108 protein-coding genes and 2 pseudogenes (1 of these 110 only partly in view) are annotated in these 112,203 nt (G+C 67.5%); 50 read left to right on the forward strand and 60 right to left on the reverse strand.

Annotated features, from left to right (window positions below; genetic code table 11):
* The 3 genes and pseudogenes from N5K27_RS13710 to N5K27_RS13720 form a co-directional block, all read right to left on the reverse strand.
* A pseudogene (locus N5K27_RS13710) lies at positions 1–228 on the reverse strand (hypothetical protein); the annotation flags it as partial.
* A 286-nt stretch (positions 229–514) separates the two neighbouring features.
* A complete protein-coding gene (locus N5K27_RS13715; protein ID WP_279817152.1) occupies positions 515–1,201 on the reverse strand; it encodes an RES family NAD+ phosphorylase in 687 nt (228 codons plus the stop codon).
* Positions 1,198–1,602, reverse strand: coding sequence for an antitoxin Xre-like helix-turn-helix domain-containing protein (locus N5K27_RS13720; RefSeq protein ID WP_087838898.1), 405 nt, complete (start codon positions 1,600–1,602; stop codon positions 1,198–1,200). Before N5K27_RS13720 ends, N5K27_RS13715 begins: the two co-directional genes overlap by 4 nt.
* A gap of 183 nt (positions 1,603–1,785) precedes the next feature.
* Here N5K27_RS13720 and N5K27_RS13725 point away from each other — a divergent pair, with 183 nt between their 5' ends.
* A complete protein-coding gene (locus N5K27_RS13725; protein WP_087838897.1) occupies positions 1,786–3,411 on the forward strand; it encodes a peptide chain release factor 3 in 1,626 nt (541 codons plus the stop codon).
* A 59-nt stretch (positions 3,412–3,470) separates the two neighbouring features.
* Complete coding sequence (locus N5K27_RS13730; protein WP_140416862.1) at positions 3,471–4,094, forward strand: hypothetical protein; 624 nt, start codon at positions 3,471–3,473, stop codon at positions 4,092–4,094.
* Between the two features lie 8 nt (positions 4,095–4,102).
* Here N5K27_RS13730 and N5K27_RS13735 read toward each other — a convergent pair whose 3' ends face one another.
* From N5K27_RS13735 to N5K27_RS13760, 6 genes are all read right to left on the reverse strand, one after another.
* A complete protein-coding gene (locus N5K27_RS13735; RefSeq protein WP_087838895.1) occupies positions 4,103–4,306 on the reverse strand; it encodes a hypothetical protein in 204 nt (67 codons plus the stop codon).
* A gap of 117 nt (positions 4,307–4,423) precedes the next feature.
* Positions 4,424–4,900 carry a bacterioferritin gene (bfr, locus tag N5K27_RS13740; RefSeq protein WP_087838894.1) on the reverse strand — a complete coding sequence of 159 codons (477 nt, stop codon included), beginning with the start codon at positions 4,898–4,900 and terminating at the stop codon, positions 4,424–4,426.
* A gap of 427 nt (positions 4,901–5,327) precedes the next feature.
* Positions 5,328–5,618, reverse strand: a complete 291-nt coding sequence (locus N5K27_RS13745; protein ID WP_279817157.1) for a (2Fe-2S)-binding protein — start codon at positions 5,616–5,618, stop codon at positions 5,328–5,330.
* Positions 5,619–5,745: 127 nt separating this feature from the next.
* Entirely contained in the window at positions 5,746–6,720 is a 975-nt protein-coding gene (locus tag N5K27_RS13750; protein ID WP_279817160.1) for a tripartite tricarboxylate transporter substrate binding protein, read from the reverse strand.
* 51 nt (positions 6,721–6,771) lie between these two features.
* On the reverse strand, positions 6,772–7,557 hold the full coding sequence (locus tag N5K27_RS13755) for a cyclase family protein (RefSeq protein WP_087838891.1): 786 nt from the start codon (positions 7,555–7,557) through the stop codon (positions 6,772–6,774).
* 20 nt (positions 7,558–7,577) lie between these two features.
* Positions 7,578–8,243 (reverse strand): TetR/AcrR family transcriptional regulator, encoded by a 666-nt coding sequence (locus N5K27_RS13760; protein WP_165963138.1) that lies wholly within the window; start codon positions 8,241–8,243, stop codon positions 7,578–7,580.
* Positions 8,244–8,440: 197 nt separating this feature from the next.
* On the opposite strand from N5K27_RS13760, the gene N5K27_RS13765 reads away from it, so the two are divergent.
* Both N5K27_RS13765 and N5K27_RS13770 read left to right on the forward strand, forming a co-directional pair.
* Positions 8,441–9,400, forward strand: coding sequence for an amidohydrolase family protein (locus N5K27_RS13765; protein WP_087838889.1), 960 nt, complete (start codon positions 8,441–8,443; stop codon positions 9,398–9,400).
* 87 nt (positions 9,401–9,487) lie between these two features.
* The gene (locus tag N5K27_RS13770; RefSeq protein WP_087838888.1) at positions 9,488–10,255 is read left to right on the forward strand and encodes a DNA-binding transcriptional regulator; all 768 of its coding nucleotides are present in this window, start codon (positions 9,488–9,490) and stop codon (positions 10,253–10,255) included.
* On the opposite strand, the gene N5K27_RS13775 is transcribed toward N5K27_RS13770, so the two are convergent.
* The 7 genes from N5K27_RS13775 to N5K27_RS13805 all read right to left on the reverse strand — a co-directional run bounded on the left by N5K27_RS13775 (position 10,252) and on the right by N5K27_RS13805 (position 16,569).
* The gene (locus N5K27_RS13775) at positions 10,252–11,115 is read right to left on the reverse strand and encodes a hypothetical protein (RefSeq protein WP_087838887.1); all 864 of its coding nucleotides are present in this window, start codon (positions 11,113–11,115) and stop codon (positions 10,252–10,254) included. The genes N5K27_RS13770 and N5K27_RS13775 overlap by 4 nt on opposite strands.
* Before the next feature lie 31 nt (positions 11,116–11,146).
* Complete coding sequence (locus N5K27_RS13780) at positions 11,147–11,902, reverse strand: aldolase/citrate lyase family protein (RefSeq protein ID WP_279817169.1); 756 nt, start codon at positions 11,900–11,902, stop codon at positions 11,147–11,149.
* A gap of 242 nt (positions 11,903–12,144) precedes the next feature.
* Positions 12,145–12,765 (reverse strand): flavin reductase family protein, encoded by a 621-nt coding sequence (locus N5K27_RS13785; RefSeq protein ID WP_132979702.1) that lies wholly within the window; start codon positions 12,763–12,765, stop codon positions 12,145–12,147.
* A gap of 145 nt (positions 12,766–12,910) precedes the next feature.
* Positions 12,911–13,891: a tripartite tricarboxylate transporter substrate binding protein gene (locus N5K27_RS13790; protein ID WP_087838884.1), complete on the reverse strand. Its 981-nt coding sequence runs from the start codon at positions 13,889–13,891 to the stop codon at positions 12,911–12,913.
* Positions 13,892–13,930: 39 nt separating this feature from the next.
* On the reverse strand, positions 13,931–14,560 hold the full coding sequence (locus tag N5K27_RS13795; RefSeq protein ID WP_242621344.1) for a fumarate hydratase C-terminal domain-containing protein: 630 nt from the start codon (positions 14,558–14,560) through the stop codon (positions 13,931–13,933).
* A gap of 20 nt (positions 14,561–14,580) precedes the next feature.
* Complete coding sequence (locus N5K27_RS13800; protein WP_087838883.1) at positions 14,581–15,450, reverse strand: fumarate hydratase; 870 nt, start codon at positions 15,448–15,450, stop codon at positions 14,581–14,583.
* A gap of 126 nt (positions 15,451–15,576) precedes the next feature.
* Positions 15,577–16,569, reverse strand: coding sequence for a 2-dehydropantoate 2-reductase (locus N5K27_RS13805; RefSeq protein ID WP_132979703.1), 993 nt, complete (start codon positions 16,567–16,569; stop codon positions 15,577–15,579).
* Between the two features lie 148 nt (positions 16,570–16,717).
* Here N5K27_RS13805 and N5K27_RS13810 point away from each other — a divergent pair, with 148 nt between their 5' ends.
* Positions 16,718–17,566: a DUF4743 domain-containing protein gene (locus N5K27_RS13810; protein ID WP_087838881.1), complete on the forward strand. Its 849-nt coding sequence runs from the start codon at positions 16,718–16,720 to the stop codon at positions 17,564–17,566.
* Here N5K27_RS13810 and N5K27_RS13815 read toward each other — a convergent pair.
* On the reverse strand, positions 17,556–17,792 hold the full coding sequence (locus tag N5K27_RS13815) for a DUF3717 domain-containing protein (RefSeq protein WP_087839102.1): 237 nt from the start codon (positions 17,790–17,792) through the stop codon (positions 17,556–17,558). The genes N5K27_RS13810 and N5K27_RS13815 overlap by 11 nt on opposite strands.
* A 148-nt stretch (positions 17,793–17,940) precedes the next feature.
* Here N5K27_RS13815 and N5K27_RS13820 point away from each other — a divergent pair, with 148 nt between their 5' ends.
* Positions 17,941–18,684: a glycine zipper 2TM domain-containing protein gene (locus N5K27_RS13820; RefSeq protein WP_279817175.1), complete on the forward strand. Its 744-nt coding sequence runs from the start codon at positions 17,941–17,943 to the stop codon at positions 18,682–18,684.
* 39 nt (positions 18,685–18,723) lie between these two features.
* On the opposite strand, the gene N5K27_RS13825 is transcribed toward N5K27_RS13820, so the two are convergent.
* The 4 genes from N5K27_RS13825 to dprA form a co-directional block, all read right to left on the reverse strand.
* Positions 18,724–19,284, reverse strand: coding sequence for an SET domain-containing protein-lysine N-methyltransferase (locus tag N5K27_RS13825; protein WP_132979704.1), 561 nt, complete (start codon positions 19,282–19,284; stop codon positions 18,724–18,726).
* Positions 19,285–19,297: 13 nt separating this feature from the next.
* Positions 19,298–21,949 carry a DNA topoisomerase III gene (locus tag N5K27_RS13830; protein WP_132979705.1) on the reverse strand — a complete coding sequence of 884 codons (2,652 nt, stop codon included), beginning with the start codon at positions 21,947–21,949 and terminating at the stop codon, positions 19,298–19,300.
* Between the two features lie 222 nt (positions 21,950–22,171).
* The gene (locus tag N5K27_RS13835) at positions 22,172–22,630 is read right to left on the reverse strand and encodes a DUF494 domain-containing protein (protein WP_087838878.1); all 459 of its coding nucleotides are present in this window, start codon (positions 22,628–22,630) and stop codon (positions 22,172–22,174) included.
* Positions 22,631–22,734: 104 nt separating this feature from the next.
* Entirely contained in the window at positions 22,735–23,844 is a 1,110-nt protein-coding gene (dprA, locus tag N5K27_RS13840; RefSeq protein WP_279817176.1) for a DNA-processing protein DprA, read from the reverse strand.
* 273 nt (positions 23,845–24,117) lie between these two features.
* Between dprA and def the strand changes: the two genes are divergently transcribed.
* The 11 genes from def (at position 24,118) to N5K27_RS13895 (ending at position 38,256) form a co-directional block, all read left to right on the forward strand.
* Complete coding sequence (def, locus tag N5K27_RS13845; protein ID WP_087838876.1) at positions 24,118–24,618, forward strand: peptide deformylase; 501 nt, start codon at positions 24,118–24,120, stop codon at positions 24,616–24,618.
* 546 nt (positions 24,619–25,164) lie between these two features.
* Positions 25,165–26,112, forward strand: coding sequence for a methionyl-tRNA formyltransferase (fmt, locus tag N5K27_RS13850; protein ID WP_087838875.1), 948 nt, complete (start codon positions 25,165–25,167; stop codon positions 26,110–26,112).
* Entirely contained in the window at positions 26,112–27,431 is a 1,320-nt protein-coding gene (gene rsmB / locus N5K27_RS13855) for a 16S rRNA (cytosine(967)-C(5))-methyltransferase RsmB (RefSeq protein ID WP_087838874.1), read from the forward strand. The genes fmt and rsmB overlap by 1 nt, the downstream gene beginning before the upstream one ends.
* Positions 27,428–28,294 (forward strand): DUF4390 domain-containing protein, encoded by an 867-nt coding sequence (locus N5K27_RS13860; protein WP_279817177.1) that lies wholly within the window; start codon positions 27,428–27,430, stop codon positions 28,292–28,294. The genes rsmB and N5K27_RS13860 overlap by 4 nt, the downstream gene beginning before the upstream one ends.
* A 23-nt stretch (positions 28,295–28,317) precedes the next feature.
* Positions 28,318–30,774 carry an ATP-binding protein gene (locus N5K27_RS13865; protein WP_087839100.1) on the forward strand — a complete coding sequence of 819 codons (2,457 nt, stop codon included), beginning with the start codon at positions 28,318–28,320 and terminating at the stop codon, positions 30,772–30,774.
* Between the two features lie 17 nt (positions 30,775–30,791).
* Positions 30,792–31,526, forward strand: a complete 735-nt coding sequence (locus N5K27_RS13870) for a response regulator (RefSeq protein WP_087838873.1) — start codon at positions 30,792–30,794, stop codon at positions 31,524–31,526.
* On the forward strand, positions 31,523–32,899 hold the full coding sequence (trkA, locus tag N5K27_RS13875; protein ID WP_087838872.1) for a Trk system potassium transporter TrkA: 1,377 nt from the start codon (positions 31,523–31,525) through the stop codon (positions 32,897–32,899). Before N5K27_RS13870 ends, trkA begins: the two co-directional genes overlap by 4 nt.
* A gap of 18 nt (positions 32,900–32,917) precedes the next feature.
* Entirely contained in the window at positions 32,918–34,387 is a 1,470-nt protein-coding gene (locus N5K27_RS13880) for a potassium transporter TrkG (protein WP_087838871.1), read from the forward strand.
* A gap of 480 nt (positions 34,388–34,867) precedes the next feature.
* A complete protein-coding gene (locus tag N5K27_RS13885) occupies positions 34,868–35,116 on the forward strand; it encodes a DUF3567 domain-containing protein (protein WP_087838870.1) in 249 nt (82 codons plus the stop codon).
* 417 nt (positions 35,117–35,533) lie between these two features.
* Entirely contained in the window at positions 35,534–36,778 is a 1,245-nt protein-coding gene (locus N5K27_RS13890; protein ID WP_087838869.1) for a YbdK family carboxylate-amine ligase, read from the forward strand.
* An 80-nt stretch (positions 36,779–36,858) separates the two neighbouring features.
* On the forward strand, positions 36,859–38,256 hold the full coding sequence (locus tag N5K27_RS13895) for an MmgE/PrpD family protein (protein WP_087838868.1): 1,398 nt from the start codon (positions 36,859–36,861) through the stop codon (positions 38,254–38,256).
* A 33-nt stretch (positions 38,257–38,289) separates the two neighbouring features.
* Here the strand turns inward: N5K27_RS13895 and N5K27_RS13900 are convergent, their stop codons facing one another.
* Positions 38,290–39,015 (reverse strand): IclR family transcriptional regulator, encoded by a 726-nt coding sequence (locus N5K27_RS13900; protein WP_132979706.1) that lies wholly within the window; start codon positions 39,013–39,015, stop codon positions 38,290–38,292.
* A 139-nt stretch (positions 39,016–39,154) separates the two neighbouring features.
* On the opposite strand from N5K27_RS13900, the gene N5K27_RS13905 reads away from it, so the two are divergent.
* The 6 genes from N5K27_RS13905 to metH all read left to right on the forward strand — a co-directional run bounded on the left by N5K27_RS13905 (position 39,155) and on the right by metH (position 50,197).
* Positions 39,155–40,597: an FAD-binding oxidoreductase gene (locus N5K27_RS13905; protein WP_279817178.1), complete on the forward strand. Its 1,443-nt coding sequence runs from the start codon at positions 39,155–39,157 to the stop codon at positions 40,595–40,597.
* A 16-nt stretch (positions 40,598–40,613) separates the two neighbouring features.
* On the forward strand, positions 40,614–41,978 hold the full coding sequence (purB, locus tag N5K27_RS13910) for an adenylosuccinate lyase (protein WP_132979707.1): 1,365 nt from the start codon (positions 40,614–40,616) through the stop codon (positions 41,976–41,978).
* A 102-nt stretch (positions 41,979–42,080) separates the two neighbouring features.
* The gene (locus N5K27_RS13915) at positions 42,081–43,079 is read left to right on the forward strand and encodes a tripartite tricarboxylate transporter substrate binding protein (RefSeq protein ID WP_087778255.1); all 999 of its coding nucleotides are present in this window, start codon (positions 42,081–42,083) and stop codon (positions 43,077–43,079) included.
* Positions 43,080–43,104: 25 nt separating this feature from the next.
* On the forward strand, positions 43,105–43,968 hold the full coding sequence (locus N5K27_RS13920; protein WP_279817179.1) for a sulfurtransferase: 864 nt from the start codon (positions 43,105–43,107) through the stop codon (positions 43,966–43,968).
* Positions 43,969–43,976: 8 nt separating this feature from the next.
* Positions 43,977–46,301, forward strand: coding sequence for a molybdopterin-dependent oxidoreductase (locus N5K27_RS13925; protein WP_279817180.1), 2,325 nt, complete (start codon positions 43,977–43,979; stop codon positions 46,299–46,301).
* 125 nt (positions 46,302–46,426) lie between these two features.
* Positions 46,427–50,197, forward strand: coding sequence for a methionine synthase (gene metH / locus N5K27_RS13930; RefSeq protein ID WP_279817181.1), 3,771 nt, complete (start codon positions 46,427–46,429; stop codon positions 50,195–50,197).
* Between the two features lie 4 nt (positions 50,198–50,201).
* On the opposite strand, the gene N5K27_RS13935 is transcribed toward metH, so the two are convergent.
* On the reverse strand, positions 50,202–50,519 hold the full coding sequence (locus N5K27_RS13935; RefSeq protein ID WP_087838861.1) for a YnfA family protein: 318 nt from the start codon (positions 50,517–50,519) through the stop codon (positions 50,202–50,204).
* Between the two features lie 17 nt (positions 50,520–50,536).
* Positions 50,537–51,457, reverse strand: a complete 921-nt coding sequence (locus N5K27_RS13940) for a LysR substrate-binding domain-containing protein (RefSeq protein ID WP_279817182.1) — start codon at positions 51,455–51,457, stop codon at positions 50,537–50,539.
* A 134-nt stretch (positions 51,458–51,591) separates the two neighbouring features.
* Between N5K27_RS13940 and N5K27_RS13945 the strand changes: the two genes are divergently transcribed.
* Positions 51,592–52,227, forward strand: a complete 636-nt coding sequence (locus N5K27_RS13945; RefSeq protein ID WP_087839099.1) for a flavodoxin family protein — start codon at positions 51,592–51,594, stop codon at positions 52,225–52,227.
* A 36-nt stretch (positions 52,228–52,263) separates the two neighbouring features.
* Here N5K27_RS13945 and N5K27_RS13950 read toward each other — a convergent pair whose 3' ends face one another.
* Entirely contained in the window at positions 52,264–52,734 is a 471-nt protein-coding gene (locus N5K27_RS13950) for an Hsp20 family protein (protein ID WP_087838859.1), read from the reverse strand.
* A gap of 103 nt (positions 52,735–52,837) precedes the next feature.
* Positions 52,838–54,028 (reverse strand): MFS transporter, encoded by a 1,191-nt coding sequence (locus tag N5K27_RS13955; protein ID WP_279817183.1) that lies wholly within the window; start codon positions 54,026–54,028, stop codon positions 52,838–52,840.
* A gap of 94 nt (positions 54,029–54,122) precedes the next feature.
* Here N5K27_RS13955 and N5K27_RS13960 point away from each other — a divergent pair, with 94 nt between their 5' ends.
* Positions 54,123–55,025 carry a LysR family transcriptional regulator gene (locus N5K27_RS13960; RefSeq protein WP_279817184.1) on the forward strand — a complete coding sequence of 301 codons (903 nt, stop codon included), beginning with the start codon at positions 54,123–54,125 and terminating at the stop codon, positions 55,023–55,025.
* Here the strand turns inward: N5K27_RS13960 and prpE are convergent.
* Entirely contained in the window at positions 55,022–56,968 is a 1,947-nt protein-coding gene (gene prpE, locus N5K27_RS13965; protein WP_279817244.1) for a propionate--CoA ligase, read from the reverse strand. The genes N5K27_RS13960 and prpE overlap by 4 nt on opposite strands.
* A 95-nt stretch (positions 56,969–57,063) precedes the next feature.
* On the opposite strand from prpE, the gene N5K27_RS13970 reads away from it, so the two are divergent.
* The 3 genes from N5K27_RS13970 (at position 57,064) to leuA (ending at position 59,705) form a co-directional block, all read left to right on the forward strand.
* Entirely contained in the window at positions 57,064–57,282 is a 219-nt protein-coding gene (locus N5K27_RS13970; RefSeq protein WP_087838855.1) for an AbrB/MazE/SpoVT family DNA-binding domain-containing protein, read from the forward strand.
* Complete coding sequence (locus N5K27_RS13975; RefSeq protein WP_279817185.1) at positions 57,279–57,698, forward strand: putative toxin-antitoxin system toxin component, PIN family; 420 nt, start codon at positions 57,279–57,281, stop codon at positions 57,696–57,698. The genes N5K27_RS13970 and N5K27_RS13975 overlap by 4 nt, the downstream gene beginning before the upstream one ends.
* A gap of 306 nt (positions 57,699–58,004) precedes the next feature.
* Positions 58,005–59,705, forward strand: coding sequence for a 2-isopropylmalate synthase (gene leuA / locus N5K27_RS13980; RefSeq protein WP_279817247.1), 1,701 nt, complete (start codon positions 58,005–58,007; stop codon positions 59,703–59,705).
* Between the two features lie 40 nt (positions 59,706–59,745).
* Here leuA and N5K27_RS13985 read toward each other — a convergent pair whose 3' ends face one another.
* The 4 genes from N5K27_RS13985 to N5K27_RS14000 form a co-directional block, all read right to left on the reverse strand.
* Positions 59,746–60,153 (reverse strand): hypothetical protein, encoded by a 408-nt coding sequence (locus N5K27_RS13985; protein ID WP_087838852.1) that lies wholly within the window; start codon positions 60,151–60,153, stop codon positions 59,746–59,748.
* The gene (locus tag N5K27_RS13990) at positions 60,150–60,848 is read right to left on the reverse strand and encodes a DUF433 domain-containing protein (RefSeq protein ID WP_243724505.1); all 699 of its coding nucleotides are present in this window, start codon (positions 60,846–60,848) and stop codon (positions 60,150–60,152) included. Before N5K27_RS13990 ends, N5K27_RS13985 begins: the two co-directional genes overlap by 4 nt.
* Positions 60,849–60,951: 103 nt before the next feature.
* Entirely contained in the window at positions 60,952–61,536 is a 585-nt protein-coding gene (locus N5K27_RS13995) for a DUF924 family protein (protein ID WP_087838850.1), read from the reverse strand.
* Between the two features lie 11 nt (positions 61,537–61,547).
* Complete coding sequence (locus N5K27_RS14000; protein ID WP_087838849.1) at positions 61,548–61,871, reverse strand: DUF1840 domain-containing protein; 324 nt, start codon at positions 61,869–61,871, stop codon at positions 61,548–61,550.
* A 243-nt stretch (positions 61,872–62,114) separates the two neighbouring features.
* Between N5K27_RS14000 and argS the strand changes: the two genes are divergently transcribed.
* From argS to N5K27_RS14015, 3 genes are all read left to right on the forward strand, one after another.
* Entirely contained in the window at positions 62,115–63,800 is a 1,686-nt protein-coding gene (gene argS / locus N5K27_RS14005) for an arginine--tRNA ligase (RefSeq protein ID WP_279817186.1), read from the forward strand.
* A 102-nt stretch (positions 63,801–63,902) separates the two neighbouring features.
* The gene (locus N5K27_RS14010) at positions 63,903–64,508 is read left to right on the forward strand and encodes an SPOR domain-containing protein (protein ID WP_243724519.1); all 606 of its coding nucleotides are present in this window, start codon (positions 63,903–63,905) and stop codon (positions 64,506–64,508) included.
* A gap of 91 nt (positions 64,509–64,599) precedes the next feature.
* A complete protein-coding gene (locus N5K27_RS14015) occupies positions 64,600–65,259 on the forward strand; it encodes a thiol:disulfide interchange protein DsbA/DsbL (RefSeq protein WP_254914597.1) in 660 nt (219 codons plus the stop codon).
* Positions 65,260–65,390: 131 nt separating this feature from the next.
* Here N5K27_RS14015 and N5K27_RS14020 read toward each other — a convergent pair whose 3' ends face one another.
* A complete protein-coding gene (locus tag N5K27_RS14020) occupies positions 65,391–66,830 on the reverse strand; it encodes an FAD-binding oxidoreductase (protein ID WP_279817187.1) in 1,440 nt (479 codons plus the stop codon).
* 172 nt (positions 66,831–67,002) lie between these two features.
* Here N5K27_RS14020 and N5K27_RS14025 point away from each other — a divergent pair, with 172 nt between their 5' ends.
* Positions 67,003–67,755 carry an SDR family oxidoreductase gene (locus N5K27_RS14025; protein WP_279817188.1) on the forward strand — a complete coding sequence of 251 codons (753 nt, stop codon included), beginning with the start codon at positions 67,003–67,005 and terminating at the stop codon, positions 67,753–67,755.
* A gap of 29 nt (positions 67,756–67,784) precedes the next feature.
* Complete coding sequence (locus tag N5K27_RS14030; RefSeq protein WP_132979711.1) at positions 67,785–69,473, forward strand: SulP family inorganic anion transporter; 1,689 nt, start codon at positions 67,785–67,787, stop codon at positions 69,471–69,473.
* Here the strand turns inward: N5K27_RS14030 and N5K27_RS14035 are convergent.
* On the reverse strand, positions 69,463–70,323 hold the full coding sequence (locus tag N5K27_RS14035; RefSeq protein WP_087838843.1) for a LysR family transcriptional regulator: 861 nt from the start codon (positions 70,321–70,323) through the stop codon (positions 69,463–69,465). The two genes, N5K27_RS14030 and N5K27_RS14035, sit on opposite strands and share 11 nt — an antisense overlap.
* A 99-nt stretch (positions 70,324–70,422) precedes the next feature.
* Between N5K27_RS14035 and N5K27_RS14040 the strand changes: the two genes are divergently transcribed.
* Positions 70,423–70,863: a multidrug/biocide efflux PACE transporter gene (locus N5K27_RS14040; RefSeq protein ID WP_279817189.1), complete on the forward strand. Its 441-nt coding sequence runs from the start codon at positions 70,423–70,425 to the stop codon at positions 70,861–70,863.
* Between the two features lie 75 nt (positions 70,864–70,938).
* Positions 70,939–71,658: a DUF2076 domain-containing protein gene (locus N5K27_RS14045; RefSeq protein WP_279817190.1), complete on the forward strand. Its 720-nt coding sequence runs from the start codon at positions 70,939–70,941 to the stop codon at positions 71,656–71,658.
* A gap of 19 nt (positions 71,659–71,677) precedes the next feature.
* On the opposite strand, the gene N5K27_RS14050 is transcribed toward N5K27_RS14045, so the two are convergent.
* From N5K27_RS14050 to N5K27_RS14065, 4 genes are read right to left on the reverse strand one after another with little or no spacing between them, the layout of a single operon-like run.
* A complete protein-coding gene (locus N5K27_RS14050) occupies positions 71,678–72,937 on the reverse strand; it encodes a muropeptide transporter (RefSeq protein WP_279817191.1) in 1,260 nt (419 codons plus the stop codon).
* Positions 72,934–73,263, reverse strand: coding sequence for a hypothetical protein (locus N5K27_RS14055; protein WP_087838841.1), 330 nt, complete (start codon positions 73,261–73,263; stop codon positions 72,934–72,936). Before N5K27_RS14055 ends, N5K27_RS14050 begins: the two co-directional genes overlap by 4 nt.
* A gap of 22 nt (positions 73,264–73,285) precedes the next feature.
* Positions 73,286–73,960, reverse strand: a complete 675-nt coding sequence (locus tag N5K27_RS14060; protein WP_087838840.1) for an orotate phosphoribosyltransferase — start codon at positions 73,958–73,960, stop codon at positions 73,286–73,288.
* Between the two features lie 36 nt (positions 73,961–73,996).
* Positions 73,997–74,878 (reverse strand): helix-turn-helix transcriptional regulator, encoded by an 882-nt coding sequence (locus N5K27_RS14065; protein ID WP_279817192.1) that lies wholly within the window; start codon positions 74,876–74,878, stop codon positions 73,997–73,999.
* Positions 74,879–75,235: 357 nt separating this feature from the next.
* Between N5K27_RS14065 and N5K27_RS14070 the strand changes: the two genes are divergently transcribed.
* From N5K27_RS14070 to N5K27_RS14085, 4 genes are all read left to right on the forward strand, one after another.
* Positions 75,236–76,486 (forward strand): MFS transporter, encoded by a 1,251-nt coding sequence (locus N5K27_RS14070; RefSeq protein ID WP_087838838.1) that lies wholly within the window; start codon positions 75,236–75,238, stop codon positions 76,484–76,486.
* 128 nt (positions 76,487–76,614) lie between these two features.
* On the forward strand, positions 76,615–77,451 hold the full coding sequence (locus tag N5K27_RS14075) for a dihydroorotate dehydrogenase electron transfer subunit (RefSeq protein ID WP_279817193.1): 837 nt from the start codon (positions 76,615–76,617) through the stop codon (positions 77,449–77,451).
* Entirely contained in the window at positions 77,451–78,386 is a 936-nt protein-coding gene (locus N5K27_RS14080) for a dihydroorotate dehydrogenase (RefSeq protein ID WP_132979713.1), read from the forward strand. Before N5K27_RS14075 ends, N5K27_RS14080 begins: the two co-directional genes overlap by 1 nt.
* Positions 78,387–78,411: 25 nt before the next feature.
* On the forward strand, positions 78,412–79,674 hold the full coding sequence (locus N5K27_RS14085; RefSeq protein WP_279817248.1) for a hydantoinase/carbamoylase family amidase: 1,263 nt from the start codon (positions 78,412–78,414) through the stop codon (positions 79,672–79,674).
* Here N5K27_RS14085 and N5K27_RS14090 read toward each other — a convergent pair.
* The gene (locus N5K27_RS14090; RefSeq protein ID WP_279817194.1) at positions 79,671–80,576 is read right to left on the reverse strand and encodes a LysR family transcriptional regulator; all 906 of its coding nucleotides are present in this window, start codon (positions 80,574–80,576) and stop codon (positions 79,671–79,673) included. The genes N5K27_RS14085 and N5K27_RS14090 overlap by 4 nt on opposite strands.
* A gap of 93 nt (positions 80,577–80,669) precedes the next feature.
* On the opposite strand from N5K27_RS14090, the gene N5K27_RS14095 reads away from it, so the two are divergent.
* Together N5K27_RS14095 and N5K27_RS14100 are read left to right on the forward strand one after the other, a co-directional pair.
* On the forward strand, positions 80,670–82,691 hold the full coding sequence (locus N5K27_RS14095) for a metallophosphoesterase (RefSeq protein ID WP_279817195.1): 2,022 nt from the start codon (positions 80,670–80,672) through the stop codon (positions 82,689–82,691).
* Between the two features lie 44 nt (positions 82,692–82,735).
* Complete coding sequence (locus N5K27_RS14100; protein WP_165963141.1) at positions 82,736–83,704, forward strand: tripartite tricarboxylate transporter substrate-binding protein; 969 nt, start codon at positions 82,736–82,738, stop codon at positions 83,702–83,704.
* Positions 83,705–83,707: 3 nt separating this feature from the next.
* Here N5K27_RS14100 and N5K27_RS14105 read toward each other — a convergent pair whose 3' ends face one another.
* Together N5K27_RS14105 and N5K27_RS14110 are read right to left on the reverse strand one after the other, a co-directional pair.
* The gene (locus N5K27_RS14105; protein ID WP_087838831.1) at positions 83,708–84,505 is read right to left on the reverse strand and encodes an exodeoxyribonuclease III; all 798 of its coding nucleotides are present in this window, start codon (positions 84,503–84,505) and stop codon (positions 83,708–83,710) included.
* A gap of 66 nt (positions 84,506–84,571) precedes the next feature.
* Positions 84,572–85,108, reverse strand: a complete 537-nt coding sequence (locus tag N5K27_RS14110) for a MarR family winged helix-turn-helix transcriptional regulator (protein WP_087838830.1) — start codon at positions 85,106–85,108, stop codon at positions 84,572–84,574.
* A gap of 250 nt (positions 85,109–85,358) precedes the next feature.
* Between N5K27_RS14110 and N5K27_RS14115 the strand changes: the two genes are divergently transcribed.
* From N5K27_RS14115 to pyrE, 6 genes are all read left to right on the forward strand, one after another.
* Positions 85,359–86,345, forward strand: coding sequence for a tripartite tricarboxylate transporter substrate binding protein (locus N5K27_RS14115; RefSeq protein ID WP_087838829.1), 987 nt, complete (start codon positions 85,359–85,361; stop codon positions 86,343–86,345).
* A gap of 36 nt (positions 86,346–86,381) precedes the next feature.
* A complete protein-coding gene (locus N5K27_RS14120; protein ID WP_279817196.1) occupies positions 86,382–88,694 on the forward strand; it encodes a xanthine dehydrogenase family protein molybdopterin-binding subunit in 2,313 nt (770 codons plus the stop codon).
* Entirely contained in the window at positions 88,687–89,553 is an 867-nt protein-coding gene (locus tag N5K27_RS14125) for a xanthine dehydrogenase family protein subunit M (protein WP_279817197.1), read from the forward strand. Before N5K27_RS14120 ends, N5K27_RS14125 begins: the two co-directional genes overlap by 8 nt.
* Before the next feature lie 9 nt (positions 89,554–89,562).
* Entirely contained in the window at positions 89,563–90,039 is a 477-nt protein-coding gene (locus tag N5K27_RS14130) for a (2Fe-2S)-binding protein (protein ID WP_087838826.1), read from the forward strand.
* The gene (locus N5K27_RS14135) at positions 90,029–90,847 is read left to right on the forward strand and encodes an SRPBCC family protein (RefSeq protein WP_130356500.1); all 819 of its coding nucleotides are present in this window, start codon (positions 90,029–90,031) and stop codon (positions 90,845–90,847) included. The genes N5K27_RS14130 and N5K27_RS14135 overlap by 11 nt, the downstream gene beginning before the upstream one ends.
* 150 nt (positions 90,848–90,997) lie before the next feature.
* A complete protein-coding gene (gene pyrE / locus N5K27_RS14140) occupies positions 90,998–91,669 on the forward strand; it encodes an orotate phosphoribosyltransferase (protein WP_087839095.1) in 672 nt (223 codons plus the stop codon).
* Here the strand turns inward: pyrE and N5K27_RS14145 are convergent.
* Genes N5K27_RS14145 through N5K27_RS14160 form a run of 4 tightly spaced genes read right to left on the reverse strand, consistent with a single transcriptional unit; the run spans position 91,654 to position 95,248 of the window.
* On the reverse strand, positions 91,654–92,286 hold the full coding sequence (locus tag N5K27_RS14145) for an isochorismatase family protein (protein WP_087838824.1): 633 nt from the start codon (positions 92,284–92,286) through the stop codon (positions 91,654–91,656). The genes pyrE and N5K27_RS14145 overlap by 16 nt on opposite strands.
* 6 nt (positions 92,287–92,292) lie before the next feature.
* Complete coding sequence (locus N5K27_RS14150; RefSeq protein WP_087838823.1) at positions 92,293–93,273, reverse strand: tripartite tricarboxylate transporter substrate binding protein; 981 nt, start codon at positions 93,271–93,273, stop codon at positions 92,293–92,295.
* A 23-nt stretch (positions 93,274–93,296) separates the two neighbouring features.
* On the reverse strand, positions 93,297–94,037 hold the full coding sequence (locus tag N5K27_RS14155) for an arylmalonate decarboxylase (protein ID WP_087838822.1): 741 nt from the start codon (positions 94,035–94,037) through the stop codon (positions 93,297–93,299).
* Positions 94,038–94,054: 17 nt separating this feature from the next.
* Positions 94,055–95,248, reverse strand: a complete 1,194-nt coding sequence (locus N5K27_RS14160; RefSeq protein WP_087838821.1) for an NAD(P)/FAD-dependent oxidoreductase — start codon at positions 95,246–95,248, stop codon at positions 94,055–94,057.
* A 106-nt stretch (positions 95,249–95,354) separates the two neighbouring features.
* Between N5K27_RS14160 and N5K27_RS14165 the strand changes: the two genes are divergently transcribed.
* The gene (locus N5K27_RS14165) at positions 95,355–96,281 is read left to right on the forward strand and encodes a LysR family transcriptional regulator (RefSeq protein ID WP_165404462.1); all 927 of its coding nucleotides are present in this window, start codon (positions 95,355–95,357) and stop codon (positions 96,279–96,281) included.
* Positions 96,282–96,293: 12 nt separating this feature from the next.
* On the opposite strand, the gene N5K27_RS14170 is transcribed toward N5K27_RS14165, so the two are convergent.
* From N5K27_RS14170 to N5K27_RS14215, 10 genes and pseudogenes are all read right to left on the reverse strand, one after another.
* Entirely contained in the window at positions 96,294–96,968 is a 675-nt protein-coding gene (locus N5K27_RS14170) for an amino acid ABC transporter permease (RefSeq protein WP_087838819.1), read from the reverse strand.
* Positions 96,969–97,688 carry an amino acid ABC transporter ATP-binding protein gene (locus tag N5K27_RS14175; RefSeq protein WP_087838818.1) on the reverse strand — a complete coding sequence of 240 codons (720 nt, stop codon included), beginning with the start codon at positions 97,686–97,688 and terminating at the stop codon, positions 96,969–96,971.
* 9 nt (positions 97,689–97,697) lie between these two features.
* Positions 97,698–98,351 (reverse strand): amino acid ABC transporter permease, encoded by a 654-nt coding sequence (locus N5K27_RS14180; RefSeq protein WP_132979720.1) that lies wholly within the window; start codon positions 98,349–98,351, stop codon positions 97,698–97,700.
* 144 nt (positions 98,352–98,495) lie between these two features.
* Entirely contained in the window at positions 98,496–99,236 is a 741-nt protein-coding gene (locus N5K27_RS14185; RefSeq protein ID WP_087838816.1) for a transporter substrate-binding domain-containing protein, read from the reverse strand.
* 96 nt (positions 99,237–99,332) lie between these two features.
* Complete coding sequence (locus tag N5K27_RS14190; RefSeq protein WP_087838815.1) at positions 99,333–99,734, reverse strand: type II toxin-antitoxin system MqsA family antitoxin; 402 nt, start codon at positions 99,732–99,734, stop codon at positions 99,333–99,335.
* A gap of 2 nt (positions 99,735–99,736) precedes the next feature.
* Positions 99,737–100,032, reverse strand: a pseudogene (locus tag N5K27_RS14195) (type II toxin-antitoxin system MqsR family toxin).
* A gap of 248 nt (positions 100,033–100,280) precedes the next feature.
* Positions 100,281–101,585 (reverse strand): HmuY family protein, encoded by a 1,305-nt coding sequence (locus N5K27_RS14200; RefSeq protein WP_279817200.1) that lies wholly within the window; start codon positions 101,583–101,585, stop codon positions 100,281–100,283.
* A gap of 24 nt (positions 101,586–101,609) precedes the next feature.
* Positions 101,610–103,661 carry a TonB-dependent receptor gene (locus N5K27_RS14205; RefSeq protein ID WP_279817201.1) on the reverse strand — a complete coding sequence of 684 codons (2,052 nt, stop codon included), beginning with the start codon at positions 103,659–103,661 and terminating at the stop codon, positions 101,610–101,612.
* 174 nt (positions 103,662–103,835) lie between these two features.
* Positions 103,836–104,804 carry a tripartite tricarboxylate transporter substrate binding protein gene (locus tag N5K27_RS14210; protein ID WP_130356510.1) on the reverse strand — a complete coding sequence of 323 codons (969 nt, stop codon included), beginning with the start codon at positions 104,802–104,804 and terminating at the stop codon, positions 103,836–103,838.
* 44 nt (positions 104,805–104,848) lie between these two features.
* Positions 104,849–105,481, reverse strand: coding sequence for an RraA family protein (locus tag N5K27_RS14215; RefSeq protein ID WP_279817202.1), 633 nt, complete (start codon positions 105,479–105,481; stop codon positions 104,849–104,851).
* 126 nt (positions 105,482–105,607) lie between these two features.
* Between N5K27_RS14215 and N5K27_RS14220 the strand changes: the two genes are divergently transcribed.
* Together N5K27_RS14220 and N5K27_RS14225 are read left to right on the forward strand one after the other, a co-directional pair.
* Positions 105,608–106,318 carry a helix-turn-helix domain-containing protein gene (locus tag N5K27_RS14220; protein ID WP_279817204.1) on the forward strand — a complete coding sequence of 237 codons (711 nt, stop codon included), beginning with the start codon at positions 105,608–105,610 and terminating at the stop codon, positions 106,316–106,318.
* A gap of 41 nt (positions 106,319–106,359) precedes the next feature.
* Positions 106,360–107,391 carry a LysR family transcriptional regulator gene (locus tag N5K27_RS14225; RefSeq protein ID WP_279817205.1) on the forward strand — a complete coding sequence of 344 codons (1,032 nt, stop codon included), beginning with the start codon at positions 106,360–106,362 and terminating at the stop codon, positions 107,389–107,391.
* On the opposite strand, the gene N5K27_RS14230 is transcribed toward N5K27_RS14225, so the two are convergent.
* The 6 genes from N5K27_RS14230 to N5K27_RS14255 form a co-directional block, all read right to left on the reverse strand.
* Complete coding sequence (locus tag N5K27_RS14230) at positions 107,330–108,241, reverse strand: fumarylacetoacetate hydrolase family protein (protein ID WP_087838808.1); 912 nt, start codon at positions 108,239–108,241, stop codon at positions 107,330–107,332. The two genes, N5K27_RS14225 and N5K27_RS14230, sit on opposite strands and share 62 nt — an antisense overlap.
* 263 nt (positions 108,242–108,504) lie before the next feature.
* Positions 108,505–109,158 carry a tripartite tricarboxylate transporter substrate-binding protein gene (locus tag N5K27_RS14235; RefSeq protein ID WP_279817251.1) on the reverse strand — a complete coding sequence of 218 codons (654 nt, stop codon included), beginning with the start codon at positions 109,156–109,158 and terminating at the stop codon, positions 108,505–108,507.
* A gap of 102 nt (positions 109,159–109,260) precedes the next feature.
* The gene (locus tag N5K27_RS14240) at positions 109,261–109,614 is read right to left on the reverse strand and encodes a RidA family protein (RefSeq protein ID WP_087838806.1); all 354 of its coding nucleotides are present in this window, start codon (positions 109,612–109,614) and stop codon (positions 109,261–109,263) included.
* A gap of 104 nt (positions 109,615–109,718) precedes the next feature.
* On the reverse strand, positions 109,719–110,627 hold the full coding sequence (locus N5K27_RS14245; RefSeq protein ID WP_087838805.1) for a LysR family transcriptional regulator: 909 nt from the start codon (positions 110,625–110,627) through the stop codon (positions 109,719–109,721).
* Between the two features lie 25 nt (positions 110,628–110,652).
* The gene (locus tag N5K27_RS14250; protein ID WP_087838804.1) at positions 110,653–111,426 is read right to left on the reverse strand and encodes an SDR family oxidoreductase; all 774 of its coding nucleotides are present in this window, start codon (positions 111,424–111,426) and stop codon (positions 110,653–110,655) included.
* A 225-nt stretch (positions 111,427–111,651) separates the two neighbouring features.
* Positions 111,652–112,203, reverse strand: partial view of a histidine phosphatase family protein gene (locus tag N5K27_RS14255; RefSeq protein WP_279817206.1) — the 3' portion only. 54 nt of this gene lie beyond the right edge of the window; only the last 552 of its 606 coding nucleotides appear in the window; the start codon falls outside the window, past its right edge; it ends in the stop codon at positions 111,652–111,654.

A 112,203-nucleotide genomic window follows, 5' to 3' on the forward strand; every position in this document is an offset into this window, starting at 1 on the left:
CTCGGGGTTCGGGCCCCCGACGTCCTTGATGATGAGCTGGATCTTGCGCCCGGCCACCACGTCGCCGTGCTCCTGCAGGAACAGCTTGGCGCCGTTGCTCATCTGCAGTCCGTATTCGGCCTGCTGACCCGACATCTCGCCCACGAAACCGATCTTCAACGGGGTCTGCGCCGCGGCCGTGCCGCTCAGCGCCATGCCCAGTACACAACCCCACAAACGTATTTTCATTGTCGTGTTCCTCCGGATAAGGAATGAGGTCTTGCGCGCCAGGGCACGGTGCCCTAGCGCGGATATCCGTACTGCGTTGCGGCCGCACGCCGCGATCTGCTGCGCTTGATACCAATTGTGACGATATCAGCGCCCCGCGTTCGACGTAACCATATTCGAAAATCGAAATTGCGCCAATAATCGATTCCCATCAGTGGACCGGCGGCAGCAGCCAGGAAACCCGCGAGCCACAAGGCCGGGCACGGGGCAGGCAGCCCGGGCGGCCGGTGGAACGAGGCTTGAAAAATCAGACCGACCGCAATGCCGACTTGGAATACCACCCGCTCATGCGGTGGCCGTCCCAGACGAACGCAATGTGCTGGGACTGGCGGCAGCGGGACAGGCCGCGCGGCCGGAACACCGCCGCGCATTGGCCGCCGGGGCGGCGGACGCTGTCGTAGGCCACGCCCCAGCTGCCCGCCAGCCGGAGCTGGCGGGCCAGCGCCTGGCTGGCCGTGTAGTCGTCCGGATCGTAAATGGCGGGCAAGGCCGGCCGCAGGCCGCGCAGGTCGTGCAGCGGCGCGGCCAGGTCGGCCAGGTAGTGGCGCATGTCGATCTCGATGGCGGCCTCGTGCGTCGCGGCCAGGAAACGGGCGCGGTGGTGCATGGTCTCGGCCACGGCGGTTTCCAGGCTTTCCCCGGCGTAGTACACCCCCCAGGTGCCGTCCGTGAAGCGGCTGCCGGCCGGATTCAGATGGGTGAAGGCCGCCATGATGGGGGTGGTGCCCGGACCGGAAATGCGGTCTTCCGGCGGGACCAGGCGCAGGTTCCCGGCTTCGTCGCGCACGCGCGGATTGGTCAGGTTCTCGATGGCGAACACCACGCCCAGGTCGGCCGGATCGGCCACCCGGTCGTACAGGCCGGCGGGCGGAAAGCGGCTGGGGACGAGCCGGTGGCAGGGCGTCCATTGCACCTCGGCAACGGCAGGCGTCATGTCCAGCCCCCCCGCTGGGCATCGAGATAGGTGCGCACCACGTACAGGTCGCTGGTCATGCCGGTGAGCATGCGTTCCAGGGCCGGCCGGCCGCCGAACAGGGGCGCGTCGTTGGGGCGGCGCAGCCAGGCGTCGGCGCGTTCGGGGACGGGCAACAGGACCTGCAGCGCCTTGTAGATGCCGAAGACCAGCGACAGGCGTTCGAGCGTGTCGCGCGGCAGCGGCGCGGGCGCGCGGCCGGTCTTCCAGCGGAACATGGTCGAGCGCGGGACGCCCAGCAGGGTGGCCGACTCTTCGGCATTGAGCTGCCAAGCCTGGGCGATCCGGAAAAAGGTGCGCAGGGCCGCGTCGGTGGCGGCCTGGCTGGTCAGTTCAGGGGTCTTGGAAGCAGGAATGGCCATGATGCTTTCCTGTGTCGTGCATGCAGCCCAGATTAATACCATTTGAGACTAAAATCAAGTTGGAGTATTGAATAGGACTAAATGCGCGGTGGGCGGAGCCGAGCCGCCGCGGCACGGCGCTTGCTGCCGTGGCGGCCGGACGGATCAAGCGCCCGATCCCGTCTCCGGTTAAAATTCCGCGCGATGACCATATCTTCCGAAGTCGCCCGGCGACGCACCTTCGCCATCATTTCCCACCCCGACGCGGGCAAGACCACGCTGACCGAAAAGCTGTTGCTGTTCGCCGGCGCGATCCAGATCGCCGGTAGCGTCAAGGCACGCAAGGCCTCGCGGCACGCCTCGTCCGACTGGATGGAGATCGAGAAGCAGCGCGGCATTTCGGTGGCGTCCTCGGTCATGCAGGTCGAATACCGCGATACCGTCATCAACCTGCTCGACACCCCGGGCCACCAGGACTTCTCGGAAGATACCTACCGCGTGCTGACGGCCGTGGATGCGGCGCTGATGGTGATCGACGCGGCCAACGGCGTCGAGCCGCAGACCATCCGGCTGTTGCAGGTGTGCCGGGCACGCAATACGCCCATCATCACCTTCGTCAACAAGATGGACCGCGAGGTGCGCGAGCCGCTGGAGCTGCTGTCCGAGATCGAGTCCCACCTGGGCATGGATGCCGTGCCCTTCGCGTGGCCGGTCGGCATGGGCAAGTCCTTCGGCGGCGTGTTCGACATCCGGCGCGACCGGATGCGGGTCTTCAAGGCCGGCAGCGACAGGCTGAGCGAGCAGCACGACGAAATCATCGACGGGCTGGACAACCCCGAGATCGCGCGCCGCTTCGGCGCGGCGTTCGAGCAGGCGCGCGGCGAGATCGACCTGATCGAAGGCGCCGCGCCGCCGTTCGACCAGGCCGAGTTCCTGGCCGGCAAGCAGACGCCCGTGTTCTTCGGCTCGGCCATCAACAACTTCGGCGTGCAGGAAGTGCTGGACGCGCTGGTCGAGCAGGCGCCCGCGCCCGGTCCGCGCCATGCGCTGCAGCGCGAGGTCCAGCCCGATGAACCGAAATTCACCGGCGTGGTCTTCAAGGTGCAGGCCAACATGGATCCGGCCCATCGCGACCGCGTGGCTTTCGTGCGCGTCTGCTCGGGCCGTTTCGAGCGCGGCATGCGGCTGAAGGTCTGCCGCACCGGCAAGGAAACGCGGCCCAACAACGTGGTCTCGTTCCTGTCGCAGCGGCGCGAGCTGCTGGACGAGGCCTATGCCGGCGACGTCATCGGCATTCCGAACCACGGCGTGCTGCAACTGGGCGACGTGCTGACCGAAGGCGAGGCGCTGCAGTTCACCGGACTGCCCTTCTTCGCGCCCGAATTGTTCCAGGCGGTGGAGGTGGCCGATCCGCTGCGCACCAAGCAGTTGCGCACGGGCCTGACCCAGCTGGGCGAGGAAGGCGCCATCCAGGTGTTCAGGCCGGTGGCCGGAGGCCCGTTGCTGCTGGGGGCCGTCGGCCAGCTGCAGTTCGAGGTCGTGGCGCATCGGCTCAAGACCGAATACGGCGTGGCCGCGCGCATGCTGCCGGCGCGCTATTCGATGGCGCGCTGGATCACGGCCGAGAACCCCAAGGACCTGAAGAAGTTCATGGACGCCAACATGCAGCACATCGCCTACGATGTAGTCGAGGCGCCCGCTTTCCTGATCGGATCGTCGGCGCAGCTGCGGGTGGCGCAGGAGCTCTATCCCAACGTGCAGTTCCATGCCCTGCGCGAGCACGGGGGACAGGTGTTCCAGACCAGGGTGGGCGATTCCGCTTTCGCCTGACGGCCCACCCGGGCATGGGGACCGGCGGGGCCGCCGGTCCACAGTGAAGAGGTGTACACATGCGTAACCGCATTTTGATGGGCCTGGCCTTCGTGGCGATGGTCGTGGTGGTGGGAGTGCTGTTCGGGCTCTGGTTGTCCTGGAATGCTCCCGTCGACCGCGCGGCCGAGGCGCCCGTGCCCGTGGCCCAGGGGCGCCCGGGCGAAGCGCCGGTGGCGGCGGTGGACCAGGAAACCTACCTGCCCGAACCCCCGCAACCCAGGGTGGATGGCTCGCGCGGCGTCCCATCGCGCCCGGTGCAGCCGAGCGCGCCCATTCCCCTGGTATCCGCGGCCGATCAACCGCAGCCCGATACCCTGCTTTCGACCATCGCGCCCGACATGCAGACGGTGAACCCGGGCAGCCCCCTGCCCGCCCACCTGGCCGAGCCCCCGGCGGCCGCCCAGTCTCCGCGCATCATCGTCGAGCCGCCTTCGCAGCAGGTCGCCACCGTGGTGGCCGGAGCCGACGCGGCCGGCGGCCAGGAGCCCTGGATCCAGTCGCTGCGAGCCGAACTGGCGCGCTGCGCTTCCCAGGGCGTCGTCGGCCGGGTCATCTGCAACGAGAAAGCCCGGTGGAAATACTGCAACACCGATAATCGCTGGGGCCGCATCGCCGAATGCCCCGCGACGGGCAATAACTGACGCCGCGCTCAGTCCGGCCCGCCGCCTGAACGGGGCGGGCCGCCGCGTTCCGCTTCCTCCAGCTCATCCACGTTCAACTCGTCGCCGCCGCCGGCGGCCGGCTTGTCCTTGTCCTCGCGCGGCAGTTCCGCCGCCGGCATCCTGCGGTTCTCGTCCTTGAGGACGTCGTCGGTATGTTTGGAAAGCGGGTTGCTGCCCTGAACGGTGGCCATGGCGGTCTCCTGTCGAAGTAAGCCAACCGGGCAGCAAGACGCGTTCCGTGAAGCCGGGAACGCGCATAAAGCAAAAAGCCCCGCGTGGCGGGGCTTTGCTGCGGGCGGGGTGGGGAATCAGCCCTGCTCGTCCATCTGCGATTGCAGGTAGTTCTGGATGCCGACCTGGTCCACCAGGCCGATCTGGGTCTCCAGGTGGTCGATGTGTTCTTCGGTGTCGTCCAGGATGTCTTGCAGCAGATCGCGCGACACGTAGTCGCGCACGCTTTCACAGTGGGCGATGGCTTCCTTGAGCACGACCTGCGAGGACAGCTCCAGCTTCAGGTCGCATTCCAGGATTTCCGGGACGTTCTCGCCGATCAGCAGCTTGTGCAGGTCCTGCAGGTTGGGCAGTCCGTCCAGCATGAAGATGCGCTGGATCAGGCGATCGGCATGCTTCATTTCCTCGATGGACTCGTCGTACTCGTGCTTGCCCATCTTGCCCAGGCCCCAGTGCTTGAGCATGCGCGCATGCAGGAAGTACTGGTTGATGGCGGTCAGCTCGTTGGTGAGCTGCTTGTTGAGGTATTGGATGACGGTCTTGTCGCCTTTCATGTTCTTTCCCCTGCAGAATTCATGGATCCGGCAAGGTTAGCATTGTTGACGCCAGGCAAGCAGGCCGTACGTCCGCCCGTAATGGCCTAGGAAAGTGACAATGAGAATGAATAGGATCCCCCCTACGCCCTTCGGGCGCCCCCCAGGGGGCGAAACCGGCGGACTGGCGGAGCCAGATCCGCGGTTTCCTGGGGCTAGCATGCGTTTCTTGGATTGAATTAGCGTAGCTACCGCCGGCTGCCAGCGATAGCAACAGTGCTACGTCCCAAGGCAGCCCCACTAGACCCAGGATGCGGTGGATCCGGCTTTGCCGGTCCACCCGCATCGCCCCCTTGAGGGGGCGCCCGAAGGGCGTGGGGGTGGGTTTCCCTTCCGGTCCACCCGCATCGCCCCCTGGGGGGCGCCCGAAGGGCGTAGGGGGGGCCCCCTACGCCGCCTTGGCGGCGACGACGTGGATGGGGAAGCGGCGCGTCGTGGCGCGGGGCGGGGGGAGTTCGGTGGCTTCGGTGCGGCCGTTGGCGGCCGAGATGGACGCTTCGTAGGCGTGCTCGCAGGCGCTGGCGCCGGCCGGCAGGTACTGGCAGGCGGTGTCGGCGCAGGAGCCGCAGCAGGTCGCCACGCCCAGGTCGAACTGGAGGTCGGCCAGGGTAGTCGCGCCAGCTTCCACGCTGCTGCGGATCTGGCGTTCGGTGATGGCGTTGCAGACACAAACGTACATGGCGGAACTCGTTGCGGCGCGGTTGGGCGCCGCAGTGGACGTCGTAATGAGATTAATTATTGATAATATTCTCAAAACTTGCAAGCCGCCCGCGTGGGTCTTGCGCCACGCGGGTTTCCCGGCAGTCTCATTCCACCCGGATGTCCTGTTTTTTGATGATTTCGCCCCACTTTTTGGTCTCGTTCCGCAGGAATGCGCCGAATTGCTCGGGCGACCCGCTGCCGGGCTGGATGGCCTGGGCGTCGAAGAACGTCCGCATCTCGGGCGTCTGCAAGGCGCGGTAGACCTCGGCGTTCAGGCGCGAGACGGTGGCGGGGGGCGTGCCGGCCGGAGCCAGCAGGCCTATCCACGAGCGGGCCTCGAAATCGGGGTAGAACTGGCTGATGGACGGCACGTCGGGCAGGGCCGGGATGCGTTCTCGGGTGGTGACGGCCAGGGCCCGCATCTTGCCGGCCTTGATATGGGCCAGTACCGAGCTGGCGCTGACGAACATGACCTGCACCCGGCCGCCCAGCACGTCGGTGATGGCGGGTGCGCCGCCCTTGTAGGGCACGTGGTTCATCTCGACACCGGCGGTGGCCTTGAACAGTTCCGCGGTCAGCTGGTTGGAGCTGCCGGCGCCGGTGGAGGCGTAGTTCAGCGCGTCGGGCTTGGCCTTGGCCAGCGCGACCAGTTCGGGCACGGTCCGGGCGGGCACCGAGGGATGGACGACCAGGATGAGCGGCGAGGTGCCGATCAAGGCGACCGGCGCAAGGTCCTTGTCGGAGTCGAAGCTGAGCTTGTATAGCAGCGGGTTGACGGCGTGGGTGTCGAAGGCGGCCAGCAGGGTGTAGCCGTCGGGCGCGGCCTTGGCGACGTGGGCGGCGCCGATCGAGCCGCCGGCTCCGGCCTTGTTCTCCACGATGAAGGTCTGGCCCAGCGCGGCCGACAGGCGCGCGCCCAGGTTGCGGGTGACGTTGTCGACGATGCCGCCCGGCGGGAACGGCACGACGACGTGGACGGGCCGGTCGGGGTACGAGGCAGGAGCCTGCGCGGCGGCGGGCAGTGCGCAGGCGGCCAGCGCGAGGGCGGCGCCCAGGCGGGCGCAGGAAAGGAAGGTCATGGGGAGTCTCCGGGATCGTTGTCTTGGACGAGGCGTCGCGCGCCTCGCGGGTCAATCGAGAATGGCGACGGTGCGGCACCAGCCGGCCGATCCGTGCTTGATCTTGATGGGGAAGCAACTGATGGTGAAGCCGTGGGACGGCAACTGGTCCAGGTTGGTCAGCTTCTCCATCTGGAAGTAGCCGATGTCGCGCCCCGCCTTGTGGCCTTCCCAGATGATGGAAGGGTCGCGGTCGCGCTCGTAGCGCTCGACCACGAACTTGAAGGCGGGGTCCCAGCTGTAGGAGTCGGTGCCGACCACCCGTACCCCCTGCTCCAGCAGCCACAGCGTGGCGGCGCGGCCGAAGCCGCAGGCGCTTTCCCAATAGTCCTCCTGGCCGTAGCGCGCACCGGCGCGGGTGTTGGCCACGACGATGTCCAGCGGCTGGAGGGTATGGCCGATGCGCTTCAGCTCGGCCTGGATGTCGGCGGGCGTGACCACGTAGCCCGCTTCCATGTGGCGGAAGTCGAGCTTGACGCCGGGCTTCAGGCACCAGTCCAGCGGGACTTCGTCGATGCCGGGCGCGGGCCGGCCGCCTTCCTGCAGCGCATGGTCGGTCGTGGGGTGGTAGTGCCACGGCGCGTCCATGTGGGTGCCGGCGTGGGTCGACAGCGAAACCCGCTCCACCGCCCAGGCCTTGCCCTCGGGCAGGTCGTCGGGGCCGATGCCGGGAAAGAGCTTGGAGAAGAGTTCCCAGGACTGGTCGTGGTCGACGTAGCTGATCTGGGGGCGGTGGTGCGCCGGCGAAGTGGGCTTGTCTTCGAGGGCGACCGACAGGTCGATGATGCGGCGGGTCATGTCGTGTATCCGGAGGGAAGTCACAGCGGTGTGCCGGCCGGGGCGGCTGCCCGCATGCCGGCGGCGATGAAGGCGACGAGCTGGGCGACGATGCGTTCGGGGTCGTCGGTGTCGCACAGCCCGCCGGAGATGCGATGCAGGCGGTGATAGGTCTCGTCGGCGTCGCTGACGATGTACATCATGGCGCCGATGGCGAAGGCGTAGCGCCAGTAGGCTTCCTCGCGGCCCAGCGACGGCTGGGCGGCCATCAGGGCGTCGACGAAGTCGGCCGCCAGCGCGTCGTACTGCTCGAAGATCGCGGCGTTCGTGCTGGCGCGGGGCACCGCGCGGGCCTGGATCAGCAACCGGATCAGCAGCCGCCATTCGCCGGTGGCGTCGAAGCTCAGCCGCACGGGCGGTGCGATCAGCGCTTCCACGACTTCTTCCATCGTCGGTTCGCGGTGCGCCGGCACCCGGGCCAGGGCCTCGCGCCGCATGCGGTTGATGGGCTCGGACACCACGCGCAGCACTTCCTGCACCAGCGCGTCCTTGGAGCCGAAGTGGTAGTGGATGGCGGCGATGTTCACCTGGGCGGCGGACGTGATCTCGCGCAGCGAGGCGGCCTCGAACCCCCGGGTGGCGAAGACGCGCAGGGCGGCCAGCACGATGCGGGAGCGGGTGGAGGTGTCGTCGTCGAGCAGGTTCACGATGGAGGATCCAGTAGTCCGGCGTAGTATCGGCGATTCAAACAGAAATTTGAATCGCTTTTTTTAAATTTTTGTTTGAATGGGCCCGATTCCTGTTCGGCCACAAGTTTTCGGACACCGAAAAGTTCGAGAATATCGGGTGCGGAGGGGGCAGGCTGGCGATAAAGTCCCCGCTGTAAACACGTAGAGTTTTCGATATGACCCAAGACAAGCAAGCCCCGTCGGCCGCCGGCACTCGCCCGCTGCTGTTCGATTCGCACGCCCACTTGGTGGCGGATGACCAGGTGCGCTATCCGCGCAATCCCATGAAGCGCGCCGCCGACGCGCCGCCGCGCGCCCCGGGCGTGATCGGCAAGCCGGGCGGCAAGCACGGCCCCAATCCGATCAACGAAGTGCCCGACGTGGCGCGCATGCTGGTCTGGATGAAGGAAGAAAACGTCGACGGCGCGGTGGCCGTGCAGAAGCGCATGATCTACCGCTACGACAACAGCTACATCCTGGATTCGTCCGACGCCCATCCCGACATCTTCTCGGCGGTGGTCATCCTGGACGCCGAGGATGCCGGCACGCCGGGCCTGGTGCGCAGCTACATCGAGAAGAACGGCCTGGCGGGCGTGCGCCTGTTCGGCGGCCGCCAGCCCGATGGCAGCATGCCGTGGCTGAATTCGCCGCAGGCGCTCAAGACCTGGGACGTGGCCGAGGAGTTCGGCCTGGTGATCGACCTGGAAGTGCTGGCGGTGGGCGGCGGCGGTCCGTCGGTGCCGACCATCATCGAACTGGCGCGCCGCTATCCGAACGTGCGCATCGTGCTGGACCACCTGCTGGAGCCCGAGGCCACCGAGGAACACTTCGGCCTGGACGAGCGCTTCGAGAAGCTGGCGCACGAGCACAACATCTTCTTCAAGTTCACCTCGATCAATCTGGACGAGTACCGCGAGGCCGACGTGCCGGCCGAGCAGGTGCTGCGCCGCGCGGTCGACCTGTTCGGTGCCGACCGCATCATGTGGGGCTCGGACATCGGCACCTCGTCGGGCACCTACAAGGAAATGGTCCAGCGCATGATCGACGCCTCGGTCCTGCTGACCGAAGAGGAAAAGCGCGCGGTCTGGCATGACACCGGCAAGCGCGTGTTCGTGAAGGGCGGCGCCCGCCGCTGATTTTCACCAGGACGGCCGTACGGAGGTTGGAACGCATCCGGCAATGCGATAATCGCCGGCCGGCGTCCTTTCCGTACGGAGGTCCGCGTGCCTTCCTTTCCGCCCGTCCAAGCCGTTGTCCGTGCCATCGAACTGCTGCAGGCCCTGAACCGCCAGCCGGTATCGACCCTGGACGTACTGTACAAGCAGACGGGCATCCCCAAGCCATCGCTGATACGTCTTCTTGAGTCGCTCGCGTCCAAGGGACTGGTGCGCCATGCGCCGCAGTACGGGGCGTACTACCTGACGTCGCTGGTCAATACGCTGTCGTCGGGCTATCACAGCGAGCCGCGCATCGTCGAAGCGGCCCGGCCGCGCCTGGACGCGCTGACCGAGGCCATCAAGTGGCCGCTGGCCATCGCCGTGTTCGATACCGATGCCATGGTGGTGCGCTACAGCACCATTCCCCATTCGCCGCTGTCGCTGCTGCATTCGACCATCAACATGCGCCTGAGCCTGGTCAGCCGCGCCATCGGCCGGGCCTACCTGGCCTTCTGCGAAGAGGATGAGCGCGAGACCATACTCGCGCTGCTGCGCCAATCGAAGAACCCCGAGGACGAGCCGGCGCAGGACCGGGAGGCGGTCAGGCGGATGATAGAGATCACGCGCGCGCAGGGCTACGCGCTGCGCGATCCCGCCGTGCGCCCGGTATCCGGCACCCTGGCCGTGCCGGTGTTCGACGGCAAGCATGTGGTGGCCTCGTTCGGCATGACGTGGTTCGCCTCCACGCTCACCAACGAACAGGTCGTCGAGCGATACCTGGAACAGTTGCAGGAGGTCTCCCGCGGCATCTCGGAGGACCTCGCCAGGCTCTAGGCCGCGGCGGCCGTGGCGGGCGCGGGCATGGGGTACTCGTCCGCGTTGCAGACCAGTCCCGGCTTGCTGGAGAAGTCCATGCGCGGCGGGCCGAAGATGTCGATCAGCCAGCAATCGCCCTGGCTGACGTTGCGGCTGGTATGCAGCACCTTCGCGGGAATGACCGTGACGGACGGGCTGCCGATTTCGACGTGCTCGTCCTCTTTCCACATGTCCATGTCCGGCGTCCACGGCCAGCGCAGGTGGTGCGCGTAAGTGCCCTGGATCGCCAGCGAGGCCTGTTCGAAGTCGGCGTGGGTGTGCGGGCTGAGCTTGTGCACGTCGCGCGGCACCAGGCGCTTGGCCAGGAAATTGACCATCAGGTTGGTGCTGCGGAAGATGCGCATGTTGCTGTCGGGCCGCACGTGCTCGGCCAGCACGTAGTGGCGCAGCTTGAAGCCGGCGGGGGGATCGGGCCATGGCACCAGCGGCGCGACTTCGGGCGCGCCGTCGGCGTAGATCTCCTGGTTGACCGAAGCCTGCGCCAGGTCCGAGGCGCGGTTGGAGAACACGCGCACGATGGTGCCCGCGGCGGTGGCCTCGACGCGGCTCGCACCCGGCGGAACGATGGTCACGGTCTCGGGAGCGGCGTCGACCTGCTCGGAACCCGCCTGGATGCGCGCGCCGCCGGTGTGCACGAAGACGAAGTATTCGTCGGGGTTGGCCTCGCGCGCCAGCACGGCTCCCGCCTCGACCTGCGAGACGGCGACGACGAAGTTGGCGCCCCGGGTCAGCCAGGTGCGCGCGCCGGCCTGCTGTTGCTGCGGAGCGGTGTCGTAGTGCGCGGCATAGGTCGCGGGCCGCGGTTGTTGGACAGTCATGGACTTCACCTTTGCTTGAGAGGGAGCCGCGTCAGCCGTGCGACCGGTCGCCTGCCACGGCAACCGATTGCGCGCCTTGGCGCAGCAGGGATTGGTCGGATCCGATCACGAACCAGGTCACGCCTTGCGCGGCGAACTCGTCGCGCTCGGCGGCGTTGGCCACGAACATCGCGGCGATCTTGCCGGCGGCCAGCGCCGCGCGGACGATGCGGGCGGTGGCTTCCAGCACCGCCGGGCTGCGCGAGCCTTCCTGGCCCATGGACAGGGCCAGGTCCGCGCGTCCCACGAACAGTCCGCCCACGCCGGGAACGGCGGCGATGCTTTCCACGTTGGCCAGGCCCTCGACGCTTTCGATCTGGCACATCACCAGCGTCTGGTCGCCCGCTTCCTGGGCCTGCTTGTAGGTCATGGTCCCGTAGCCGGCCGCCCGGGGCGAGCTGGAAAAGCCCCGCACGCCACCCTTGTAGCGGGCGCGCGAGACGATCAGTTCCGCCTGCTCGGCGCTGTCGACGTGCGGCACCACGATGCCCGCCGCGCCCAGGTCCAGCGTCGACAGGATGGTCGCGGCCTCGTAGTCGGCCACCCGCACGAAAAGCGGCAGGCGCGCGGCCCGTCCGGCCATCATCATCAAGTCCAGCGCCGCCCGGTCGAACGGCGCGTGCTCGGCATCCAGCACCCCGAAATCCAGCGCCGTCGTCCCCAGTATCTCCACCACGTGCGGCGACACCGTCTTGATGAACGTCCCGGCCTGCACCGACCGGCTGAAATCCCCAGATGAACCCGTCATCAACATTCCTTAAAAAAAGTCCCACCCCCTACGCCCTTCGGGCGCCCCCTCAAGGGGGCGGCGCTGGCGGACCGGCAAAGCCGGATCCGCGGCGCCCAGGATCAACGCAAAAAAGTGGTGCTTCGCACCAAGACATCCTTACCCAGACCCAGGATGCGGTGGATCCGGCTTCGCCGGTCCACTCGCATCGCCCCCTTGAGGGGGCGCCCGAAGGGCGTAGGGGGTGGGCTTCCCATGGGGGGTCACACAGGCGGCGCCTGCAGCATCGGCCGATGGAAGATCTCGCCCAGCCCCGCGTAGTACGGTCCGCCCAGCCGGGCGATGGGCCGCATCGCCACGGCATCGATGTGCCGGCCGTTGAATATGGCCTCGGACAGATGGAAGGCCACCACTTCGCCGATGTAGAGCGTGTTCAGGCCTCGTCCCAGCGGCAGCACGTGCTCGAGCCGGCATTCCATCTGGATCGGCGTGGCGGGAATGCGCGGCGGCCGCACCACCGTGCTGGGCGCCAGCTCGATGCCCAGCGCCTCGGGCTCGCCGATCTCGGGCGGGTAGTCCGCGCCCGACGCATGCATCAGCTCCAGCGTCGCTTCCGTGGCCACGTTGACCACGAACTCGCGCGTCTCGACGATGTTGCGTGCCGTGTCCTTCAACTCGCCCTTGCGCGAGCCGATGTTCACCGCCAGCATCGGCGGGCTGTGCGCCACGTAGTTGTACGAACTGAACGGCGCGGCATTGACCCGTCCCGATTCATCCTGCGTGGTGATCCACGCCACCGGCCGGGGCGCCACGCAGCCCACGATCAGCCGATAGGCCTCCTCGGTGCTCATGCCCTCGGTCTTCAACGTAACGAAACCGCTCATTCAACACTCCATGGGGCGGAAACTACCCCGAAAACCCGTGCCCCAATCCAAGAAGAACTCACAAGACCCAGGGCACAGCGGATCCGGCTTTGCCGGTCCGCCAGTGCCGCCCCCCTGTGGGGGGCGCGCGAAGCGCGTAGGGGGGCTAATCCAACTTGATGTTGGCGTCCTCGATGATCCGCTTCCACTTCGCGCTTTCGACCTTCATCAGCGAATCCAGCTGCTCGGGCGAACCGCCGCCCACGACCGCGCCGAACTGCTCGAGCTTGGCCCGGCCCTCGGGCGAGTTCAGCACGAGGTTGATCTCGCGGTTGAGCTTGTCGACGATGGGACGCGGCATGCCGGCGGGGCCCGCGACGGCGAACCAGACCGAGGCCTCGACGTCGAAGCCCTGCTCGACCGCGGTGGGCACGTCGGGCGTGCCGGGGAAACGCTTCTTGGAGGTCACCGCCAGGCCGTTCATCTTGCCGCTCTGGATCTGCGGGATGAAGGCCGTGATGGGCGCGACGATGGCCTGGATGGAGCCGCCCAGCAGGTCCGTCATGGCCGGCGTGTCGCCCTTGTACGGCACGCCCAGGAAGTCGGTCCGGGTATTGTGCCGCAGCAGTTCATAGGCCAGGTGCCCGATGGTGCCGTTGCCCGGATTGCCGATGGAATACTTGCCCGGCGCGGCCTTGGCCAGCGCGATGAATTCCTTCAGGTTCTTGGCCGGGGTCTTGTCGGTGGACACGACCACCAGCGGGATCTCGCCCACCAGCACGATGGGGGTCAGGTCCTTGGCCGGGTCGTACGGCATGGACTTGTACAGGTACTTGTTGTTGGCCAGCGGCCCGGAGGTCGTCAGCGTGAGCGTGTAGCCGTCGGGAGAGGCCTTGGCGACCTGGTCGGTGCCGATGTTGCCGGCCGCGCCCGGACGGTTGTCCACGACGAACTGCTGGCCGAGCTTCTGGCCCAGCCGCTCGGCGATCAGGCGCGCGACCACGTCGGTGCTGCCGCCGGCCGGGAACGGCACGATCAGCCGCACCGGCCGGGTAGGCCATGACGCGGCGTCGTCCTTGGCGTGGGCGGCGGTGGCGCCCAGGGCCAGGATGGCGGTGGCGCAGGCGAGAAGTCGATGATTCTTCATGGGGTCTCCGATCTGTCGTAATGAAGAAGATTGCCGCACTCAGTGCGTGGAATCCGCGCGGTGCCGGTCGAGTTCTTCGAGAATGCCAGGCAGCCGCTGCTGCACGTTCTCGCGCAGCTGTCGGTAGAGGCTGTTGCCGTGGGCGTCGATGCCCACCGTGGCGGGGCCCAGGTCCTTGACGCGCAAGGTCACCAGGCGGAATTGCGAGATGTAGTCTTCCCAGTGCACGGACACCACTTCCTGGATCGCGCGGGCCAGCAGCGTGCAGCCGCCGCCCAGGAAGGACAGGTAGATGCAGCCCGTCTCGCGCATGGCCTGCACGCTTTCCTCGCCCAGTCCGCCCTTGCCGCCCACGATGCGCAGGCCGTAGGCCCGGATCAGCGGCGGCATGAGCGCGTCGTAGCGCGTGCTGGTGGTGGGGTTCATGTACAGGGCCTCGTAGCCCGAGGGCGTGTCGCTCTCGCGGTTGTACGAGCTCAGGTGCAGGAAGGCGCCGCCGTGCACGTCCACCGGCAGCGGCTTGCCCTCGCGGGCGTAGTCGATCATGCGCTGGTGCGTAGGCAGGCCGATGGTGACGACGATGTCGCCGGTCAGGTAGACCAGGTCGCCGGCCTGGATACGGGCGATGTCGTCCGCGCTTGCCGGCAAGGTCAGGCGATGGGTATTCACGATGCTCGTCTCCGTTGCCGCTATTCCAGGCGTTCGACCGTGCCGTCCTGGTAGATGCGGGCACAGGTGCGCCGGTTGATCCAGCAGTTGAAGGCCACGGCCACGGGCATGAAGCCGTGGCTGGCCGAATAGTCGATGTGCACCGCCATGGCGGTGGTGTCGCCGCCCGTGCCCATGGGCCCGAAGCCGGTGTCGTTGATGGCCTTGAGCAGGCGCTGTTCCATGGCCGCCAGGACGGGCTCGGGATTGGTCTGGCCGAAGGGGCGCAGGACGCACTCCTTGGCCATCTTGGCCGCGTAGTCGAAGGTGCCGCCTATGCCCACGCCCACGACGATGGGCGGACAGGGCTGCGAGCCGGCCTTGAGCACGGTGTCGAGCACGTATTTCTCGATGGTCTCCAGCGACGGGTAGACGAAGGTCTCGATGGCTTCCCAGCGGCCCGTGCCCATGGCCTTGGGCGCGCAGACGATCTCCATGTAGTCCGCGCCGTCGACCATGTCGAAGGTGACCAGGGGCATGTTCTTGCCCTCGTAGCTGCGTTGCAGGGTCAGCGGATTGGTCACCATCTTCAGGATGGGCGGGTCCGCGCGCGCGACCAGGTCGGCGAAGCCGTCGACGATGGCCTGGCGTACGTTGCCTTCGAAACTCACGCCCGTGCCCACGCGGATCATGTAGGTGGGCACGCCCACGTCCGAACAGACCAGGTGGCTTTCGGACTCGGCGGCCTCGGCGCTTTCGAGCATGATGCGCAGCGTCTGCCTGCCGAGCTGGACCGTCTCGCGCTGCTGCGCCTGGGCCAGCACCCGCTTGGTGTCGTCCGGGACTTTCTTCAGCGACCACTCGTACAAGGACGAGGTGACCGACCTGATGGTTTCGCTGGAAATGGACATCGCATGCCGCCGTGCGCCGGCTCTCCGTGCTTACTCTATCTAGGGTGGCAGGATGCGGCGCGGGCGGCTGGGGTTCAAGCGATGTTTTGGTATTTTTCGCCTATAGAAAAGTTGGGCAAGGGCCGGCTACGCCGGATACAGCCCCAGGGCCGCGGCGCGCATGCGCGCCAGCGCGTAGACGGTATCCAGGGTCGGCGTGGAGAATCGGGCCGCCGCGGCGGTCTCGACCAGCGCGCCCAGGATGCTGTCGATCTCCACCGGCCGGCCCGCCTCCACGTCCTGCAGCATCGACGTCTTGATGTGGCCCAGCCCCCGGGTGAAGGCGATGCGGTCGCGCGACTCGACCTGGGCCGGCAGCCCGAGCCGGGTGCCCAGCGCCAGCGCCTCGTCCATCATGGCCACGAACATGGCGTGCAGGCGGGGATCGTCGATCATGTCGTCGGTATAGGCGCCCGTCAGCAGGCTGGCGGGGTTGAAGCAGGCATTGCCCAGCAGCTTGGTCCAGATGTCGGCGCGCACGTTCTCGCTGGCGGGGGCATCGAAGCCCGCCCGCGTGAACAGCCCGGCCACGGCGCGGGCGCGTTCGCTCGACCCGCCCTTCGGCTCGCCCAGCACGATGCGGTTGCCCGAGGCGTGCAGGGTCAGGCCGGGCTCGGGGGTCGAGGCCGACGCGAAGACCACGGCGCCCAGCACCTGGTCCGCCGGCAGGCTGGCCTCGATGCCGCCGTCCGGATCGACGCTGCGCAGGCGCGTGCCGCCCAGGGGCAGGCCGGCGTCCAGGAAGAACCACCAGGGGATGCCGTTCAAGGCCGGGATCACGACTGTGTTGGCGCCGACCAGCGGACGGATGGCCCGTGCGATCTCCGGCAGGGCCGGTGCCTTGACGGTGATGACGACGACGTCCTGCGGGCCCAGCGCCCGGGCGTCGTCGCTGGCCCGGACCGGCGAGGCGACGAGCTTGCCCGCCGAGTCGAGCCGTTGGCCGTGCCGGCGCAGCGCTTCCAGCGTGCGGCCGCGGGCCAGCAGCGAAACGTCGTTGCCGGCCTGGGCCAGGCGTCCGGCGACGAGGCCGCCTATCGCTCCGGCGCCGACGATGCAGATACGGGGGTGATCGGTCATGGTCTTCCTCTTCCTTGGGTGCGGTGCGAGCGCCGGCATCTTACCCGAGGCAACCGGGTTCACCTTCGCTTACGCCGGGGTGCCGGGCGTCCCATCCGGACTTCCGGCACAATGGGGGCTTGCTGTGTTGCATATTCACGATATCTGGATGAACGTATTCGACTCCATATCGGCTCGTGCTCAGGTCGATCCCCCGCCGGACTCCCTGCGACTGCGCATCGCCGGCCATGATTGCGGCTGGGTGGCGCACGACGTGCCGCGCTGGCTGGCCGCCTTTCCGGGCGAAATACTGCTGGAACCCGGCGTGGTGCACCTGCTGCCCGAGCTGGCGGGCACGCCGGCCTCGGCCGGGCGCGCCCAGGCCGTCAGCGAGCTGCTGGCGCGTGTCGCCACGGCGCTTTCCGAAGCCGGCCGGCTCAACGGCTGGCGCAACGAACTGCTGGACGTGGTGGCCGAGGACGGCACCGTCCTGGGCGTGATCGAGCGGGCATCCGTGCGGCCCCTGGGCATCGCCACCCATGCCGTCCACCTGAACGCCTGGACCGACAGCGGGCAGTTGTGGATCGCCCAGCGGTCGTTCACCAAGACCACCGATCCCGGCATGTGGGATACCCTCGTGGGAGGGCTGGTCAGCGCCGCGGAAACCCCCGAATCGGCCCTGCTCAGGGAAAGCTGGGAAGAGGCCGGCCTGTTGCCCCATCACCTGAAGGACGGCCGGCGCAGCGGCCAGTTCACCGTGCGCCGGGTTCTGCCCGAGGGCTACCAGGTCGAGCACGTGACCGTGGTCGATACCGTCCTGGGGCCCGAGGTCGTGCCCGAGAACCAGGACGGCGAAGTGGTCGCCTTGCGTACGGTATCGCCGGAAGAGGTGCTGGAACTGGTGGCCGACGGTGCGTTCACGCTGGAGGCCGCGCTGTCCATGAAGGTCAGCCTGGGCGCGTTCGCGCCCGTATCCCTGGTCGCTTCCCCGGCCGAAGCCGCCCGCGTCAGCCTTTGACCCGGGCCACGGCCTGGCGCGCCTGCCGCCAGGCCGCGAGGGCCGCCCGCGCCGGTTCGGGCATGGCCGCCTCGTCCAGCGCGGGAAGGTGATGCATGATCATGGCGGCATAGGGGCCCGCCAGCGCCGCGGCCTCGGCGCACAGCACGCACGCTTCGCTCGTCGAAGGCTTGCGCGTGCGCCAGAAATTGATTGCGTCCTCGAGTTCGGTCAGGGTGATTTCCATGCGGACCATTCTGGCAGACTTTGCCAGCCGGGGGCGGAAACATTCGGTCAATTCCGATACAGAAAGCGCGAGATCCCGCCACGCCGCGAAACAACATGGAAGGCCGCTTGGAGGTAACTTACGTGAACCTTACGAGCGGAGTGACGCCATGTTTTCCGGTACTTCTTCCGGTTCCCGAATCCCCATCGACGCCGCCTTCGCGCGCGCGCATCGCAGCATGCGGGGAGCCGTCGCGCTGCATCCGCTGGTGGCCGCCGCAGCCATCAGCATCATCGTCCTGGCCGCCGTCGGCGTGGGCGTCCTGACCGGACTGCTGCCCTCGCCGCTGGCCAAGTCGGCCCCCACGCAAGAGCTGACCGAAGCGTCCGCCCCGGCCGGTGGCCGGGATTTCGGCAAGGCCTCGGCCCATGCGCCGGCTCCGGCGAAGCAGGCCGCGGCCGAGCGTGCCGCGCCGACGCGCGCCGCCAGCCGCCCTGCCCCGGTCTATCGCGAACCGGCGCGGCCGGTGGCGGCCACCTGCGGCAACTGCGGAACGGTCGAGAGCGTGCGCGCCGTGCAGGTCCAGGGCCAGGGAACGGGCCTGGGCGCGGTCGGCGGCGGTGTCGTGGGTGGCGTGGTCGGCAACCAGTTCGGTGGCGGCAGCGGCCGTACCGCGCTGACGGTGCTGGGGGCCCTGGGCGGCGCCTACGCGGGCAACGAGGTCGAGAAGCGTGTGCGCAACTCGACGCAGTACGAGATGACCGTCAGGATGGACGACGGCAGCGTGCGCACTTTCCATAGCGCCTCGGCCTATCCGTGGCGCAGCGGCGATCCGGTGCGCGTCGTGAACGGCTCGGTAGTGTCCCGCAACGGCGGCGACTCCCAGGCGATGCGGGTCGGCGACTACAACTGACCGGCCGGACCGGGCGGCGCCGCCGCCCGGTTCCCGCCCTCAGGCTTTCTTCTTGCGCCGCTTCAACGCCAGCATCGTGCCCCGGCACGAGTCGGCGCCGCACAAGCACTGATAGTTCTTCTTCAACGTCGGCGTGATGCGCTCGTCGATGACCAGGCCGTAGTCATAATTGAGCTCTTCGCCGCGTTCGATGGGATGCTGCGAGACGATGAAGACGCGGCCATCGTCCGTTTCCTCCGCTTCGCAGTTGGGCTCGCAGGCGTGGTTGATCCAGCGCGCATCGTTGCCCTGGCTGCCGCCGTCGATCACCTTGCCGCTTTCCAGCGCGAAGAAGAAGGTGTGGTACGGATCCTCGGGATTGACCGGGTGGCGGCGGTCGGCTTCGGCCGCGCTGATGCGTTCGCCCGCGTACTCGATGACACGGGTGCCGGCGGGGATCTTGCGGGCCGCGAACACACCGGTTCCATGCACCCGCGAGCGGCGCACGACATACCAGGGCTTGCCGCCGGGGCCGGGATCGACGTCCACGCGATCCTCGGCGGGCTGCTCGGCAACAGGAGACTTGCGCGCCCGTGAGGGCGTTTTCTTCTTGACGGTCATTGGGCTCTACGGCTCAGCTGGAGGTCTTCGCGGCCGCCTTCCTGGCGGTTTTCTTCGCGGGGGCTTTCTTGGCGGCGGTCTTGCGCGGCGCGGCCTTCTTGGCCGCCGCCTTCTTGGCGGGGGCCTTCTTCGCCGGCGCCGCGACGGCTTCGTCCTGGCCGGCGGCTTTCTTTGCCGCCGTCTTCCGGGCCGCCGGCGCATCCTCGCCCGCCTTGCCGCCCTTGGCGGGGCGCGGCTCGAACTCGAAGCCTATCTTGCCATCGGGCTGCCGGACCAGAAAGGCCTTGAACTTGCGATTGGTGCGGCTGGAGACGAAGTTCTGCAGCAGGTCGGTGCGTCCTTCGGTCAGCAGCTTGGCCATCTGCTCGGCCGTGATTTCCTGCTGGAGGATGACCTTGCCCGAGCGGAAGTCGCACGAACGTTGCGGCCCGACCGACTTCTCGCACACGAAGCTCATGCCGTGTTCGAACACGTTCGAGCCGCATTTCGGGCACGGGCCCACCGGCGTCTGGCCGGAGAAGTCCACGGCTTCGGAGGATTCCTCGTCGGCCTGGCCGAAGTCGAACTCCAGCTTGTAGTCGTCGGTGATGCGCAGGATGGCCGAGAAGGGTCGGCCCATCTTGCTGATGAAGCCGTTCAGGGGGCCGATCTCGCGCTTGGCCAGCAATTCCTCGACTTCCTGCAGTTCGAAGGTGCGCCCGCCCGGGTGCTTGCTGATCGAGAAATCGCAGGCGGTGCAGGCGTAGCGCCGGTAGTTCTCCTTGACCACGGCGCCGCATTTCGGACACGGCGTGGTCAGGGTGGCATAGTCGCCAGGCACGGTGTCGCGGTCGTATTCCTTCGCGCGCTTGACGATGACCTGGGTCATCTGCGCGATCTCGCGCATGAAGGCCTCGCGCGCCAACTGGCCGCGTTCGATCTGCGACAGCTTGTGCTCCCACTCGCCGGTCAGCTCGGGCGAGGTCAGCTCGTCCACGTCCAGGCCCGACAGCAGCGTCATCAACTGGCGCGCCTTGGCGGTGGGCACCAGCTCGCGGCCTTCGCGGCGCAGGTAGAGTTCGTTGATCAGCCCTTCGATGATGCCCGCGCGCGTGGCCGGCGTACCCAGGCCGCGCGCGGACATGGCCTCGCGCAGCTCTTCGTCGTCGACCAGCTTGCCCGCGCCTTCCATGGCCGACAGCAGCGTCGCTTCCGTGTAGCGGGCGGGCGGCTTGGTCACCAGGCCCACGGCCTCGACTTCCTCGGTACGCACCTGCTCGCCAGGGGCGACCGGCACCAGGTTGGCGTCCTCGCCCTGCGCGTCGCGGCCGTAGACGGCCATCCAGCCCGGATTGACCAGGACCTTGCCCTCGGTCTTGAAATGGTGGCCCGCGACCTCGGTGATCCGGGTCGTCACCAGGAATTCGGCCGCCGGGAAGAACACCGCCAGGAAGCGCTTGACCACCAGGTCGTACAGCTTGGCCTCGGCCTCGCTCAACTCGCGCGGTGCCTGCAGCGTCGGGATGATGGCGAAGTGGTCCGACACCTTCTTGTTGTCGAACACGCGGCGATTGGGCTTGACCCAGCCGCTGTCCAGGATCTTCGAGGCGAACGGCGCATAGCCGGGCCGGCTGGCGGCCAGCGTCTGCATGGTCTGGCGCACCGTGCCCAGGTAGTCCTCGGGCAGGTAGCGCGAGTCGGTACGCGGGTAGGTCAGCGCCTTGTGGCGTTCGTACAGGGTCTGGGCCAGCGCCAGCGTGGTCTTGGCCGAGAAGCCGAAGCGCGAGTTGGCCTCGCGTTGCAGCGTGGTCAGGTCGTACAGCAGTCCGGACAACTGGGTGGACGGCTTGGATTCTTCCGTGACCGAACCCGTGCGCTCGCGGCAGGCCGCCACGACCGACTCGGCGGCGGCCTTGCTCCACAGGCGCGATTCGCGCTTCTCGGGGTCCTGCGGATCCTTGACGTGCTTGGGGTCGAACCAGCGGCCCTCGTACAGGCCGGCGGCGGCGACGAACTGCGCGCGCACTTCCCAGTAGTCGCGCGGCACGAACTGGCGGATGCGCTCCTCGCGCTCGGACACGATGGCCAGCGTGGGCGTCTGCACCCGGCCCACCGTGGTCTTGAAGAAGCCGCCGTCCTTGCTGTTGAAGGCCGTCATCGCCCGCGTGCCGTTGATGCCCACCAGCCAGTCGGCCTCGGCGCGCGAGCGCGCCGCGGCTTCCAGTGGCTGCAGCGCGGCGTCCGAGCGCAGGTCGGCGAAGGCGTCGCGGATGGCCTGCTGCGTCATCGATTGCAGCCACAGCCGCTTGATGGGCTTGTTGGTCTTTGCGTACTGGGCGATGTAGCGGAAGATCAACTCGCCTTCGCGTCCCGCGTCGCAGGCGTTGATCAGGGCGTCCACGTCCTTGCGCTTGATCAGCCGCACCAGCAGGCGCAGGCGCTCTTCCGAGCGCTTGTCGGCCGGCCCCAGCTCGAACTCGGGAGGAATCACCGGCAGATGGGTGAAGCTCCACTTGCCCTTGACCGGATCGTTGGGCGCCACGAGGGTGAGCAGGTGCCCGACGCTGGACGAAAGCACGTAGTCGTCGCTTTCGAAATAATCGCCTTCGCGCTTGAACCCGCCCAGCGCGCGGGAAATGTCCAGCGCGACCGAAGGTTTCTCGGCGATGATCAGAGTTTTGCCCATTGACTTCCAGTTGACGGAGCCGACGCGAACAAATAGTGCGTCAAAGCGCCGGATGATACGGGGGGATTTTTAAGCAGCGCAAGTCGGGCCTATGCCCACCAAGCCAAAAAACGCCGGCTCCGCCTTTCGAAGCGCCCCGGATTAAGACTTGTTTCCATCGAAAACAACCCCCGGCCCCCTTGGGGGCTCACCATACTGGGCACGCGTCAGCGCGTAGGGGGGCTAATGCAGCTGCCGGGCGCTGCCGTCTTCCAGCAGTTCTTCCAGGATCAGGTTGTCGATCTCGGTTTCCTGGCTCCACAGCACCATCAGGACGATGATCTTGAGCTTGTCCAGGGGCACGGGGGCCTCGCCCAGCGCGAAGGCGCGGTCGATCACGATCTCGCGCAGGGGGGACGACAGCACGCCCGCCGACTCCAGGAAGGCGATGAAGCCGATCGCTTCCGATCCGAGCTGGCGATACTCGGCCTCGGCGTAGATACGACAGCCGCTACTGGGAACAAGGGCGAGATCGACACAACGATGAGTGGATTCGGCAAGCCCGGACAGCCAGGTCAGAGCGTCGTCGATTTCATCGTCTTCGAAGCCGGCGGCGGCAAGCTTGCGCGCCAGCGTTTCCGGGTCCGGGCACGCTTCCGGCGTGTAGTAGTTCTCGAAGAGGTAGACGAGAATTTCGAACATAAGTCAGCGTGTAAGGCTGGATCCACTGTACGCTGAATTGCATCCCTAGGCAAATTGCCCGGCATTTGCTGCTCATGCGTTGTGTGCGCGGCACACAAGGGGATTCAGCGCATGGGCGTGGCCTGGTAGCGGCCGCCGTCGAGCCGGGCGATCAGCCCCCGCAGCTCCAGCTCGAGCAGCCTGGCCTGCAATTGCGGGACCGCCAGGCCCGTACGCGCCGCCAGCGCGTCGACGTGGATGGGACCGTAGCCCATGCCGGCCAGCACCGGATCCCGCGGCAGCGCCGGTTCCGGCGCCGGCGCTGCGGATCCGGAGCCGGCGCCCAGCTCGTCCAGGATGTCCTGCGCCGATTCCACCAGCTTGGCGCCCTGCCGGATCAGGGCGTGGCACCCTCGCGACAGCGGCGAATGGATGGATCCCGGGATGGCGAAGACCTCGCGGCCGGCGTCGGCCGCCAGCCGGGCGGTGATCAGCGAGCCGCTGCGTGCGGCCGCCTCGGCCACCAGCGTGCCTTGCGTCAGTCCGGCCACCAGCCGGTTGCGCCGGGGGAACTGGTGCGGCAGCGCGGGCAGGCCCAGCGGGAACTCGGACACGATGGCCCCTTGCGCGGCGATGCGCTCGGCCAGGCCTCGGTTGCGGGGCGGATAGACCACGTCGACTCCCGTGCCCACCACCGCGACCGTGCCGCCGCCGGCGGCGCCGGCCTCGAGCGCGCCTTCGTGGGCGGCGGTGTCTATGCCCAGCGCCAGGCCGCTGACGATGCACCAGCCCCGCTGCGCCAGGTGGCGGGCATAGGCGCGCGCGTTCGCCATGCCGTCGGGCGTGGCGTGGCGGGCCCCGACGATGGCGATGGCCTGCGGCGACAGCCGGGACGGATCGCCCGCCAGGTAGAGCAGCGGCGGCGGGTCGTGGATGGCCAGCAGCGCCCGGGGATAGCCGGCATCGGCCAGCGTCAGGAGGTGGTGGCCGGGGTGTTCGGCCCAGCGCAGGGTGCGTTCCAGGGCGGCGGCGTGCTGGGGCGACGGCGAACGGGCCAGCTGCGCGGCCAGCGGTGGCGGCAACAGGGCCGCCAGTTCGTCGCGGGACAGGCCGTAAAGGCGCTGCGGCAACCCGACCACTTGCAACAGTTCGCGCGCGGTGGCCGGTCCGATGCCGGGTTCGAGGGTAAGCCGCAGCCAGGCGGACAATTCTTCCGGAGTGTGGGCGAGAGGCATGCCGCTATCTAAACATGGCAGGCGCCGCAGGGTAGCCCCGGGCAGGACATCGATGTCCCGCCTCGCCGCTGAACGGATCGCGCGCCGGCGCGTCCAATGGCCAGGGACGGCGCTCGCCTCCCGCTATATAAATAGCGGGGATCCCCGCGATCCCGCCTCGCGCGGGCGGCCGGACTCGCCGGGAAGCTGTGGTATCTTGCCCCTTGGATCCCGGCCAACCGGCCCCATTTATTCTGAAATGGCCCCTGTCCGAGGGGCAACGGCAACACGATCATGGCATTGCTACCCATTCTTCACTATCCCGACGCAAGGCTGCACAAGAAAGCCAAGCCGGTGGCGGTGGTCGACGACCGCATCCGCCGCATCGTCCGCGACATGGCCGAGACCATGTACGCCGCGCCGGGTATCGGGCTGGCCGCCACCCAGGTCGATATCCACGAGCGCATCGTGGTCATCGACGTGTCGGAGAACAACGACGACCTGCTCGTCCTGATCAACCCGGTCATCACCTGGAAGAGCGAGGAAACCCAGGTCTACGAGGAAGGCTGCCTGTCGGTGCCCGGCATCTACGACGAGGTCAAGCGCGCCGCCCGCATCAAGGTCGAGGCCACCAACGAACAGGGCGAACGCTACGAATTCGACGCCGAAGGCATCCTGGCCGTCTGCGTCCAGCACGAACTCGACCACCTGGAAGGCAAGGTCTTCGTCGAATACCTCTCCCCCCTCAAGCAAAGCCGCATCAAGACCAAGCTGCGCAAGCTGGAAAAGGTCTAGGGAAGCCCACCCCCAAGCGGCCTTCGGCCGCTCCCCCTCAAGGGGGCGGCGCTGGCGGACCGGAGGGAACGCCCACCCCACGCGGCCTATGGCCGCTCCCCTCAAGGGGCGGCGCTAGCGGACCGGCAAAGCCGGATCCGCGGCGCCTAAGATCAAAGCAAGCATGCGGTGCTTCGCACCGAGATACCCCACGAAGACCCAGGATGCGGTGGATCCGGCTTTGCCGGTCCACCCGCATCGCCCCCTGGGGGGCGCGCGCAAGCGCGTAGGGGGGGGGACCATGTATCAAGCGCGTAGGGGGGGACCATGTATCATTCCCCCTCCGACAATCAATAATCCCATCCCGCCCGCGCAGGAAGCGGCGTGCAAGGCCGCGCGCCAAGCAGGGAGTCCAGATCCAGGGTGCCGCGGATCCGGCTTTGCCGGTCCGCCAGCGCCGCCCCCTTGAGGGGGAGCGGCCGAAGGCCGCTTGGGGGTGGACTTCCCTTCCGGTCCACTCGCATCGTCCCCTGGGGGGCGCGCGAAGCGCGTAGGGGGGTACTCTAGATGCATCTGGTCTTCGCCGGTACGCCGGAATTCGCAAAAGTCGCCCTGCAGGCCCTGATCGGGGCCGGGCATACGATCGGCCTGGTCCTGACCCAGCCGGACCGGCCGGCCGGGCGCGGGCTCAAGCTGACGCCCAGTCCGGTCAAGACGGCGGCGCTGGAGGCGGGCGTGCCGGTGCTGCAGCCGCGCAGCCTGCGGCTGGACGGCAAGTATCCCGACGAGGCCGCCCAGGCCCACGAGGCCCTGCGCGCGGCGCGGGCCGACGCGATGATCGTGGCCGCCTACGGCCTGATCCTGCCCCAGGCGGTGCTGGACATTCCGCGCCTGGGCTGCCTGAACATCCATGCCAGCCTGCTGCCGCGCTGGCGCGGCGCCGCGCCCATCCAGCGCGCCATCGAGGCGGGCGACGCGCGGACCGGGATCACCATCATGCAGATGGATGCCGGCCTGGATACCGGCGACATGCTGCTCGAAGGTTCCCTGCCCATCGAGGCGGGCCAGACCGCCGGCGAATTGCACGACCGCCTGGCCGTGCTGGGCGGCGAACTGATCGTGCGGGCGCTGGCGCGCCTGGAGGAAGGCGGCCTGCCGGCCACGCCGCAGCCCGCCCGGGGCGTGACCTACGCCGCCAAGCTGGACAAGGCCGAGGCGGCGCTCGATTGCTCGCGTCCGGCCGCCGAGCTGGCGCGTCGCATCCTGGCCTTCAATCCGGTGCCGGGGGCGACGGTGCGGCTGCCCGGCCTGGCCGATCCGGTCAAGGTATGGCGGGCCGAGGCGCTGGACGAGGCGTCGCCGGCCAGCCCGGGCAGCGTCGTGCGCGCCGGCGCCGCCGGCGTGGACCTGGCCACCGGCCAGGGCATCCTGCGCCTGACCGAATTGCAGAAGGCCGGCGGCAAGCGCCAGCCGGTCGACGTCTTCGTGCGGGGCTGGAGCCCCGATCTTTCCTGATGGCGCCGCCTGCCTCCGGGCCCATGTCGGCGCCCTTGTCGGACGTGCTGCTGGCCGCCGCGCGCGCTGTCCAGGGCGTGCTGGCGGGCGTCTCGCTGACCGATGCGCTGTCGCGCGTTGCCGCGCCGCTGCGGCCGGCCGCCCAGGCGGTGTCTTTCCACGCCATGCGCCAACTGGGGCTGGCCCGCGCGGTCAAGCAGGCGCTGATTCCCCGCAAGCCGGCCGATCCGCTGCTCGACGCCCTGCTGCTGACGGCGTTCGCGCTGCTGGTGGCGGACGAGCGCGAAGCCGCCGCGGCTGGCGTCAGTTATGCGCCCCACACGGTAGTGGACCAGGCCGTGCGCGCCGCCGCGGGCCAGCGTTCGCTCGCGCCGTTCAAGGGACTGGTCAACGGCAGCCTGCGGCGTTTCCTGCGCGAGCGCGACAGCCTGATGGAGACCGCCGCCCGCCGCCCCGAAGCCGTCTGGAACCATCCCGACTGGTGGGTGCGGCGCCTGCGCATCGAATATCCTGACCATTGGCAGTCGCTGCTGCGCGCCGCCAACCGGCCGCCGGCGATGGTCCTGCGCGTCAACCGCCGCCGCACCAGCCGCGAGGCGCTGATCGAGGCCTTCCGCGCCGCCGGGGTAGAGGCCCTGCCGGTGGGCGAGGCGGGCGTCGCGCTGTCCCAGCCCCGGCCCGTGCAGCAGTTGCCGGGCTTCGCCGAGGGTTGGTGGTCGGTCCAGGATGCCGCTGCGCAACTGGCGGCGCCGCTGCTCCAGGTGAAGGACGGCATGCGTGTGCTGGACGCCTGCGCCGCGCCGGGCGGCAAGACGGCGCATCTGCTGGAACTGGCGGATCTCGACCTGCTGGCGCTGGACATCGACGCCGGCAGGCTGGAGCGGGTGGATGCCAACCTGGCGCGGCTGGGCCTGTCTGCGCGCACGCAGGCCGCCGACGTGGCCGACCTGGAGACCTGGTGGGACGGGCGGCCCTTCGACGCGGTGCTGGCCGACGTGCCGTGCACGGCGTCGGGCATCGTCCGGCGCCATCCGGACATCCGCTGGCTGCGGCGCGAGGGGGATGTCGCCAATACCGCCGCGCTCCAGGCGCGGATTGCCGATGCCTTGTGGCAGGTGGTGGCGCCCGGTGGTAAATTGCTCTATGCAACCTGCTCGATTTTTCCCGCGGAGGGGGCCAGGCAAGCCGAGGCTTTCCAGCTCAGGCACCCCGATGCGGCGCGGCTGCCTGCGCCGGGGCAATTGCTCACGCAGGCGGAGCCTGATCGGCCGGCCGAGCAGCACGATGGTTTTTTCTACGCGTTGTTTGCCAAGGTTTGATCATTCTCCGACTCCGCCGCGTCCTGATCCTGCCGGTCGTCGCCCTGATGTTGCTGTGGGGCGGCCAAGCCCCGGCATCCGAGCCCGCCGTCCAGTCCGTGACGGTGACCGAACGCGGCCGCGACCTGCTCCTGAGCGCCGATGTTCTGCTTGACCTGAACAACCAGCTCGAGGATGCCGTCGCGCGCGGATTGCCGCTCTACTTTTCGGTCGAGGTCGAGATCCGCCGCCCCCGCTGGTACTGGTTCGACGAGGTCGTGCTGTCCTCGAACCAGACCTGGCGCATCGTCTACAACCCGCTGACGCGCCAGTGGCGCGTGCATTCGGGCAACCTCGCGCTGCCCGTGGGATCCCTGGTCGAGGCCTTGTCGGTCGTGCGCCACGTACGCAACTGGCGCATCGGCGACCGCGACGCGCTGAATCCCGACACCCGCTACGAAGGCCGGCTGCGCGTGCGTTTCGACATCTCCCAGTTGTCCAAGCCGTTCCAGGTCAATGCCCTGAACAGCAGCGACTGGTCGCTCGCGACGCCCTGGACGGAATTCAACGTGCGCCTGGGCAAGGAGCCCGCGCCGCCGCCCAGCTCCGGTGCCGCGCCGCCCCCCGCCGCGCAGCCCGGCCTGCCGCCGCCGCCCGTGCCGCCGCCTTATGCCGTGCAGCCTCCCGCCGGTTCCGGCCCCGGTGCCGCGCCGTCCGTCCCCATGCAATCCGTTCCCGCCCAGTCGGCGCCCCCGTCGCCGTCCGCGCCCATCGTCCCCGCCAACGGCGCCTCCGCCGGCGGCAACGGCCTGGTCCCGCCAGGCGGATCGCCCCACGCGCATCCGGGGGGACTGGGCCTGACTCCTCCCACGGAGTCCCAATGATGCGAACCCGCCGCGTGCGTATCCTGAACCGCTTCCTGCGCGTCCTCCTGGGCATGGGCGGCGTGAGCGCCCTCTTGCTGCTGTTCCTGCTGGCCTGGTCCACCGGCAACTCCTCCCGCCTCGAGCAACAGTACGGCCTGCTGCTGGGGCTCAATGCCATCATCGCCCTGGCGCTGTTCGCCTGGGTGGTCGTGCTGACCGTCAGGCTGATGGGGCAACTGCGGCGTGGACAGTTCGGCGCCCGGCTCACCTCCCGTTTCGCGCTGGCGTTCGCGCTGGTGGGGGTGGTGCCCGGCGTCCTGATCTACATGCTGTCGGTGCAGTTCCTGTCGCGCTCCATCGAGTCGTGGTTCAACGTGCGGGTGGACACCGCGCTCGAGTCCGGCCTGAATCTCGGCCGGGCGGCGCTGGACTCGCAGCTCCAGGAGATGAATGCCAAGGCGCGCACCATGTCGATCGAACTGGGCGACAACCAGGAATCGAACGTGGGGCTGTCGCTGACGCGGCTGCGCGAGCAGGTCGGGGTGCAGGACGCGATGGTGTTCACCTCCAGCGGGCGGGTCATCGCCTGGTCCACCAATTCCTACGGCTCGCTGGTGCCGGAGACGCCCACGCCGCAGGTGCTGCGGCAACTGAAGATCGCGCGTTCCTATGCCGCCGCCGAGGCCAACAGCACTGCCAGCCCGACCACCGTGGAGGGCGTGCAGGGGCCGTTGGGCACGACCCGCGACACGTCCAATGGCGGCGCCCTGCGCCTGCGCGTGATCGTGCCCATCGCGCCCGTCGGCGGCTTCGAGCTGCCCGGGGTGCTGCCCGCCGAGTCGCGCTACCTGCAATTGTTGCAGGGCGTGCCCGAACAGATCGCCAGCAACGCCGAGGAAGTCCAGAGCGGCTACCGCGACTACCAGGAGCTGTCGCTGTCGCGGGTGGGCCTGCGCAAGCTGTACGGCATCACGCTGACCCTGGCGCTGCTGCTGGCGGTGTTCGCGGCGATCGCGGCGGCCTTTTCGCTGTCGTCGCGGATGGTGCGGCCGCTGCTGCGCCTGGCCGAGGGCACGCAGGCGGTGGGCGTGGGCGACTACCGGCCCATTCCCGAACCGCCCCAGAGCGACGAACTGGGCCAGCTGACCCGCTCGTTCAACGCCATGACACGCCAGTTGGACGAGGCGCGCCGGATGGTCGAGAGCAACCGGCGCCAGCTCGAACGCAGCAACGTCTATCTGGAAAGCATCCTGTCGAACCTGTCGTCGGGAGTGCTGGTGTTCGACGAGGCCTTCCGCGTGGCCACCGTGAACCGCGGCGCCCAGCAGATCCTGCGGGTGGACCTGCGCGCGGTCACCGGGCGGCCGCTGGAGACCATAGACGGGCTGACCGCCTTCGCGCAGACTATACGCACGGCGTTCGCCGAGCACGCGGCGGCGGGCACCGGGCGCCAATACTGGCAGCAACAGTTCGAGATCGTCCGGCCGCAGCCGGCCGCCGAGGCGGACGGCGCGCGCGAAGGTAACAATTCCGATCCCACCGGCGACGACAATACGATTACCCTGCTCGCGCGAGGATCACACCTGCCGGTGGCGGGAGCGAGTGGGGGCTACGTGGTGGTGTTCGACGACATTACCGAGGTCATCTCTGCCAACCGCGCGGTCGCGTGGGGCGAAGTCGCGCGGCGGTTGGCGCACGAGATCAAGAACCCGCTGACGCCCATCCAGCTCTCGGCCGAGCGGATCGCCATCAAGCTGGCCGACAAGCTCGCGCAGCCCGACGCCGACATGCTCAAGCGCTCGACCACTACCATCATCAACCAGGTCAGTTCCATGCAGCGCATGGTGGATGATTTCCGCGAATACGCCAGGACGCCGCCGGCCCAGCACCAGCTGCTGGACCTGAACGAGCTGGTGGCCGAGGTCCTGACCCTGTACGGATGGGACACGGCGGGCGGCGTGCTGAAGGCCGGCACGGGCAACATCGCGCTGTCGGTGGACCTGGCATCGGTGCTGCCGCGCGTGCGCGGCGACGCCACCCAGCTGCGCCAGGTCATCCACAACCTGATCGCCAACGCCCGCGACTCCATCGAAGAGAAGGCCAAGGAGGCGGCCCGCCAGGCGGGGGAAGGCGCGCCGGCCGGACCCACGTCCAGCGACCGCATCTCGGTCAGCACGCGCCTGATCCAGACGCGGCTGCCCGACGGCCGCGAGCACGCGTCCATCAAATTCATGGTGACCGATACGGGTACCGGCTTCGCCGCCCGCATCCTGCAGCGCGCCTTCGAGCCCTACATCACGACCAAGGCGCGGGGGACGGGGCTGGGGCTGGCCATCGTCAAGAAGATCGTCGAGGAGCACGGAGGCAGAATTGATCTTGCCAACCGGCCCGAAGGAGGGGCAATGGTCTCTATACTATTCACTCGGCTTGCCGGGGGTACGGACGTTGCACACGATGCGTCGCGTTTTTCCGAGACTGCGGGGGCGCAGTCCGCGTAACAGAGGTTTCTAAAGATATGGCCAGAATTTTGGTGGTTGACGACGAGGTCGGCATCCGCGAACTCCTGTCGGAAATTCTTTACGACGAAGGGCATACGGTCGATCTGGCCGAGAATGCCGCGGCCGCGCGCGCGCTGCGCGCCGCCAATCGTCCCGACGTGGTCCTGCTCGATATCTGGATGCCCGACACCGATGGCGTGACGCTGCTCAAGGAATGGGCGGCCCAGGACCTGCTCGACATGCCCGTCATCATGATGAGCGGCCACGCGACCATCGATACGGCGGTCGAGGCGACCCGCATCGGCGCGATCGATTTTCTCGAGAAGCCGATCACGATGACGCGCCTGCTCAAGACCATCGCCGGCGCGCTGGAACGGGGCCGGGCCGGCGCCAAGCCGGCCGCGCCGCAAGCCCCCGCGCGGCCCGCCATGCCGGGTTACGCGCCCGCGCCGCCCACGACCGGCGACGGCATGCGTGCGCCCGCCCCCGGGCTCGCGCCGGCCGTCGACCGCTCGGCGGGCGCGGTGGCCATGCACGACAACCAGCCGCGCTCGCCCCTGCTGAGCCTGTCGCTCGACCTGCCGCTGCGCGAGGCGCGCGACGCGTTCGAGCGGGTCTATTTCGAGCACCACCTGGCGCGCGAGGGCGGCAGCATGACCCGCGTGGCCGACAAGACCGGACTGGAGCGCACCCACCTGTACCGCAAGCTCAAGCAACTGGGAATCGAACTCTCGCGTAAACGAGGCGTATGAAAATCCTGATACTCGGCGCTGGCCAGGTGGGGACCAGCGTGGCCGAGAACCTGGTATCCGAGCACAACGACATTACCGTCATCGACACCGACGGCGCCCGTCTGTCCGTGCTGCAGGATCGCCTGGACCTGCGGGGGTTGATGGGCAACGGCACCCACGTGTCCACCCTGCAAGAGGCCGGGGCGGCCGACGCCGATCTCTTCATTTCCTGCGTGACGGCCGACGAAAGCAACCTGGTCGCCTGCAAGATCGCCAAGAAGGTGTTCAACGTGCCGCGCTGCATCGCGCGCGTGCGCTCGTCCGAGTTCCTCGACCACGAGGAGTTGATGGCCGAGGACGGTTTCGACGTCGATCACCTGATCTGTCCCGAGCGCAGCGTGACCAGCTACATCGAGAAGCTGGTCGACATTCCCGAGGCGCTGCAGGTGGTGGACTTCGCCGGCGGCCGCGTCTGCGCCGTGACGGTGCGCGCCGCCGCCGGCAGCCCGCTGGCGGACCAGCCCATCCAGACCCTGCGCGAGCGCCTGCCGGGCGCCGATGTCCGCATCATCGCGATCTTCCGCAACAACCGGCTGGTGCCGCCCGAGGGCGACACGCGCATCGAGCCGGGCGACGAGGTGCTGTTCCTGGCCAACACCCGGCACGTGCGCCAGATCATCCGCGAGCTGCGCGAGAGCGACAAGCGCGTCAAGCGGGTCATGATCGCCGGCGGCGGCAACATCGGCCTGCGGCTGGCCCGCGGCATCAGCGATCACTGCGACGTCAAGGTCATCGAGCGCAACCGCAAGCGCTGCGAATTCCTGGCCACCCAGCTTCCCAGCCGGTCCCTGATCCTGAACGGCGATGCCACCGACGAGAACCTGCTGGAGGACGAGAACGTCGCCGAGATGGACCTGTTCCTGGCGCTGACCAGCGACGACGAGGACAACATCATGTCGTCGCTGCTGGCCAAGCGCATGGGCGCCCGGCGGGTGATCGCGCTGATCGGGCGCAAGAGCTATGGCGAGCTGATGGAGGGGGGGCGCATCGACATCGCCATCTCGCCGTCCGAGGCCACCATCGGCGAATTGCTGCGCTACGTGCGGCGCGGCGACGTGGTGTCCGTCCATCGCCTGCGGCACGGCGTGACCGAGGCCCTGGAGGCCATCGCCCACGGCGACGCCAAATCCTCGAAGGTCGTGGGCCGCCGGATCGAGGACATCGACCTGCCGCAGGGCGCCACCATCGGCGCCGTGGTGCGCCAGGATGAAGTGCTGATGGCGCACCACGACACCGTCATCGAATCGGACGACCATGTCATCGTCTTCGTGGCGCACCAGCGGCTGATCGCGCAAGTGGAAAAGCTGTTCCAGGTCTCGGCGACTTTCTTCTGATCCTTCCGGACCCGCCGCATGCGCAAATTGATTCCGGTCCTGCACGTCCTCGGACTCGTCATCGCCCTGTTCTCGATGACGATGGCGATACCGCTGGCGACGTCCTTCATTTTTTCCGATGGGGCGCGGGACGCGTTCATCCGCGCCATGGTCGTCGGCCTGATCGCCGGACTGCTGCTGAGCCTGGCGACGCGCAGCCAGCGGCGCGAGCTGACCCCGCGCGACGGCTTCCTGCTGGTGTCCCTGGTCTGGAGCGTGCTGGCGCTGATCGCCACCCTGCCGCTGCTGTTCTACTACCACCAGATCGGCGCGCCGCTGTCGATGACCGACGCCTATTTCGAGGCCATGTCCGGCATCACGACCACCGGTGCCACGGTGCTTTCCGGGCTGGACAACCTGCCGCCGTCGATCAACGTCTGGCGCTGCACCCTGGTCTGGATAGGCGGCATGGGCATCCTGGTGCTGGCGGTGGCCATCCTGCCCATGCTGGGCGCGGGCGGCAGCCAATTGTTCCGGGCCGAGACGCCGGGCCCGATGAAGGACGAGAAGCTCACGCCGCGCATCACCGGCACGGCCAAGGGCCTGTATGCCATCTACATGCTGATCTCGGTCCTGTGCCTGCTGGCCTACCGGATGGCGGGCATGAACTGGTACGAGGCCTATTGCCACATGGCCTCGACTATCGGCCTGGGCGGATTCTCGACCCGCGACGCGAGCTTCGCCGCCTTCGACTCGCCGGCCATCGAACTGGTGGCCGTGGTGTTCATGACCATCGCCGGCATCAGTTTCACCCTGCACTTCCAGGCCTTCCGGCGCCGCAGCCTGGGGCCCTACTGGCGCAGCACCGAGGCCAAGGCCTACCTGGCCGTCCTGGCGATCTCGGTGGCGGCCATCACCGCGCTGCTGCTCGAGCGCGGCAACTATGACTCGGTCTGGACGGCCCTGCGCTTCGCGCTGTTCAACACGGTGTCGGTGGCGACCACCACCGGCTTCGTCAGCGCCGACTATTCGACCTGGCCCATCTTCGCCCCGGTCTGGATGCTGGTGCTGTCCTGCTTCGCCACTTGCGCAGGTTCCACCGGCGGCGGCATTAAGATGATCCGCGTGGTGATCCTGGTCAAGCAGGCGCGCCGGGAACTCATCCACATCCTGCACCCGCGCGCCATCAACCCGGTGCACATCGGTGGCCTGCCGGTGCCCAACCGGGTCGTGTTCTCGGTGATGGCCTTCATGCTGTTGTACTGGGCCTCGCTGATGGCGCTGACCATGGCCATGCTGTACACGGGGCTGGATCCGGTCACCGCCTTCACGGCCGTCCTGGCCAGCCTCAGCAACACCGGCCCGGGCCTGGCGGATGTCGGTCCGGCAGGCACGTTCGCCGTGCTGAGCGACGCCCAGACCTGGATCTGCACCTTCGCCATGCTGATCGGCCGCTTGGAATTGTTTGCTGTACTGGTCCTCTTCACCCGGGCATTCTGGCGGAAATGAAGCCGGTCCCAGTCGTGATATTAGTTGGTGCTTACTTACGTGAGGCGCGCAGTCTGGCACTGGAAGAGGCGCGGGCTCATGTAAGCGAAGGGTTACAGGCGGTGATTGTGGAGGGCGGGCCGGGAACTTTGTCCGCCCCACCGGGGGTCGAACTGGTACAGCTGGCGCCCGGGTGCGTTTGTTGCGTAGGGCAGCTGCCGCTGCGGGTGACCGTGGCGAGGCTGCTCCGGCAATCCCGGCCGGCCCGGCTGTGGATAGAGGTCAGCGCGGCCCAGCATGTCGCCGAGCTGCGCAGGCAATTGAATGGACCAGGTTTTGCAGGAGCGGTGAAGCTGTACGAGGGTTAGGGCCCTAAGCCGGTATCGAGCATGGTGTAGCCGATAGGCGGTATCAATCCGGTTGGCCCTCTTGATTTCCAAACGCAGGCACCAACTTAATGAACAGGTGGTCGGTCAGACCCCTGTCTCCAGGAGCCAGACCATGGAAATGATCTATAACAGTCCCAACTATGTCGTAGTGGAGTTCGCCCAGCTCGATGGCGCCTCCGCGGGGGGATTCGAAATCGTCGACAAGCAGGCGCGCCGCGAGATCTACATCGCGGGCGAATCGGCCGAGCAATTCCGCTCCCAGGTGCGGGAATTGATCGCCACCGAACCTTCGATGGAAGACGTGGACGAATTCCTGAGCCAGTTCGACGTCTACATGCACCATCCCGTAACCCTGCACTGATTCCGCCGGGCCAGCGCTCCGCGCCGGCCGGACGGTAAGCACATACTCTTCCTCCATGGGGCTATAATGGCCCCTGTCATCGCGCCGGCAGGCGCGGCATACGCACGAATACCTTCCAATCCGCCTGCCTCGCTCTTGCGCCCATCCCTTGGCCGGCTGGGCGTCTCCGGCGGGTTTCTCCCGCACTCCCGCGTTTTTGCTGATTTGTCAGTGGATGCTTACTCCTGGGCCCCGGTTTTTCGGGTGTCAGCCTAGGGGAAACACTTAAGATCGGTCAATTTTACGGAATCTGTCATCAACCAGCGGCTAAACTCGCCCAACGATTCTTTCACGTGATGCTGCCCCGACGCTCCGCGCGTCCGGCGTCGCCCCCCGGGTAGATGACTCACCCCGGCCACCTTTCCAAAGGAGACCCCGATGCAGTCCATCGCATTCACGGCATCCGCGCCCAACACCCTGGGCATCGAGCTAGAACTGCAGATCGTCGATCCGCAGACCTTCGACCTGCGGGGAGCGGCCGAAGAGCTGCTTGCCCAGATCGCCAACCACCCCTATGCGGACCGGGTCAAACCCGAGATCACCCGGTCCATGATCGAACTGAACTCGTCGGTGCACACCGATCCCGCCCGCCTGCTGGAAGAAATGCGCGAGATGCGCGACCTGCTGGTCGAGGCCGCGGACGCCGTCGGCGTGCGCGTGGCCGGCGGCGGCACGCATCCGTTCATGCGCTGGCATGACCGGACCATCTACGATTCGCCCCGCTTCCAGTACCTGTCCGAGATGTACGGCTACCTGGCCCGCCAGTTCACCGTGTTCGGCCAGCACATCCACCTGGGCGTGCCCAGCGGCGATGCCGCGATCGCCATGACCCAGAAGCTGTCGCCCTACGTGCCGCACTTCATCGCGATGTCGGCCTCGTCGCCCTACTTCGAGGGCGTCGACACGCAGTTCGCGTGCAGCCGCCTGAACGCGCTGAACGCGTTCCCCATGTGCGGGCACCTGCCCCCCGAGGTGGTGGACTGGCACGGCTTCGAGGCCTATTTCGCCCAGTTGCAGACCTCGGGCCTGATCGAGAGCATCAAGGACCTGTACTGGGACGTGCGGCCCAAGCCCGAGTTCGGCACCGTCGAGATCCGCGTCTGCGACACCCCGCTTACCGTCGAGAAGGCCTGCCAACTGGCGGCCTTCGCGCAGGCGCTGGGCATCGTCCTGGCCGACGAACCCGCGCCCGGCGCCGAGGCCTGGATGGCCTACCGGACCAACCGCTTCCAGGCCACCCGCTTCGGGCTGCACGGCAACTACGTCGATCCCGTCCACGGCCGCATCCGCCTGAGCGAGCACCTGCGCATGACCTTCGACCGGCTGATGCCGGTGGCGCGCCGCCTGGGCACGGCGGACCTGCTGGAAGCCCTGCGCGAGGAAATCTTCACCCACGGCGGCGACTGCAAGTGGCTGCGTGCCCAATACAACCGCGGCCAGGAAATCGCCGAGGTGGTCGAGGCGGCGGTGGGCGCCTGGCGCGGCGAAGCCCCGGCCGACGTCGAGCAGCGCTTGCCCGAACTGCCGGCGCGCCGGCGGGTGCGGGCCAGTTCCGAGCCCATCCTGAACCTGGACGGCATGAAACCGTTCGCGTTCAAGCGGCTGGGCGGCCGGCTGCACTAAGGCGGGGCGCATCCTGGAATGGATGCCGGGCCGTTTCTCGTCTAGAATGAAATCTATTTCATTCAATAAAATGACGAAACATGCCCGCCTTGCCCGAGTCCCGGCTGGCCCGCCGCGTGTCCAGCCTACGCGAAGCCCCGCTGGACGTGCCCACCCGCGAGCGGCTGGCCCAGGCATTGCTCGACTGGTTCACCGCGGGCTGGTCGGCGGCGCCGATGCCGCTGGCCGGATGCTTCAGGACACTGGCGGCGGATTGCTACCCCGGTACGGGCGAAACCCCCGTCTTCGGAGGCGCCATGCTGCCGCTTCCGGCAGCCGCCTTTGCCAATGCCGCCATCGCCCATATCCGCGAGATCGATGATGCCCACCGGGCTGCCATGCTGCATCCTGGGGTGGTAGCCGTGTCGCCGGTGATGGCGTTTGCTTCGGGCGGCCAGCTCACGCGCCGCCGCATGGCCGACGCCATCCTTGCCGGTTACGAGGTGGCCCTGCGTGTCGGGGAAGCCTTGGGCACGCGCCACGCCGCGAACTTTCACGCCACGGCCACGGCCGGCACGCTCGGCGCCGCCGCGGCCTCGTCCATGGCGCTGGGCTTGCCGGAGGCCGTGCTGCACCACGCCCTGGGCCTGGGAGCGACACAGGCCCAGGGACTCTGGCAACTGATGGAAGACGATGCCCAGGAGTCCAAATCCCTGCATCCGGCATTTGCCGTGCGCAACGGCATGACGGCCGCCCTGGCGGCGCGTGCGGGCTTGCCGGGGGCCCGGTCTTTCGTCACGGGCAAACGGGCGCTGTACGCCAATTTGGCCGGCGACGGGCCGCTGGATGCGCTGGATGCGGGGCTCGACGGCCCGTTGCGCCTGCACACCGCTACCATCAAGGCGTGGCCATGCTGCGCGCAATTGTTCACGCCCTTGGATGCGGCGCAGGAACTGCTGGCGGCGCATCGTCCCGACATCGGCGCGATCCGCGAAATCGAGGTCGCAATCTTTCCCCACGCACTGAAGATTGCCGGGGTCGATTGGCCCGCCCGGCCGGCCGAGACCTGCTTCAGCCTGCGCTATGTGCTCGCGGTATTGCTGCTCAGGGGCCGGCTGACCATCGAGGACATGGAGGCTCCCCGGTTGGACGATCCGGCGTTGCGCGACCTGGCCGACCGCATCCGCATCAGGACGGACGAAGCCTTCCAGCGCGAATTCCCCCATCGACGTCCCAGTACGGTGACGCTGGTCATGGCCGACGGTAATCGGTTATACGCCCGGCGCGACCTGCGCCGCGGCGATCCCGAGGATCCGTTCGACTGGAACCAGATGTTGGCCCGCATGCGGGCGTTCGCGCCCGCGATGAGCGACGAGGCGGCCAGCTCGATCGCCGCCTGGTGCGAAGCGTTTGTCGATCCCGCGTGCGATGGCGAGCCGGCGCTGCCGCCACCGTGTTTGTTCGGCACCGCGGAATTGCGCGCAGGAGTGGCCGCCTAGCGCCTGCGGCGCGATGCCGGCTCCAGCGCGGCGTCAGTCGCCGGGAGGCTGCCACCCTTCCGGAGGGCGACAGGCGAATTCCTGCAGGGCCAGCTCGCGCCTGACCGCCTCCACCGCCGCAGCCTGCGCCTTGGGGTTGAAGCGGGAGGCCAGGCCCAGTACGACGACGGCGCCGATAAAGCTGCTGTCCGCGTCGAAAACGGGCAGCGCCACCGAGGTCATCTCGGGAACGCGTTCGGCCCGGGTCATGGCATAGCCCTGGGCGCGGATTTCGTCCGCCAGCGGTGTCGTCCCGCCGGTATAGGCGCGCAGGACATGCGAGGACGACCCCCCCTGGTCCAGGGGCAGCCGGGTGCCGACTTCGACATGGTGGCGCACCTCCCGCGATGAATTTTCGCGGTACAGGCAGATACGGTCGTCGCCGACGCGCACGTAGAGGGCGACTGTCTCGCCGGTTTCCTGCATGACGTTGCGCAGCACGGGCTGGATGCGCGCCCCCAGGTCGAAGGTGCTGCGATAGAGCATGCCCATGTGCAGCAGGGCCGGGCCGAGCGCGTAGTCGCCGTTGTCGAACCGGTGCAGCAGGCGGGATTTGGTCAGGACGCCCGCCAGCCGGAGCAGCGTGGCCTTGTCCAGTCCCGTGTGTTCGGCCAGCTCGCGCAGCGACAGCCGCAGCCGGTCGGCGTCGAAGCTTTCCAGGATGGTGATGCCGCGTTCCAGGACGCCGGCGGGGGGAGTAGGGGAAGACTGGCTTGACACGTGCTTCGAAGCCTCTTAGAGTTTTGTTCAATAAAATTTATTTTATTCAATAAAACGAAAGACGGCTCGACTCATTCCTCTCCGTCCATCCGGACGTCCCGTCTTCGTGGTTTCGGACCTTGATCCTTTGGCAGCTTTCATGTCCCTGCATTCCGATTCCTTGGCCGCCGCGCTCGCGGCCATTGTAGGCGAGCCCTATGTGCTGACCGCCGCCGGGGACGTCGCCCGCTATTGCGGCGACTGGCGGGGCCGGTACCCTGGCGCCGCGCGCGCCGTCGTGCGGCCGGCCGATACCCGGGAAGTCGCACGGGTAGTGGCCGCCTGCGCCGCGCACGGCGCGGCAGTGGTGCCCCAGGGCGGAAACACCGGCTTGGTGGGGGGATCGACGCCCGACGACTCGGGAACCGAGGTCGTGCTCAGCCTCGACCGCATGAACCGGGTGCGCCGGGTCGACCCGCTGGACAACAGCATGACGCTGGAGGCCGGTTGCACGGTACAGGCCGCCCAGGAAGCCGCCGCCGCCCAGGGAAGGCTGTTCCCGCTGGCGCTGGCCTCGCAGGGAACGGCCACTATCGGCGGCGTGGTGTCGACCAACGCGGGTGGGGAGCAGGTCGTGCGCTACGGCAATACGCGCGATCTCACCCTTGGCCTGGAAGTCGTGCTGGCGGACGGTTCCGTGCTGGACCTGCTGACGCCCCTGCGCAAGGACAATACCGGCTACGACCTCAAGCAGTTGTTCATCGGCGCAGAGGGCACGCTGGGTATCGTCACGGCGGCCACGTTCAAGCTCTTTTCCCCGCCGCGCAAGGTGGTCACCGCATGGGCCAGCGTGCCGGATCCCCAGGCGGCCGTCGGCCTGCTGGCGAGCCTGACCGGCGCGGTCGGGGAACGCGTGACCGCGTTTGAATTGATCAACCGCGAGGCGTTGGACCAGGTGCTGGCCCACCCGCTGGATAGGATGCGGGATCCGTTGGCGGGCGGGTATCCATGGGCGGTCCTGATGGAAATCTCGGAGACGTCCAGCGCCATGGATCCGACTTCCGCGGTCGAGGCGGCCCTGGAGGCGGCGATGGAAGGCGGTCTCGTGACCGACGCCGTCCTGGCGGCATCCGGCCGGCAGGCAGAGGAGCTGTGGGCGCTGCGGGACCACGTGCCGGAAGCGCAGCGCCTGCAGGGGTACTCGATCAAGCACGACATCTCGGTATCCGTCTCCCGCATTCCCGACTTCATCGCCCGGGCCGACGCGGCGCTCGCCGCGGCGGTGCCGGGCATACGCCTCGTGTGCTTCGGGCACGTGGGGGACGGCAACCTGCACTACAACCAGAGCCGGCCGGCCGGCATGAGCGACGAGGCTTTCCGCGCCGTCGAGGAAGAAGTGCACGCCCGTGTGCATGCCATCGTCGCAAAGCTGCAGGGTTCGATCTCCGCCGAGCACGGCATAGGGCGGCTCAAGCAGGCCGCCTTCCTGCAATACAAACCGGCCTTGGCCGTGTCGCTGATGCAGCGTATCAAGCATGCGCTGGATCCGGCTTCCCTCTTCAATCCAGGGCGCCTCCTGCCGCGCTCCACCTCTTCCAACTGACGCCAGGACAACAGCAATGCCGTCATCCGTATTCGATATTCAATCGCTCCAGCACCTGTGGAGCACCGATGAAATGCGCGAGATCTTCTCGGAAGAGAATCGCGTGCAGAAATGGCTGGATTTCGAGGTTGCCCTGGCCCGGTCGCAGGCCGAACTGGGCATTATTCCCGCCGCGGCCGCCGAGGAGATTGCCCGCCATGCCCATGTGTCGGGCCTGGACCTGCCGGCCATGTCCGCGGAGATCCGCCGCATCAAGCATTCGCTGGTCCCGGCGCTCAAGCAGGTCCAGGCGCGCTGCAAGGAGCACGGGGAATGGCTGCACTATGGCGCCACCACGCAGGACGTGCTGGACACCGGCATGGCGCTGCAGGTCAAGCAGGCTCACGCCGTGATCCTGCGCGACGTGCTGGCCGTGATCGGCGAGTTGAAACGCCTGGCTGTCGAGCACAGGGACACCATCATGGTCGCGCGCACCCATGGAGTGCAGGCGCTGCCCATCACCTTCGGCCACAAATGCGCGATCTGGCTGGACGAGATGACGCGCCATTTCGAGCGCCTCAAGGCGTGCGAGCCGCGCGTGATGGTCGGCATGCTGGCCGGCGCGGTGGGCAGTCAGGCGTCGCTCGGGGAGCAGGCGCCCGAACTGGAGCGCCGTGTGCTGGACCGGCTCGGGCTGGGCGCGCCCGCGATCAGCTGGGCCCCGGCACGCGATCGCTTCGCCGAATACGCCTGCCTGCTCGCCATGATCGGCGCCACGCTGTCGAAAGTCGGCAACGAGTTGTTCAACATGCAGCGCAACGAATTTGCCGAAGTGGAAGAGGCATTCTCCGACGGCAAGCTCGGGTCCTCGACCATGCCCCACAAGCGCAACCCCACCTCGGCCGAGAACCTGGCGGGGTTGGCGCGGCCGCTGCGCTACAACGCCGCGCTCATGATCGAGGGGATGGTCAGCGAGGGCGAACGCGACGGTATCGCCTGGAAGGTCGAGTGGAAGGCGCTTCCCGAGTGTTTCCTGATCGCGGGCGCGATGCTGTTGCAAGGCAAAAACCTTCTGGCCGGGCTGCGCGTGGACGCCGATGGCATGGCGCGCAACCTCGACATGATGCGCGGCTATCTGCTGTCCGAACGCGTGATGCTGGCGCTGAGCGAACGGGTAGGCAAGGCGACGGCGCACGAATGGATCTATGAAGCGTCCATGCACGGCATCACGCACAAGCTCGACTTCGCGCAGGCGCTGCGCCAGCACGCGGGCCTGGCGGGGCTGCTCGGCGACGAGGAGATCGCCAGATTGACCGACCCCGCCGGCTACCTGGGCCAATGCGCCGCCTCCGTGGATCGCGTGGTGGAGCAGTCCGATCGGGCGATCGGCCGGCTGTCCTGATGGCGGCCGGATAGGGGCGGCACGCGCGAGACGGCGCGGACCGGCCGGAGGAGGAAGAGCCGCCCGCGCTATTACATACAAAAGAACCAAAGGAGATCATCGATGGCGTTCACCAAGACTGTTTCGCGCCGCGCCGCCTTGGCGGCGGGCGCCTTCGCATGCGCCTGCGCCGCGCTTGCCATGCCGCAGGCGGCGCAGGCCGCCTATCCCGAACGGCCGATCACGCTGCTGGTCGGATTTCCCCCTGGCGGCGGGGGCGACCTGTATGGCCGGTTGATCGCTTCGGCCCTGAGCAAGACGCTGGGCCAGACCGTGGTGGTGGAAAACCGTCCCGGCGCCGGCGGCAACATTGCCGCCGAGCAGGTGGCGCGCGCCAATCCCGACGGATACACCCTGATCCTGGCCATGAGCGGCAACTTCGCGGCGTCGCCGGCCTTCAAGCCGCAACAACTGCGTTACAAGGTCCCGGACGACTTCGCCATGATCGGCCTCATCCTGGAAGCGCCGCATGGCATGTTCGTGTCCCACAACTCGTCATACAAGAGCGCGGCCGAGGTGCTGAAGACCGCCAGGCAGAAGGAGCTGACCTTCGCGTCCACCGGTACCGGCGGCGCGGCCCACATCGGCATGGAACGCATCAAGTCGCTGGCCGGGCTCAATCTGCTGCACGTGCCGTACAAGGGCTCGGGGCCCGCCATCGCCGATCTCATCGGCGGGCAGGTGGACCTGTTCTTCGCGACGGCTTCGCCCCTGATCGGCCAGGTGAGGCAGGGGCAACTGCGCGTGCTGGCCCTGACCGGCGAAGAACGCAGCCCGGCGCTGCCCGACGTGCCCACCTTCAAGGAGCTGGGCGTGAACATGACGATGACGCAATGGTACGGACTGGCGGCGCCTGCCGGCACGCCCAAGGCCGTGGTGGAAAAGCTGTCGCATCATCTCGGCATGGCCTTGAAGGATCCCGCCGTGCGGGAGGCCATCCGGAAGGATGCGGCAGTCGAAAAGGACGTGCCCATGGACAAGTTCCGCGAGTACGTGCTCCGTGACATCGAGCAATACCGCGAAGCGGTCACGCCCGAGCTGATGAAGATGATGGGGTTGTGATCCCCGTCCGACTAAGGAAGCAAGCATGCAGTACGAAACCCTGGTAGGTGTCGACGAACTGGCGCAGGCACTGTCCGCGGATCGCTCCAAGGTGCTGGTGGTCGATTGCAGTTTCGACCTTGCCGACCGTCGGGCCGGCCGGCGCCTCTACGAGGGCGGCCACATTCCCGGCGCCCGCCATGCCGACCTGGAAGAGGTGCTGAGCGGCGCCAAGACCGGCACCAATGGCCGCCATCCGCTGCCCGAGCGGGAATCTTTCGCCCGGGCCATGCGCGCGCTCGGCGCCCACGACGACACCCAGGTCGTGGCGTATGACAACGCCGGCGGCATGTTCGCGGCCCGCTTGTGGTGGCTGCTGCGCTGGGCGGGCCATCGCGCGGCGGCCGTGCTCGACGGCGGCATGGCCGCCTGGCGCGCCGCCGGCCTTCCCGTCGAGACCGACGAACCGGCGCCCGCGGCCAGCGGCACGTTCTCGCTGCGCGATTCGCTGACGCGCACCGCCTCCCTCGATACCTTGCGGGCCAGCCTGGGGAGCGGTGAATACCTGATCATGGATGCCCGTGCCGCCGACCGCTTCCGGGGCGAGAACGAGACCCTGGATCCGATAGGCGGCCACATCCCCGGCGCGCGCAATCGCTTCTTCCGCGACAACCTCACCGACGCCGGCCTGTTCCGTTCCGCGGAGGAACTTCGCCGCGACTTCGACGCGCTGGCGGGCGGCGTGCCGGTGCGGCAGTGGGTCAACCAATGCGGCTCCGGCGTCACGGCCTGCCACAACTTGCTGGCCCAGGCGGTGGCGGGCCTCCCCGGCGCGGCGCTGTATCCCGGTTCATGGAGCGAATGGTCGGCGCAGCCCGACGCCCCCGTGGCCACCGGCCCGCAGGACTGAGGCGCGCCATGGCCGACATCGACACCGCATTTCCGTCACCGGGCATGCTGCCGCACAGCGCGCACTGGGGCGTCTTCCAGGCGCGGCTCGACCGGAGCGGGCTGATCGTGCAGCCGCATCCGGACGATCCCGATCCGAATCCCATCATCGAGAATTTCCCCGGGGCATTGGACCATCCCGCGCGCGTCACGCAGCCCATGGTGCGCCGGGGCTGGCTGGAAAACGGACCGGGGCCCGACGCCAGGCGCGGCCGCGACGAATTCGTGGCCATGTCCTGGGACGACGTGCTCGACCGCCTGGCCGCGGAGCTTTCCCGCGTCAAGCAAAGCCATGGTCCCGAGGCAATATTCGGCGGCTCGTACGGCTGGTCCAGCGCCGGGCGTTTCCACCATGCCCAGAGCCAGGTCCACCGTTTCCTGAATACCTCGCTGGGCGGCTACGTCCGCTCGGTCAACAGCTACAGCGCGGGCGCCTCGGGCGTCATCCTGCCCCACATCCTGGGCAGCATGGACGAAGTCGCCCGGCGCAACGTCACCTGGGAACAGATCGTCGCCCATACCGACGTGGTGCTGGCTTTCGGCGGCATGGCGCTGAAGAACTCGCGCGTGGCCAGCGGCGGCATCAGCCGCCACGTCGAGCGCGGCGCCATGCACGATGCGGCGCGCCGCGGTTGCCGGTTCTTCTGCATCAGTCCCCTGCGCAGCGATATGCCGGCAGAGGCGGATGCCCGCTGGCTGGCGATCCGGCCGGGCGCCGATACGGCGCTCATGCTCGGCCTGATGCATACGCTGGTGGCCGAGGGCATGCACGACCGCGCCTTCCTCGACCGGTATTGCGACGGCTGGGACCGCTTCGAGGACTACCTGATGGGGCGGAGCGACGGGCAGCCCAAGTCCCCAGCGTGGGCCGCGCCGAAATGCGACCTCGCGGCCGCCGAAATCGCCGAGCTGGCACGCAGCCTGCCCGGCAAGCGGGTATTGGTAACGGTGTCGCATTCGCTCCAGCGCGCCGAGCATGGGGAACAGCCGGTATGGGCCGGCGCGGTGCTGGCCGCGGTGCTCGGCCAGCTCGGCCTGCCTGGCGGAGGCTATGCCTATGCACTGGGGACGCTGGCGCACTACGGCAAGCGCAGCAACGCCGTGCCGGTGGCCGCGCTGCCCCAGGGCACCAATGGCGTGAAGGATTTCATCCCCGTGGCGCGCGTCGCGGACATGCTGCTGCATCCGGGGCAGTCCTATGCCTACAACGGCCAGACCCGCACTTACCCCCGCATCCGCCTGGCGTACTGGGCGGGCGGCAACCCCTTCCACCATCACCAGGACCTGGCCCGGCTGGCGAGGGCTTTCCGCCAGCTCGATACCTTCGTCGTGCATGAGATCGCCTGGACCGCCACGGCTCGCCATGCCGACATCGTTCTGCCCAGCACCATGACCCTGGAGCGCGAAGACATCGGCGCCACGCCCACCGATCCGTTGGTCGTCGCCATGCATCGCATTGCGCCCCCCAACGGGCAGGCGCGCGACGACTACGACATCTTCGCCGCGCTGGCCGGGCGGCTGGGCACGCACGAGGCGTTCACCGAGGGACGCACCAGCCGCCAGTGGCTGGAACATCTGTACGAGCGGACCCGTGCCGCCCTGCGCGAACTCGGCGGCGAGGCCCCGGACTTCGAGACATTCTGGCGGCAGGGAAGCCTGGTACTGCCACAGCGCGAAGACGATGGCGGCATCCTGCGCGCGTTCCGCAAGGATCCCGCCGGCGCGCCGCTGCCCACTCCCAGCGGCAAGGTGCAAGTGAGTTCACCCGTGGTGGCAGGCTTCGGCTATGCCGATTGCCCCGGGCACCCCGCATGGCTGGAGCCGCAGGACGCGCCTACCGATGCTCATCCGCTGTATCTCGTCGCCAACCAGCCGGCGACCAAGCTGCACAGCCAGCTGGACTTCGGCCGCCACAGCGCGGGAGCCAAGCGAGATGGCCGGGAGGTATGCACCATGCATCCGGACGACGCATCGGCGCGCGGCATTCGCGAGGGCGACATCGTGCGCCTGTCCAACGGCCGCGGGGCTTGCCTGGCAAGCGCTGCCTTGAGCACCGACATTCGGCCTGGCGTAGTGCAATTGCCTACCGGGGCCTGGTATGACCCCGCGGACAGGCAGGACGACGGCCCGCCCCTGTGCGTACACGGCAATCCCAACGTGCTGACGCGCGACGCGGGCACGTCCTCGCTGGCCCAGGGCTGCACGGGACAGCTCACCGCGGTCCAGGCCGAACGCTACGATGGCCCGCTTCCGGCCATCCGCGTTTTCGAGCCCCCGGTTCCCGGTGCCCGCTGAATTCGACGCCAGTATGGGGCACCTTCGTTGCCCTTGGTAAAATAGCGGGTTAGCCAGTCCACCCCCTGGCTGGCCGTGCCTCCCAGGGGCCTGTGCCAGGGATCCTGCGAGGCCCCGTGTCGTCCATGTCTTTCCCCGCCCTTCCCTATCCCCCTTCGTCCTACACGCGCGGCGCCGAGTTCGCGCGCCTCCTGACCGAGCGCATCCTGATCCTGGACGGCGCGATGGGCACCATGATCCAGCGCTACAAGCTGGACGAGGCGGCGTTCCGGGGCGAGCGCTTCGCCGGCCACGGCAAGGACGTGAAGGGCAACAACGAGCTGCTCAGCCTGACCCGGCCCGAGGTCATCCTGGAAATCCACCGCGGCTATCTGGCCGCGGGCGCGGACATCATCGAGACCAATACCTTCGGCGCTACCTCCATCGCCCAGGGCGACTACGAGCTGCCCGAACTGGCCTACGAGCTGAACCTGGCCTCGGCCAGGCTGGCGCGCCAGGCCTGCGACGAGTTCGGCACGCCGGAGCGGCCCCGTTTCGTGGCGGGCGCGCTGGGGCCCCAGCCCAAGACCGCCTCCATCTCGCCCGACGTGAACGATCCGGCGGCGCGCAACGTCACCTTCGACGAGCTGCGCGCGGCCTATACCGAGCAGTTGAACGGACTGCTCGACGGCGGCATCGACCTCGTCCTGATCGAGACCATCTTCGACACGCTGAACGCCAAGGCGGCCATCTTCGCCGTCGAGGAAGTGTTCGAGGCGCGCGGCGAGCGCCTGCCCGTCATGGTCTCGGGCACGGTCACCGACGCCTCCGGGCGCATCCTGTCGGGGCAGACGGTCGAAGCGTTCTGGAACTCGGTACGCCACGCCCGCCCCATCACCATCGGCCTGAACTGCGCGCTGGGCGCGGCGCTGATGCGGCCCTACATCGCCGAGCTGTCGAAGATCAGCGACACCTTCGTCTGTGTCTATCCGAACGCCGGCCTGCCCAATCCGCTCAGCGACACGGGCTTTGACGAAACGCCGGAAGACACCTCGCGTCTGCTGGAAGAGTTCGCCCGCGCCGGCTTCGTCAACGTCGTGGGCGGCTGCTGCGGCACCACGCCTGACCACATACGCGCCATCGCCGACAAGGTGGCGGGGCTGCCGCTGCGCCAGCCCCCGGTGATCGAGGCGAAGATGCGCCTGTCCGGCCTGGAGGCGCTGAACATCGACGAAGAGACCCTGTTCGTCAACGTGGGCGAGCGCACGAACGTCACCGGCAGCAAGATGTTCGCCCGCCTGATCCGCGAGGAGAAATTCGACGAGGCGCTGGCCGTGGCCCGCCAGCAGGTCGAGAACGGCGCGCAGATCATCGACATCAACATGGACGAGGCCATGCTGGATTCGCAGGCCAGCATGACGCGCTTCCTGAACCTGATCGCCTCCGAACCCGACATCTCGCGCGTGCCGGTCATGATAGACAGCTCCAAGTGGAGCGTGATCGAGGCCGGCCTGAAGTGCGTGCAGGGCAAGTCCGTCGTCAACTCGATCTCGATGAAGGAAGGCATCGAGCCCTTCCTTCACCAGGCCCGGCTGTGCCGGCGCTACGGCGCGGCGGTGGTGGTCATGGCCTTCGACGAGCAGGGCCAGGCCGATACGCTCCAGCGCCGCATCGACATCTGCGGACGCGCCTACAAGCTGCTGGTGGAAGAGGTGGGCTTCCCGCCCGAGGACATCATCTTCGACCCGAACGTGTTCGCCATCGCCACCGGCATCGACGAGCACAACCACTACGCCGTGGACTTCATCGAGGGCACGCGCTGGATCCGGCAGAACCTGCCGCACGCCAAGGTGTCGGGCGGCATCTCCAACGTCAGCTTCTCGTTCCGCGGCAACGAGCCGATGCGGGAGGCCATCCACACGGTCTTCCTGTACCACGCCATCCGCGAAGGGCTGACGATGGGCATCGTGAACGCCGGCCAGCTGGGTGTGTACGCCGACCTGGACCCGGTGCTGCGCGACCTGGTGGAAGACGTGGTGCTGGACCGCGCCGAACCGCTCGGCCGCAAGGACCCGGGCGACGAACGCACGTCCACCGAGCGGCTGGTGCAGTTCGCCGACACGATCAAGGGTTCGGGCGCCAAGAAGGAAGAAGACCTGGCCTGGCGCAGCCTGCCCTACGGCGAGCGGCTGACGCACTCGCTGGTGCACGGCATCAATACCTACATCGTCGAGGACACCGAGGAAGCCCGCCAGGCCGTGGACGCACGCGGCGGCCGCCCCATCGAGGTGATCGAGGGGCCGCTGATGGACGGCATGAACGTCGTGGGCGACCTGTTCGGCTCGGGCAAGATGTTCCTGCCGCAGGTGGTGAAGTCCGCGCGCGTGATGAAGCAGGCCGTGGCCCACCTCATTCCCTTCATCGAGGAAGAAAAGCGCCAGATCGAGGCCGCCGGCGGCGACGTCCGCTCCAAGGGCAAGATCGTCATCGCCACGGTCAAGGGCGACGTGCACGACATCGGCAAGAACATCGTCAGCGTCGTGCTCCAGTGCAACAACTTCGAAGTCGTCAACATGGGCGTCATGGTGCCGGCCGCGGAAATCCTGGCCAAGGCCAAGGAAGAAAAGGCCGACATCGTCGGCCTCTCGGGCCTGATCACGCCCAGCCTGGAGGAAATGGCCTACGTCGCCGCCGAGATGCAGCGCGACGACTACTTCCGCGAACGCAACCTGCCGCTCTTGATCGGCGGCGCCACCACCAGCCGCGTGCACACGGCCGTGAAGATCGCGCCGCACTACGAAGGCCCGGTCATCTACGTGACCGACGCCAGCCGCTCGGTGGGCGTGGCGCAGAACCTGGTGTCGGACCAGGCCGCGCAGTATATCGCCGAGATCAAGACCGAGTACGAGCGCGTGCGCGAGCAATACGCCAACCGCAAGGCCACGCCGCTGATCCCGCTGGCCGAGGCGCGCGCCAACAAGCCGCCCATCGCGTGGGACGGCTACCAGCCGCCGCGGCCCAAGTTCATCGGCCGCCGCACGTTCAAGAACTTCGACTTGGCCGAGATCGCGCGCTATATCGACTGGCAGCCCTTCTTCCAGACCTGGGACCTGCACGGCGGCTTCCCCGCCATCCTGGACGACGCGGTCGTGGGCGACTCCGCCCGCAAGGTCTACGCCGATGGCCAGGCCCTGCTCAAGCGCGTGATCGAAGGCCGCTGGCTGACCGCCAACGGCGTCGTGGCCTTCTACCCCGCCAACAGCGTCAACGACGACGACATCGAGATCTACGCCGACGAGTCGCGCCAGAAGGTGCTGTTCACCTGGCGCAACCTGCGCCAGCAGACCGCCAAGCGCGAAGGCGTGGACAACAAATGCCTGGCCGACTTCATCGCGCCCAAGTCCAGCGGGATTGCCGACTATATCGGCATGTTCGCCGTCACCGGCGGCCTGGGCATCGAGAAGTGGGAAGCCGAGTTCCAGAAGCAGCTCGACGACTACTCCAGCATCATGCTCAAGGCCATCGCCGACCGGCTGGCCGAGGCCTTCGCCGAAGCCATGCACGAGCGCGTGCGCAAGGACCTGTGGGGCTACGCGCCGGACGAGGCCCTGGACAACGAGGCGCTGATCAAGGAGGCCTATCGCGGCATCCGTCCCGCGCCCGGCTACCCGGCCTGCCCCGAGCACACGGTCAAGCGCGACATGTTCGAGGTCATGGCCTGCCAGGACATCGGCATGGAACTGACCGACAGCCTGGCCATGTACCCCGCCGCGGCCGTATCCGGCTTCTACTTCAGCCATCCCGAGTCGCAGTATTTCAACGTCGGGAAGATCGGCGAGGACCAGCTGGCGGATTACGCGTCGCGCAGCGGACGCAGCGAGGACGAACTGCGGCGGGCGTTGATGAGCAGTTTGTGACCTCCTAGCGCGGCTGGAAAATGATGATCCCCATGCCGGCCAGCGCCACCGCCGCGCCCGCCACGTCCCACGAGGTGGGCCGTATGCCGTCCACGGCCCACAGCCACACGATGGCGGCGCCGATGTAGACGCCGCCGTAGGCGGCATAGACCCGGCCGGCGGCGGTGGGGTGCAGGGTCAGCAGCCAGGCGAACAACGCCAGGCTGGCCGCCGCGGGAACCAGCAGCCAAACCGAGCGCCCTTCCCGCAGCCATAAGTAGGGAAGGTAGCAGCCGACGATCTCCGCCAAGGCGGTGGCGACGTAGAGAAGAAAGGTGCGCATGCCGGTATTTTGGCACTTCACCGAGTCGGCCGGCCGACCGGCTGGCCGTCGCGCGCGCCGGCGAACTCCCTTTCGATCCAGGCCAGGAAGGCGCGCGCGGGAGGGTGGCGTTCGCGGCCGGGAGCGCACAACACGGTATAGCGGTCGCCCGGCACGCGTATTCGCGGTTTGAACGGCTTCAGCAGCCCGGCGCCGACGGCATCCGAGACCATGACCGAGCTCGCCAGCACCAGCCCCTGGCCCGCGATCGCGGCCTGCAAGGCGTAGTGCTCTTCCTCGTAATGCCGCATGGACGGCCGTCCGTCCAGCCAGCGCAGGCCCGCCGCCGCGCACCACTGCCGCCAGCCCTGCTCGTACAGGGTGGAGTCGCGCCATTGCACCGAGATCAGTGTCGGCCTGGCCTTGGCGGCCGCGCGGACGGCCGCCGGCGTGCCATAGACGCCGAAGGACTCGGCCAGCGCCGCCGGTGCCAGCAGGCCCGGCGGCTCGTTCCCGCCGTAGCGGATGGCCACGTCCACGCTGGCGTCCTGCAACAGGTCGACCACGCGCTCGGTGGCGTCCAGCCGCACTTCGCAACCGGGATGTTCCTGGTAGAAGCGGCCCAGCCGGGGCACGAGCCATAGGGCGGCGAAGGAATGCGTGGTGGTGACGGTGACCACGCCCGTGCCGGGCCGCGGCCGCAGGGCGTCCATGGCCTGGCCGATGTCCAGGAGCGCGCCGTGCACGGTTTCCAGTAGCCGTACCCCCGGCGCGGTCAGCGTCACGCCGCGCGCCTCGCGCTGAAACAGGGCCACCCCCAGGTGGTGCTCCAGCGTCCGGATCTGGTGGGACACCGCGGTGGGCGTGACGTGCAGTTCCTGCGCGGCCAGCTTGAAGCTGCGCAGCCGCGCGGCGGCTTCGAACGTGCGCAGGGCGCTCAGAGGCAGTCGGGCGAACACTGGATGAGTGGCCTGGAGATGAATTCAATTCATCTTATTGGAAAGAAGCTCATTCGCCAATAACCGCGGCATGCCCCTACATTCTTTCCATCCCCGGCGAGTCCGGGAAACTTCTTTCTACGGGAATGCATGACATGGACTCATCTTCTTCGATACTCATCCTGATCGGCAGCCCCCGCCGGGACGGCAACAGTGCACTGCTGGCCCGCGCGGTCGAGACCGGCGCGCAGGAGGCGGGACTTGCCCCACGCCTGCGTTTCCTGGACGACTACATCAGCGGATTCCTGGGCGACCGTACGCCTGCGTCCGGGCTGCCGGCCGATCGCTACGGCGAACTCTTCCTGGAAGAGTTCCTGCCCGCCGCCGGCGTGGTGTTCTGCACGCCCATCTACTGGTACGGAATGTCGGCGCAGACCAAGGCTTTCTTCGACCGGTCGTTCGCCTATTACTCGGCCGCCTACCCGCATCATGCCGAGGTGATGACGCGCATGCAGGGCAAGCGGCTGGCGCTGACGCTGGCCTCGGAAGAAAGCTATCCCGGAGCGGGATTGGGCATCGTGCACCAGGTGCAGGAATTCGCCCGGTACAGCCATTCGGCCTTCGTCGGGTATGTGCACGGTTCGGGCAATCGCCGGGGCGAAGTCGCGCGCGACCCCCGCGACCCGGTCGGCGCGGCCAGGCGGCTGGGAGCCGAACTGCTGCAGCGGCCCTATACGGACTATCGCATCGATACGCCGCGCAGCCACGACGTGTGGGATGCAGCGGCGTAAGGAAGAAGGGCGGAGCGTTGCCGCTCCGCCGTGCCGTCAGGCGGCGTTGGCCAGCGCGGGTTGCTCGCGCGGCGCGGGGGCGGCGCTGCCGATCTCGATGCGCCGGGGCTTGGCCGCCTCGGGCACTTCCCGGACCAGGTCGATGTTCAACAGGCCGTTCTCGAGATGCGCTCCGCGCACTTCGATATGGTCGGCCAAGCGGAACGACAGCTTGAACGCGCGTTGCGCGATGCCCTGGTGCAGGTAGGTGACGGCCTCTTCGCTTTTTTCACGGCGGCCGCCGGTAACGGTCAGCACGCCGCTCTCGACCTGCAGGTCCAGGTCTTCGTTGCGTAGCCCGGCCGCCGCGATCACGATGCGGTAGTCGTCGTCGCCGCGCTTCTCGACGTTGTAGGGCGGATAGGTGCTGCCCGTGTCGTTGCGCAAGACGGACTCGAAAAGGTCATTGAAGCGGTCGAATCCGACCGATTGGCGGAACAAGGGCGCCAGCGAAAAAGTAGCGTTCATGGCTCGAATCTCCTGATAGTCAGCAAGTTTCACCGGGGACCCGATTGCGGCATCCCCTGAACCCAATCTCTGGACGATCGCGCGCATTTCAAGTCCCTGCCATTCATCTTCCGGACTGTCGCAGTCCCAGGGCCACGGCCAGCGCCAGCACGCCCGCCACGCCGGCGATGCCCGCCGCGGCGGGCCAGCCGTATGACTGGATCAGGCCGCCGACCGCGGCCGGACCCACGACCTGGCCCAGGTTGTTGCCTTGCATCATCAGCCCGACCACCAGCGGCACCCGGGCCGGACTGGGCGCCGCGCGCGGAGCCGTCGCCAGCAGCGTGGCGGGGATCAGTCCGCCGGCGGCCGAGAAAAGCATGCACAGCGCGAAGCTGCCGGCGTCGGGCAGCACGGACAGGAAGACCCCGCTTCCCGCCAGGCCCATGACGACGCTGCCGCAGGCCACCAGCGCCCATCTGGCCACCCCGCGCTCCATCAGGATGCCGGCGCAGAGATTGCCGGCGATGTTGGCCGCCGTGGCCGCGGCGGCCAGGAGCCCGGCGGTCTGTAGCGGCATCCCCATCCGTTCGGTCAGCAGGATGGGCAGGAAATTGAACAGCGCGAAGAACTGCAGGCTGTACAGTCCGAATCCCGCGGCCAGCAGCAAGGGGTCCCGGCCACGCAGCGTCGCCAGCGCGTCGCGGCCCGTGTCGCGCCATCCCCGCCAAGCGCCGCGCGCCGAAGGAGGAAGCAGCAGGACGGAGGCCGCAGCGGCCAACGATAGCGCCGCGCTGCTCCACCACAAGATCCGCCAGGACGAGAACAGGGGACCGAGCAACATCGCCAGCGCGATGCCGGTGGGCATGAAGCAGCTCCACAGCGCGAAGGCCAGATCGCGCTGTGCGGCGGCGACCACGCGTTGCAGCAGCGCCGGCCCGGCGACGACCACCAGCAGGAACCCCAGGCCTTCGAGCAGACGGGAAGCCAGCAGCCAGGCATAGCCGGGCGCGCCCGCGCCCAGTGCCGCGCCCAGCGCGCTGGTGCCCAGGCCGGCAAGAAAGACGCGGCGGTCGCCACGGGCCGCCACCAGCGATCCGGCGGGCATGCCGCCCAGCATGCCGAGCACGGCGATGACGGCCGTGAGCCAGCCGATGGCGGCCAGGTCCAGTCCCATGTCGGCGCGCAGCAGCGGCGCGGCGATCGAGGCCTTGCCGACCTGCAGCGCCAGCACCACGCCGCCGCCGACGATGACCGCGACACTCGCCCAGCTGTTCTTTTCCCGTACCGCGATGTCTTGATGGCTTGCCCGCATCGTGCATTCCTGTTCGTCAGGCTGCCAGCATAGGGTTGGCCGTCGATCGACAAAAGTGACATTATTTAGATGTTTTCTATCCAAATAATCGATCATGATCGACGCCCTGACCCTGGACCAGATGCGTGTGTTCGCCGCCGTGGCGGAAACGGGAAGCTTCCGGGCGGGGGCCGGCCGGCTGCGGCGCGCGCAGTCGGCCGTCAGCCATGCCATCGCCAGGATGGAAGGAGAACTGGGCGTCGCGCTGTTCGATCGCGGCGGACATCGCCCTGTCCTGACTCACGAGGGGCAGGCGCTCTTGAGCAACGTGCGGGACATCCTGCTGCGCGTGGACGCCATGCGGGCTCGGGCGCGGGGCATGGGCGAGGGCGTCGAACTCGAGCTTGCGCTGGTGGTGGACACGCTGTTTCCGATAGCGTGGGTGGCGCAGGCCCTGAATGCCATGCGGTCCCGCTACCCGGCCGTGGCGGTGCGGCTGGCGGTCGAGCCGCTGGGCGGGCCGCTGTCGGGTCTGCTCGATCGGCGCTATGGCGTGGGCATCACGGTGGGCGAGCACTTCCGCAGTCCGAAGATCGCCATGCAAGCCCTGGCGGCGGTCGAGGTGGTGGCGGTGGCCGGCGCATCCCACCCGCTGGCGGCAACGGCCCCGCCCTTGCAGATGGCGGACCTGGCTGGCCATCTGCAGATCGTGCTGGCCGATCCTTCCTCGTTGACGCCGGGACAGGACTTCGGCGTGCTTTCGCCGCAGACCTGTCGCGTCAACACGCAGGACACCAAGCACCAGCTCATCCTTGCGGGCGTGGGCTGGGGGCGCCTGCCGGCATGGCAGGTGGAGCGGGACCTGGCCGAGGGCCGGCTGGTGCGGTTGGCCGTGTCGGCGCTGGGCCGCGACAGCTCGCTGGCGTCGGAGGCCTATCTGGCGCATCGGGTGGACGCGCCGCCGGGGCCCGCGGCGCGGGCCTTCTGCCAGGCGCTGGCCGCGGCCGCCAAGCGCTAGGCCGGCGGAAACATCGCCTCTTTCAACTGCTGCAACGCGCCGGCGTCCTCGATGGTGGTGAGGTCGCCGGGGTCGCGCCCTTCGGCAATGGCCTGGATGGCCCGCCGCAGCAGCTTGCCCGAGCGTGTCTTGGGCAGCGCGTTCACGAAGAACACCCGCGCCGGGCGGGCCACCGCGCCCAGCCGGCGTTCGACCGTCTGCATGACCTCGCCTTCCAGCCGCATGCGACCTTCGGGTGTCGCGGCACGCTCGACGCTGCGCGCGATGGCGAAGGCCATCGCGACCTGGCCCTTCAGGGCGTCCTGCACGCCCACCACGGCGACCTCGGCGATGTCCGGATGGCTGGAGACGCTTTCCTCGATTTCGCGCGTGCCCAGCCGATGTCCCGCGACGTTGATGACGTCGTCGGTGCGGCCCAGGATGGTGACATAGCCGTCCTCGTCCTGGATGCCCCAGTCGAAGCTGGAATACAGCAGCTTGCCGGGAAAGCCCGACCAGTAGGTGGACACGTAGCGTTCGTCGTCGCCCCAGATCGTGGACATGCAGCCCGGCGGCAGCGGCGCTTCCAGCGCCACCACGCCCTTGCGCCCGGGCGGGCACGGCTCGCCCGTCTGTTCGTCCACGATCTTCAGCCGATAGCCGTACACCGGCAGGCCGGGCGAGCCGAACTTGGTGGGCAGGTCCTCCACTCCGCGCGGCAGCGCCAGCATGGGCCAGCCGGTCTCGGTCTGCCAGTAGTTGTCGACCACCGGCTTGCCGATGGCCTCGTGTATCCAGCGCGCGGTGGGCTCGTCCAGCGGCTCGCCGGCCAGGAACAAGGTGCGCAGTGTGGAAAGATCATGGCGGCGCAGCGTTTCCGGATCCTGCTTCTTCAGCACCCGTATCGCGGTGGGCGCGCTGAACATGTGGGTGACGCGGTACTGCTCCACCAGCTTCCACCAGATCGCGCCATCGGGGCGCACCGGCGTGCCTTCGTACATCAGCGTCGTCATGCCTGCGATCAGCGGCCCGTAGACGATGTAGCTGTGGCCCACCACCCAGCCGACGTCGGAGGTGGTGAACATCACGTCGCCCGCTTGCGCGCAGAAGATGTGGCGCATCGACGCGGCCAGTGCCACGGCGTAGCCGCCGGTGTCGCGCTGTACGCCCTTGGGCCTGCCCGTGGTGCCGGAGGTGTAGAGGATGTAGGAGGGCTCGTTCGACTCCAGCCAGACGCAGGGAACGCGGGCATGCGCATGCCGCTCGCGCAGCGCCGTGTAGTCGTGGTCCCGCCCTTCCTGCAAGGACATGGGCGCCAGGCCCCGGTCCACCAGCAGCACGCTGGCCGGCGCATGCGAGGCCAGGCGCAGCGCCTCGTCCAGCAGGGGCTTGTAGGGGATCACCTTGCCCGCGCGCGATCCGGCATCGGCCGACACCACCAGCGTCGGCCGGGCATCGTCGATGCGCGTGGCCAGGCTGGCCGAGGCGAAGCCGCCGAACACCACCGAGTGGATGGCGCCGATCCGCACGCAGGCCAGCATCGCGAACGCGGCCTCGGGGATCATGGGCATGTAGATCAGCACCCGATCGCCGCGCCGCACGCCCAGGGCCTGCATCACCGCGGCCATCCGGTTCACTTCGTCGTGCAACTGCGCGTAGGTGTAGGCGGACTCGGTGCCGGTCTCGGTCGAGACGTGGATCAGCGCGGGCTGGCCGCCGCGTTCGGCCAGGTGCCGGTCGACCGCGTTATGGCAGAGATTGGTCAGTCCGCCGACGAACCAGCGCGAGAAGGGAGGATGCGACAGGTCCAGGGGCTGGGCGGCCGGCGCGTGCCAGTCGACGAGCCGGGCCTGCTCGCTCCAGAATGGCCCGGGTTCGTCCACCGAGTGGGCATGGAAGGCCTGGTAGCTTGCCACGGCAGTCTCCTTCTGGTTGTCGGATGATGGTGAACCGGCGTTGGGCAGGGGGGTATCCCGGGTTTACCCCGGACTTAGATAGGGCGTGATTCCTTGATATGATCAAGTAAGGAAGTAAGAATTATTGGTTTGTGGAGTTTCCTATGCTTGCCAAGTTGACATCGAAAAACCAGATCACCTTGCCCAAGGCCGCGGTCTCCAGCGTGGACGAGACGGACTATTTCGACGTAACGGTCGAGAACGGACGCATCGTATTGACCCCGGTCAGGGTCCATCAGGCTCAAGCCGTCCGTGACAAGCTGGAGCAACTGGGCATCACCGAGCAGGATATCGAAGAGGCCCTTGCTTGGGCACGGCGATGACGCGTCGCGTCGTGCTCGACACCAACATCGTGCTGTCGGCGCTGATGTTCACCTCAGGCCGGCTGGCTTGGATGCGTCGGGCCTGGCAGGATGGCAGGCTTGCGCCTCTGGTCTGCCGGGCTACCGCCAATGAATTGCTGCGTGTCCTGGCTTATCCCAAGTTCCGGTTGTCAGCGAGTGACCAGAACGACCTGCTCGCGGATTTTCTTCCGTATGCCGAGGTTGTCACGTTGCCCGCCGTCTGGCCGATCCTGCCCGAATGCCGTGATAAGAAGGACCAGGTCTTCGTCGTGCTCGCCCATGTCGCCGGGGCCGAGGCCCTGGTGACTGGCGCTGCGGACCTGCTGGCCTTGCGGGCGCAGGCTCCGTTCCTCATATGGACGGCCGACCATCTCGCCGACATCGCCGGTGCCTGATGGCGTCGTAGTTTTTGCCCAGGCGGCTTGCCAGCGATCCGAATTTGTGGTTGACTATCACATCTATCCGCATTTTTCCCCAAGCACGATCGCAACCATGGCCACCTCCGCCATCCGCTCCGCCGCCTCCCTGCGCCAAGCCGCGCCGGGTGCCGACGTGCGCGCGATCGTCGCCCTCATCGCCTCCTCGCTACTACTACCGATCGGTTGCCGGGCCTAGCGTCCCCGTGGCAGTTCGGCAGCCCCCTCTCGGCCACTCACACGGTCCATCCGTCCATTCCGAGTCCGCAGTAGCAGGAGCAGTCCATCATGTTGAAGAATCCCGAGGCGAAATACCGCCCCTTTCCCGCCTACGACTTTTCCGAGCGTAGCTGGCCCAACCGCCGCATGACCAAGGCGCCGATCTGGATGAGCACCGATCTGCGCGACGGCAACCAGGCCCTGATCGAGCCCATGAACGGCGAGCGCAAGACGCGCATGTTCGAGAAGCTGGTCGAGATCGGCTTCAAGGAAATCGAGGTCGGCTTTCCCTCGGCCTCGCAGACGGATTTCGACTTCATCCGCGGCTTGATCGACCAGAACCGGGTGCCCGAGGACGTCACCATCGAGGTGCTGACGCAATCGCGCGAAGAACTGATCCGCCGCACCATCGAGTCGGTCGAGGGCGGCCGCCGGGTGATCGTGCACATGTACAACGCCATTGCGCCGGCCTTCCGCCGCATCGTGTTCGGCATGTCGCGCGAAGAAGTCAAGCAGATCGCGCTGGAAGGCACCCGTCTCATCAAGGAGTTGACCGACGCGCGTCCTGACACCGAATGGGTCTACCAGTATTCGCCCGAGGTGTTCAGTTCGTCCGAGCTCGATTTCGCCAAGGAAGTGTGCGATGCGGTGGTCGAGGCCTGGGGCGCGACGCCCAACCGCAAGATCATCCTGAACCTGCCCGCCACGGTCGAGTGCGCGATGCCCAACATCTACGCCGACCAGATCGAGTGGATGCACCGCAACCTGGCCAATCGCGACAGCATCATCCTCAGCGTCCACCCGCACAACGACCGCGGCACCGCGGTGGCGGCGGCCGAGATGGCCGTGCTGGCCGGCGCCGAGCGCATCGAGGGCTGCCTGTTCGGCCACGGCGAACGCACCGGCAACGTCGACCTGGTCACCCTGGCCTTGAACTGCTACAGCCAGGGCATCTCGCCCGGGCTCGACTTCTCCGACATCGACGACGTGCGCCGCTGCGTCGAATACTGCACCCAATTGCCGGTGCACCCGCGCCATCCCTACGTGGGCGACCTCGTCTTCACCGCGTTCTCGGGTTCGCACCAGGATGCGATCAAGAAGGGGTTCGCGCAGCGCCAGCCGGATGCCGTCTGGGACGTTCCCTACCTGCCCATCGACCCGGCCGACCTGGGCCGCAGCTATGACGCGGTCATTCGCGTGAACAGCCAGTCCGGCAAGGGCGGGGTGTCCTACCTGTTGCAGCAGGAATATGGTTTCGACTTGCCGCGCCGCCTGCAGATCGAGTTCAGCCGCGCCATCCAGCGCGTGACCGACGAAACCGGCAAGGAGGTCGTCGCCGCCGATGTCTACTCCATCTTCAGCAGTGAATACCTGGAGCAGCACGAGCCTTATCGCTTCGTCCGCCATCGCATGGCCAGCATCGACGGCGGCGTGCGGGTCGAGGTGGACGTGCAGGTCGCCGGCGAGGCGCGCACCCTGGTGGGCACCGGCAACGGCCCGATCGACGCCTTCGTGCAGGCGCTGGACATGCCGATGCGGATGATGGACTACCACGAGCACTCGATAGGCGTGGGCGCCGACGCGACCGCCGCCTGCTATGTGGAAGTGCGGGTGGGCGATGCCCCGACCGGCTTCGGCGTGGGCGTGGACAGTGACATCGTCACGGCTTCGTTCAAGGCCGTGCTGAGCGCGGTCAACCGGCATGTGCGCGACAGCGGGCAGCCGGCCGCGACGGCGGGGACCAAGCTTGCCGAAGTGAGCGTGTGATCAGGTCAGGCACGGGGCCGGGTGCCCCTTGCCCAAGCCGCTACAGTTGCTTGAAGCGGGTGGAGACGCGCCAGGGGACCTCGACCGCGGCGCGTTCTACCGTGTTGGCCTGATCGACGATTCGGGGCCACCATAGGACCAGCTGCGACAGCTTGTCCCAGTACTTCCGGCTGGACCAGCTCGATTGCAGTACGAAGACCGAGAGGCCGTACTGGCGAATGACCTGCCGCTCCGCGCCATTCTTTTTCCGGAAGGCATCCACGGACAGGATGGCCCAATCCCGCTCCTCACCGAGAGTCCGCAGCCAAACGATGTCGTCTGTGTTCTTGGGAAAGCGGCTGCGCAGGTGGCAGACTTCACCGATGCGGCCGGCCAGGACTCCCTGGCTCGCTTCGGCAAGCGCGGGAGCCCACTGTGGCGGGAGATTGTTGTCCAGGAGGAAGTTCAATGGACTCGTTGCCTCAGGCTTTCCTCAAACCTGACGGCAGATCTGACAAGACGCGGTTGAATGTCGTAGATCGCAGCCGTTGCCTTGATCGCTTCTTCGTTTCCGCCTTCGGCCATGTATGACGCGTGCAGGATGTCGGTTGGCGTACCTGCCGCTTCCACGATGGGGCTTCCGAACTGGCGGGAAGGGTCCAGGACAATGCCTTCCCGCTTAAGCAATGGATACCACCTGGACGCCTGGTCCTGGTGATACTCGATACCAGCGTACAGCGACGGGCTGATGATTTCCCGGAATACATGCTGTCTGTTCCGCAGATCCACCAACGCTTCGTCCATTCCAGCTTGCCGAATCGCTTCGCCAAATATCGTTCGGCCATCCGTTTTGAATTTCAGCGTGGTGAATGGATATTTGACGCCCCAGATCTGCTGGGCGGACTCCAGGCATTTGCGAACGACGAGCAGCGGTACGCCGTACTGGACGAATGCGTGGACGAAGCGAACTTCCAGCAAGTCGTGAAAGCCGATGACCTTTTCGTCGAATTCTTGCGTGGATAGCGCCGGTGTCCACAGCGGGGGAGACCAGGAGCGCGAGCGCGTGTCGCCCTGGCTTTTCTGGTAGTGGTACCCGAAAAGCCACCGATTCAATTGCCGCGAAGGGACGTCAATCAAACGAGCCGCTTCGCTCAGGCTGTACATACCGGTTCCTGCGTACATGGTCAGCTTTGGAGGAGAGCGACGAGGCCAGTTTAGCACCGGGGTCGTGCGGATCCAGCGTCGTCCTAGGCTCGTCTGGTCCTAGTCAAAACCCCGACCCGGGCTGTTTCAGGAACTCCAGTTCCTGCCCCGTGCTGGCCCGCCCCAGGATGGCGTTGCGGTGGGGAAAGCGGCCGAAGCGCTCCACGATGTCGCGGTGGCGGATGGCGAAGTCCAGCGAGTTCTGGGAGGCGGGATGTTCCTGTGCCAGCGTCGTGTACAGGGCCACGCATCGTTCCTGGATGCCGGGGTTCTCGCTGTGCATCAGCGGCAGGTAGACGAATTCCCGTTGCACCGGCGGCAGTTGCAGGTAGCGGCCCGAGTCGATCAGTTCCAGCGCGTCGGCCAGCGCCTGCGGGTCGCCGGCGAAGGCGCGCGGCGTGCCGCGCCAGACGTTGCGGGGAAACTGGTCCAGCAGCACGATGCGCGCGAGCGCCCCGCCCAGTTCGCGCTTCCACTCGCGCAGGCCTCCGGCCACCGCCTGCTCGATCCGCGGCAGGAAGCGCCGTTCGATCTCGGCATCGAAGTCGGGGTTTTTCTGGAACCAGACGTGGCGCGGCTTCAGGTAGCCGGGATCGTCGGGAGGCAGGAACCAGAAGTCCAGGACGTCCTGCCAGGGTGGTCGGGTCATGCGGCGGCTCCTCAGCTTTCCCAGGTCACGTTGACGTCCTGCGCCTGCGCCTTGCGCAGCATGTCCAGCAGCGGGAAGGCGCGCTGTCTCAGGCCGACGTGGCTGGCGGCCTTTTCTTTTTCCTCGGGGTTGTCCTCGTCGTAGCGAGGCTCCTTCTCGACGCCTATCGCGGCCTCGATGCGGCGGATGGCCTCGGGCAATTGTTCGGGCGTGAAGACGCCGCGCGTGCCCGCGGCGATCTCGGGCATCTTGCCGGCCAGTTCCAGCAGCGGTCTGGCGTGCTCGCCCAGCATGATGACTTCGCCGGCGGCCTTGGATCTGAAGGTGACGATCATGGCGTTGCTTTTCCCGTGTCGTTGACCGGTATCCATTATGGCGGAAGTCCGAGCGGGCAACCCGATGGCCGCCACCTCTCTCCATTCGACCGGAGCCATTCGGTATCCATAAGCATCATGTGTCACCTTCGATGACAGAGCGGCGTCAGGAGAGAACGCCGGGGTCCGTGGCTTTTCCCCTCTCCGGCCCGCGGCTGTTAACATTCCGCTCTTGGTTTTTCATTCAGCGCGATCATTCCAGCCATGCTCCCCGAGCAACAGGAACAACTTCTGGGCCTCCTGGGCGCCGCCGTCAAGGCCGTCGCCCCCGAAGCCACGCCCACCTTGCTGCTCGAGCGGCCCAAGGTGGCCTCTCACGGCGACGCCGCCACCAACGTGGCGATGCAGATCGCCAAGCCCCTCAAGCGCAATCCCCGCGAGCTGGCGCAGGCCATCGTCGATGCGCTGCTGGCGCTGCCGGGCGCGGACGCGCTCGTCCAGAGTGCCGAGATCGCCGGGCCCGGTTTCATCAACCTGCGCATCGCGCCCGCCGCCAAGCAGGCGGTGATCGACGCCATCCGCGTGCGTGGCGCCGAGTTCGGCCGCGCGCCGGCCAACGGCCGCAAGGTGATGGTCGAATTCGTGTCGGCCAACCCCACCGGGCCGCTGCACGTCGGCCATGCCCGCCAGGCCGCGCTGGGCGATGCTATTTGCCGGCTGTTCGACGCCAGCGGCTGGAACGTCACGCGCGAGTTCTATTACAACGACGCCGGCAACCAGATCCAGAACCTGGCCATCAGCGTCCAGGCGCGCGCGCGTGGCTTCGGCCCCGAGCATCCGGATTTCCCGGCCGACGGCTATCGCGGTGAATACATCTCGGAAATCGCGACGGACTTCCTGGCTCGCAAGACGGTGCAGGCGGCCGATGCCGAGCCGGTCACCGCCTCGGGCGATCCCGAGAACCTCGACGATATCCGCAAGTTCGCCGTGGCCTACCTGCGCCGCGAGCAGGACCTGGACCTGCAGGCCTTCGACCTGAAGTTCGACAACTATTACCTGGAAAGCTCCCTGTACACGTCGGGCCGGGTCGAGCAGACCGTGCAGCGCCTGGTCGCCAGCGGCCATACCTACGAGCAGGACGGCGCGCTGTGGCTGCGCACGACCGAACTGGGCGAAGGCGACGACAAGGACCGCGTCATGCGCAAGTCCGAGGGCGGCTATACGTACTTCGTGCCGGACGTGGCCTATCACGTCACCAAGTGGGAGCGCGGCTACACCAAGGCCATCAACATCCAGGGCTCGGACCACCACGGCACCGTGGCGCGCGTGCGCTCGGGCCTGCAGGCGCTGGACGTCGGTATCCCCAAGGGCTATCCCGACTACGTGCTGCACAAGATGGTCAAGGTCATGCGCGGCGGCGAAGAGGTCAAGATCTCCAAGCGCGCCGGCAGCTACGTGACCATGCGCGACCTGATCGACTGGGTGGGCCGCGATGCGGTGCGGTATTTCCTGATCCAGCGCCGCGCCGATACCGAGTTCGTGTTCGACGTCGATCTCGCCCTCAAGCAGACCGACGAGAATCCCGTCTACTACATCCAGTACGCCCACGCGCGCATCTGTTCCGTGCTGGCGCAATGGGGCGGCGACGAGGCCGATCTGGCGCGCGCCGACACGTCGCTGCTGACGGCTGAACGGGAGTTCCTGCTGCTGCAGCGGCTGGCCGAGTTTCCGTCCATGGTGGGGCTCGCGGCCAACGATCTGTCGCCGCATCATGTCGCTTTCTGGCTCAAGGACTGCGCCGCCGATTTCCACGCCTACTACAATGCCGAGCGCGTGCTGGTGGACGACGAGGCGCTGAAGGTGGCGCGCCTGGCGCTGCTGGCGGCGACCCGGCAGGTGCTGGCCAACGGACTGGCGTTGCTGGGCGTTTCCGCTCCGCAACGGATGTAACGATTCATGGCCTCCACAGCGAAGACGAAGTCCGCCCGCGGCGGCAAACCGGCCGGCACGGCCCAGCGCCAGGCCGCGCCCAAGCGCGCGGTGGGCGGCACCATGTTCGGCCTGATGGCCGGATTGCTGGTCGGCCTGCTGGTGGCCGTGCTGGTGGCGTTCTACATCACCAAGGCGCCGGTGCCCTTCGTCAGCAAGGGAACCCGGCCGCCGGCCTCGCCCGCGCAGCCGCCCGATCCGGCCAACGCTCCCGATCCGAACCGCAGCCTTTACGGCAAGGATGGTCCCGCCGGCGCGCCGTCGGCCTCGGGCCCCTCGGCCACGCAGCCGGCGCCCGCGCCGGTGCCGCAGGCCACCCGCGATCCGCTGGGCGATTTCCTGGCCAGCCAGAACGTCGACAAGAGCAAGAAGGGCGCGCAACCTTCCGCGCCGCAGGCGGCCGCGCCTTCCCAGCCACCCGCCCCGGCGGCGGGGGCGTCGGGCACCTATTTCCTCCAGGTCGGTGCCTATCGCGTGATCGAGGACGCCGAGGCGCTCAAGGCCAAGCTGGCTTTCATGGGGTTCGAGGCGCGCCTGGAGACGGCCGACGTGGCCGCCGGCACGGTGCACCGCGTACGCGTGGGGCCGTTCACCCGGCTCGACGACATGAACCGCACGCGCGCGCGCCTGGCCGAGAACGGCATCGAGGCCGCCGTCGTGAAGAAATGACCCCGGTGGAACTTCGCGCGGCCTGCCGCGGTCCGAGTTTCCACCGCGTCCGGCCGGCCTGCCGCCCGGGCCACGTTACCAAAGGAATTCTATGATCGGTCGCTACGCTTTCCGCCACATGTTCGCCGGCCTGGCCCTGGCCGCCGGTTTCGTCGCCGCCCTGCCGGGCACCGCCCAGGCGCAGCAGCCGCGCGAAGGCACGGAATACATCCGCCTGCAGCAGCCCCAGGCCACCGATTCGCCGGGCAAGGTCGAGGTCACCGAGTTCTTCTGGTATAGCTGCCCGCACTGCAACGCGCTGGAGCCCAGCCTGGAAGCCTGGATCAAGAAGCTGCCGCCCGACGTCGTGGTACGCCGCGTGCCGGTGCGCTTCAATGCCGGCATGGAGCCGCAGCAGCGCCTGTACTACACCCTGGAAGCCCTGGGCAAGGTCGACCAGCTGCATCGCATGGTCTTCACCGCCATCCATGAACAGCGCCAGCCGCTGAACACGGCCAACCGCATCTTCGACTGGGCCGAGAAGCAGGGCCTGGACCGCGCCCAGTTCACGGCCGCCTACAACTCCTTCGGCGTCCAGAGCAAGGTGCAGCGCGCCACCAAGCTGGCCGAGGCCTACAAGATCGACGGCGTGCCCACCCTGGCCATCAACGGCCGCTACCTGACCTCGCCGTCGCTGACCGGCAGCAATCTCGGCGCGCTCCAGGTCGCGGACTTCCTGATCGGTAGGGAAAGGACCCCCCCTACGCGCTGACGCGCGCCCCCCAGGGGGCGGCACTGGCGGACCGGCGGAGCCGGATCCGCTGTGCCCTGGGTCTGGATCGTGGATACGAGAACGGCCTTGCATTTAACCGTGCAAGGCCGTTTTTGGTTTTCTGGAGAAAGTCAGGATTGGGGAGAGGGGCCGAAGTGAACTTGGCCTAGGGCGTGACTCGGGTCGATCGCATGCTGGATCTTGCCGGACAGCGCTTGCGCCTCGGGCGAGGCATAGCGGTGGTAGAAGCGTTCGTTGTAGGGGCCGACGCCGTGTTCGGCGCTGAAGCTGCCGCCGAACTGGCGGACGACCAGGTCGTAGATCGCCAGCCGGAGTTTTTCGACGGTGTCCGTGTCGTAGGCGGGCGTGGCGTCGTGGGGCCAGACGATGTTGAAGTGGGTGCCGCCGTCCGCCCAGTGGCCGAAGTCGAACAGGCGCAGCCAGGGGAAGTCGGCTTCCAGCATCCGCCGCGCGGTGGTCTGGAAGTCGACCATCGAGGAGCGAGGCACGGCGATGTCGAAGGCGATCAGCTTGCCCTGGTGACGGATGGATTCGCTGATGGAGTGGCGGATCTTCCAGAGATCGGGGCCGCCATCCAGCACGGCGTTGGCCACGAGTACGTCGAATTGCCGTTCCAGGAAGTCGTTCAGCGCCGATTGCAGGTCCACGCCCAGCACTTCGCGCGACGAGGTGGCGGCCAGTTCCACCAGCAGGCAGTAGTCCGGGATGGGTTCGGGCGCGAAGGGGTTGGCGACGCCGGGCACGTGGTCGATGACCGACTGCACGGTGGAGCTGGACATGCCTTCGTAGGCGGTCAGGAAATCGCCGAACTCGCTTTCCAGCGCGATCAGCAGTTCCAGCACGGCTTCCTGGCTGGTGGGCACGATCAGCGCGGTGGCGGTCTGGCGCGGCAGGGGATGGACCTGCACGACGGCGCGGGTGATGATGCCGCCCGCGCCGCTCACGCCGACGAAGAGCTGCTTGAGGTCGTAGCCGGTATTGTTCTTGCGCAGTCCGCTCATCAGGTCGAGCACCTGCCCGGGCGGATCGGCCAGCACCACTTCGATGCCCAGCAGGTTGTGGCGCACGTCGCCGTAGCGGATCAGCCGCGAGCCGCCGGTGTTGGTGGCGATCATGCCGCCCAGCGAGGGGTTGGCGCCCAGGTCGATGGGAAAGCACAGGCCATGTTCGGCCAGCTTGTCGTTCAGTTCCTGCAGCGTGACGCCGGCGCCCACGGTGGCGGTGCGGTTGGCGCGGTCGATCACGATCTCGCCGCGCAGCCGCTCCAGGCTCAGCACGACCTGGGTGCCGCTGGCGTCAGGCGTGCTGGCGGCCACCAGGCCGGTGTTGGCGCCCTGCGCGATCAGCGGCGTGCCGGTGTCCACGCAGTAGCGCACCACCGCGGCCACCTCGGTGGCCGAACCCGGCCGCACCACCAGGGCGGCCTTGCCGTCGCCGTAGCGGGCGCCGGTTTCGTAGCGGGCCTTGTCCGCGGGGTCGGCATAGACATTCGCCTGGCCGACCAGTCCGGCCAGCGCGGCTTGCACATCGGAAACGGGAAGTGACGTCATCTTGCTCTCTGTTGCCGCGGACGCGGTTCTTTTCGCAGTATCGCAGATTCGTCCACGGCTGGCCGGCGCTGTCCCGCCGCGACAATGGAGCGGCGCGATGACGGTTTCTTAATGATTTTCGGTAAGAACTACATGATTAAAGGAGATAATGATGACGTTACGAGAGGGGAGCATGAACGTCTTCATCACCGGCGCGAGCAGCGGCATCGGGCAGGCGCTGGCACGCCGCTATGCGGCCCTGGGCGCCACGCTGGGCCTGGTGGGCCGGCGGCAGGAGGCCTTGCAGGCGCTGGCCGCGTCGCTGCCGGGCAAGCATCGCTGCTATGCGCTGGACGTGCGTGACCGCGATGCCCTGCATGCGGCGGCCCGGGATTTCCAGGCCTTGGGCGATACCGGCCTGGTGATCGCCAATGCCGGTATCAGCACCGGCACGTTGACCGAGGAAATGGGGGATTTCGACGCTTTCCGCGCCGTGATCGACACCAACCTGATCGCCATGGTGGCGACGTTCGAGCCCTTCATTCCCGCCATGAAGCAGGCCGGCCGGGGCCACCTGGCGGGTATCGCCAGCGTGGCCGGCATACGCGGGCTGCCCGGCGCGGGAGCGTACAGCGCTTCCAAGGCGGCGGTCATCGCCTACTGCGAAAGCCTGCGCAACGAATTGTCGCCGCAGGGCATACGGGTCACGACCATCGCGCCCGGCTATATCCGCACGCCCATGACCGCGCGCAATCCGTATTCGATGCCGTTCCTGATGGATGCCGACGTGTTCGCCGAGAAAGCCTCGCGGGCCCTGGACCGCGGCGTCCGCTACACCGTCATTCCCTGGCAGATGGGCATCGTCGCCAGGCTGATGCGCCTGCTGCCCGATGCCGTCTACGACCACTTCGCCGTGCGCGCGCCGCGCAAGCCGCGCCACCTCTGACCCCGCCGATCCCGATCCGGCGCATTTCCATGTCCGCTCTGCTCGCCCGCTATCTTCCCTTCCTGAACTGGCCTCGGCCCAACGCCGCCGACCTGGCCGCCGATGCCCGGGCCGGTTTCACGCTCGGCCTGATCCTGGTGCCGCAGGCCGTGGCCTACGCCATGCTGGCCGGCATGCCGCCCATCACCGGCTTGTACGCCGCGCTGATTCCGCCGGTCATCAGCGTGCTGTGGGGATCGTGCCAATTGCTGGGCGCGGGGCCCGTCGCGCTGACCAGCATGCTGGTGGCGGGATCGCTGTCGGGCATGGCGGCAGCCGAGTCGGCGCGCTGGGTCGAGCTGGCGATCTGGCTGGCGCTGATGGCGGGCGCGATACAGATGCTGATCGGCGCGACCCGGCTGGGCATGGTGGTGAACTTCCTGCCGGGCTCCGTCGTGGGCGCGTTCACCCAGGCCGCCGCGCTGTTGATCATGCTGTCGCAACTGCCCGCCATGCTGGGGCTGGACTGGAGCCAGGCGCGGGGCGCGCTGGCCGCGGCCGATCCGCGCGGCCTGCTGGGCAGCGTGGACTGGACCGCGTTCGCCTTTGGCGTGGGTACGCTGGTCTTCCTGTCCGCGCTGAAGAAGCACAGCAAGCGCCTGCCCATCGTGCTGGCTGCCGCGCTGGTGACGGGCCTGGCCAGTTGGGCCATCGGCTACGGCGCGCGGGGCGGCGCCGTGGTCGGGACGCTGCCGGCGGGCCTGCCGCAGTTCACCGTGCCCAAGCTGCTGGACTGGGAGGACTACCGCAGCCTGCTGCCTGCGGCGGCGGTGATCGCGCTGGTCAGCTTCGTCGAAGCGCTCTCCAGTGCCAAGACCATCTCGCGCAGCACGCGCCGGCGCTGGGACGAGGACCAGGAGTTCATCGGCCAGGGGCTGGCCAAGATCGCCAGCGGCCTGAGCGGCGCCTTTCCGGTCAGCGCCTCGTTCTCGCGCTCGGCGCTGAACCTGTTCGTGGGTGCGCGCTCGGGCTGGTCCGCGCTGTTCGCCTTCGTCTGCGTGCTGGCGAGCCTGCTGTTCCTGACCCCGGCCATCGCCCACCTGCCGCGGGCCTTCCTGGCGGCCGTCATCATCGTGCCGGTCTCCAACCTGATCACCCCGCGCTTCTTTGTCCGGCTATGGGCCACGTCGCGCGCCGAGGCCGTCATCGCCGCGTCCACGGCCGTGGCCACCCTGATCGCCGCGCCGCAGTTGCAATGGGGCATCCTGGCGGGCTTCATCCTGTCCCTGGGCTACTTCCTGTATCAGCGCTCGCACCCCCGCATCGTCGAGGTCGCGGTCCATGCCGACGGTACCCTGCGGGACCGCCAGCGCTTCGGCCTGCCGCCGCTGGCGCCGGACCTGCTGGCGGTGCGCATGGACGCGGGGCTGAGCTTCGTCACGGCCAACCCGCTGGAGCATTTCGTGATCGAGCGCTGCCGGGCCGATCCCGGCATCAAACGGGTGCTGATCTACGCGGGGCCGATCAACAGCATCGACGTGACCGGGGTCGACACGCTCATCTACCTGATCGGCACGCTGCGCGACCAGGGCGTGGACCTGTACCTGGCGGGCGTGAAGAAGCAGGTGGAAGACGTGTTCGACACCTCCGGCGTCACGGCCATGCTGCCGCCCCATCACGTGTTCCGCACCGAGCGCGAGGCCATCGCCGAATTGACCGCGCATCCGGTCAGGCCTTGAGCAGTTCCTCCAGCATCCAGGCACCGACGGGGCCCAGCGGCCGCTGGTTGGACCAGACCACGTCCACGGGCAGCAGGCGTTCCTGGCCGGGCACCTGCAATTCCACCAGCCTGCCGGCGGCGAAATGGGTCACCAGCCAGCGCGGCATCCTGGCCCAGCCGAAGTTCATCACCGCCATCTCCAGCAGCATCAGGTAATAGGGGGCCGACCAGGTGCGGCCTCGCGCGATGCGGCGGCCGTCGTCCTCGTAGGGCGCGATGCGCAGCTCCCGAGCCGCGCGCAGGTCGGCCTCGGTGACCGCGCCCAGCCTGGCCAGCGGATGGTCCTTGCCGGTGACCACCACCATCTCCGACAGGTCGGGTAGCGTGCGGTGCTCCACGTCGGGCGGATATTGCTCCTGCGCGCGCACCAGCCCCAGGTTGGCACGGCCGCGCTGCACGGTAGCCACCGTGTCCCAGTCCTCGGACATCATGCATTCGAACTCGATGTCGGGATACGTGCGATCGAGCGCGGCCAGGATGGCTTCGAAGCGCTCGGACTGGTAGGTATCGGACAGCGCCAGGGTCAGCCGCGACTCGTGCCCCTGGGCATAACGGCCGGCGGCGCGGCCCAGTTGCTCGGCGCTGGCCAGGACCTGAGCCGCCTCCACCAGCAGCGCCCGGCCCGCCGGTGTCAGCGTGGGCTGGCGGGTGGAGCGGTCGAACAACTGCACGCCCAGGTCGATTTCCAGGTTGGCGATGCTTTCGCTGATGCTCGATTGCCGCTTGCCCAGCTTGCGCGCGGCGGCCGAGAACGAACCCAGCGCGGCTGCCTGGGTGAAGGCCGCCAGCGCTTCCAGGGAATAGGCCATGGCTGGCTTCCTATCGGAAAAACCGATGGTAATTACATTTTATTTAACGGAAGTATGGCAGAAAATGCCGATACGACATCAACGGAACGAGGTTGAAACGTGTTGCAGGACAAGAAATCGCTGCGTGAACGCCTGGCGCACGCCCTGTGCTTCGAGATCATCGCGGTGGCGCTGTGCGCGCCCGCGCTGGCCTGGATCATGGGCAAGCCGCTGCTGCACATGGGCGCGCTGACGGCGGTGATCTCGCTCATCGCCATGCTGTGGAACATGGTCTACAACGCCGGGTTCGAGCGCGTGGAGCGCCGCCTGGGCTGGGTACGCGACACCCGGGTGCGGATGGTCCACGCGGTGGGGTTCGAGTCCGGCCTGATCCTGATCGTGGTCCCGCTGGCGGCGTGGTGGCTGAGCATCTCGCTGTGGGAAGCGCTGGTGCTGGATATCGGGTTGCTGCTGTTCTTCCTGCCGTATACCTACGTGTATAACCTGGCGTATGACCGGCTGCGTGTGTATTGGGCAGGGGAAACGTGTCCCGGCGCTTAAGCCAGGATTAAGCCCCGGCTGTCATCCTCCGCAGCAATGCGCCGGCCTTCGGCCGGCATACCGGGAGAACCGCTCATGACGCCGCAAGAACGCGCCCTGCTCGACAATTTCCTGGACCGCCTGGCTGGCGTCCGGGGCATGGACAAGGACCCCGAGGCCGATGCCTTGATCCGGCAACGCGCCGCCGGCCAGCCGGATGCGCTCTACCTGAGCATCCAGCGCGCGCTGTTGCTGGAACATGCGCTGGAGGGCGCGCAGGCGCGCATCGCCGCCCTGGAGCAGCAAGTGGGTGAACTCCAGGCCGCCTCGCGGCAGCAGCAGGAAGCCCGGCCCGCGCGCAGTTTTCTGGGCGGGCTGCTGGGCGGCGATGGATGGGGCAAGGCGCCGGCGCGCCCGGCACCCGCCGGCGGTTCCATGATCGGCAGCGATATCGGCCAGCGCCCCGAATACCGGCCCGCGGCTCCCTATGCCGGCGCGCCGGCCGCTGGCGGTGCCATGGGCAGCTTCCTGGGCAATGCCGCGGCCACGGCGGCCGGCGTGGCGGGCGGGATGTTCCTGTTCAACGGCATCGAGCACTTGTTGGGCGGCGGCGCGGGCCAGGCGGCGCATCTGGCCGGCAACGCCCCGGCTTCGGAGACGATCACGCAGAACGTCACCAACAACTACTACGGCAGCGGGAACGACGACCGCCCGGATACGGACGGCGGCGCGCAGGCCTATGACACGTCGGCCGACGATTCCTTCACCGACGATACATTCTCGGACGATACGTTCTCGGACGACGACTTCGTCTGACGCCGCCCGCCAGGGCGCCTCAGGCCTGGTCCAGCGCGCGCACGTCGGCCCGCCGCCACCACAGCAGGACCATGCCGGGCAGGGCGATGGCCACGGTGACCAGGAAGAAGGTGGCCCAGCCGTAGTTTTCCACCATGGGCGGGGCCAGCGGCCCGGCCAGGTAGGTGCGCCCCACGGCCGACAGGGCGGACAGCAGCGCGAACTGGGTGGCCGAGAAGCGGTGGTCGCACAGGCCCATGAGCAGGGCCACGAAGGCCGCCGTGCCCATGCCGCCGCACAGGTTTTCTATGCCGACGGCGGCGGCCATCAGCAGGACGCTCTTGGGGCTGACGGCGAGCAGCCAGAATCCCAGGTTGGAGACGGCCTGCAGCAGGCCGAACAGCATCAGCGACCGGAACAATCCCAGCTTCGCCAGCAGCGAACCGCCCGCCAGTGCGCCGATGATGGTGGCGCCCAGGCCGAGCACCTTGTTGATGGTGCCGACCTCGGTGGCGGAGAAGCCCGCGCCGCGGATCAGGAAGGCGGTGGACAGGCTGCCGGCGAAGGCATCGCCCAGCTTGTAGAGCACGATCAGCACCAGCAGCACGATGGCGCCGGGGCGGCGGAAGAATTCGACCAGCGGCCCGGTCACGGCCTCGGCCAGCGTGCGGGGCGCGGCCGCGGGCGTTTCGGGTTCGGGTGCCCACAGCGTGGCCAGGACGGCCAGCCCCATCAAGCCGCCCATCAGCACGTACATGTTGCCCCAGCCCAGCCAGCTGTCGGCGATGACGAGGGCGAGGCCGCCCGACACCAGCATGGCCAGCCGGTAGCCCAGCACCGACACCGCGGCGCCGGCGCCGCGTTCTTCCTTGCGCAGCACGTCGGTCCGGTAGGCGTCGAAGGCGATGTCCTGCGAGGACGAGCAGAAGGCGACGAACACGGCGATCAGCGCCAGCGGCAGCAGGGCTTCGCTGGGCGAGAGCAGGCCCATGGCCATGATGGCGAGCGCCAGCAGCAATTGCGTGACCACCATCCAGCCGCGCCGGCGGCCCAGCAGCGGCGGCGTATAGCGGTCCATCAGCGGCGCCCACAGGAATTTCAGCGTGTAGGCCGAGCCGACCAGGGTCAGGAAGCCGATGGCCTGCAGCGACACGCCATCCACGGTGGCCCAGGCTTGCAGCGTGCCGCTGGTCAGGGCCAGGGGCAGGCCGCTGGCGAACCCCAGGGCCAGCAGCGGCGCGACGCGCCGGTTCGTGTACAGCGACGAGGCGGCCGCGGGCGCCTCCGGGCGGGCGCTCAAAATATCTTTCCGCTGCGGCCGTAGTCCAGAACGATCCAGTTCAGGGCGGCGACGAGATCCTGCGCCGTGCCGGACCTGAACGCTTCGTCGAGCCGGTTCATGTAGGAAAGGAGCTGGGTCTTCGCGGTTTCGGCGAAGGCGGGCGCGATGCCCTGGTCTTCATACAGCAGCACGTAGGAGCGGGCGAAACCGTAGATCAGGAAGTAGGCGGCGGCGTGTTCGGAATCGCTGGAGACCAGCGCCAGCGAACCTTCCTTGACCTTGAGAAAACTGTCGGTACCGGGGGCCTGGGCGGCGAAACGTTGGATCAGATCGGTGAAGTTCATAACACGAGGTTAGCGATAAAAGTCACGGAAGGCGGGAGATGCCGCCGTGGGCCTTGGACCATTCGGAAGTATGGAGCAGGAATCCTTCTACTTTTTCGATGTCGGCGGCGGTCAGGACCGTGCCCGTCCTGGCCTGCGCGATGATGTCCTGCCAGGTGGCCAGCGCATGCATCGTGACACCGATTTCTTCCATGGTACGCCGGCTTTCGACAAACGTATCGTAATAGAAGATGCTCAGGACGTGGGCCAGCTCCAGGCCCGAATCGCGCACCGCCTTGCAGAAGTTGCGCTTGCTCTGGCCGTCGGTGGTCAGGTCATCCACCAGTAGTACCCGCGCGCCGGCCTGCGCCATGCCCTCGATCTGCGCGTTGCGGCCGAAGCCCAGCGGCTTCTTGCGCACGATCAGCAGCGGCAGCGACAGCCGGTCGGCCAGCCATGCGGCATACGGCACGCCGGCCGTTTCGGCGCCGGCGATGGCATCGATGTCCTGCACGCCGATGCGGTGCCGTACCACCGCCTGCGCCGCGTCCACCAGCACCTTGCGTCCGGCCACCGACGAGATCAGCCGCCGCACGTCCACGTACACCGGACTGGCCCAGCCCGAGCGCAGGATGAACGGCTTGCCCGAGCTGACGTGCACCGCCCCCGATTCCAGCAGCAACTGCGCCACCGTCGAGCCGATAGAGGTTTCTTCCATTTCACTGTTCCATGTGTGGGGGCGAACGACGCGGGGTCAGACCACCTTCAGCATGCTGCTCAGAAGTTCCGCCGCCTGTTGCCCTTTGTAGGCGCGTTCCCATAGGTTTTCCACCATTTTCGTATAAAGCTCGACCGCTTCGGGCGCCGAGGTGACCTGGGCGATGCCGGTGGCGACGTTGGGCAGCTCGCCGAAGCGGAACGGGCTGACCGCCACGAACGAGGCGCTGGGCCGCTCGAATACCTGGAAGGTGGCGTTGGGCATGCTGTCGTCGACGATGCCGATCTGCATGTCCATCGGGTGCTCGCGCAATAGATCGATGATCCGCTCGACCTCGCGCCGCGCCGCCAGCGACCGCTCCATGCGCACCGAGGGCGGCAGGTCGATGCGGCCCACCAGCCCGAAGTGGACGAAGCGTTCGATCTCGCGCAGCCCGATCAGGCTGATGATGGGCGGGCGGCGCCGGGCGTAGGCCCGTTTGCGCTCGCCCAGGATCTTCATCAGGGCCTGCATGCGCTCGGATTCGATGCCGGGATGGGCCTCGTGCAGCATCTGTTCCAGGTAGCCGCCGTATTCGTCGGAGGTCAGCAGGAAGGAGATGGGCTCGAAATGGGCCATGATGCGCGTGGCGTCGGTCTCGAGCTGGCGCATGCGTTCGATGTACGCCACCGGGGAGGTGTAGTACTCCGCCCCCACGCCCAGCAGCGACGCCAGCGACGTGTCCAGGATGTGGGCCAGCCGCTCCAGCGTCTCGATCTTGACGATCTCGCCCTTCTCCATGCGGTACACCGCCGCCCGCGACACCCCCAGCTGGGCCGCGATGTCCTCGGCCCGCAGGGAGGCGCCTATCCGGTAGGCGCGCAGCCTTTCCCCGATGGCGTGGAAATCGACGGCGCGCGTTCTGGAAGTAGTGTTCATCGAAGCAAGTCTAAAAAATGAGAATCCTGAATGTCGAACCACGCTTGAGCTCCGCCCCGAAATCGAGCGGTACACCCTCCGATGCCCAGTATCAGTGCGGGTTTGCACTAATATCGTGCGCGCCGGGCAACATCGGGATTTACCTTATCAGCTTAGTGAAATTTCGCTTGAAAGGTAAGAAAAAGTGTCTTAGTCTAAAAAAAAAGACTTTCGGCGTAAATGGTTTTTGCCTGCTCCATGCCACAAGCATGTCCGACACGGGCCGTCTCCTCCAGGGGGCGGCGTCGGCGGGAGGCAGCGTCGCCGCCTGGCAGCACTTTTTGATCGATTGATACCTCTTCCTTTCGGAGATAGGAAATGGCAGACAAATACGCCGCGAGCCCCGGGGATATCCCCGCAGGCAAGGCGAACGAGGGCGAAGACTACGCCCGCAAGGCCGTCATCGCGTCGACGGTGGGCTATGCCCTCGACGGATTCGACCTTCTCATCCTGGGCTTCATCCTGGCGGCGATCTCGTCCGACCTGGGGCTGACCAGCACCCAGGCGGGGTCCCTGGTGACCTGGACGCTGGTGGGTGCCGTGGTCGGCGGCATCGTGTTCGGCTGGCTCAGCGACAAGTACGGCCGCGTGCGCGTGCTGAACTGGACCATCCTGCTGTTCGCGGTCTTCACCGGCCTGTGCGCGCTGGCCCAGGGCTACTGGGACCTGCTGGCGTACCGCACCATCGCCGGCCTGGGCCTGGGCGGTGAATTCGGCATCGGCATGGCGCTGGCCGCCGAGGCCTGCCGTCCCGAGCAGCGCGCCCGCATGAGCTCCTACGTCGGCCTGGGCTGGCAGGCGGGCGTGCTGGCCGCGGCGCTGGTCACGCCCATCCTGCTGCCCCTCGTCGGCTGGCGCGGCATGTTCGCCATCGGCGTGCTGCCGGCGGTCGTGGCCTTCGTCATCCGCCACTTCATCGGCGAACCGAAGATCTTCATCGAGAGCCAGAAATCCACGGCGCCGAAGGAGAACTCGTTCAAGCTGCTCGTGGCGGATGCCAAGACCACGCGGGCCAGCCTGGGCGTGGTCATCCTGACCTCGGTGCAGAACTTCGGGTACTACGGCGTGATGATCTGGATGCCGTCGTACCTCAGCAAGCAGTTCGGCTACTCGCTGACCAAGTCGGCGGGCTGGACGGCCATCACCATCATCGGCATGGCCTTCGGCATCTGGCTGTTCGGCCAGCTTGCCGACCGCATCGGCCGCCGCCCCATCTTCCTGCTCTACCAGGTGGGCGCGGTCTTGTCGGTACTGGCCTATTCGCAGCTCGAGTCGCAGTATGCCCTGCTGATCGGCGGCGCCATCATGGGCATGTTCGTCAATGGCATGCTGGGTGGCTACGGCGCCCTGATCTCGGAGCTGTATCCGACGCAGGCGCGGGCGACGGCACAGAACGTGCTGTTCAACATCGGCCGTGCGGTGGGCGGCTTCGGGCCGCTGGCCGTGGGCGCGGTGGCCGCGAAGTACTCGTTCAGCCATGCGATCGCGCTGTTGGCGTCGATCTATGTGCTGGACATCATCGCCACGCTGTTCCTGATCCCGGAACGCAAGGGCGCTGCACTGGAGTAAAGCCCCCCCCTACGCGCTGACGCGCGCCCCCCAGGGGGCGGCACCAGCGGACCGGCGGAGCCGGATCCGCGGTGCCCAAGGTTGGTAGTTATCGAGCGCTGGGGAGTTTGCAGCGCAGAGGAATCAGAATGGAAGTTTTGTCGTCCGAATCGCATGTCGGGTGTTGCGCCGGACCTGCCGCGCCGGATACGCAGGGCGTGGTGATCAGCAATGCATGGATCAACCGGGACTACAAACACCTGGTGCTGGATGCCGGGTTGCCGGCGGCCGGGGCGAAGGCGGGGCAGTTCTTTCATCTGCTGTGTCCTTCCACCGAGCAGGATTCGCCGTTCTTTCGCCGGCCCATGAGCACCTACCGGGCCGATCCGGCCACGGGGCGGGTGGAGTTCCTGTACAAGGTCACCGGCGCGGGCACGCGCGGGCTGGCCACGCTCGAGGCGGGCGACAAGCTGCCGATGCTGGGGCCGCTGGGCGTGGGGTTCACGCTGCCCGCGGGCGCCCGCAACATCGTCGTGCTGGGCCGCGGCGTCGGGCTCGCGACACTGGCGCCCCTGGCCGAGCTGGCGGCTGCCGCGGGCGTGGGCGTGACGGCCATCCTCAGTGCGCGCGATGCGGCCAGCCTGATGTCGCAGGACCGCTTCGCGGCCATCGGGGCGACCATCGTCGAAGTCACCGACGAAGCCGGCACCAGCTCGGTCGAGAACGTCGAGCGCCTGCTGCGCGAGCTGCATGCCGCCGGCCGCGCCGATGCGTTCTATACCTGTGGTTCGTCGCGCCTGACCCTGCTGATGCAGCGCCTGGGCGCCGAGTTGTCCGTGCCGGGCGAAGTGGCGATGGAGCAGCAGATGGCCTGCGGCATCGGCATGTGCTATTGCTGCGTGCGCGCCTTCCGCGAAGGCGACAAGCTGGTCAGCAAGCGCGTCTGCTGGGACGGTCCCGTGTTTCCCCTGGCGGAGGTGGCGTGATGATAGACCTGTCCGTGGATGTAGGTGGACTGCGCCTCTCCAATCCCGTGATGCCGGCCTCGGGCACGTTCGCCGATGGCCTGGCCAACACCATCGATTTCAACCGCCTGGGCGCGTTCGTCACCAAGACCATCACGCACGAGAAGCGTACCGGCAATCCGGTCCCGCGCGTGGCGGAGGTGCACAGCGGCATGCTCAATGCCATCGGCATCCCCAGCAAGGGTTCCGACTATTTCATCCGCGAAAGCATCCCGTTCTACCGGAAGTTCTCGCCGCCGCTGGTGGTCAGCATCTCGGCGCCGTCGAACGACGGCTTCGCGCGGCTGGCGGCCGAACTGTCGCAGGTCGAGGGCGTGGCCGCCATCGAGGCCAACATCTCGTGTCCCAACATCGAAGAGGACGGCAAGGCTTTCGCGATGCATGCCCGCTCCACCGCCGCGGTGGTGAAGGCCCTGCGCGCCTCGACCTCGCTGCCGCTGTGGGTCAAGCTCACCCCCAATACCGGCGAGATCGCCAACGTGGCCCGGGCGGCGCAGGAAGAGGGCGCCGACGCCATCGTGGCGGCCAATACCATCCTGGGCATGGCGATCGACATAGACACGCGCCGGCCCAAGCTGGGCAACGTCATGGGCGGCATGTCGGGTCCGGCGATCAAGCCCATCGTCGTCCGCATGGTGTACCAGTGCCACCGCGCGGTCTCGATTCCCATCATCGGCTGCGGCGGCATCTCCACGGCCGAGGACGCGATCGAATACATGCTGGCCGGCGCGAAGGCCGTGCAGGTGGGAACCGCCACCTTCATCCATCCCACGGCCATGATCGACGTGATCGACGGCCTGGTGCAGTACTGCCGGCGCAAGGGCCTGCCCAGCCTGCAAGGACTGGTGGGGGCGGTGGAGGACACCGGCTTCGTGCCTTTCGAGGCGATGGCTTGAGGGCGACATGACAGCAGCAACCACGATGGCCGGTGCCAAGGCCGTTCCCGGGCGGCAGGACGCGATCGATCTGTTCGAGCGGATCCGCCTGCTCAGCTTCGATGGCGTCGGCGTCTCGCGCGAGAGCTACGGCCCCACCGAGACGGCCGCCCTGGACGCGCTGGTCGAGTGGGCGGGCAGGCATGGCATCGCCGCGCGGACCGATCCCGCCGCCAACGTGGTGTTCTCGCTGCCGGAAGCAGCCGGGCCGGCGCCCATCGTGTGCGGATCGCACGTGGACTCGGTGCCCCAGGGCGGCAACTATGATGGCCTGGCCGGCGTCGTCGCCGGCCTGCTGTGCCTGAAGCGGCTCAAGGACGAGGGCGTGCGGCTGGCTCACCCCCTGTGGGTCGCCGGCATGCGGGGCGAGGAAAGCGCGTGGTTCGGCAAGGCCTACATGGGGTCCAGCGCCATCCTGGGCAAGCTCAAGGCGGACGACCTGGCGCTGCGCAATAAGCGCAGCGGCCGCACGCTGTCCGAAGCCATGGCCGGCGTGGGCGCCGACGTGGACAGCATCGCCGCCGGCAAGCCGGTGCCCTGGGTGTCGGATGTCCGCGCCTACCTGGAGCTGCACATCGAGCAAGGACCGCTGATGGTGGCCCGCAAATGGCCCACGGCCATCGTCTCGGGCATACGCGGCAACATCCGCCACAACCTGGTGCGGTGCATAGGCGAGCCCGGCCATTCCGGCGCCGTGCCGCGCTGGCTGCGCAACGACGCGGTGTTCGCGGTGTCCGACCTGCTGATGCGGCTGGACGAGCACTGGCGCGTGCTGCTGGAACGGGGCAATGACCTGGTCGTGACCTCGGGCGTGATGGGCACCGACCCGGCCGAGCATGCCGTCTCGCGCATTCCCGGCCGCGTCGATTTCAGTTTCGAGGTGCGCAGCGAAAGCACCGAGACGCTGGAGGAGTTCTACCGCGTGATGCGGGGCGAATGCGACGAGGTGGCGCGCCAGCGCGGCGTGCGCTTCGAGTTCGACCGGCGCATCGAATCGGCTCCGGCCACCATGGATGCGCAACTGGTGCAACTGCTGCTGGATACCTCGGCGGAACTGGGCTTGCCGGCCGAGAAGATTCCCAGCGGCGCGGGGCACGACGCCGCCCTGTTCGCCAACGCCGGCATCCCCTCGGGCATGATCTTCATCCGCAACGAGAACGGCTCGCACAATCCGGCCGAGGCCATGGAGATCGACGACTTCATGGCGGGCGTGGACGTGCTGTACCGGTCGCTGCCGAAACTGGCTTAGCGGGAAGCCAGCGCCTCGGCGACGGCCTCCCGCAGCGCTTCCGAGGCCGCCGTGGGCGCCGCCGCGGCGCGCATCATCCAGTGCACCTCCCAGCGCGTGTCGCCGTGTTCGATGGCGCGCACGTCGTAGTGCGCCGCATCCAGATGGCGGGCGGCGAACGCAGGCAGCAGCGTCATGCCCAGGCCGCACCGGACCATTTCCAGCGCCGTCGAGTACAGCCTGACCTCCTGCACCGCGTTCAGCGCCACGCCGGCCCGCGACAACTGTAGAAAGACCTCGCGCCATTGGCCGCTGACCCGGTCCGTCAGGATTACCTCGGCGTGCTGCAAGGCCTGCCATTTCATCCTGCGTCCGCCCGCCGGGGCTGGCGGCGCCTTGCCGCGCGCATACACCGCGTGCATGCGGTCGCGCACCAGCGGTTCGGTGCGCAGCACGGTGGCCAGGGCCGGGCTGGCGCCGGGCGAGCCGATGGCGACGTCCACTTCGTCGGCCGCCAGCCGTTGCGAGGCCTGTTCCACCGGCACGTCCAGCACGTCGACCGCCACCAGCGGATGCCGCGCGCGGAACAGTGCCAGCGCGCGCGGGAAGAAAGTGGCCGCGGTCAGCGGCCCCACCGCGACGCGGATGCGGCCACCTTGCAGTTCCCCAACGCTGCGCAGCCCGGCCACCGTGCGATGAATGTCGGCCAGCACGCGGTTGGCGGTTTCGCACAAGGTCTTGCCCGCCGCCGTTAGGCGTACCGTGCGCCCCCGCTCCACCAGCTCCACGCCCACCTGTTGTTCGAGTTCCTTGATCGTCACGCTGACGGCGGACTGCGTCAGCGCCAGCGCATCGGCCGTCGCGGTGAAGCTGCCGGTGTTGGCCAGGGTCGCGAGCGCGTGGAGCTGACGGAGCGTGACCATGATTTTCATGAATCCATGGATGAGAAAAATGAATTTTATTAATTCCAAAGCTTGCTGGATACTGGCCTTTCGCTTTCATGGCCGACCCGCAACATGGCTTCTTCCCCTCTCTTTCGCTTCGCCGTCATCGCCGACAGCCACGTCAATCCTTCGGAACAGGACAACATCTCGCCGTTCGAGTCGCATCGGCTGACCAATGAGCGGCTGCGGCATACCGTGGCCATGCTCAACGCGCTGGCGCCGGCCTTCGTCGTGCACGTGGGGGACATGATCCATCCGGTGCCCGAGGCCGTCTCCTATCCGCAGGCCGTGCGGCAGTTCCGCGCCACCATGGCGGCGCTGGCCTGTCCGGTCCATCTGGTGCCCGGCAACCACGACGTGGGCGACAAGCAGGCCGACTACGTGCCGGCGGGCGCCATCCGTCCCGAGTACGTGGAGCTGTACAGCCGGCATTTCGGGGAACATTTCTACGGCTTCGACCGGCAGGGCTGCCACTTCGCCGTCATCAACACCTCGCTCATCAACTCGGGGCTGCCGCAGGAGCGCGAGCAGGCGGCGTGGCTGGAGGCAGACCTGGCGGCGCACGCGGGGCAGCGCATCTTTCTGTTCATGCACTATCCGCCCTTCGTCGCCACCCGCGACGAGAATGGGCATTACGACAACATCGACGAACCGGGACGAAGCTGGCTGCTGGACGTCGTCGAGCGCCACAAGGTGGCGGCGGCGTTCACGGGCCACGTCCACAACTTCTTCCTGAACCGCCACGCGGACACGAATTTCTACCTGATGCCGTCCACCGCCTTCGTGCGCGCCGATTATTCGGAAACGCTGCACGTGGGCCAGCCGCCCGAGAACGAGAACGGCCGTAACGACGTCGCCAAGCTGGGGGTCATGGTGGTCGACGTCCATGAAGAGCGGATCGTGACGCAGTTTCTCCGCAGCTTCGGCGGCGGATCGGATCGGTCGGCCGCGCAGCGCGACTGGCCGCGCCTGCCTCCCTCGGCCGGCGAACTGCCCGCGCCGGGCGTGGAACTGCGCCATGGCTGGACCGTGCTGTACGACATTCCGTACAGCAGCATGCTGGACGAGTTCCGGCGCAAGCGGGCGCGCAACGACTACCCCATCCTGGCGCTGTGGGAGATGGGCGTGCGCCGGCTGCGCGTGCCGCTGGACGATTTGCTCGACGCGGGCTCGCGCGCACGCGTGGAAGCGGTGGCCGAGCAGGGCTGCCGCTTCGCGGTGTTCCATTTCGGCTGGCCGGACGAGGCCGCGCTGGACGTCGTGAGCCGGCATCGCCACCTGTTGGACGGGCTGGAGCTGGTCCTGAGATGGCCGCCCGCGCCCGACCTGGAGGCGCGGCTTGCGGCGGCACGGGAGCGCGCGGGCGTGCCGCTCGTCCTGTCGCGCTTCTGGAACGCTTCGGGCGAGTCGCGCGACGGCAAGCAGATCAAGCTGCTGGTGGACCATGGCTTCACGGTCGACGACGACCTGCCCGCCACCGCGCAGGTGGACGGCCTGGTCTTTCGCATCGCCCGCGATACCTGCGCGCGCGAGGGCATCGCGCGCGCGGCCGCCGCGGCCGAGGGCAGGGGCCTGCGCGCCCAGGTGCACGTGCGGCTGGCCGACGACAGCCCCGCGCAAGCGCAGTACGACGAATGGCGCAATACCTGCCGCGTGCTGGAGACGGCGCTATGCAGCCACTTCCACCGCGACCATCGCGTTTTTCTGGACACCCTGGGTGACGTGGACCGCGGCTACTTTCCAAGGGCCGGACTGATCGACCGCCGGGGCAATCCGCGCCTGCCCGGCCGGACGCTGCGCAACCTGAACGGCGCCTTGTCGGAGCTGCCGCCGCTGCGGGTGCTGGACTGGCACGAGACCGCCGATGGCCTGCTGGGCGAGGCCCGCGCGGGCGACGCGGTATTGCTGCTGCCCCTGCCGGAAACGTCCGACCGGGCCTGGCAGGGACCGATGCCGAGCCTGCCGGACCACTACCGGGGCTATCGCGTGGACCTTGGCACCGGCGCTCAGACCGCGGTGGAAGGGGACACCGGCCGTCCCATCCGTTGCGAGGCCGGCGAGCCGGCCTTGTGGGTCCTGCACCCGGCGCCCTGAACGCATCGCCACCCAGAATGTCTCGATTCACGAGGGAGAATGCCATGATGTTCCGATTGTCCTGTCTGACCGCCATCGCCCTGCTGTCTGCCCTTCAGCCGGCGGCGGCCCAGTCCTATCCCGCGCGGCCCCTGAAGGCCGTGGTCCCCTTTCCCGCGGGCGGTGCCATCGACGTGGCCGCGCGGCTGGTGCTGGAAGGCATGGCTGCCTCGCTGGGCCAGCCCGTCGTGGTCGAGAACAAGCCCGGCGCCTCGGGCAACATCGGCACGCAGCAGGTCGCCCGCGCGCCGGCCGACGGCTACACCCTGCTGCTGGGCGCGGCGGTGAACACCGCCGTCAGCCCCGTCATGTATACGAAGCTCGACTACAGCGTGGACAAGGACCTGGCGCCGCTGGCCCAGTTCGGCAACGCCGCCAACCTGATCTATGTCCACCCTTCCTTCCCGGCCAGGACGCTGCCCGGCGTGCTGGAAGAACTCAAGCGCCATCCCGGCAAGTACGCCTACGCATCGCCCGGCAGCGGCACGACCGTCCACCTCACGATGGAGCTGCTCAGGGCGCGCCAGAACCTGGCCGTGCAGCACGTGCCGTTCAAGGGCAGCCCGGCGGCGATATCCGCGGTCGCGGGCGACCAGCTGAAACTGGGCATAGACGCCGCGGGCCCCACGCTGCCTTTCGTACAGGGCGAGCGCGTCGTCCCCGTGGCGGTGACGGCCTCGAAACGGCTGGCGGCCCTGCCCGATGTACCTACCTTCGCGGAAGCCGGCGTGAACGTCGCCCTGCCGTCGTCCTACCTGGGCTTCTACCTGCCCGCCGGCGTACCCGCGGGCATCGCCGAGCGCCTGGCGGCGGAGGCCGAGAAGGCCCTGGCGCGGCCCGAGGTTGCCGGCAAGCTGCGGCAACTGGGCGTCGAGCCCGAGTTCCTGGGCCCCCAGGCCTTCGCCGCCAAGGTCAAGCAGGAGCGGGCGATGTGGGCCGAGGCGGTCAAGTTGTCCGGGGCGACCATAGACTGAGGCTCAGGCCAGCTTCCAGTCGTAGTCGACCGTCAGCGGCGCGTGGTCGGAGAACCGCTCTTCCTTGTAGATGGCCGCCGCCTTCGCCGTGCCGGCGATGCCCGGCGTGGCGATCTGGTAGTCGATGCGCCACCCCACGTTCTTGGCCCAGGCCTGGCCCCGGTTGCTCCACCAGGTATAGGCCTCGCCGGTGGTCTCCGGATGCAGCCGGCGGTACACGTCCACCCAGCCGATCTCGTCGAACACCTTGGTCAGCCAGGCGCGTTCCTCGGGCAGGAAACCGCTGTTCTTCTGGTTGCTTTTCCAGTTCTTCAGGTCGATTTCCTGGTGCGCGATGTTCCAGTCGCCGCAGATGACGAACTCGCGGCCGGTGTCGCGGTGTTCGGCCATCAGGCCCGAGAGCCAGGGCGCGAAGCGGTCCAGGAAGCGGTATTTGGCCTGCTGGCGCTCGTCGCCGCTGCTGCCCGAGGGCAGGTAGGCGCTGACCACGGACAGGCCGGGCCAGTCGATGCGCAGGATGCGGCCTTCGGCGTCGAATTCTTCCTTGTCGAAGCCGCTGATGACCGATTCGCAGGCGCGTTTCACGTAGGCGCCCACGCCGCTGTAGCCCTTTTTCTGGGCCGGGAAGAAATGCCCTTCGTAGCCCGGCGGGTGGCGCATGTCGTCGGTCAGGTCGGCGTCCTGGGCCTTCAGTTCCTGCAGGCAGACGACGTCGGCGCCGGTTGCGCCGAGCCAGGGGAAGAAGCCCTTGCGGGAAGCCGAACGGATACCGTTGAGGTTGATGGAAACGATGCGCAGCAAGACCGGCTCCTGGAAAAAACGGATGACCGGCCGAATTCTACGCGGTGTGTCCGGGCGCCGCCGGGGTCAGTCCTGGTCGGGCGGGCCTTCCTCGTCATGGCAGGCGCGCCGCAGCTTGTGCAGCGTCCGGTACAGCACCTGCCGTTCTTCGTTGTCGAGCACGCGGATCATGGCGGCCTGGGCGCGCTGGGCGACCGGCATGGCGCGGTTGTACAGCGCCTGGCCATCGGCCGAAAGCCGGCAGGTCAGCCCCCGGCGCGGCGAGCCGGCCACCGGTTCGAGGATGACGAGGCCGCGCGTCTCCAGCAGGCGCATGGCGCGGCTGACCAGCGATTTGTCGGTTTCCGACCGTGTGACCAGTTCCGAGAAGGGCAGGCATTGCGCCTCGGCCACCACCGACAGCATGCGCCATTCGGCCATGGTCAATCCGAACTGGTCGGAATAGGGCAGGGTCACGACCCGGCGCAGCGAGTTGCCGGTGCGGACCACCAGCGTGGTGATGAAGTCGTCCACGGACAGGCCGGTGCCCTGTTCGTCGATGTCCGTCCAGGGGTCGCCGCCGGTGGACGGGGTACGCGGGGGGGACTTTTTTTTCGGGGGCATGGATGAGCTGGTTGGCGAGAGGGGGGCCGGCGTGGGACGGAGGATTATTTCATAGTGCCCTGGACGTTATGTCTGAATGAATATTTCGAAATCCAAGGGAATTTTGTTCCGGCTTGTCAATCGGTACAATCTTAGTGTTGATGCATCAACAAGAAAAGTGGATGATCGCGTTTCCTGGGTGAACAGATGTTTCACTAGTGAATCGGTGTTTATATCTATCCGTACCCGATCGTCCCTTTCGGAGCCAGTGATGAATCTCTATCGCCGCCAGATGCTTGCCGCCGCCATGGCGATCACCACCTGCTGTGCCGGCCTGGGCGTCGCCCAGGCGGCCGGCTATCCCGCCAAGCCGATCACCGTCATCGTGTCGTATCCGCCGGGCGGCGACACCGACGCCATCGCGCGCCTGTTCGCCGAAAAGCTGGGCGAGCGCCTGAAGCAGTCGGTCATCGTCGAGAACAAGGGCGGCGCCGGCGGCACGGTGGGCAACGGCTATGTCGGACGTGCCGCGCCCGACGGCTACACGCTGCTGTTCACGCCCAATCCGTTCACCACCGCGCCCATGGTGCTGGGCCTGTCGCCCGCCCAGAGCTACGACGTGCTGAACGGCTTCGAGCCCATCAACCAGACCGCCGTGCAGCCGCTGGTGCTGGTGGCCAATCCCAAGACCGGCTTCAAGACGGTGAAGGACATGATCGATGCCGCGAAATCCGGCAAGACGGTGTCCTACGCCACCCCGGGCGCGGGCTCGCCCATGCACGTGATCGCCGAATGGCTCAACCGCGAGGCCAAGGTATCCATCCAGCACGTGCCGTACCGCGGCGTGGGACCGTCGGTGACCGACGTCGTCGCCGGCCATGTCGATACCGCCTGGGTCACGCTGGGCCCGGTCTCGCAGTACTTCGCCACCGGCCGCCTGGTGCCGCTGGCCATCGGCGATGCCAAGCGGTCGCCGCTCGCGCCCAATATCCCGACCCTGGTCGAGTCCGGCTACAAGGACATCGTGGTGGGATCGTGGAACGGTTTCTTCGCGCCCAAGGGCACGCCCGCCGATGCCGTCAAGCTGCTGAACGGCCACCTGAACGAGATCCTGAAGCAGCAGGACGTGATCCAGAAGCTGGCCACCTACGGCGCATTTCCGCACGGCGGCGAACCCGCCGAACTCGGCCGCACCAATGCACGCGAGTATGAAGTGGTGGGCGGCATCATCAAGTCCCTGGGCATCAAGGCGCAGTAAGCCCGCCATGCAGGGACCGAGCAACAGGAGTTCAGGATGAACGCATCCACGCTGGGCAAGGCCATTCCCCAGGTCAATGCGCGTTCCAAGGTGTTGGGGCGCGCGCAATATGCCGGCGATGTGAAGGTCGCCGGGATGCTGCATGGCAAGGTGCTGCGCAGTCCCTATCCGCATGCGCGCATCGTTCGCATCGACACTTCGGCGGCGCTTGCGCTGCCGGGCGTCAAGGCGGTGCTGACGGGCGCGGATGCGCCGCGCGCCATGTGGGGGGTGCATCACAAGGAGCGGCGCATCCTGGCCGAGGGCGTCGTGCGCTTCGCCGGGGAAGAAGTGGCCGCGGTCGCGGCCACGACCGAGGAGATCGCGCGCGATGCCCTTGACCTGATCTTGGTCAAGTACGAGGAACTGCCGGCCATCCTGACGCCCGAGGAGGCGTTGGATGAAGAAGCGCCCGGCGTGCATCCCGGCCGCAACAATGTTTCGCACGAGATCAAGTTTCATCTTGGCGACGTGGATGCGGGGTTCGCCAAGGCGGATCTCGTCTACGAGGCGACATACGACTGCCATGCCCAGTACCCCGGGTATCTCGAACCCATGGCGACGGTGGCGACCATCGATCCGGATGGACGCCTCCAGGTATGGACCTCCACGCAATCCATATTCCAGGCGCGGATGCGCCTGGCGGCGGCGCTCGAGATGCCCGTCTCGGACATCCGTGTCATGCAGGCCACGACCGGGGGCGGCTTCGGCGGGAAGATGGTTGAGGATGCCAACAATCTGATCGCCGGCCTGCTGGCGGTCAAGACCGGCCGGCCCGTGCGGGTGGTGAATAACCGCCTGGAGGACTTCCTGGCCTGCTGTTCCAGCGTGCCCGAGCGCATCACGTTGAAGCTGGGCATGGCCAGGGACGGCCGCATCGTCGCCAAGGACGTGCGCATCGTTGCCGAATGCGGCGCATACAGCGGCCTGTCGGCCGAGGTGATGCACGTGACGGCCATGCGAAGCGACAATATGCATCGCCTGGAGAACGTGCGATCGCATGCGACGCTGGTCTATACCAACAACCCGCCGCATGGCGCGTTCCGAGGCTTCGGCGGCGCGCAGATGCAGTTCGCGCTCAACAGCCACATCCATATGATGGCTGAGCAACTGGGACTGGATCCGGTGGAGATCCACAAGCTCAACGCGCACGAGGCGGGGGACACCTCGATACATGGCTGGAAGATAGGCAGCACTGGTTTGCGAGAATGCATAGACCAGTGCATCGACGCCATCCAGTGGAAGGCCAAGCGCGCCGGCAAGGGTAATCAGGCCAGGGGCTCCAGGCCTCGCGGCGTCGGCATGGCCGCCGCGATGCACGTCAGCGGAAACCGCACCATCGGCAACTGGGACGGCTCGACGGTGATCGTCAAGATCAACGAGGACGGCCGCGCGGTGATCCACAGCGGCGAATGCGACATGGGGCAGGGCGCCATGACCATGCTGAGCCAGGTCGTCGCCCATGAGTTGAACATCCCCCTGGACCACGTGCACGTGGTCGCGCCGGATACCGACATTTCGCCGTACGCCATCGGCTCGCTGGCCTCGCGCGTGACGATCGCGGCGGGCAATGCGGCCATTCTGGCCGCACGCAAGGCACGCGAGGCGCTGATCGGGCTTGCCGCCACGAAGCTGGAGGTCCCGGCCGACGACCTGGAGATCGCGGACGGCTTCATCCTTTCCCGGAACGCGCCCGGCAAGCGCGCCTCCATCGCCGAAATCGCCAGGCTGCACATCTGGCGCCACGACGGCGAAGGCCTGCAGGTCAGCGCCACCTGGGATGCCAAGACCGTCATGCACGGCGACGTCCACGGCAACATCGCGCCGGCGCATTCGTACGCGGCGCAGGCCGTCGAGGTTGAGGTCGACACCGAGACCGGCCGGGTCACGGTGCTGGATTCCTATGTGTCGGACGACTGCGGCAAGGCCTTCAACCCGCTGGCCGTCCACGGCCAGAGCAACGGCGCGGCGGCGCAGGCCATGGGCTGGGCGCTGTACGAGCAATTGCAGCTGGAGAACGGCCGGCTGGCCAACGGCAATTTCGCCGACTACAACATGCCCACCGCCGATTCCATCCCGCTGCTGCGCTCGGGCATCGTGGAGTCCAACGATCCCAACGGACCCTACGGGGCCAAGGGCGCGAGCGAGACGGCCATCCTGCCGGGCGCGCCGGCCATCGCCAACGCGGTCTACGACGCCATCGGCGTGCGCATCACGGACCTGCCGATCACGCCCGAGAAGGTGCTGGCGGGCCTGCGCGCCCTGCGCCAGGCGCGCGAACAGGAACAAGGAGGCTCCCGCCATGCGTGATTTCGATTTCCTCGAGCCGGCATCGGTGGCCGAGGCCAGCCGCATGCTGGCGGACCTGGGCGAGGACTGCCGGGTCATGGCCGGCGGCACGGCGCTGATGCTGGCCATGCGCCAGCGCATGCTGGTGCCCTCGCACATCGTCTCGGTCGCGCGCATCGAGGCCTTGCGCGGGATCCGCTTCGATCCCGTGGATGGCCTGCGCATAGGCGCGCTGGTGCGCCACACGGACGTGGCCGATTCGGCCGTCGTGAAGCAGCACTATCCCATGCTGGCGGCCATGGCGGCCCAGGTCGCCAATCCCCAGGTGCGCAACCAGGGCACGCTGGGCGGCAACCTCTGCTATGCCGATCCGTCCACCGATCCGCCCACCTGCCTGATGTCGCTGGGTGCGCGCGTTGTCCTGGGCAGCGCGCGCGGCCAGCGGGAGCTGTCCATCGAGGAATTCCTGGTGGACTACTACGTCACCGCCATCGAACCCGACGAGATCGTCGTCGAGATCCGCGTGCCGGCGCCGCCCGCCGATTTCTCCGGCCTGTACACCCGCTTCCTGCGCACCGCCGCCGAGCACCGGCCGCTGATCGGCCTGTCGCTGGCCACGCGCCGCAGCGGCGGCGCCTGCCGCGAAGCCGTCCTGGCGGTGGGCGCGTCCACGCCCATTCCCTGCCGCGTGCCCCGGGCGGAGCACTTCCTGGCCGGCAAGACCATCACGCCCGAGGTGGCCGCCGAGGCCGCGGACATCGTCGCGGCCGACATCCAGCCCGTTTCCGACGCGCGCGGTTCGGACGAATTCCGCCGCGCCATGGTGCGGGTGGTCGCCAGGCGCACCATCGCCGCGCTGTATGGGCTGGCCACGGACTGAGGAAGAATCATGAGCAAGCACCTGATCGAAGTCACCGTCAACGGTGAAAAGCACAGTGCCGAAGTCCCCGCGCGCCGCATGCTGTCGGATTTCCTGCGGGACGACCTGAACCTGACCGGCACCAAGCGCGGCTGCGAGACCGGCATCTGCGGCGCCTGCTCGGTGCTGGTGGACGGCGAGGTGGTCAAGTCCTGCCTGTCGCTGGCGGTCCAGGCCAACGGGCGCAGCATCACGACGGTGGAGGGCCTGGCCAAGGGCGGCGAACTGCATCCCCTGCAGCAGAGCTTCATGGAATGCGGCGGCCTGCAATGCGGCTACTGCACGCCGGGCATGCTGATGACGGCCTGCCACCTGCTCGAGCGCAACCCCCGGCCCACGGCCGACGAGGTCCGCGAAGGGCTGAACGGCAACCTGTGCCGCTGCACGGGCTATGCCCAGATCGTCGAGTCCATCCTCGACGCTTCGGAGAAAATGCGTGGAAATTGAGAAAGTCTTAACGGTGGCGGCCCCGGCCGCCAAGGTCTGGGACATGCTGCTGGATCCCACGGTAATGGCCAGCTGCGTGCCCGGGATGAAATCCATCGAGGTGGTCAGCGACGTCGAGTACAACGCCGTCATCCACGTCAAGATCAGCTTCATCAGCGCCAAGTTCAAGCTCAGGACGCGCATCGTCGAGCAGCGCGCCCCCGAATACCTGCGCGCCGAAGGCACCGGCGAGGACTCCTCGGTGGCCAGTTCGCTGAAGCAGCAGAGCGAGATCTTCCTGACGGCGCTGCCCGATGGACAGACCGAGCTGCGCACCAAGGTCACGGTCGACGTCGTGGGCCGGCTGGGCACCTTCGGCCTGAGCGTCATGAAGACCAAGGCCGACCGGATGTGGGAAGAGTTCAGCCAGAACCTGGCGACCCGCCTGGCCGGCGGCGAGATTCCCGGCGCGGACCAGGTAACCATTACGCGCAGGGAGCCCCAGGCGCCGGGAGGCCCGGCTGAGGCGGCCGCGCAGGCGGCGCCCGCCCGCGCCCCCGTCCGTGCGGCCGCCGCGGCCAGTCCGGCCGCCCCCGTGGCCGCCCCGGAGCCGGCCTTTGCCGCCCCGGCCGCACGGGTCAACGGCCAGGAAGCCAGCCGCGCCTCGGTCTCCGATGGCGGCTGGTGGTCGCGCCTGCTGGGGGGCCGCGGCGGCTCCGGGCGCAGTATCCATATCGAGCTGCGCCGTGGCGATACCGCCCTGACCGTGGACTGGCCGGTGGAGGAGGCGGGCAAGTGCGCCGCCTGGCTACGGGACGTTTTGAAGTAGATTCGCCCGGGGGCCCCGAGCCGTTTTACAATCACGCTGGCCCATCGCGCCGCCGGGGGAAGGCCTTCCCCCGTGCCGTTGTGACTTCGTACCGTGACCGCCGTGCCCCAGACCGCTACCGCCCCCCGTCCCGCCGACACCGAGCCCTCGATCGACGAGAGCCGTTTCCGTACCGATTTCGTCCGCTTCGCCACCGAGCTGGGCGTGCTGCGATTCGGCGCGTTCACGACCAAGGCGGGCCGGCTGAGTCCCTACTTCTTCAACGCCGGACTGTTCAACAGCGGCGCGGCCGTGGGACGGTTGGCCGAGTTCTACGCCCAGGCGCTGCTGGCCTCGGACGTCGAGTTCGACATGTTGTACGGTCCGGCCTACAAGGGCATCCCGCTGGTCACCGCCACCGCGGTCGCGCTGGCCGCCCGCGGTCGCGACGTGCCCTTCGCGTTCAACCGCAAGGAAGCCAAGGACCACGGCGAAGGCGGCTCGCTGGTGGGCGCGCCGCTGGAAGGCCGCGTGGTCATCATCGACGACGTGATCTCGGCCGGCACCTCGGTGCGCGAATCGGTGCGCCTGATCCAGGCCGCCAAGGCCAAGCCGGCCGCCGTGCTGATCGCGCTGGACCGCATGGAGCGGGTCGGTCCCGACGACGCCCTGTCCGAGCACTCGGCGGTGCAGGACGTGGTGCGCACCAACGGCTGCCCGGTGGTCAGCATCGCCTCGCTGGACGACATCCTGGACATGATCCAGCAGGGCGGCGGGGGCGGGGAATTCGAACAGCACCGCGAGGCGGTGCTGGCGTACCGAGCGCGCTACGGGGTGATCTGAACCTGATCCACCGCTGGCGCGGTCATCAGCTCGGCTAGAGACATGACTTCGGCGTATTTCTGCCGCAGGTCGAACAGGCTTGCCTGATGAGGCCCCCAGGCGCGGTCTCCGACACAATCCGAAACGACAACCGGGACGAAACCCGCGCACATGGCGTCGAGGGCGCTGGCGCGGACGCAGCCGCTTGTCGTCGCTCCGGTCACGAGCAACGTCCGGACGCCACGCTGCGCCAGCCAGGGCGCCAGGTTCGTGGAGTGGAAAGCGGATGGCGTCGTCTTGCGCAGCACCAGTTCTCCCGCGATGGGGGCCAGTGCGTCGACCACGGCGCTTTCGGGCGCGTGTTCGGTCAGCCGCAGCAGCCCCGGAACCTTCTGGCTGAACAGGTTGGCATCCGCGCCGTCGTTCGCGTACACGACGCGGCTGTAGGCGACCGGCCACCGCCTGATTCGGGCTTCGCGTAGCAGCAGGACAGCGCGTGCTATCGCCTGTTGGATAGCGAGGCTGCCGAACAGGGCTGGATCGGCGAAGGCGTTGACGAAGTCGACCACCAGCAGCCCGATGGGGGGCTGGACGTCGAGGGTCGCGCCGAAACCCTGCCGGGTGTAGATGTCGTCCATGCCGGCCTACTGACTGTTCGCCGCGCCGGCGAACTCGATTAATTGTTTCGCGATTCGCGTTTCCCGTTCGAGGCGGTCCGCCAATTGCTGGCGGCTGCCCCCCAGCGGCTCGGCGCCTGCCTGACGGATGGACGAGGATACCGCCGCGTCGTCGAGCGCCTTTTGCGCGGCATCGTGCAGACGTTCAACGATGGCTTCCGGCGTACCCGTCGGAGCGAACAGCCCGAACCATCCGAGCGATTCGTAGTCCGGCAGCTGCAATGCCTCGGCCACGGTGGGAACGTCCGGCAGCATCTTAGACCGTTTCGACGATGTCACCGCCAGCGCGCGTATGCGCTGGTCCTTGATGAAAGGCAGGGCCACCGGAAGATTGACGAATCCGACTTGCAGGATGCCCGCGATATGGTCGGTCGCCGCCTGGGCATTGCCGCGATAGGTGACATGGGTGAGGCGGATGCCGGTTTTCTGTCCAAGCAGTTCGGCGGCAAGATGCCCCGAACTGCCCAGCCCGGTCGTACCGTAGTTGAAGTCGCCCGGCCGCGATCTGACCAGTTCGATGAGTTCGGGCAGCGATTTCGCCGGCACCTGCGGGTGGACGGTGATCACGTTCGCGATTTCTCCGACTTCGATGACGGGAGCCAGATCCGATGTCGGCTTGAACGGGAATTTCTTGAACAGCCAGGGATTGGCCGCCAGCGGCGCCCCGTTGATCAGCAGCGTATAGCCATCCGGTGGGGCCTTGGCGACATGATCGCTGCCGATGTTGGTGGCGGCCCCGGGGCGATTCTCGACGATGACGGGGCGCCCCAGCGTCTGAGGCAGGTGCTTGCCCAGAGCACGTGCCAGCATATCTATGCTGCCGGCGGCGGCGGTCGGAACGATGATGTGTATCGGCCTGGAGGGATAGTCGTCGCTGGATTGCGCGAAGGCGGGGGTGGCCAGCAAGGTGAGTCCGGCGACAAGTCGGCGGAATTTGTATGGGGTCATGACATTTCCTTGAGTGTCGGAACTCAGTGCTCCATCAACAAACTGCCGAAGCCGGCGACCTTGTCCTGGATACCGGCCGCTCGAAGCGCATGCCAGTAGGTCGCGGTATTGATGGCGATGACGGGCTTGCCGAGAAAGATCTCGGCGGCGCCGGCCAGTTTCACCATGGACAGGTTCGTGCCGACCTGGACGATTGCATCGACGTCGTCTCCGTCGAGTTCCTGGATGGCTTGGCGGCATTGCGCATCGGTGGTGTGGGCGATCCGTACCGGGCCGGGGCAGCGCAGGCAGATGTCGCGCACGACCTGGAAGCCGCAGTCATGGTAGAAACGACGCACGTGCTCATTGGCAACGGGGAAGTACGGTGACAGGAACGCGATTCTCCTGGCGCCGTATCGGTTGAGCGCGGCTTCGGTGGCGAAGGAGCCGCAGGAGACACCCACGCCGGCATGCGCCGTCATCCGGGAAAGATAGTCGGCGGCGGCCGATCGGCCGCCCCAGAATGTGGCGACCGACATCCCCATGGCGAGGTATTGCATGTCGCAGCTCTTCAGGGCGTCGATGGCGTCCAGCGTTCCTTGTTCGATGTTGCGGACCATGGCGACGAAATCGTCGTCGCTGGCGACGGGGTCGTTGGGAATGCGTATCCTGCTGTAATGGTTGGTGACGCCCGCAGGGCGCATGCCGTCGAAGTCGGGCTGCACGATGGTGTTGGTCGACGGCCCTATCGAGCCCATCTTCAGGCGATAGCCGAGGTGGTCCATGTCTCCCCTCCTTGTATTCAGTGGATTTCCGCCGCCTGCCGCAAAGCGTCGAGCATGGAGCTCTGCCGCAGATAGGTCCGGGCCAGGCCGGGATCCGCGGCGGTCCTGCGCAATTGGTCCAGATGCTGCCGGCGTGCGGCGGGGTCGCGCTCTTCCAGGTGTTTCTTGTTCTGCGCCGTGCCGGCATTGATGTATTCGATGGCAATGGAGCGGCGCTGGCGCTCGTAGCGGTCGAGCAGGGCTGGATCGCCGCCGCGCAGAACCTCGATGAGCTTGTCGCTCAGGTTGAACGCGTCGTGCAAGCCACCGTTCATCCCCATTCCGCCGAGCGGATTGTTGATGTGCGCGGCATCTCCCGCCAGCAGTATCCGGCCGTGCCGGAACCGTGCGGCCACCCGTTGATGGACGCGATAGATGGTCCGGTGGATCGTCCGGTAGGGCGCGGGCCTTGTCGCCAGCCGCTGCAGATGGCTTTCTATCGAGTCGTCGGCCAGCAGCGCCTTGTCGTCGATGTCGGTTGCGACGGGGAACAGTACCCGCCACATGCTGGGAACACGCAGCAGGACGCACCATTCGTCGGGGTCGGAAAAGTAATTGACATACGAGATGCCCGTGAACCGCTCCGCATATTCGAAGTCGGTGGAGATGAACAGAAACCGTTCGGGATAGGTGTATCCCTCGAAGGCGATACCGGCGCTTTGACGTACGGTGCTCCATGCGCCGTCGGCGCCCACGACATAGCTGCCGCGGTGGGAAACGGTTTCGCCGCCGCAGCGGCCACGCAGCGTGACGCCGTCCTCGTCCTGGTCGACATCGGTGACTTCCGTCCCGAGGCTGATCGTGGCCAGAGGATGTCCCGACAGTCTCTGCGCAAGCATGTCGGTCAGTTTCCACTGCTCGCACTGAAGGCGAAAGGGGTGGCGCGTTTCGCCGGCGAGCAGCGAGAGATCGAAGTCGGCGATCAAACCCTCTTGCCTGTCCCACTGCTGAGTGTGGGCCGCCACCAGACCGGCGCCGACCAACTCCTCGGTCACGCCCAGGCGGGTCAGCATGTCGAGCGTCGGCGGATGAAAGGTTGACGCCCTCATGTCCCTGGGTTGTTCCGGACTGCGTTCCAGAACATGGACCGGGATGCCTGCGTCGGCGAGCAGTAGGGCGCTGGCAAGTCCGACCGGGCCTGCTCCGACAATGAATACCGTGGACGCGGCCATGATTCTCCTTCTCGATGATGTGGCGGGTATTGATGGGGCGAGTATGTTGTCCGCGTGATATGCCGGTCAAATGAGAAAAAATGCGATTTCGCATAACATGGATGTTATGAAAAACACCAAGATCAGCCTTCAGTCGCTACGGGTCTTCTCGGAAGTGGCGGAATGCCTGAGCTTCACGCAGGCCGCCAATCGGCTATTCAGGACCCAGCCCGCGGTATCGCGGCAGGTCGCCGACATGGAGCTGGAGCTCGGGGTGGCCCTGTTTTTCCGCAAGGGCCGCAGCCTTGCGTTGACACCGGCAGGGCACGATCTGTTCGCCCGGGCGCGTGCCATCCTCGGCGACGTCGAGGCGTTCAGCGAGCGGGCGCGCGACATGGCCCACGGCGCGGTGGGGCTGCTGAGGGTGGGCGCCACGCCTATGTTGTTCGACACGATGATGCCCAACCTGTTGCGCGAATACTCGCAACGCTGGCCGCAGGTTCGGCTGAAGATCTTCGAGGTCGATTCGGCAAGCGTGATCGCGCAGGTGGAGACGCGCGAACTGGACGTGGGCTTGACCCGCTATGCCACCACCGACAGCGTGCAGGGAGAGCGGCTGTTTCCCATGCACCTGATCGCCATCGTCGATCGCCGCCATCCTTTGGCGCGCCGCCGTTCGCTGGAGCTGGCCGAGCTGCAGGACAAGCCTCTGTTGCTGATGATCAGAGGAATCGGAAGCCGGGTGTTGATCGATCAGGCATGCCGCCGGGGGGGCTACCGCTTGACCGATGTCCGGTTCGAAAGCGGCTCGTACAGCAGTCTGGTGGAGATGGCCATCGCGGGGCACGGAATCGCCCTGGTGTCGTCCGTGGTGACCCTGCGTCGGAGCGATGCCAGGATCATCCCCGTCCACTACAAGAGGGAGCGCCTTCAGTCCTGGGCCGCGGTCCACTGGCATGGCGAGGCCGAACAGACCGAATACATGCGGGCGTTCGTGGACCTCGCCCGCGATATGGGACAGAAGGACTATCCGGGCAAGCAATACGGCCTGTGATAGTCCGGAGGGTCAGCGCCGGGTCCCCGGCAGGATCAGCCGCCGCTCCAACTGGCGCGCGGCCAGCACGATCACCGACACCAGCGCCAGGTAGACCAGTCCGGCCAGCACATAGGCCTTGAAGAACTGGAAGTTGCGAATCGCCATGTCCTGGATCTGGGCGAAGAACTCGGTGTACTGGATCAGGAAGGCCACCGAGCTGTCCTTCAGGTTCAGGATCACCTGGTTGGACAGCGCGGGAATCGACAGCCGCAGCACCTGCGGCAACGTGATCAGGCGGAAGATCTGCGGCGCCGAGAATCCCTGCGCCCGCGCCGCTTCCAGTTCGTCCCGGTCCAGCCCGCGATACGCCGTGGCCAGATAGCGCGCGTTGTAGGCCGCCACGTTCATCGTGAAGCCGATGATCGCCACGGTTAGCGGCGAGGGGCGCAGCCCCCATTGCGGCAGGCCGTAGTACATCAGGAAGAGCAGGGCGATCAGCGGCGTGCCGATGAAGAACGAGATGTAGCCTTCGGTCAGGCGGCGGCACAGGCGGCTGGGGCTCAGCGTCAGGTAGAACACCAGGATGCCGCCCAGCAGGCCGGTCACCGTGATGATGCCGGCCAGCAACAGCGTGTGTTCCAGGCCGAGCAGGATCTGCGGCCCGAACTCCGCGACTTGCCCGAGGAAGGTCAGCAGGCCGTCCATTCAGTTGAAGAACGCGCGGATGCGGGGGTCGGCATGGTCGCCGAAAAGTTCCGACGCTTCGCCCTCGGCCAGGATCTGGCCCTGGTCCAGGAACAGCACGCGCCCCTGGACCGCACGCGCCAGCGCCAGGTCGTGGGTCACGCACAGCATCGACACCTTGTCCCGGCGCAACTGGTTGATGACGTTGATGATCTCGCGCGACATGACCGGATCCAGCGCCGAAGTGGGCTCGTCGAAGAACAGCACCGCCGGGTCCATCGCCAGCGCCCGCGCGATGGCCACCCGCTGCTTCTGCCCGCCCGAGAGCTGGGCCGGGTATTTCTGCGCGTGCTCGGCCAGGTTCATGCGGCCCAGCTCGTGCATGGCCCGTTCGTTGGCGGCGGCGGTCGCCATGCCGCGCAGCTTGCGCAGGCCCAGCGTCACGTTCTCGAGCGCGGTCAGGTGGCGGTACAGGGCGAAGTTCTGGAACACGAAGCCGATGCGCTGGCGCAGGGCCCGCACGTCGGTATCCGGCCGCGTGACGTCCTCGCCCCGGAAGATGATCTGTCCGGAAGTGGGCGTGACCAGCCGGTTCAGGCAGCGCAGCAGGGTCGACTTGCCGCAGCCCGAGGGGCCCATCACCACCTTGAGTTCGCCCTCCTCCAGGTCCAGGTCGATGCCGTTGAGCACCGTCCGGCCGTCGTAGGCCATCTTCAGATCACGGACTGTCAGTAGCGCCATGGCCGTTTCTCAATGCTCCGTCAGGCCCGGCACGCGGCAGCGCTTCTCCAGCGCCCAGATCGCCGTCACCAGTATCTTGTAGATCGCGAAGTACACCAGACCCACGGCGAAATAGATCTCCACGCCGCGCAGCGTGGCGGCCGACAGCGCCATGGCCTGTTTCATGACTTCGGGGATGCCCACCGTGTAGCCGAAGGGCGAGTACTTCAGCACGGTGGTGAATTCGTTGACCATGCCCGGCACCGAGAAACGCAGCATCTGCGGCAGCTCGATGTAGGCGAAGATCTGCACCCGGCTCATGCCCATCGCCTCGGCCGCCAGCACCTCGCTGGCCTCGACCGAATCCAGCGCGCCGCGGAACACCTCGCCCAGATAGGCGCCGGTGATCAGCCCCAGGCTCAGCATCATCGACACCAGCGGCGGCACGCCGACGCCGATGGTGGGCAGCCCGAAGAACACGATGAACAGCAGCACCAGCACCGGAATGCCGCGGAAGACGTAGGTGAATACCCCAAGCAGGACATCCACCCACCGCCACCCCAGCCTACCCAGGATCGCGATCGCCAGCCCGACGATCACGCCGGTGGCGCTGCAAGCCAGCGTCACCAGGACCGTATATCCAACCCCCGTCCCCAGCAGTCCGAATATCCGCGCGATATCCATCGCGCTATACCGTACCTATGGGGCAACGCTCCACCGCACCAACCCAAGACAGCGGCACTAGACCCAGGATGCGGTGGATCCGGCTCCGCCGGTCCACCCGCATCGCCCCCTGGGGGGCGCCCGAAGGGCGTACGGGGGGGACGACTACTGCATCCATTTGTTGATGATGGCCTGCACGCCTTCGGGCTTCAGTTCGTTCGCCATGTAGTTGTCGAAGTCCTCGCGCAGCTTGGAGCCTTTGGGGAAGGCGAAGCCGAAGCGGTCGAAGCCGGTGAAGACGTAGCTGTCCTGGATGGGCAGCTTCTTGCGGTAGACCGAGGCCACGGTGCCGTCCAGGAAGGCGAGGTCCAGGTTGCCGTTCTGCAGGTCGGACAGCACCTCGTTATAGGACGGGTACATCTTGACCTTGTCGAGCGTGTAGACCCCCTTGGGCGTCAGGTCGTTCTTGATGAAGTCGCTGTAGGCCATGCCGCGCGGATAGCCGACGCTGTACTTCTTCATCTCGGCCAGGTCGTCGAACTTGATGTTGCGGCTCTTCAGGCTGACCAGGTTCCAGGTGTTCTCCATGTAGGGCTTGGAGAAATCCATGACCTCTTCGCGCTGCTTGGTGATGGAGATGCCGGAGAACGCCACGTCGGCCTGCTTGCTGACCACCGCGCCCAGCATGCCCTGCCAGTCGTAGGCCGTGATCTTGAGCTTGCAGCCCCGGGCCTTGCAGTAGCTCTCGAAGATATCGAGGTCCAGGCCCTTGGTGGTGCCGTTCTCCTCGAACAGGTTGGGCGGGGAGGCTGGCGATACCGCTACCTTGATCTCCTTGTCGCCGCTTTTTTCGGAACATGCAGCCAACAGCAGGACGAGGCTCAACAGGCCGATGAGCTTACGCATGAGGGTTTCTCCGGTGGGTGGGAGGGTGGGGAGAGGCTTGCGACGGCGCGGGAAATATTATCAGACGGGCGGTCGGCTGGGGGGCTATTCGGCTTCCTAAACAGCCCTGACCTCGTCCAGCAACTCGGGATGGCGGTTCAGTACCTTGAGCAGTTTGATCAGCGCCAGCGGAGGTTTGGTCTTGCCGGTCTCGTAGCGCGAGAAAGCGTTGACGCCGCCGCCGAAAATCTCGGCTGCTTCGCGTTGGTCAAGCGCCAGCTTCTTGCGCACGTTGGCTATGAAATCGGGATCAACCCACTTTGCATTGACCTGGCGATTGAACGTCAGCATGGCTGCGCTCACGCGTTCCGATTCGACGGTATCAAGCACGCTCTCCCCGCAGGCTGGACAATAGTCGCCACTTACAGCCGGGATGGAAGTGGTTTCTCCCTTGTAGCTGTATGAAAGGTCGCGGGTGTCATGTACCAGCTTGGCCGCTGCGCAAATGGGGCATCGCATGATCACAGTTCCTTGAAGGACACAATGAGAACGTCCTGAATGATCGTCAATTTCAGGTAGACCTGACCAACCGCCGTCTTGGGCCGGTAAACGTCTTGCCAGATGCGATGGTTGGCATGTGTAGTCATGCTTTATGGAAATCCTGGGGCGTCAGTGCCGTGATTACATTGATTATTCCGTCGAAGTCCAGGCCCAGCGAGGCACCACCCGCGAGTGCCGAGGCTGTTGTCCGAACCTGCCCTGCTTGGATTAGCGCTCTGACCCAAGACAGCTTGCAATGAGGGGTTCTCTTTTCCACAAGAATTTTAACCTAGAAGGTTATTGATGGAGGCCGGGGTGATCGCCGGGCTCTGCCGCTTCGAGGCGCTGGCGTGGCTCGATAGGCTTTGCAGTCTCTACGGAAAAGAGAGAGGTATCTTGACGGCTGGACTCGTTCTTCCTATGCCAAGAATGTCATGTTGAATTTCACGTGCATGGCGCTTTCGCGACGAAAAAAAACCGCTGTCCCGTGGGACAGCGGTGAAGGTACAACCGCTCCAAAATTAATCAGTCAGCGGCTGGCTGGAGATCGTAGGCGAAGGTCCACGTCTGGGTGCTGTTGGCGTCCTGCGGATCGGCGTAGCTGATGCCGGTCAGGTGCAGGCGCGTGTAGCTGCTGCCTTCGCCGTTGCGGATCAAGGTGCCGTTGGCCGGGTTGGCGCTGATGATGTGGGCGACTTCCGGCAGCCCGGCGTTCTTGGCGGCGGCCGCGGTGGGGTAGTAGGTGTACCAGCCATAGCTCAGCGGATTGGGGTAGGAGCCTTGCACGGCGGGGTTCAGTGCCGACGAGTTGCTGTCCTTGACCCACGCGGAGGTCCGGGCCGGGGTGGCCAGGTCGGCGGCGGTCAGTTCGGCTTCGGTGTCCGAGATGCTGGTCGTGCTGGTGAACTTGGCGGCAATGGGCTTGCCGGTGGAGTCGTAGAAGCCGGCCGGGGTCTTGCCGAGGAAGCCGGCGACGGTGCCGGTGCCCGAGGATCCGCCGTTCAGCTTGACGTTGTAGCGGTTGAAGGCGATGTGCCATGCGCCGCTCTCGTCCACGGTACGTTTGTTGACCAGGTCGTAGTAGACCCAGCCGCTGGTGGCGTCGACCGTGGCGGTCTGGATGACGGGGGCGGCTGTCCGGGTGACCCAGCGGAACGAGATGTGGCCGGAGGTCGTGCCGCCCGGGCCGCCATAGTAGCCGGTGACCTGCAGGGCGAACACGCCATCGCCGGTGGTGACCGGCGTGGTGGTCGATCCGACCACCGCGGCGCTGTTGGCGGTGATCAGGAAGACGCGGAAGTTGGGGTAGAGACTGTGGTCGGTGGAGCTGCCGGTCACCCCGTATTCGAACGCGGCGGCGCGGATGTCGTTGGTGCCGGTGAACACGCTGGCCGCGGCATCCGCGGCGTAGACGGTGGCGGGAAGGGCCGCGCCGCTGGCGGGGTCCGTCGTGGCGCTTTGATAGGTCTTCAGTTCGGTCCAGGTGTGTTCGAACGGTCCGCCGAAGGCGCCGCCCGATCCGGTTCCGCTGGTGCCGCTGTTGGTCCACAGCGTGCCGGTCAGGCCGCTGCTGGTCAGTTTCAGGTCCCAGGTATTGCCGGAGCAGCTGGCGACGGCCGCCTTGGTGTCGAAGTCATAGCAGACCGAGGCGCCGGCCGCGGGCAGCGTGAATGTCCATTCGCCGCTTTGCGTGAACTTGTTGGTGGGCGTGGGCGTCGTGCCGCCGCCGTCCCCGCCGCCATTGTTGCCGCCGTCGCCACCGCCGCCGCAGCCCGCGAGCGCCAGGGCGGCGCACAGGGCGCCGAGCGTGAACAAGGATCTGGATTGCATGGTGGGTTCCCCCCTAGGAAAAGGTTATTGGGTCGAGCCGAAGGCGTAGCGCGCCCCGACGTAGACGAAGCGGCCTCGCAGCGGGCCGAAATCGGTTGGGTTGGAGAAGTCGCGCTGGCGGTCGAACAGGTTGTTGATGCCGGCGAACACCGTGAGCTGGCGGCCGATCTTCTGGTTGACCATCAGGTCCAGCGTGGTCCAGCCCGGCGAGCGGCCGCCGCCGCCCGAGCCGCCGTTGGACTGCGCGACGTCGTCGGACGAGATCAGTTCGCTGCTCTGGATGCGGGTGCGCACGGATACCGTGGTGTCGGGCAGGGCGCGCCAGTCGGCGCCGATACGGCCGATGTGGCGCGGCCGCCGGGTCAGTTCGCCGCCGGTGTCCAGGTTCTTGGCGTCGGTGAAGGTGTAGCCGACGTTCAGCGCCAGGGCGGGCGTGGCCTGCCAGCGCAGGCCGGTCTCGATGCCCTGGGTGCGGGCGCGCGCGATGTTGCGGTAGGTGTAGGCCGTGACGCCATCGATGATGGTGGTGTTGCTCATGTCCGTCTGGATCAGGTCCTTCACCCGGTTCATGAAGGCATTGACCTCGAACGTGACGTCCTGGCGGAAGGTCAGGGTGCCGCCCAGCTGGAAGCTGTTGGACGCCTCGGGCTTCAGGTCGGGATTGCCCAGCACCATGTAGCCCAGGGCGCTGTGGTCGAACAGGTAGTAGCGTTCCTTCAGGTTGGGCACGCGATAGCCCTGGCCGAAACTTGCCCGCAGCACGCCGCTCCAGTCCTGGGTGTTGAGCAGCTTGCCGCGCAGGCTGGCCTTGGGCGCGAAGTGGCCGCCGAAGTCGGAGTCGTCCTGGTAGCGGGCGCCCAGCAGCAGTTCCCAGGTGTCGTTGAAGATGATGTCGTTCTGGGCGAAGACTTCCTTGCTGGAACGGTCGACCGAGCCGCTGCGCACGAATTCGGAAACGCCGTTGTTGTCCTGCTTGAGGTCTTCGTAGTGGTAGTCGGCGCCGAATTGCCACAATTGGTTGCGCCAGGCCGGCAGGTCCACCTGCGCGGTCAGGTGCCCCATTTCCTGCCTGGCGGTGCGGCGCGTGGTCGCGAATTCGTTGGAGTAGGCCTGGGAAGTGCTGTCGTAGCGTTCGCCCACGCCCTTCAATTGCAGCCTGGTGCCGTTGCCCAGTTCCCACTGGCCGCCGCCGGTGAGGCGCTTGCGTTCGATGGTTTCGGTCTTGCGCTGCGGCAGCAGATTGGGCGGCACGAAGGTGGTGTAGCGCTGGGTGTCGTCCTCGCGGTAGATGCTGCCGTCCACGAAGTAGCGCTGGCGGGCACCGGGCAGCCAGTCCACGCGCGCCGAATACTGCTGGCGGCGGATCTCGTCGCCCTGGCGGCTCCAGGCGTCGGGGTTGATGCCGAAGCCGTCGTCGTCCAGCACGTCGGCCGCGATGCGGCCGCGCAGTTGTTCGTTGCCGCCCTGGATGGAGAACTGGCCGTGCCGGTTGGCCGGCCGCCACGAGCCGCCCTTGCTGTTCTGGCTGCCGTAGCTGCCGGCATCCAGCGTGGCCGTGCCCGACAGGCCGGGCTGCGCGGGGCGGGTGATGACGTTGATGACGCCGCCCATGGCCGAGCTGCCGTATTGCGCCGAGGTGGCGCCCTTGACCACCTCGATGTGGTCGACGTCGGTCAGCAGGTACTGGCTCAGGTCCACCGTGGAGCCGGTGCTGGCCGAGATCGGCAGGCCGTCGATCAGCACCAGCACCTGGTCGCTGCTCAGGCCCTGCAGCGACAACTCGTAGCCCGACTTGCCGTGGATCTCCCGCAACTGCAGGCCGGGGATGTTCTCCAGCGCCTGGGTCAGCGTACGGGCGTGGGTGCGCTCGATTTCCTCGCGGGTGACGACTTCGGTGCGGATGGGGGTGTCGTCCAGCGTCTTTTCGGTGCGGGTGCCGGTGACGACGACGGGGGCCAGGGTGTGGGCCTCCTGCGCCACGGCGACGGCGGCCGTGGCCAGGGGCGCGCTCAGCGCGAGATGGAGCGCCCGGCGCAGCCGGGACGGCGTGGAGCGTGGGGAGGACGGACGGGACATGAAACCAACCGGGCCGCTAGGGCGTAGACGAACGAAGCCGAGATTCTTGAGCAAATACAGATTTTAATCAAGATTAATTCTCACTATCATTTATGTTTTGATTTATAAAAGAGGGCAAAAAACGCCCGGAACCGGGCAAGCCGGTCGCGGGCGTCGGGGGGAAGCCGGGGGAGCTCAGTCGATCTTCAGGTTCTCTTCCTTGATCAGCCGGCCCCATTTCTCGGTGTCCTGCTTGGTGCGGGCGTCCAGTTCGGCAGGAGTGCTGGCGATCAGGTCCACGCTCTGTTCCCGCATGCGGGCGACCAGCGCGGGGTCGGTCAGCGTCTTGCGCAGTTCGGCATTGAGCTTGTCGATGACGGGCTGCGGCGTGCCCGTGGGCGCGTACAGGCCGTACCAGGTGGTGTATTCCATGCCGGGCAGCGTGGCCGAGATCAATGGCAGGCTGGCGGTGTCCGACGCCTTGCTGGGAGCCGTCAGCCCCAGCGCCCGGATCGAACCCTTGTCGATCAGCGCCTTCAGCGAAGGCATGCTGCTGAACAGGGCCTGGACCTCGCCCGAGGCCAGGTCCACCATGACCTGCGAGGTGCCCTTGTAGGGGATGTGCTCGATCTGGGTGCGGCTCAGCGCCTTGAAGAGTTCCATGCCCAGGTGCGCCACGCCCCCGGTGCCGGCCGAGCCGAAGTTCACCTTGCCGGGATGCCGGCGGGCGTAGTCGATCAGTTCCTGCACGTTGGTGACGGGAATCTTCGTCGTCGCCACCAGCACGTGGGGGCTGCTGGACACCATGCCGACCGGCACCAGGCGCTTCATCGCCTCGGCGCTGCTGCGCATGGTCAGGGGCTGGATGGTGACGTTGCCCGAGGCCGCCATCAGCAGCGTATAGCCGTCGGGGGCCGCGCGGCCGACGGCGTTCATGGCCGGGACGCCGTGGCCGCCGCCCATGTTTTCCACCACGATGGTCTGGCCCAGTTGCTGGCCGAGTCTGGTCGCGACTTCGCGCGCGACCACGTCGGCCGGGCCGCCCGCGGCGAACGGCACGACGAAGCGCAGGGACTTGGCGGGATAGGATTGCGCGCCGGCGGTGGGCGCGGCGCACAGGGCCAGGGCCGCGAGGGCGCCGGCCAGGAGGGGGCGTCGATACATGAGTCGTCTCCGGTTCGTTATGGGATAGGCGCGCGGCATGCGCGCTAACGGGGGCCCACCGCGATGGCGGCGCGGGCCAGGTCCGCGTCCAGCCAGGCGGGCTTGAGATCGCCGCGGGCGATGGCGGCCATGCGTTCCTGCTCGCGCAGGTACTTCGCGTGCGCGGCGGCCAGCAGTTCGTCCTTGCGTTCCAGCGGCACGACCACGACGCCGTCGCAGTCGCCGTGGATCCAGTCGCCGGCGCGCACGGGGGCGCCGGCGCAGACGATGGGGTGCAGCACGCTGCCGTCGCCCTTCTTCGAGGGGCCCGCCGGGTGCGTTCCCGCCGCGAAGACGGGCAGGCCCAGTCCGGCCAGTTCCAGGCTGTCGCGGATGGCGCCGTCGATGACGACGCCGGCCAGGCCGGCGGCCTTGGACTGGGTGGTCATGATGCCGCCCATGACGGCGCGTTCCAGATAGGCCTGGGCATCGATCACCAGCACCTCGCCGGCCCGGCAGAGGGTCAGCGCATGGTGGATGGCAAGGTTGTCGCCGGGAGGGACGGACACCGGCAGGGCCGGACCCCAGAGCCGCCAGGCCGAATCCAGCGGCTTGATGCGCGCGGACAGCGCGTAGGCGCCGACGTCGGCCAGCAGGGAGGAGGCCAGCCAGTCGGGATGGTCGAAGGCGGATGTCATGCGAACTCCTGGGAAGAACTGCGGCACGGGCCGGGCCGCTCGATGGGACTTTAATCCATACAATTTTGTTGTACGCTATACAACGATTGATCGGTACGATGCCGAACCTGCATCAAGGAAAGCCGCATGAGCAACGAAGGCGTGACCGCCGTGGAGCGGGCCATGGCCGTCCTGGACTGTTTCCGGCTGGACGCCGACCGTCTCAGCCTGGCCGATTTCGCCGCGCGCCTGCCGCTGCACAAGACCACCATCTATCGTCTGCTGAATTCGCTGGTGCGCACGCGCTACGTGGTGCGCCATGCCGACGGCCGCTATTCGCTGGGCCCGCGGGTGCTGTACCTGGGCAGGGTGTGCGAGCGCAGTTTCCGCCTGGCCGACATCGTCGTGCCGCAGTTGCGCGAGTTGTCGCGGGCAAGCGGGGAAACCGCGTCCTACTACGTGGCCAGCGAAGGCCAGCGCCTGTGCCTGTTCCGCATCCAGCCGAACGAGGGCATGCATGACCAGCTCACGGCCGGCAGCCTGCTGCCTTTCGACGACAGCGCGACCGGCCAGGTCTTCCATGTCTGGGTCGTGGGCGACCGGCGGATCGCGCTGCCCGACGACCTGCCCACGCATTCGAGCGGCCTCTACCACCAGTTCGTCACGTCATGGTCGGTGCCGGTGTTCGGCGACCAGGACGCGTTCGCGGGGGCGCTGACGCTGTCCGGCCTGGCGCAGCGGGTGGAACCGGAGGGCGCGGGGCATCGGGACCTGCTGATGGTCCATGGCCGCAGGCTGTCGGCGGCGCTGGGCGCATCGGCGTCCTGGTGCGACACCGTGTACGGGGAAGAGCCATGAACGCGCCCGCCGGGCCGCGCACGAGGGACGGGGGGAGCAACATGGACATCCGGCTGGACAACCGCGTGCGGGGCCGGTTGCGGCTGCGGCACCTGGAACTGCTCGACGTGCTGGACAACACGGGCAGCATCCACAAGGCCGCGGCGCGGCTCAGCATGACGCAGCCCGCCGCCAGCAAGCTGCTGCGCGATGCCGAGGACATCTACGGCACGCAGTTGTTCACCCGTTCGTCCAGCGGGTTGCGGCCCACGCCGGGTGGTGACGCGGCCATACGGTGGGCCCGCAGCATCCTGCGCAGCGTGGGCGATTCCTTGACCGAGGTCCAGCTGATACGCGAAGGCGCGCATGGCCGCGTGCGGGTGGGCGTGTTTCCGGCGGCGGTGTCGGTGCTGCTGGGCACGGCGCTGGACCGGCTGCACGAGCGCTGGCCGGACGTGGTGGTGCTGGCCACCGAAGGCAGCAACGAAGTGCTGCTGCCGGCGCTGGCGCGCCAGGAACTGGACGTGGTGCTGGGCCGCCTGACCGCGGCCACCCAGGATCCGGCGTTCCGAAGCGAGCTGTTGTATGACGAGCCCGTCTGCGTGGTCGTGCGCAGCGGCCATCCCTGGGCGCGCCGACGGCGCCTGGACCTGCCCGAGCTGGCCGCGTCGCAGTGGATACTGCCCACCGAGTTCGCGCCCATGCGGCCCCAGTTCGAGCAGATGTTCGTGAAGGCCGGCGTGCCCGTGCCCCGGCCGCGCGTGGAGACCGCGTCGCTGCTGCTCAGCCAGGCCGTGATCCAGAAGTCGGCCATGCTGGCCGTCGTGCCGGGGCGCGTGGCGGCCCACTACCGCGACCAGGGGCTGTTCGCCATCCTGCCCTTCGCGCTGCCGTTGACGATTCCGCCCGTGGGCGTCATCACCCATGCCCATCGTCCGGTCTCGCCGGCGGTCGGCCATTTCCTGGACGTGGTGCACGAGATCGCGGGGCTGGAGGCGCGGGCGCGGGAAGCCGCGGCCCGCCAGCGTCCCGTCAGGCAGGCGGCGGCTGGATCTCCACCCGCAGGGCGCCGAGGGACTCGATCCGGGCGCTGACCACGTCGCCCGCGGCAAGAAAGCTGCGGCGCGCGGCGCCCACGCCCGCCGGGGTGCCGGTCAGCACCACGTCGCCGGGTTCCAGCGTCATGATGCGCGACAGCGTCGCCAGTTGCTCGCCGATGTCGAAGATCATGCCCGAGGTGCGCGCATCCTGCCGGACGTCGCCGTTGACGTCCAGGCGCATGGCCAGGTCGTGCGGGTCGGCAACGAAGGCGGCCGGCACCAGCGGGCCGAGCGGGCAACTGGTGTCATGCGCCTTGCCCGCGACCCAGTCGAATTTGTAGAAGGTCTCGGGCGCGCGGTTCAGGTCGCGGGCGGAAAAATCGATCGCCACGCAATAGGCCGCGACGTGCTCGCGCCAGTCCCCGGCAGCGATCGCGCGGGCCTCGCGGCCGATCACCAGCGCCAGTTCGATCTCCCAGTCGAAGGACCGGCAGCCGCGCGGAATGCGCACGGTGGCGCCGGGACCCACCACCGCCTGCCGCGCCGGCTTGAAGAAAAAGAACAGCCGCTGCGCGGATTTGTCGTGCGCGTCCGGTACCTTCATCTCGGCCAGGTGGTCGTAGTAGTTGGCGCCGGCGCACAGGACCTTGCCGGGATATTGCAGCGGCGCCAGCTCGGGGGCGTCGGCCGGCACGGCCAGCGCGCGCAGCTCGCCTTCGGCGCCTGCGATGCGCGCCAGCCCCGGCTGGTGGGCGGCCCAGTCGCGGAACAGGCCGATGATGCTGTCCGGCATCGCGTCCATCCCAAGCGCCCGGGCCGATGCCGCGATCGGATAGCAGCCCCGGGCGGTCTGCAAACAGCCGGTCGGCGCGCCATGCACCAAGCGGGTAGTCAAAGAAAACATCGTTGCTTCCTCATTCCATCCATCCATGAGCGATCCGTCGCATGCGACAGACGCTACTCAACCCAGGATGCGGTGGATCCGGCTCCGCCGGTCCACCCGCATCGCCCCCTGGGGGGCGCGCGAAGCGCGTAGGGGGGAGCTCTATCCATAGCGATCCGTCGCATGCGGCAGACGCTACTCAACCCAGGATGCGGTGGATCCGGCTCCGCCGGTCCACCCGCATCGCCCCCTGGGGGGCGCGCGAAGCGCGTAGGGGGGAACCTCTAATCAGCACTGAAGCCCGAGGCCTGGACTGCCTGGCGCCATTGTTCGAGCTCGCGGCGGCCTTGTTCGTCCAGTTGGCGGGGCGTGCTGTCCACCGGGGTCATGCCCATCTGGGCCAGCTTCGCGCGCACGTCGGGCTCTTTCAAGGCGCGGACGATGGCCGCGTTGAGCCGGGCGATGCGGGCATCCGGCGTGCGCGCCGGCGCATAGATGCCGCCCCAGCCCTGGGCCGTATCCATCCGCAGGCCCAGTTCCGCCGCGGTGGGCACGTCTGGCAGCTCGGCCGCCCGCTGCGAGCCGAAGGTGGCCAGGATGCGGACCTTGCCGGCCTGCTGCAGGTTCAGCATCTCGCCGATGTTCAGAATCGCCGCCGGGATCTGCGCGCCGACCAGCGCGGTGATGACCTCGGCGGCGCCCTTGTATCCGATGTGTTCCATCCGCACGCCGGTGGTCTGCGACAGCGAGACGCCCAGGAAATGCTGGATGCTGCCGGCCGACGGCGTGCCGTAGAAGGCCGCCGTGGGATGGGCCTTGGCCCAGGCCAGGAAGTCCTGCAGGCTGCGCACCGGGGACGAGGCCGGCACGACCAGCCCCAGTTCCCAGGTCGGCAGCTTGGCCACCGGCGCGAGGTCGGTGAACGGGTCATAGCCCAGCTGCTTGAACCGTAGCCGCCACCGCGAACAGAAGAGCGAGCCAGGCTCGCCGGATAAGGGTCGGGATCATGATGCGCCTCGTGTGCCCGGATGGGCGTTGGCCTACGGCTTGCGCGCCGCGGTCACGGCGATCTCGACCTCGTATTCGGGAAAGGCCAGCTTGGCCTCGACGCAGGAGCGCACCGGCTTGTGGCCGGGAATCACCCACTGGTCCCAGATCTCGTTGAGCCTGGGCCATTTCTTGTAGTCGTCGATCCAGACCATGGCGCTCAGGATGTGCTTGCGGTCCAGGCCTATGCCTTCGAGCTGGGCGTCGAGCTTGGCCAGGATCTGGCGCAACTGGCCGTCGAAGTCCTGCGAGGGATCGTCCGCGACCTGCCCCGACATGTAGACGAGGTTGTCGTGGATCACGATCTTGCTCATGTGGGCGTTTTCGTTCAGGCGTTCGATGGTCATGCGCGGCTCCTTGGTGTGTGCCGGCACATTGTGGGCGCGATGCGCGCCGCCGCCATAATGAAAGAAACTTATCTCCCGAGAACCGGGAAGAATCTCCGGCGGCCTCAGGCGTCCAGGTGCGGCCGCATCAGGGCCTCGAACCATTCCACGAACATGGCCAGCCGGCGCGACCGCTGCCGGCGGTGGGGATACAGCAGGGAGACCGGCATGGGCGCGGGGCGCAGGCCGGGCATGACCTCGACCAGTTCGCCGGCATCGAGCAGATGCCGCACGTCGAAACGCGGGATCTGGATCAGCCCCAGGCCCATCCGGCAGCAGGCGATGTAGTTCTCGGCATTGTTCACCACCACCTGGCTGGGCACGTCCCGGCTCCGCGGTTCGCCGGCGGCGTCCAGGTATTCCCACGCCGTTTCGCGGCCCGTGGTGGCCGAGGCATAGCCCACGGCCCAATGGCCATCGGCCAGTTCGTCGGGATGGCGGGGTTCGCCGTGCTGGCGCAGGTATGCGGGGCTGGCGCAATTGATCAGCGCGATGTCGCCCAGCGGACGAACGACCAGGCTGCTGTCGTGCAGGGCGCCGATGCGCACCGCGCAGTCCACGCCTTCGCGCACGAGGTCGATGGCGCGGTCGCCCGAGCGCAGCAGCAGTTGCAGGCGGGGATGGCGCTGCAGCAGGCCGGGCAGCGCGGGCACGACCAGGCGGCGCGCGATGCGGCTGGGCACGTCCACGGTCAGCCGCCCGGCCACCTGTTTTTCGCGCGCGTGGAACAACTGGTCGATGTCCTCGACCTCGGCCAGCAGCGGCCGTATGCGTTCGATCAACTGCTGGCCGTCGGCGGTCAGCGACACGCGCCGGGTCGTGCGATGGAGCAGGCGCGCGCCGACCTGTGCCTCCAATTGCTGGACGGCCGCCGACACCGAGGCGCGCGGCAGCTCCAGCGCGTGGGCCGCCTTGATGAAGCTGCCCATCTCCGCTACCTGGACGAAAACGCGATACTGGTCGAAGCGATCCATGCCCCAAGCATAGAGCAGGATGCCGCTATTTGGTGGTGTAGCCGCCGTTGATGAGGATGGTCTGGCCCGTGATCCACCAGCCGTCGCTGACAAGGTGGCGGATGAACGGGACCACGTCCTGGATGTCGGTCAGCCCGGTCTTCGAGAATGGCGACAGGGCCGCCGCGGTCTTGTGGTAGGCCACCGCCTCGGCCTGCTCGGCGGGATAGAAGAAGGGCGTGTCCATCGGGCCCGGGCCGACCGCGGTCACCGAGATGCCGCGCTGGCCGAACTCCTTGGCCGCCGCGCGGGTGAAGTGCTCCACCGGCGCCTTGGTGCCTTCGTAGGCCGCGTAGAACGGCGTGAACGCGCCCAGCAGCGAGGTCACCAGCGTCACGATCTTGCCGTTGTCGTTCACATGGCGGCCAGCTTCCTTCAGGAAGAAGAACGCCGACTTGGCGTTGACCGCCGACATCTCGTCGTACTCGGCTTCGCTGATGTCGACGATGGGCTTCTTCAGCACCTTGCCCACGGTGTTGATGGCGATGTCCGGCCGTCCGGCCACGGCGATGGCATCGGCGAACAGTTTTTCCACCGCACCGGCCGTCGTCAGGTCGGCCTGCAGGGCCGCCGACTCGGCGCCCGCGGCGCGGACCGCGGCCACGGTGGCGTCCGCGTCCGCCTTGGACGCCGGGCTGTTGTAGTGGACGATGACGGCCTTGGCGCCCTGCGCGGCCAGGTCGCGCGCGATCAGTCCGCCGAGATTCTTCGCGCCGCCGGCGATCAGCGCGACCTTGCCGCGTATCGAATGGTCTGCCATGGAAAACTCCTGTGCGATGGAAACGAGGGTTCCAGCTTAGGAGCGTGGGCCGATCCGATCAGCCCCCGGGGACTGGATGGACTATCCAGGAAATCCGGCCAATCGCGGTACACCCGATCTCGGCCGCCATGGTGGCGCTACTTCCAAGGATTGATGACGGTCAGCCCCGCGGCTTCGAAGGGACTGGTGTCGCGGGTGGCAGGTCATCAAAATGGCGAGTGCGCTCTATCCTTCGAGTGCCCGGTCGGCGAGATCCACCCGCACGACCTGCCCATTCTCGATGGGCGACGCCAGGTCCGTCTCGCGGAAGCGCCGCATCCAGGGCGGCGTGGTTTCCAGCCCCAGCGCGAGCGCGAGCTGGTAAGCGTGGAAGAACTGGCCGTGGCCGACCGCGACGACGAAGCCGCGCAGCGTGCGCACGCGCTCGTCGAAGGCGCGCAGGCGGCCTGCGAACTCGGAAAACGATTCGGCGTCGTCGCCGTCGCGATAGTCGGGGTCGGCGCGCCGCCAGTAGGCGTCGGCCAGGGGCCGGCGCTCGTGCACGTTCAGCCCCGCGCACTTGAGGGCCGACAGGTAGGTGAATTCCTGGATGGGCCAGATCTCCATCGGGGTGGCGGGCCATTTTTCCAGGATGGGCGCGGCGGTTTCCTGCGCCCGCAGGAAGGGCGAGACGATCAGCAGATCGGGGCGCCGGTCGACCTGGCGGGCGGCAAGCAGGGCCTGTTCGCGGCCCAGCGCCGTCAGCGGGCTGGAGCCTACCTCGGAAGTGGCCGCCCC

The organism is Pigmentiphaga sp. GD03639, from assembly GCF_029845405.1.
Classification (GTDB): Bacteria; Pseudomonadota; Gammaproteobacteria; order Burkholderiales; family Burkholderiaceae_B; genus Pigmentiphaga; species Pigmentiphaga daeguensis.

Coding starts and splice junctions, on each gene's coding strand:
- N5K27_RS13715 (WP_279817152.1), bottom strand. CDS start 1,201: ATGACGCCTGCCGTTGCCGAGGTGCAATGGACGCCCTGCCACCGGCTC.
- N5K27_RS13720 (WP_087838898.1), bottom strand. CDS start 1,602: ATGGCCATTCCTGCTTCCAAGACCCCTGAACTGACCAGCCAGGCCGCC.
- N5K27_RS13725 (WP_087838897.1), top strand. CDS start 1,786: ATGACCATATCTTCCGAAGTCGCCCGGCGACGCACCTTCGCCATCATT.
- N5K27_RS13730 (WP_140416862.1), top strand. CDS start 3,471: ATGCGTAACCGCATTTTGATGGGCCTGGCCTTCGTGGCGATGGTCGTG.
- N5K27_RS13735 (WP_087838895.1), bottom strand. CDS start 4,306: ATGGCCACCGTTCAGGGCAGCAACCCGCTTTCCAAACATACCGACGAC.
- bfr (WP_087838894.1), bottom strand. CDS start 4,900: ATGAAAGGCGACAAGACCGTCATCCAATACCTCAACAAGCAGCTCACC.
- N5K27_RS13745 (WP_279817157.1), bottom strand. CDS start 5,618: ATGTACGTTTGTGTCTGCAACGCCATCACCGAACGCCAGATCCGCAGC.
- N5K27_RS13750 (WP_279817160.1), bottom strand. CDS start 6,720: ATGACCTTCCTTTCCTGCGCCCGCCTGGGCGCCGCCCTCGCGCTGGCC.
- N5K27_RS13755 (WP_087838891.1), bottom strand. CDS start 7,557: ATGACCCGCCGCATCATCGACCTGTCGGTCGCCCTCGAAGACAAGCCC.
- N5K27_RS13765 (WP_087838889.1), top strand. CDS start 8,441: ATGACCCAAGACAAGCAAGCCCCGTCGGCCGCCGGCACTCGCCCGCTG.
- N5K27_RS13775 (WP_087838887.1), bottom strand. CDS start 11,115: ATGACTGTCCAACAACCGCGGCCCGCGACCTATGCCGCGCACTACGAC.
- N5K27_RS13780 (WP_279817169.1), bottom strand. CDS start 11,902: ATGACGGGTTCATCTGGGGATTTCAGCCGGTCGGTGCAGGCCGGGACG.
- N5K27_RS13785 (WP_132979702.1), bottom strand. CDS start 12,765: ATGAGCGGTTTCGTTACGTTGAAGACCGAGGGCATGAGCACCGAGGAG.
- N5K27_RS13790 (WP_087838884.1), bottom strand. CDS start 13,891: ATGAAGAATCATCGACTTCTCGCCTGCGCCACCGCCATCCTGGCCCTG.
- N5K27_RS13800 (WP_087838883.1), bottom strand. CDS start 15,450: ATGTCCATTTCCAGCGAAACCATCAGGTCGGTCACCTCGTCCTTGTAC.
- N5K27_RS13805 (WP_132979703.1), bottom strand. CDS start 16,569: ATGACCGATCACCCCCGTATCTGCATCGTCGGCGCCGGAGCGATAGGC.
- N5K27_RS13810 (WP_087838881.1), top strand. CDS start 16,718: ATGAACGTATTCGACTCCATATCGGCTCGTGCTCAGGTCGATCCCCCG.
- N5K27_RS13815 (WP_087839102.1), bottom strand. CDS start 17,792: ATGGAAATCACCCTGACCGAACTCGAGGACGCAATCAATTTCTGGCGC.
- N5K27_RS13820 (WP_279817175.1), top strand. CDS start 17,941: ATGTTTTCCGGTACTTCTTCCGGTTCCCGAATCCCCATCGACGCCGCC.
- N5K27_RS13825 (WP_132979704.1), bottom strand. CDS start 19,284: ATGACCGTCAAGAAGAAAACGCCCTCACGGGCGCGCAAGTCTCCTGTT.
- N5K27_RS13830 (WP_132979705.1), bottom strand. CDS start 21,949: ATGGGCAAAACTCTGATCATCGCCGAGAAACCTTCGGTCGCGCTGGAC.
- N5K27_RS13835 (WP_087838878.1), bottom strand. CDS start 22,630: ATGTTCGAAATTCTCGTCTACCTCTTCGAGAACTACTACACGCCGGAA.
- dprA (WP_279817176.1), bottom strand. CDS start 23,844: ATGCCTCTCGCCCACACTCCGGAAGAATTGTCCGCCTGGCTGCGGCTT.
- def (WP_087838876.1), top strand. CDS start 24,118: ATGGCATTGCTACCCATTCTTCACTATCCCGACGCAAGGCTGCACAAG.
- fmt (WP_087838875.1), top strand. CDS start 25,165: ATGCATCTGGTCTTCGCCGGTACGCCGGAATTCGCAAAAGTCGCCCTG.
- rsmB (WP_087838874.1), top strand. CDS start 26,112: ATGGCGCCGCCTGCCTCCGGGCCCATGTCGGCGCCCTTGTCGGACGTG.
- N5K27_RS13870 (WP_087838873.1), top strand. CDS start 30,792: ATGGCCAGAATTTTGGTGGTTGACGACGAGGTCGGCATCCGCGAACTC.
- trkA (WP_087838872.1), top strand. CDS start 31,523: ATGAAAATCCTGATACTCGGCGCTGGCCAGGTGGGGACCAGCGTGGCC.
- N5K27_RS13880 (WP_087838871.1), top strand. CDS start 32,918: ATGCGCAAATTGATTCCGGTCCTGCACGTCCTCGGACTCGTCATCGCC.
- N5K27_RS13885 (WP_087838870.1), top strand. CDS start 34,868: ATGGAAATGATCTATAACAGTCCCAACTATGTCGTAGTGGAGTTCGCC.
- N5K27_RS13890 (WP_087838869.1), top strand. CDS start 35,534: ATGCAGTCCATCGCATTCACGGCATCCGCGCCCAACACCCTGGGCATC.
- N5K27_RS13895 (WP_087838868.1), top strand. CDS start 36,859: ATGCCCGCCTTGCCCGAGTCCCGGCTGGCCCGCCGCGTGTCCAGCCTA.
- N5K27_RS13905 (WP_279817178.1), top strand. CDS start 39,155: ATGTCCCTGCATTCCGATTCCTTGGCCGCCGCGCTCGCGGCCATTGTA.
- purB (WP_132979707.1), top strand. CDS start 40,614: ATGCCGTCATCCGTATTCGATATTCAATCGCTCCAGCACCTGTGGAGC.
- N5K27_RS13915 (WP_087778255.1), top strand. CDS start 42,081: ATGGCGTTCACCAAGACTGTTTCGCGCCGCGCCGCCTTGGCGGCGGGC.
- N5K27_RS13920 (WP_279817179.1), top strand. CDS start 43,105: ATGCAGTACGAAACCCTGGTAGGTGTCGACGAACTGGCGCAGGCACTG.
- N5K27_RS13925 (WP_279817180.1), top strand. CDS start 43,977: ATGGCCGACATCGACACCGCATTTCCGTCACCGGGCATGCTGCCGCAC.
- metH (WP_279817181.1), top strand. CDS start 46,427: ATGTCTTTCCCCGCCCTTCCCTATCCCCCTTCGTCCTACACGCGCGGC.
- N5K27_RS13935 (WP_087838861.1), bottom strand. CDS start 50,519: ATGCGCACCTTTCTTCTCTACGTCGCCACCGCCTTGGCGGAGATCGTC.
- N5K27_RS13945 (WP_087839099.1), top strand. CDS start 51,592: ATGGACTCATCTTCTTCGATACTCATCCTGATCGGCAGCCCCCGCCGG.
- N5K27_RS13950 (WP_087838859.1), bottom strand. CDS start 52,734: ATGAACGCTACTTTTTCGCTGGCGCCCTTGTTCCGCCAATCGGTCGGA.
- N5K27_RS13955 (WP_279817183.1), bottom strand. CDS start 54,028: ATGCGGGCAAGCCATCAAGACATCGCGGTACGGGAAAAGAACAGCTGG.
- N5K27_RS13960 (WP_279817184.1), top strand. CDS start 54,123: ATGATCGACGCCCTGACCCTGGACCAGATGCGTGTGTTCGCCGCCGTG.
- N5K27_RS13970 (WP_087838855.1), top strand. CDS start 57,064: ATGCTTGCCAAGTTGACATCGAAAAACCAGATCACCTTGCCCAAGGCC.
- N5K27_RS13975 (WP_279817185.1), top strand. CDS start 57,279: ATGACGCGTCGCGTCGTGCTCGACACCAACATCGTGCTGTCGGCGCTG.
- N5K27_RS13990 (WP_243724505.1), bottom strand. CDS start 60,848: ATGTACAGCCTGAGCGAAGCGGCTCGTTTGATTGACGTCCCTTCGCGG.
- N5K27_RS13995 (WP_087838850.1), bottom strand. CDS start 61,536: ATGACCCGACCACCCTGGCAGGACGTCCTGGACTTCTGGTTCCTGCCT.
- N5K27_RS14000 (WP_087838849.1), bottom strand. CDS start 61,871: ATGATCGTCACCTTCAGATCCAAGGCCGCCGGCGAAGTCATCATGCTG.
- argS (WP_279817186.1), top strand. CDS start 62,115: ATGCTCCCCGAGCAACAGGAACAACTTCTGGGCCTCCTGGGCGCCGCC.
- N5K27_RS14010 (WP_243724519.1), top strand. CDS start 63,903: ATGTTCGGCCTGATGGCCGGATTGCTGGTCGGCCTGCTGGTGGCCGTG.
- N5K27_RS14015 (WP_254914597.1), top strand. CDS start 64,600: ATGATCGGTCGCTACGCTTTCCGCCACATGTTCGCCGGCCTGGCCCTG.
- N5K27_RS14020 (WP_279817187.1), bottom strand. CDS start 66,830: ATGACGTCACTTCCCGTTTCCGATGTGCAAGCCGCGCTGGCCGGACTG.
- N5K27_RS14025 (WP_279817188.1), top strand. CDS start 67,003: ATGAACGTCTTCATCACCGGCGCGAGCAGCGGCATCGGGCAGGCGCTG.
- N5K27_RS14030 (WP_132979711.1), top strand. CDS start 67,785: ATGTCCGCTCTGCTCGCCCGCTATCTTCCCTTCCTGAACTGGCCTCGG.
- N5K27_RS14035 (WP_087838843.1), bottom strand. CDS start 70,323: ATGGCCTATTCCCTGGAAGCGCTGGCGGCCTTCACCCAGGCAGCCGCG.
- N5K27_RS14045 (WP_279817190.1), top strand. CDS start 70,939: ATGACGCCGCAAGAACGCGCCCTGCTCGACAATTTCCTGGACCGCCTG.
- N5K27_RS14055 (WP_087838841.1), bottom strand. CDS start 73,263: ATGAACTTCACCGATCTGATCCAACGTTTCGCCGCCCAGGCCCCCGGT.
- N5K27_RS14060 (WP_087838840.1), bottom strand. CDS start 73,960: ATGGAAGAAACCTCTATCGGCTCGACGGTGGCGCAGTTGCTGCTGGAA.
- N5K27_RS14065 (WP_279817192.1), bottom strand. CDS start 74,878: ATGAACACTACTTCCAGAACGCGCGCCGTCGATTTCCACGCCATCGGG.
- N5K27_RS14070 (WP_087838838.1), top strand. CDS start 75,236: ATGGCAGACAAATACGCCGCGAGCCCCGGGGATATCCCCGCAGGCAAG.
- N5K27_RS14075 (WP_279817193.1), top strand. CDS start 76,615: ATGGAAGTTTTGTCGTCCGAATCGCATGTCGGGTGTTGCGCCGGACCT.
- N5K27_RS14080 (WP_132979713.1), top strand. CDS start 77,451: ATGATAGACCTGTCCGTGGATGTAGGTGGACTGCGCCTCTCCAATCCC.
- N5K27_RS14085 (WP_279817248.1), top strand. CDS start 78,412: ATGGCCGGTGCCAAGGCCGTTCCCGGGCGGCAGGACGCGATCGATCTG.
- N5K27_RS14090 (WP_279817194.1), bottom strand. CDS start 80,576: ATGGTCACGCTCCGTCAGCTCCACGCGCTCGCGACCCTGGCCAACACC.
- N5K27_RS14095 (WP_279817195.1), top strand. CDS start 80,670: ATGGCTTCTTCCCCTCTCTTTCGCTTCGCCGTCATCGCCGACAGCCAC.
- N5K27_RS14100 (WP_165963141.1), top strand. CDS start 82,736: ATGATGTTCCGATTGTCCTGTCTGACCGCCATCGCCCTGCTGTCTGCC.
- N5K27_RS14110 (WP_087838830.1), bottom strand. CDS start 85,108: ATGCCCCCGAAAAAAAAGTCCCCCCCGCGTACCCCGTCCACCGGCGGC.
- N5K27_RS14115 (WP_087838829.1), top strand. CDS start 85,359: ATGAATCTCTATCGCCGCCAGATGCTTGCCGCCGCCATGGCGATCACC.
- N5K27_RS14120 (WP_279817196.1), top strand. CDS start 86,382: ATGAACGCATCCACGCTGGGCAAGGCCATTCCCCAGGTCAATGCGCGT.
- N5K27_RS14125 (WP_279817197.1), top strand. CDS start 88,687: ATGCGTGATTTCGATTTCCTCGAGCCGGCATCGGTGGCCGAGGCCAGC.
- N5K27_RS14130 (WP_087838826.1), top strand. CDS start 89,563: ATGAGCAAGCACCTGATCGAAGTCACCGTCAACGGTGAAAAGCACAGT.
- N5K27_RS14145 (WP_087838824.1), bottom strand. CDS start 92,286: ATGGACGACATCTACACCCGGCAGGGTTTCGGCGCGACCCTCGACGTC.
- N5K27_RS14150 (WP_087838823.1), bottom strand. CDS start 93,273: ATGACCCCATACAAATTCCGCCGACTTGTCGCCGGACTCACCTTGCTG.
- N5K27_RS14155 (WP_087838822.1), bottom strand. CDS start 94,037: ATGGACCACCTCGGCTATCGCCTGAAGATGGGCTCGATAGGGCCGTCG.
- N5K27_RS14160 (WP_087838821.1), bottom strand. CDS start 95,248: ATGGCCGCGTCCACGGTATTCATTGTCGGAGCAGGCCCGGTCGGACTT.
- N5K27_RS14165 (WP_165404462.1), top strand. CDS start 95,355: ATGAAAAACACCAAGATCAGCCTTCAGTCGCTACGGGTCTTCTCGGAA.
- N5K27_RS14170 (WP_087838819.1), bottom strand. CDS start 96,968: ATGGACGGCCTGCTGACCTTCCTCGGGCAAGTCGCGGAGTTCGGGCCG.
- N5K27_RS14175 (WP_087838818.1), bottom strand. CDS start 97,688: ATGGCGCTACTGACAGTCCGTGATCTGAAGATGGCCTACGACGGCCGG.
- N5K27_RS14180 (WP_132979720.1), bottom strand. CDS start 98,351: ATGGATATCGCGCGGATATTCGGACTGCTGGGGACGGGGGTTGGATAT.
- N5K27_RS14185 (WP_087838816.1), bottom strand. CDS start 99,236: ATGCGTAAGCTCATCGGCCTGTTGAGCCTCGTCCTGCTGTTGGCTGCA.
- N5K27_RS14190 (WP_087838815.1), bottom strand. CDS start 99,734: ATGCGATGCCCCATTTGCGCAGCGGCCAAGCTGGTACATGACACCCGC.
- N5K27_RS14200 (WP_279817200.1), bottom strand. CDS start 101,585: ATGCAATCCAGATCCTTGTTCACGCTCGGCGCCCTGTGCGCCGCCCTG.
- N5K27_RS14205 (WP_279817201.1), bottom strand. CDS start 103,661: ATGTCCCGTCCGTCCTCCCCACGCTCCACGCCGTCCCGGCTGCGCCGG.
- N5K27_RS14210 (WP_130356510.1), bottom strand. CDS start 104,804: ATGTATCGACGCCCCCTCCTGGCCGGCGCCCTCGCGGCCCTGGCCCTG.
- N5K27_RS14215 (WP_279817202.1), bottom strand. CDS start 105,481: ATGACATCCGCCTTCGACCATCCCGACTGGCTGGCCTCCTCCCTGCTG.
- N5K27_RS14220 (WP_279817204.1), top strand. CDS start 105,608: ATGAGCAACGAAGGCGTGACCGCCGTGGAGCGGGCCATGGCCGTCCTG.
- N5K27_RS14225 (WP_279817205.1), top strand. CDS start 106,360: ATGGACATCCGGCTGGACAACCGCGTGCGGGGCCGGTTGCGGCTGCGG.
- N5K27_RS14230 (WP_087838808.1), bottom strand. CDS start 108,241: ATGTTTTCTTTGACTACCCGCTTGGTGCATGGCGCGCCGACCGGCTGT.
- N5K27_RS14240 (WP_087838806.1), bottom strand. CDS start 109,614: ATGACCATCGAACGCCTGAACGAAAACGCCCACATGAGCAAGATCGTG.
- N5K27_RS14245 (WP_087838805.1), bottom strand. CDS start 110,627: ATGGATCGCTTCGACCAGTATCGCGTTTTCGTCCAGGTAGCGGAGATG.
- N5K27_RS14250 (WP_087838804.1), bottom strand. CDS start 111,426: ATGGCAGACCATTCGATACGCGGCAAGGTCGCGCTGATCGCCGGCGGC.